This is a genomic window from Streptomyces sp. MP131-18 (assembly GCF_001984575.1).
In the GTDB taxonomy this organism is placed as follows: Bacteria; Actinomycetota; Actinomycetes; order Streptomycetales; family Streptomycetaceae; genus Streptomyces; species Streptomyces johnsoniae.
In genome coordinates, this window is record NZ_LZNS01000001.1 from 5,355,604 (window position 1) to 5,469,558 (window position 113,955).

General features: G+C 71.7%; 99 protein-coding genes, 1 tRNA gene and 2 pseudogenes (2 of these 102 cut by a window edge). 44 read left to right on the plus strand and 58 right to left on the minus strand.

The window, feature by feature from the left end:
* Positions 1 to 119, plus strand: partial view of an LLM class F420-dependent oxidoreductase gene (locus STBA_RS24215; protein WP_077061256.1) — the final stretch only. 751 nt of this gene lie to the left of the window's left edge; only the last 119 of its 870 coding nucleotides appear in the window; its start codon lies off the left edge, out of view; it ends in the stop codon at positions 117 to 119.
* A 139-nt stretch (positions 120 to 258) separates the two neighbouring features.
* Here the strand turns inward: STBA_RS24215 and STBA_RS24220 are convergent, their stop codons facing one another.
* The 4 genes from STBA_RS24220 to STBA_RS24235 form a co-directional block, all read right to left on the minus strand.
* Positions 259 to 948: an EthD domain-containing protein gene (locus STBA_RS24220; RefSeq protein ID WP_077061257.1), complete on the minus strand. Its 690-nt coding sequence runs from the start codon at positions 946 to 948 to the stop codon at positions 259 to 261.
* A gap of 13 nt (positions 949 to 961) precedes the next feature.
* The gene (locus STBA_RS24225) at positions 962 to 1,270 is read right to left on the minus strand and encodes a muconolactone Delta-isomerase family protein (RefSeq protein ID WP_077061258.1); all 309 of its coding nucleotides are present in this window, start codon (positions 1,268 to 1,270) and stop codon (positions 962 to 964) included.
* A gap of 63 nt (positions 1,271 to 1,333) precedes the next feature.
* Positions 1,334 to 2,773, minus strand: a complete 1,440-nt coding sequence (locus STBA_RS24230; RefSeq protein WP_077061259.1) for an ankyrin repeat domain-containing protein — start codon at positions 2,771 to 2,773, stop codon at positions 1,334 to 1,336.
* Between the two features lie 132 nt (positions 2,774 to 2,905).
* Positions 2,906 to 3,250, minus strand: a complete 345-nt coding sequence (locus STBA_RS24235; protein ID WP_077061260.1) for a transposase — start codon at positions 3,248 to 3,250, stop codon at positions 2,906 to 2,908.
* 120 nt (positions 3,251 to 3,370) lie between these two features.
* Here STBA_RS24235 and STBA_RS24240 point away from each other — a divergent pair, with 120 nt between their 5' ends.
* Complete coding sequence (locus STBA_RS24240) at positions 3,371 to 3,784, plus strand: nuclear transport factor 2 family protein (RefSeq protein ID WP_077061261.1); 414 nt, start codon at positions 3,371 to 3,373, stop codon at positions 3,782 to 3,784.
* An 85-nt stretch (positions 3,785 to 3,869) separates the two neighbouring features.
* On the plus strand, positions 3,870 to 4,583 hold the full coding sequence (locus STBA_RS24245) for an SDR family oxidoreductase (protein WP_077061262.1): 714 nt from the start codon (positions 3,870 to 3,872) through the stop codon (positions 4,581 to 4,583).
* Between the two features lie 171 nt (positions 4,584 to 4,754).
* Here the strand turns inward: STBA_RS24245 and STBA_RS24250 are convergent, their stop codons facing one another.
* On the minus strand, positions 4,755 to 5,666 hold the full coding sequence (locus STBA_RS24250) for a helix-turn-helix transcriptional regulator (RefSeq protein WP_079252138.1): 912 nt from the start codon (positions 5,664 to 5,666) through the stop codon (positions 4,755 to 4,757).
* A gap of 282 nt (positions 5,667 to 5,948) precedes the next feature.
* Between STBA_RS24250 and STBA_RS24255 the strand changes: the two genes are divergently transcribed.
* The 9 genes from STBA_RS24255 to STBA_RS24295 all read left to right on the plus strand — a co-directional run bounded on the left by STBA_RS24255 (position 5,949) and on the right by STBA_RS24295 (position 14,338).
* Entirely contained in the window at positions 5,949 to 6,437 is a 489-nt protein-coding gene (locus tag STBA_RS24255; protein WP_216355958.1) for a PPOX class F420-dependent oxidoreductase, read from the plus strand.
* A gap of 155 nt (positions 6,438 to 6,592) precedes the next feature.
* Entirely contained in the window at positions 6,593 to 8,065 is a 1,473-nt protein-coding gene (locus STBA_RS24260) for an MFS transporter (RefSeq protein ID WP_171987776.1), read from the plus strand.
* A 56-nt stretch (positions 8,066 to 8,121) separates the two neighbouring features.
* Complete coding sequence (locus STBA_RS24265; protein WP_077061265.1) at positions 8,122 to 8,568, plus strand: VOC family protein; 447 nt, start codon at positions 8,122 to 8,124, stop codon at positions 8,566 to 8,568.
* 204 nt (positions 8,569 to 8,772) lie between these two features.
* On the plus strand, positions 8,773 to 9,282 hold the full coding sequence (locus STBA_RS24270) for a flavin reductase family protein (protein WP_077061266.1): 510 nt from the start codon (positions 8,773 to 8,775) through the stop codon (positions 9,280 to 9,282).
* Positions 9,283 to 9,342: 60 nt separating this feature from the next.
* Positions 9,343 to 10,404, plus strand: coding sequence for an LLM class flavin-dependent oxidoreductase (locus STBA_RS24275; RefSeq protein ID WP_077061267.1), 1,062 nt, complete (start codon positions 9,343 to 9,345; stop codon positions 10,402 to 10,404).
* A gap of 143 nt (positions 10,405 to 10,547) precedes the next feature.
* Positions 10,548 to 11,354: an SDR family oxidoreductase gene (locus STBA_RS24280; RefSeq protein ID WP_077061268.1), complete on the plus strand. Its 807-nt coding sequence runs from the start codon at positions 10,548 to 10,550 to the stop codon at positions 11,352 to 11,354.
* Positions 11,351 to 12,619 (plus strand): aminotransferase class I/II-fold pyridoxal phosphate-dependent enzyme, encoded by a 1,269-nt coding sequence (locus STBA_RS24285; RefSeq protein ID WP_077061269.1) that lies wholly within the window; start codon positions 11,351 to 11,353, stop codon positions 12,617 to 12,619. Before STBA_RS24280 ends, STBA_RS24285 begins: the two co-directional genes overlap by 4 nt.
* A complete protein-coding gene (locus STBA_RS24290; protein ID WP_077061270.1) occupies positions 12,616 to 13,563 on the plus strand; it encodes a diiron oxygenase in 948 nt (315 codons plus the stop codon). Before STBA_RS24285 ends, STBA_RS24290 begins: the two co-directional genes overlap by 4 nt.
* Positions 13,556 to 14,338 carry a tryptophan 2,3-dioxygenase family protein gene (locus STBA_RS24295; RefSeq protein WP_079252139.1) on the plus strand — a complete coding sequence of 261 codons (783 nt, stop codon included), beginning with the start codon at positions 13,556 to 13,558 and terminating at the stop codon, positions 14,336 to 14,338. The genes STBA_RS24290 and STBA_RS24295 overlap by 8 nt, the downstream gene beginning before the upstream one ends.
* Here STBA_RS24295 and STBA_RS24300 read toward each other — a convergent pair.
* The 4 genes and pseudogenes from STBA_RS24300 to STBA_RS38995 form a co-directional block, all read right to left on the minus strand.
* Entirely contained in the window at positions 14,335 to 14,979 is a 645-nt protein-coding gene (locus tag STBA_RS24300) for a hypothetical protein (protein ID WP_143659562.1), read from the minus strand. The two genes, STBA_RS24295 and STBA_RS24300, sit on opposite strands and share 4 nt — an antisense overlap.
* A gap of 149 nt (positions 14,980 to 15,128) precedes the next feature.
* Positions 15,129 to 15,845, minus strand: coding sequence for a PQQ-binding-like beta-propeller repeat protein (locus STBA_RS24305; protein ID WP_077061272.1), 717 nt, complete (start codon positions 15,843 to 15,845; stop codon positions 15,129 to 15,131).
* Positions 15,793 to 16,272, minus strand: coding sequence for a PQQ-binding-like beta-propeller repeat protein (locus STBA_RS24310; protein WP_171987777.1), 480 nt, complete (start codon positions 16,270 to 16,272; stop codon positions 15,793 to 15,795). Before STBA_RS24310 ends, STBA_RS24305 begins: the two co-directional genes overlap by 53 nt.
* 245 nt (positions 16,273 to 16,517) lie before the next feature.
* Positions 16,518 to 16,652: pseudogene (locus STBA_RS38995) on the minus strand (IS5/IS1182 family transposase); the annotation flags it as partial.
* 227 nt (positions 16,653 to 16,879) lie between these two features.
* On the opposite strand from STBA_RS38995, the gene STBA_RS37280 reads away from it, so the two are divergent.
* On the plus strand, positions 16,880 to 17,419 hold the full coding sequence (locus STBA_RS37280) for a hypothetical protein (protein ID WP_143659564.1): 540 nt from the start codon (positions 16,880 to 16,882) through the stop codon (positions 17,417 to 17,419).
* Between the two features lie 335 nt (positions 17,420 to 17,754).
* On the opposite strand, the gene STBA_RS24315 is transcribed toward STBA_RS37280, so the two are convergent.
* The 3 genes from STBA_RS24315 to STBA_RS38385 form a co-directional block, all read right to left on the minus strand.
* Positions 17,755 to 17,955, minus strand: a complete 201-nt coding sequence (locus STBA_RS24315) for a hypothetical protein (protein ID WP_077061274.1) — start codon at positions 17,953 to 17,955, stop codon at positions 17,755 to 17,757.
* 689 nt (positions 17,956 to 18,644) lie between these two features.
* The gene (locus tag STBA_RS38380) at positions 18,645 to 19,199 is read right to left on the minus strand and encodes a hypothetical protein (RefSeq protein WP_216355959.1); all 555 of its coding nucleotides are present in this window, start codon (positions 19,197 to 19,199) and stop codon (positions 18,645 to 18,647) included.
* Positions 19,200 to 19,213: 14 nt separating this feature from the next.
* Positions 19,214 to 19,783, minus strand: coding sequence for a helix-turn-helix transcriptional regulator (locus STBA_RS38385; protein WP_216355960.1), 570 nt, complete (start codon positions 19,781 to 19,783; stop codon positions 19,214 to 19,216).
* Between the two features lie 380 nt (positions 19,784 to 20,163).
* Here STBA_RS38385 and STBA_RS24330 point away from each other — a divergent pair, with 380 nt between their 5' ends.
* Positions 20,164 to 20,661, plus strand: coding sequence for a DUF6879 family protein (locus tag STBA_RS24330; protein ID WP_253194955.1), 498 nt, complete (start codon positions 20,164 to 20,166; stop codon positions 20,659 to 20,661).
* A 16-nt stretch (positions 20,662 to 20,677) separates the two neighbouring features.
* On the opposite strand, the gene STBA_RS24335 is transcribed toward STBA_RS24330, so the two are convergent.
* Positions 20,678 to 21,526 carry an alpha/beta hydrolase gene (locus tag STBA_RS24335; RefSeq protein WP_216355961.1) on the minus strand — a complete coding sequence of 283 codons (849 nt, stop codon included), beginning with the start codon at positions 21,524 to 21,526 and terminating at the stop codon, positions 20,678 to 20,680.
* 121 nt (positions 21,527 to 21,647) lie between these two features.
* Between STBA_RS24335 and STBA_RS24340 the strand changes: the two genes are divergently transcribed.
* The 3 genes from STBA_RS24340 (at position 21,648) to STBA_RS24350 (ending at position 26,529) form a co-directional block, all read left to right on the plus strand.
* On the plus strand, positions 21,648 to 23,525 hold the full coding sequence (locus tag STBA_RS24340) for a hypothetical protein (RefSeq protein WP_077061277.1): 1,878 nt from the start codon (positions 21,648 to 21,650) through the stop codon (positions 23,523 to 23,525).
* 134 nt (positions 23,526 to 23,659) lie between these two features.
* Positions 23,660 to 24,619 (plus strand): TIGR03885 family FMN-dependent LLM class oxidoreductase, encoded by a 960-nt coding sequence (locus STBA_RS24345; protein ID WP_077061278.1) that lies wholly within the window; start codon positions 23,660 to 23,662, stop codon positions 24,617 to 24,619.
* A complete protein-coding gene (locus STBA_RS24350; protein WP_077061279.1) occupies positions 24,616 to 26,529 on the plus strand; it encodes a glycoside hydrolase family 15 protein in 1,914 nt (637 codons plus the stop codon). The genes STBA_RS24345 and STBA_RS24350 overlap by 4 nt, the downstream gene beginning before the upstream one ends.
* Here the strand turns inward: STBA_RS24350 and STBA_RS24355 are convergent.
* Complete coding sequence (locus tag STBA_RS24355; RefSeq protein WP_077061280.1) at positions 26,507 to 27,064, minus strand: isochorismatase family cysteine hydrolase; 558 nt, start codon at positions 27,062 to 27,064, stop codon at positions 26,507 to 26,509. The two genes, STBA_RS24350 and STBA_RS24355, sit on opposite strands and share 23 nt — an antisense overlap.
* Before the next feature lie 88 nt (positions 27,065 to 27,152).
* On the opposite strand from STBA_RS24355, the gene STBA_RS24360 reads away from it, so the two are divergent.
* Entirely contained in the window at positions 27,153 to 27,653 is a 501-nt protein-coding gene (locus tag STBA_RS24360; protein ID WP_077061281.1) for a MarR family winged helix-turn-helix transcriptional regulator, read from the plus strand.
* Between the two features lie 113 nt (positions 27,654 to 27,766).
* Positions 27,767 to 28,729, plus strand: coding sequence for an aminoglycoside phosphotransferase family protein (locus tag STBA_RS24365; protein ID WP_077061282.1), 963 nt, complete (start codon positions 27,767 to 27,769; stop codon positions 28,727 to 28,729).
* 77 nt (positions 28,730 to 28,806) lie between these two features.
* On the opposite strand, the gene STBA_RS24370 is transcribed toward STBA_RS24365, so the two are convergent.
* On the minus strand, positions 28,807 to 31,038 hold the full coding sequence (locus STBA_RS24370; protein ID WP_253195273.1) for a glycosyl hydrolase: 2,232 nt from the start codon (positions 31,036 to 31,038) through the stop codon (positions 28,807 to 28,809).
* A gap of 251 nt (positions 31,039 to 31,289) precedes the next feature.
* Between STBA_RS24370 and STBA_RS24375 the strand changes: the two genes are divergently transcribed.
* Positions 31,290 to 32,498, plus strand: coding sequence for an FAD-dependent oxidoreductase (locus STBA_RS24375; protein ID WP_077061284.1), 1,209 nt, complete (start codon positions 31,290 to 31,292; stop codon positions 32,496 to 32,498).
* 10 nt (positions 32,499 to 32,508) lie between these two features.
* Entirely contained in the window at positions 32,509 to 33,453 is a 945-nt protein-coding gene (locus tag STBA_RS24380; RefSeq protein WP_077061285.1) for a sigma-70 family RNA polymerase sigma factor, read from the plus strand.
* Between the two features lie 52 nt (positions 33,454 to 33,505).
* Here STBA_RS24380 and STBA_RS37980 read toward each other — a convergent pair whose 3' ends face one another.
* The 3 genes from STBA_RS37980 to STBA_RS24390 form a co-directional block, all read right to left on the minus strand.
* Positions 33,506 to 33,682, minus strand: coding sequence for a hypothetical protein (locus STBA_RS37980; RefSeq protein ID WP_171987778.1), 177 nt, complete (start codon positions 33,680 to 33,682; stop codon positions 33,506 to 33,508).
* A gap of 83 nt (positions 33,683 to 33,765) precedes the next feature.
* Positions 33,766 to 34,482, minus strand: coding sequence for a hypothetical protein (locus tag STBA_RS24385; RefSeq protein ID WP_077061286.1), 717 nt, complete (start codon positions 34,480 to 34,482; stop codon positions 33,766 to 33,768).
* Positions 34,479 to 35,066 carry a sigma-70 family RNA polymerase sigma factor gene (locus tag STBA_RS24390; RefSeq protein ID WP_253194957.1) on the minus strand — a complete coding sequence of 196 codons (588 nt, stop codon included), beginning with the start codon at positions 35,064 to 35,066 and terminating at the stop codon, positions 34,479 to 34,481. The genes STBA_RS24385 and STBA_RS24390 overlap by 4 nt, the downstream gene beginning before the upstream one ends.
* 510 nt (positions 35,067 to 35,576) lie before the next feature.
* Between STBA_RS24390 and STBA_RS24395 the strand changes: the two genes are divergently transcribed.
* Positions 35,577 to 36,542, plus strand: coding sequence for an oxidoreductase (locus STBA_RS24395; RefSeq protein WP_077061288.1), 966 nt, complete (start codon positions 35,577 to 35,579; stop codon positions 36,540 to 36,542).
* Positions 36,543 to 36,568: 26 nt separating this feature from the next.
* Here the strand turns inward: STBA_RS24395 and STBA_RS24400 are convergent, their stop codons facing one another.
* Positions 36,569 to 37,792, minus strand: a complete 1,224-nt coding sequence (locus STBA_RS24400; RefSeq protein WP_077061289.1) for an alpha/beta hydrolase — start codon at positions 37,790 to 37,792, stop codon at positions 36,569 to 36,571.
* Positions 37,793 to 37,867: 75 nt separating this feature from the next.
* Between STBA_RS24400 and STBA_RS24405 the strand changes: the two genes are divergently transcribed.
* Both STBA_RS24405 and STBA_RS24410 read left to right on the plus strand, forming a co-directional pair.
* The gene (locus tag STBA_RS24405; RefSeq protein ID WP_077061290.1) at positions 37,868 to 38,485 is read left to right on the plus strand and encodes a TetR/AcrR family transcriptional regulator; all 618 of its coding nucleotides are present in this window, start codon (positions 37,868 to 37,870) and stop codon (positions 38,483 to 38,485) included.
* Positions 38,486 to 38,683: 198 nt separating this feature from the next.
* The gene (locus tag STBA_RS24410; RefSeq protein ID WP_077061291.1) at positions 38,684 to 39,289 is read left to right on the plus strand and encodes a dihydrofolate reductase family protein; all 606 of its coding nucleotides are present in this window, start codon (positions 38,684 to 38,686) and stop codon (positions 39,287 to 39,289) included.
* Between the two features lie 372 nt (positions 39,290 to 39,661).
* On the opposite strand, the gene STBA_RS24415 is transcribed toward STBA_RS24410, so the two are convergent.
* Positions 39,662 to 40,366 (minus strand): cation transporter, encoded by a 705-nt coding sequence (locus tag STBA_RS24415; RefSeq protein WP_077061292.1) that lies wholly within the window; start codon positions 40,364 to 40,366, stop codon positions 39,662 to 39,664.
* On the minus strand, positions 40,366 to 40,701 hold the full coding sequence (locus tag STBA_RS24420; protein ID WP_077061293.1) for a metalloregulator ArsR/SmtB family transcription factor: 336 nt from the start codon (positions 40,699 to 40,701) through the stop codon (positions 40,366 to 40,368). The genes STBA_RS24415 and STBA_RS24420 overlap by 1 nt, the downstream gene beginning before the upstream one ends.
* A gap of 197 nt (positions 40,702 to 40,898) precedes the next feature.
* On the opposite strand from STBA_RS24420, the gene STBA_RS24425 reads away from it, so the two are divergent.
* Together STBA_RS24425 and STBA_RS24430 are read left to right on the plus strand one after the other, a co-directional pair.
* Positions 40,899 to 41,840 carry a bile acid:sodium symporter gene (locus tag STBA_RS24425; RefSeq protein ID WP_079252469.1) on the plus strand — a complete coding sequence of 314 codons (942 nt, stop codon included), beginning with the start codon at positions 40,899 to 40,901 and terminating at the stop codon, positions 41,838 to 41,840.
* A 111-nt stretch (positions 41,841 to 41,951) separates the two neighbouring features.
* Positions 41,952 to 42,179 (plus strand): hypothetical protein, encoded by a 228-nt coding sequence (locus STBA_RS24430; RefSeq protein ID WP_077061295.1) that lies wholly within the window; start codon positions 41,952 to 41,954, stop codon positions 42,177 to 42,179.
* Here the strand turns inward: STBA_RS24430 and STBA_RS39000 are convergent.
* Positions 42,164 to 42,405: pseudogene (locus tag STBA_RS39000) on the minus strand (hypothetical protein); the annotation flags it as partial. The gene STBA_RS24430 and the pseudogene STBA_RS39000 sit on opposite strands and share 16 nt — an antisense overlap.
* Positions 42,406 to 42,530: 125 nt before the next feature.
* Here STBA_RS39000 and STBA_RS24435 point away from each other — a divergent pair.
* Positions 42,531 to 43,625 carry an FAD-dependent oxidoreductase gene (locus tag STBA_RS24435; RefSeq protein WP_079252140.1) on the plus strand — a complete coding sequence of 365 codons (1,095 nt, stop codon included), beginning with the start codon at positions 42,531 to 42,533 and terminating at the stop codon, positions 43,623 to 43,625.
* Positions 43,626 to 43,630: 5 nt separating this feature from the next.
* On the opposite strand, the gene STBA_RS24440 is transcribed toward STBA_RS24435, so the two are convergent.
* Complete coding sequence (locus STBA_RS24440) at positions 43,631 to 44,272, minus strand: sugar O-acetyltransferase (RefSeq protein ID WP_077061297.1); 642 nt, start codon at positions 44,270 to 44,272, stop codon at positions 43,631 to 43,633.
* A gap of 197 nt (positions 44,273 to 44,469) precedes the next feature.
* Here STBA_RS24440 and STBA_RS24445 point away from each other — a divergent pair, with 197 nt between their 5' ends.
* Positions 44,470 to 44,976: a GNAT family N-acetyltransferase gene (locus tag STBA_RS24445; protein ID WP_077063561.1), complete on the plus strand. Its 507-nt coding sequence runs from the start codon at positions 44,470 to 44,472 to the stop codon at positions 44,974 to 44,976.
* 48 nt (positions 44,977 to 45,024) lie between these two features.
* Here STBA_RS24445 and STBA_RS24450 read toward each other — a convergent pair whose 3' ends face one another.
* Complete coding sequence (locus tag STBA_RS24450; RefSeq protein ID WP_077061298.1) at positions 45,025 to 46,122, minus strand: LacI family DNA-binding transcriptional regulator; 1,098 nt, start codon at positions 46,120 to 46,122, stop codon at positions 45,025 to 45,027.
* Between the two features lie 491 nt (positions 46,123 to 46,613).
* Here STBA_RS24450 and STBA_RS24455 point away from each other — a divergent pair, with 491 nt between their 5' ends.
* Both STBA_RS24455 and STBA_RS24460 read left to right on the plus strand, forming a co-directional pair.
* Entirely contained in the window at positions 46,614 to 48,509 is a 1,896-nt protein-coding gene (locus tag STBA_RS24455) for a hypothetical protein (protein WP_253194959.1), read from the plus strand.
* Positions 48,510 to 48,585: 76 nt separating this feature from the next.
* Entirely contained in the window at positions 48,586 to 48,936 is a 351-nt protein-coding gene (locus tag STBA_RS24460) for a hypothetical protein (protein ID WP_077061299.1), read from the plus strand.
* Positions 48,937 to 49,019: 83 nt separating this feature from the next.
* Here the strand turns inward: STBA_RS24460 and STBA_RS24465 are convergent, their stop codons facing one another.
* Complete coding sequence (locus STBA_RS24465; protein WP_216355962.1) at positions 49,020 to 49,559, minus strand: DUF1062 domain-containing protein; 540 nt, start codon at positions 49,557 to 49,559, stop codon at positions 49,020 to 49,022.
* Positions 49,560 to 49,854: 295 nt separating this feature from the next.
* On the opposite strand from STBA_RS24465, the gene STBA_RS24470 reads away from it, so the two are divergent.
* The gene (locus tag STBA_RS24470; RefSeq protein WP_077063562.1) at positions 49,855 to 50,229 is read left to right on the plus strand and encodes a DUF488 family protein; all 375 of its coding nucleotides are present in this window, start codon (positions 49,855 to 49,857) and stop codon (positions 50,227 to 50,229) included.
* A gap of 65 nt (positions 50,230 to 50,294) precedes the next feature.
* Here the strand turns inward: STBA_RS24470 and STBA_RS24475 are convergent, their stop codons facing one another.
* Positions 50,295 to 50,879, minus strand: a complete 585-nt coding sequence (locus tag STBA_RS24475) for a TetR/AcrR family transcriptional regulator (RefSeq protein WP_077061301.1) — start codon at positions 50,877 to 50,879, stop codon at positions 50,295 to 50,297.
* Between the two features lie 65 nt (positions 50,880 to 50,944).
* Here STBA_RS24475 and STBA_RS24480 point away from each other — a divergent pair, with 65 nt between their 5' ends.
* The gene (locus tag STBA_RS24480; RefSeq protein ID WP_077063563.1) at positions 50,945 to 51,823 is read left to right on the plus strand and encodes an LLM class F420-dependent oxidoreductase; all 879 of its coding nucleotides are present in this window, start codon (positions 50,945 to 50,947) and stop codon (positions 51,821 to 51,823) included.
* Between the two features lie 344 nt (positions 51,824 to 52,167).
* Here STBA_RS24480 and STBA_RS24485 read toward each other — a convergent pair whose 3' ends face one another.
* The 4 genes from STBA_RS24485 to STBA_RS24500 all read right to left on the minus strand — a co-directional run bounded on the left by STBA_RS24485 (position 52,168) and on the right by STBA_RS24500 (position 55,487).
* Positions 52,168 to 52,950 carry an ABC transporter permease gene (locus STBA_RS24485; protein ID WP_077061302.1) on the minus strand — a complete coding sequence of 261 codons (783 nt, stop codon included), beginning with the start codon at positions 52,948 to 52,950 and terminating at the stop codon, positions 52,168 to 52,170.
* Positions 52,947 to 53,942 (minus strand): ATP-binding cassette domain-containing protein, encoded by a 996-nt coding sequence (locus STBA_RS24490; RefSeq protein WP_077061303.1) that lies wholly within the window; start codon positions 53,940 to 53,942, stop codon positions 52,947 to 52,949. The genes STBA_RS24485 and STBA_RS24490 overlap by 4 nt, the downstream gene beginning before the upstream one ends.
* Before the next feature lie 96 nt (positions 53,943 to 54,038).
* Positions 54,039 to 54,884 carry a DUF4097 family beta strand repeat-containing protein gene (locus STBA_RS24495; RefSeq protein WP_077061304.1) on the minus strand — a complete coding sequence of 282 codons (846 nt, stop codon included), beginning with the start codon at positions 54,882 to 54,884 and terminating at the stop codon, positions 54,039 to 54,041.
* Between the two features lie 81 nt (positions 54,885 to 54,965).
* Positions 54,966 to 55,487, minus strand: a complete 522-nt coding sequence (locus tag STBA_RS24500; RefSeq protein ID WP_077061305.1) for a hypothetical protein — start codon at positions 55,485 to 55,487, stop codon at positions 54,966 to 54,968.
* A gap of 448 nt (positions 55,488 to 55,935) precedes the next feature.
* Here STBA_RS24500 and STBA_RS24505 point away from each other — a divergent pair, with 448 nt between their 5' ends.
* Entirely contained in the window at positions 55,936 to 56,145 is a 210-nt protein-coding gene (locus STBA_RS24505) for a hypothetical protein (RefSeq protein WP_143659566.1), read from the plus strand.
* A gap of 296 nt (positions 56,146 to 56,441) precedes the next feature.
* Here STBA_RS24505 and STBA_RS24510 read toward each other — a convergent pair whose 3' ends face one another.
* From STBA_RS24510 to STBA_RS36750, 9 genes are all read right to left on the minus strand, one after another.
* Entirely contained in the window at positions 56,442 to 57,743 is a 1,302-nt protein-coding gene (locus tag STBA_RS24510) for a Gfo/Idh/MocA family oxidoreductase (RefSeq protein ID WP_077061307.1), read from the minus strand.
* A 141-nt stretch (positions 57,744 to 57,884) separates the two neighbouring features.
* Positions 57,885 to 59,162 (minus strand): extracellular solute-binding protein, encoded by a 1,278-nt coding sequence (locus STBA_RS24515; protein ID WP_077061308.1) that lies wholly within the window; start codon positions 59,160 to 59,162, stop codon positions 57,885 to 57,887.
* Positions 59,163 to 59,187: 25 nt separating this feature from the next.
* Positions 59,188 to 60,066 (minus strand): carbohydrate ABC transporter permease, encoded by an 879-nt coding sequence (locus STBA_RS24520; RefSeq protein ID WP_077061309.1) that lies wholly within the window; start codon positions 60,064 to 60,066, stop codon positions 59,188 to 59,190.
* The gene (locus tag STBA_RS24525) at positions 60,056 to 61,042 is read right to left on the minus strand and encodes a sugar ABC transporter permease (RefSeq protein WP_077061310.1); all 987 of its coding nucleotides are present in this window, start codon (positions 61,040 to 61,042) and stop codon (positions 60,056 to 60,058) included. Before STBA_RS24525 ends, STBA_RS24520 begins: the two co-directional genes overlap by 11 nt.
* A gap of 184 nt (positions 61,043 to 61,226) precedes the next feature.
* Positions 61,227 to 62,435, minus strand: a complete 1,209-nt coding sequence (locus STBA_RS24530) for a Gfo/Idh/MocA family oxidoreductase (RefSeq protein WP_077061311.1) — start codon at positions 62,433 to 62,435, stop codon at positions 61,227 to 61,229.
* A gap of 112 nt (positions 62,436 to 62,547) precedes the next feature.
* The gene (araD, locus tag STBA_RS24535; protein ID WP_253194961.1) at positions 62,548 to 64,386 is read right to left on the minus strand and encodes an L-arabinonate dehydratase; all 1,839 of its coding nucleotides are present in this window, start codon (positions 64,384 to 64,386) and stop codon (positions 62,548 to 62,550) included.
* Complete coding sequence (locus STBA_RS24540; protein ID WP_077061312.1) at positions 64,371 to 65,315, minus strand: dihydrodipicolinate synthase family protein; 945 nt, start codon at positions 65,313 to 65,315, stop codon at positions 64,371 to 64,373. The genes araD and STBA_RS24540 overlap by 16 nt, the downstream gene beginning before the upstream one ends.
* Positions 65,312 to 66,034 carry a GntR family transcriptional regulator gene (locus STBA_RS24545; RefSeq protein ID WP_079252141.1) on the minus strand — a complete coding sequence of 241 codons (723 nt, stop codon included), beginning with the start codon at positions 66,032 to 66,034 and terminating at the stop codon, positions 65,312 to 65,314. Before STBA_RS24545 ends, STBA_RS24540 begins: the two co-directional genes overlap by 4 nt.
* Before the next feature lie 258 nt (positions 66,035 to 66,292).
* The gene (locus tag STBA_RS36750; protein WP_107485104.1) at positions 66,293 to 79,954 is read right to left on the minus strand and encodes a type I polyketide synthase; all 13,662 of its coding nucleotides are present in this window, start codon (positions 79,952 to 79,954) and stop codon (positions 66,293 to 66,295) included.
* 350 nt (positions 79,955 to 80,304) lie between these two features.
* Between STBA_RS36750 and STBA_RS24555 the strand changes: the two genes are divergently transcribed.
* Positions 80,305 to 80,928 (plus strand): carboxymuconolactone decarboxylase family protein, encoded by a 624-nt coding sequence (locus tag STBA_RS24555; protein WP_077061314.1) that lies wholly within the window; start codon positions 80,305 to 80,307, stop codon positions 80,926 to 80,928.
* 135 nt (positions 80,929 to 81,063) lie between these two features.
* On the opposite strand, the gene STBA_RS24560 is transcribed toward STBA_RS24555, so the two are convergent.
* The 4 genes from STBA_RS24560 to STBA_RS24575 all read right to left on the minus strand — a co-directional run bounded on the left by STBA_RS24560 (position 81,064) and on the right by STBA_RS24575 (position 84,514).
* Positions 81,064 to 81,744: a class I SAM-dependent methyltransferase gene (locus STBA_RS24560; RefSeq protein ID WP_077061315.1), complete on the minus strand. Its 681-nt coding sequence runs from the start codon at positions 81,742 to 81,744 to the stop codon at positions 81,064 to 81,066.
* A 380-nt stretch (positions 81,745 to 82,124) separates the two neighbouring features.
* Entirely contained in the window at positions 82,125 to 82,397 is a 273-nt protein-coding gene (locus STBA_RS24565; protein ID WP_077061316.1) for a phosphopantetheine-binding protein, read from the minus strand.
* Between the two features lie 2 nt (positions 82,398 to 82,399).
* Positions 82,400 to 83,263 (minus strand): 3-hydroxyacyl-CoA dehydrogenase family protein, encoded by an 864-nt coding sequence (locus STBA_RS24570; RefSeq protein ID WP_077061317.1) that lies wholly within the window; start codon positions 83,261 to 83,263, stop codon positions 82,400 to 82,402.
* A gap of 849 nt (positions 83,264 to 84,112) precedes the next feature.
* Entirely contained in the window at positions 84,113 to 84,514 is a 402-nt protein-coding gene (locus tag STBA_RS24575) for a hypothetical protein (protein WP_077061318.1), read from the minus strand.
* Between the two features lie 159 nt (positions 84,515 to 84,673).
* Here STBA_RS24575 and STBA_RS24580 point away from each other — a divergent pair, with 159 nt between their 5' ends.
* On the plus strand, positions 84,674 to 85,345 hold the full coding sequence (locus STBA_RS24580) for a hypothetical protein (RefSeq protein WP_077061319.1): 672 nt from the start codon (positions 84,674 to 84,676) through the stop codon (positions 85,343 to 85,345).
* On the plus strand, positions 85,342 to 87,258 hold the full coding sequence (locus STBA_RS24585; protein ID WP_077061320.1) for a helix-turn-helix domain-containing protein: 1,917 nt from the start codon (positions 85,342 to 85,344) through the stop codon (positions 87,256 to 87,258). Before STBA_RS24580 ends, STBA_RS24585 begins: the two co-directional genes overlap by 4 nt.
* Positions 87,259 to 87,297: 39 nt before the next feature.
* Here the strand turns inward: STBA_RS24585 and STBA_RS24590 are convergent, their stop codons facing one another.
* The 10 genes from STBA_RS24590 to STBA_RS24640 all read right to left on the minus strand — a co-directional run bounded on the left by STBA_RS24590 (position 87,298) and on the right by STBA_RS24640 (position 99,735).
* Positions 87,298 to 88,323, minus strand: a complete 1,026-nt coding sequence (locus STBA_RS24590; protein ID WP_077061321.1) for an aldo/keto reductase — start codon at positions 88,321 to 88,323, stop codon at positions 87,298 to 87,300.
* A 33-nt stretch (positions 88,324 to 88,356) separates the two neighbouring features.
* The gene (locus STBA_RS24595; protein ID WP_077061322.1) at positions 88,357 to 89,424 is read right to left on the minus strand and encodes an alpha/beta fold hydrolase; all 1,068 of its coding nucleotides are present in this window, start codon (positions 89,422 to 89,424) and stop codon (positions 88,357 to 88,359) included.
* Positions 89,424 to 90,470, minus strand: a complete 1,047-nt coding sequence (locus tag STBA_RS24600) for an aldo/keto reductase (protein ID WP_077061323.1) — start codon at positions 90,468 to 90,470, stop codon at positions 89,424 to 89,426. Before STBA_RS24600 ends, STBA_RS24595 begins: the two co-directional genes overlap by 1 nt.
* Positions 90,467 to 90,751, minus strand: a complete 285-nt coding sequence (locus tag STBA_RS38390) for a hypothetical protein (RefSeq protein ID WP_216355963.1) — start codon at positions 90,749 to 90,751, stop codon at positions 90,467 to 90,469. Before STBA_RS38390 ends, STBA_RS24600 begins: the two co-directional genes overlap by 4 nt.
* 507 nt (positions 90,752 to 91,258) lie before the next feature.
* Positions 91,259 to 91,993, minus strand: coding sequence for a hypothetical protein (locus STBA_RS24610; RefSeq protein WP_077061325.1), 735 nt, complete (start codon positions 91,991 to 91,993; stop codon positions 91,259 to 91,261).
* 216 nt (positions 91,994 to 92,209) lie between these two features.
* The gene (locus tag STBA_RS39005) at positions 92,210 to 92,698 is read right to left on the minus strand and encodes a hypothetical protein (RefSeq protein WP_253194963.1); all 489 of its coding nucleotides are present in this window, start codon (positions 92,696 to 92,698) and stop codon (positions 92,210 to 92,212) included.
* A gap of 129 nt (positions 92,699 to 92,827) precedes the next feature.
* Positions 92,828 to 93,211 (minus strand): Rid family detoxifying hydrolase, encoded by a 384-nt coding sequence (locus tag STBA_RS24625; RefSeq protein ID WP_077061326.1) that lies wholly within the window; start codon positions 93,209 to 93,211, stop codon positions 92,828 to 92,830.
* Positions 93,208 to 94,746 carry a carboxylesterase family protein gene (locus tag STBA_RS24630; protein ID WP_077061327.1) on the minus strand — a complete coding sequence of 513 codons (1,539 nt, stop codon included), beginning with the start codon at positions 94,744 to 94,746 and terminating at the stop codon, positions 93,208 to 93,210. The genes STBA_RS24625 and STBA_RS24630 overlap by 4 nt, the downstream gene beginning before the upstream one ends.
* 35 nt (positions 94,747 to 94,781) lie before the next feature.
* Positions 94,782 to 95,696 (minus strand): MBL fold metallo-hydrolase, encoded by a 915-nt coding sequence (locus tag STBA_RS24635; protein ID WP_077061328.1) that lies wholly within the window; start codon positions 95,694 to 95,696, stop codon positions 94,782 to 94,784.
* A 1,267-nt stretch (positions 95,697 to 96,963) separates the two neighbouring features.
* Entirely contained in the window at positions 96,964 to 99,735 is a 2,772-nt protein-coding gene (locus STBA_RS24640) for a helix-turn-helix transcriptional regulator (RefSeq protein ID WP_077061329.1), read from the minus strand.
* Positions 99,736 to 101,566: 1,831 nt separating this feature from the next.
* On the opposite strand from STBA_RS24640, the gene STBA_RS24650 reads away from it, so the two are divergent.
* The gene (locus STBA_RS24650; protein ID WP_253194965.1) at positions 101,567 to 101,932 is read left to right on the plus strand and encodes a hypothetical protein; all 366 of its coding nucleotides are present in this window, start codon (positions 101,567 to 101,569) and stop codon (positions 101,930 to 101,932) included.
* 732 nt (positions 101,933 to 102,664) lie between these two features.
* On the opposite strand, the gene STBA_RS24660 is transcribed toward STBA_RS24650, so the two are convergent.
* The 3 genes from STBA_RS24660 to STBA_RS24670 form a co-directional block, all read right to left on the minus strand.
* On the minus strand, positions 102,665 to 103,072 hold the full coding sequence (locus STBA_RS24660) for a nuclear transport factor 2 family protein (RefSeq protein ID WP_077061330.1): 408 nt from the start codon (positions 103,070 to 103,072) through the stop codon (positions 102,665 to 102,667).
* On the minus strand, positions 103,069 to 103,335 hold the full coding sequence (locus STBA_RS24665) for a hypothetical protein (RefSeq protein ID WP_077061331.1): 267 nt from the start codon (positions 103,333 to 103,335) through the stop codon (positions 103,069 to 103,071). The genes STBA_RS24660 and STBA_RS24665 overlap by 4 nt, the downstream gene beginning before the upstream one ends.
* Positions 103,336 to 103,580: 245 nt before the next feature.
* Positions 103,581 to 103,656: transfer RNA gene (locus STBA_RS24670), tRNA-Arg, on the minus strand.
* A gap of 297 nt (positions 103,657 to 103,953) precedes the next feature.
* On the opposite strand from STBA_RS24670, the gene STBA_RS24675 reads away from it, so the two are divergent.
* The 6 genes from STBA_RS24675 to STBA_RS24700 all read left to right on the plus strand — a co-directional run bounded on the left by STBA_RS24675 (position 103,954) and on the right by STBA_RS24700 (position 111,776).
* Positions 103,954 to 105,534: a dynamin family protein gene (locus STBA_RS24675; protein ID WP_077063565.1), complete on the plus strand. Its 1,581-nt coding sequence runs from the start codon at positions 103,954 to 103,956 to the stop codon at positions 105,532 to 105,534.
* Positions 105,535 to 105,545: 11 nt separating this feature from the next.
* A complete protein-coding gene (locus STBA_RS24680) occupies positions 105,546 to 107,198 on the plus strand; it encodes a GTPase (RefSeq protein WP_077061332.1) in 1,653 nt (550 codons plus the stop codon).
* Between the two features lie 190 nt (positions 107,199 to 107,388).
* Positions 107,389 to 108,801: a thioester domain-containing protein gene (locus STBA_RS24685; protein WP_077061333.1), complete on the plus strand. Its 1,413-nt coding sequence runs from the start codon at positions 107,389 to 107,391 to the stop codon at positions 108,799 to 108,801.
* A gap of 222 nt (positions 108,802 to 109,023) precedes the next feature.
* Complete coding sequence (ettA, locus tag STBA_RS24690; RefSeq protein ID WP_077061334.1) at positions 109,024 to 110,688, plus strand: energy-dependent translational throttle protein EttA; 1,665 nt, start codon at positions 109,024 to 109,026, stop codon at positions 110,686 to 110,688.
* A 6-nt stretch (positions 110,689 to 110,694) separates the two neighbouring features.
* Positions 110,695 to 111,123 carry a thioesterase family protein gene (locus STBA_RS24695; protein WP_077061335.1) on the plus strand — a complete coding sequence of 143 codons (429 nt, stop codon included), beginning with the start codon at positions 110,695 to 110,697 and terminating at the stop codon, positions 111,121 to 111,123.
* Positions 111,120 to 111,776, plus strand: a complete 657-nt coding sequence (locus STBA_RS24700; RefSeq protein ID WP_077061336.1) for a hypothetical protein — start codon at positions 111,120 to 111,122, stop codon at positions 111,774 to 111,776. Before STBA_RS24695 ends, STBA_RS24700 begins: the two co-directional genes overlap by 4 nt.
* Positions 111,777 to 111,827: 51 nt before the next feature.
* Here STBA_RS24700 and STBA_RS24705 read toward each other — a convergent pair whose 3' ends face one another.
* Positions 111,828 to 113,219 carry a sialidase family protein gene (locus tag STBA_RS24705; RefSeq protein WP_143659567.1) on the minus strand — a complete coding sequence of 464 codons (1,392 nt, stop codon included), beginning with the start codon at positions 113,217 to 113,219 and terminating at the stop codon, positions 111,828 to 111,830.
* A 117-nt stretch (positions 113,220 to 113,336) separates the two neighbouring features.
* On the opposite strand from STBA_RS24705, the gene STBA_RS24710 reads away from it, so the two are divergent.
* The gene (locus STBA_RS24710) at positions 113,337 to 113,720 is read left to right on the plus strand and encodes a globin (RefSeq protein ID WP_216355964.1); all 384 of its coding nucleotides are present in this window, start codon (positions 113,337 to 113,339) and stop codon (positions 113,718 to 113,720) included.
* Positions 113,721 to 113,854: 134 nt separating this feature from the next.
* Here STBA_RS24710 and STBA_RS24715 read toward each other — a convergent pair whose 3' ends face one another.
* Positions 113,855 to 113,955, minus strand: partial view of an EthD domain-containing protein gene (locus STBA_RS24715; protein ID WP_253194967.1) — the end only. The gene runs 241 nt beyond the window's last position; the window shows 101 of its 342 coding nt (coding positions 242-342); its start codon lies beyond the right edge, outside the window; it ends in the stop codon at positions 113,855 to 113,857.

Genomic DNA, 113,955 nt, shown 5'->3' on the forward strand with positions numbered 1-113,955 from the left:
CCGCGGCCCTCGGGCCGGAGCGCGTCCTCTTCTTCGCCGACCCCTGGACCAGGGACGACACTTTGCGCCGCCTGGACACCTGGCGGGCGGCCATGGAGTCCTGGCAGGGCGCCGCCTGAGCCGGTCGGTCCGCCGGCGGCGAAAGGCCCGGGGGCGGGAACGCCGGGGTCCCCCGCTCCCCGTGACGGTGCGGGGGCGGGGGACCGCGCGCTCACCGGCGTGGGGAGATGGGCCTCCCCGCGGTGCGACCTGGCCGGTTCAGCGCGCCTCGGGGCCGATGATCCAGTGCTGACGGACCAGCAGCGTGTGCACGTAGTGCTCGTTGAGGAAGTGCCTGCGGTCGTCCAGCACCGCGGCCATGGCCGGTGCCTGCCGCGCCGCCGCGACGGCCGCCAGGTCGTCGAACCAGATGTGGTACGCCACGTCGAACGGCGGCTCGCTGATGCTGTACCAGGCATCCCGGGTGAACGACTGGTAGAAGCGCCGCACGCCGGGGAGCCCGGTGACCATCGGGACGTGCATCCGGCGACTGTAACGCCGGAATTCCTCCCGCGTCATGCCCTCCCTGCGCTTGCCGAGCACGATCAGCTTCACGCCCGGCTGCACCGCGCTCTCCGGCTCGCCCTGCACCAGGACCTCGGTGTCCGTGTCCAGGACGACCGACTGCCAGAACGCCGCCCAGCGCGGCTCGTCGAGCCGGGCGCCCTCCAGGAATTCCGGTGTCTGCAACGAGGCCAGCTGCTCCTCCTCGTTCTCCAGCCAGATCTCCGCGACGCCGCTCCACAACCCATTCTCGCCGGGCTGCGGAATCGTGGTGTCCACCGCGTAGCGCTTGATCTGCGGAATCTTGGCGGCGTAGCGGACCGCGTGCTCCTCGACCCAGTAGCGCTGAAATTCCTGCACGGTCATGCCGGGCTTGGGCGCCGCGAAAATCAACTGATGAATCATGGCACTCACTCCCTCAGACCTGGTAGCGGAGCTTGACGTCCTCGGCGAATCCGAGGTAGCCGCGCAGCGGCCACACCTCTTCGAATTCGAGGTATTCCCGCATGGGCAGCCGGCCGAGGGCCGTGCGGTCCAGCTCCTCGGCGTCGGGGGAGTCGATGATGGCGATGACCCGCTTCTGCGCGGCCACCTTCCAGATACCCACGCAGAAACCGGAGTCGACCGTCTCCTGCGCGTGCTCGGCCTCCTCCCGTTCGATCTCCCACAGCTCGTCGAGCGTGATACGGCCTTCGTGATTCCACTTCATCTGGACGTAGAACAGCATTCCGACTCCTTGAGACAAGAGGCGAGGTGATGTGGTGGGAAGGGCGATGCGTGCGGAACGGCGTCAGCGGCCGAGGTCGGCGACCAGCGGGTGGCCGGCGCCGAAGGTCTCGGCGGCGATGTCGCGCGGCGTCTTGCCGTCGTGGCCGACGAGGTCGGTGCGCGCGCCCGCGGCCAGCAGCACCCGGGCGCACTCCTCGTACCCGTGCCACAGCGCGTCGTGCAGCGGCGTGTAGCCGTTCGTCGCGCCCTGGAAGTCCAGGTCGGTGCCGGGCGCCTCGGCCAGCAGGCGGGTGATGTCGGCGTGGCCGTTGTAGACGGCCTTGTGCAGCGGGACCGCGCCGAACGTGGGCTCGCTCGCGTTCACGTCCGCGCCCGCGGCCAGCAACTCCCGCACGATGTCGGTGTGTCCGTCGCGGCAGGCGACGAGCAGCGGGGTGTGCGCGTCGTTGAAGCCGTTCACCACGGGGAACCTGGCGTCGACGGGCGCCCCCTCGGCGAGCCGGGCGCGCACCGCCGCGGTGTCGCCCGCGGTCACGGCCGCCATCAGCCGCTGTTCCTCGGCGGCCCGCTCGTCGCCGCGGGTGCGGTCGGCCAGCAGCTTCTCGGCGGCGAGCAGCTTCTCCTTGCCGAGGGTGTTGACGTTCAGCTCGTACTCGAAGTGCTCGCGCAGCGAGAAGCCGTAGTGCGTGTGCAGGCCGAGCCCGGCGTTGAGCTCCAGCAGGTACGCCACGATGTCCGGCCACTTGTACCAGAGGGCGTCCATCAGCGGCGTGTGCCCGGTGGTGGGCGCCACCGCGTCGACGAACGCGCCGGCCGCGACCAGGGCCCTGATCGTGTCGAGGTCGCCGCGCTGCACCGCCTTGTGCAGCGCCGTGCCGCCGGCCCTGCTGTCGCCCGAGTGGACGTCGGCACCCGCCTCGATCAGGGCCCGCACGACGCCGGCCGAGCCGAGCCCGGCCGCGGTCTGGAGGGCGGTGAGGCCGGTTTCCCCGTCGCGCTGATTCGGGTCGGCGCGGTGACCGAGAACACGGCGCACTTCGCCGAGGTCTCCGCTCCGAATGGCGGGAAGCAGCAGCGCATTGGCCTCGGCCTGGTACATGGCGACCTCGGCCGAGGAATCGAAAACCACCTTGCAGTGGGTGACGAGACCGTCTTCCCCGTAGATGAGCGAGGTGGTGAAATCGGTCGGCGCCAGCGTGCCGCCCGCCCGGTGCCTGATCAACTGGGTGGTCGCGACGACGGCGTGGCCGCCGTCCACGACGATGCCGCGCCGCGTGAACTCGACGATGTCGACGAACGCGCTGCGCAGCCGCAGATGTTCGGCGAATCCCGCGCGCCCCTCCCATACTCCGTAACCCGGTACGAGGGCGTTCAGGTCGTTGCCCGGGAATTCGAGGACGACGTCCGGCGACATCGCGCCGAGAACGCCTTCCACGTTTCCGTCCGCCACGTCGGCGAAGAGTTTCACGACAAGCGCTCGTGTGGTTTCCGTGCCGGCCATACGCTTCTCCCGCGGTCTTTTCGTCTCGGACGTCTATGAGTTAACTCGGAGCCGCCCCCACGGGCCAAGACCGCGGCGCCGTGCTGCGGAGGCATGTGCAAGTTGACGCAGTAACCGCGAAATTGCGGCGCCTTACTTCCTGGCCGTCCGTGCCGCCCGTGCCGTGCGCGCCGCACGTCCGGTGCGGCGGTGCGCGGGGGAGCGGCGCAGCTTTCTGATTTCGACATGCGCCTCGCCGAGCGCGGTTTTCAGCTGCCGCACCTCGCGCGTCAGCTGCTGCACGTGGCGCAGCGGGTCGTGGCGGTCGCCGGCCAGAGCGGCCGTGCCGCCCTCGACGAACTGCCGCTTCCACGTGCTGATGGTCTGCCCGGACACGGAGTTGCGGCGGGCCGCCTCCGCGGCGGACATCGATCCGGCGAGCACCTGGAGCACGATCCACACCTTGTCCTCGACCGGCAGCGCGGGCGGACGGCCCATCGTCATCTCCTCCCTGCGCGTCGCGCTACTTCGTGCACTTCTCGTTGCCTTCGGCCGAACCGGCGGGTCACGATCGAACGAGGAATGGAACGTCCGGTGAGTCCAGATTGGGGAAGCGTTGTGAGTGGAACACGCGAGGTCGCGTCCGGCTGGTTCGATGCACTGACCGGCGGCGACATCGAACGGGCCCTGGGGTATCTCGACGAGGACGTGGAATGGATCAATTACTCGCCGGTTCCCGGCTTCAACGACGACATGACGTGGATCGGCACCTGCCGCGGCCCCGTCGAGGTGCTGGAGAGTTTCCAGACGTTTGTGGGCGTGGTGAACGTGGGCAGTGAGTCCCTGGTCCGGCTCGTCGTGGACGGCGAGGAGGCCATGGGGGTGATTCATGAAACCGGCACCGTCAAGGAGACGGGTCTGCCGTTCGAGATAGAGTTCATTCAGTGGCTCACCATCAGGGACGGAAAGATCACCCGCTGGAAGTCCTACACCGATCCTTCCCAGATCATCCGGGCCATTCGCGCCCGGTAGTCCCGCTCGTTCTTATGGTTCCGCCGGTGCCCGCGCCGCTGTGGCGCGGGCACCGTTCCGCTTCAATTTCTCCCGGGAGGCCGCATTGCCAGCGTCGCCAGCACATTCGCCCGTAGCCGTCGTCACCGGTGCCAATCGCGGCATCGGCCTCGAAGTCGTGCGCCGGCTCGCCGAGTCCGGCTACACGGCCGTGCTCGGCTCCCGCGACCCGGCCAAGGGCGAGGCCGCCGCCGAGCCGCTGATCCGGGCGGGCCTCGACGTGGTGCCGGCCGCACTCGACGTCGACGACGACGAGACCGTCACCGCGCTCGCGCGGTGGCTGACCGCCGAGTACGGGCGCTGCGATGTCCTCGTCAACAACGCGGCGATCCTGTACGACACGTGGCAGCGCCCGGCCACCGCCGACCTGGACGTCGTCCGCCGGGCCCTGGAGACCAATCTGCTCGGCGCCTGGCGCACCGCCCAGGCGCTGGTCCCGCTGCTGCGCGACAGCCCGCACCCCCGCATCGTCAACGTATCGAGCGGCGGCGGCTCGATATCCGGGATGGGCGCCGGCGCCCCCGCCTACTGCGTGTCGAAGGCCGCGCTCAACGCCTCGACCCGCATGCTCGCCGCCGATCTGCGCGGCCACGGCGTCCTGGTGAACGCCGTCTGCCCCGGCTGGGTCGCCACCGACATGGGCGGCCCCGGCGGCCGGCCGGTGGCCGAGGGCGCCCGCAGCGTCATGTGGGCGGTCGAGCTGCCGGACAACGGGCCCACCGGCGGCTTCTTCCGCGACGGCCGCCCGCTGGACTGGTAGCCGACCCGGGAGGAACATCCGGTCCGGCGACACCTCGGGGGGTGTGCCGCCGGACCGGACGGGGCGGCCCGCGCCGGGGGTTCGCGGACGCCTGCGGGCTGCGGCGGCGGCGGAGCGGGGGCACGCCCGCGCCGGGCCGACGGCCCTGTCACCATGGCTCTCCCTGCCTCTTCAGCCGCGGGCCCGCTCCTTGCGGCGCGCCGCGGGGCGCTTCGCCTCCCGCCGCCCGCCCGCGTTGTCCTGCGCCAGGTCGGCCAGCAGCCGCAGCGCGATCTCGGACGGCGAGCCGGTCTCCGCGGTGAACACCGAAAGCCGCTGTCCGTCGTCGTTGGGCAGGCTCATCAGCTCGTTGGTGAGCGTCATCGGGCCGACGAGCGGGTGCTGGAAGTCCCGCGTGTTGCGCTCGCAGGAGCGCACCGGATGCACGGCCCACAGCGAGGCGAACTCCTTACTGCGCAGCGAGAGTTCCCCGACGAGCTTCTCCAGGTTCTGATCGTCGGGGTACTTTCCCACGGTCAGCCGCAGATCCGCGACCGTGTCGTGCGACTTCTGCTTCCAGTCCGCGTACAGCTCGCGCGCATGCGGGTCGAGGAAGACCAGCCGCGCCACGTTCGGCCGGTCCGCCGCGCGCGCCGGGGCGTCGAACGCCAGGTGGTCGGCCAGCAGCGCGTGCGCCGTCAGGTTCCACGTGAGGATGTCGCCGTAGCGGCCCACGACCAGCGCGGGCAGCCCGCCGAACGCGTCGACCATCAACTGAACGCTCGGCCGCACCTGTTCCGGCTTGGTGCGGCGCCGGGTGCGGGACTTGCGCCGCGCCAGGCTGTGCAGGTGGGCGCGCTCCGTCGCGTCGAGTTGCAGCACGCGGGCCAGCGCGTCGAGCACCGCCTCCGAGGCGTTGGGGCTCTGGCCCTGTTCCAGCCTGGTGTAGTAGCCGACGCTGACGCCGGCCAGCTGCGCCAGCTCCTCGCGCCGCAGCCCCGGCACCCGCCGCAGGCCGCCGTAGTCGATGAGCCCCACGGCCTCCGGGCTCAGCCGCGCCCGCCGCGAGTGCAGGAATCTCCCGAGTTCCGTTCGCTGCTCCATGCCCTCAAGCATGCCCCGCGATCCCGCCGCCGTGCCTGCACCTGACAGGGGCAGGCACGGCGGCGGCCGGAACGTCATGCTCCTTGCATGGCCACGCGTTCCTCATCCGGCAGGCTCGCGCGCACCTTTCGCGTGCGGGCGCGGAACGCCGCAACGTCAAGTGCACGTAGTGCACGGGGCATTGCTCCGTTTTCTGGGAGAGACCGCCGTCGAAAGGCAAGCTGTTGATGTCTCAGCACATCAATCTCGGCGGTAGTCGGAAATTGCCTGGGAGGACGGAACATGAGCGGTTCCCCTGATGAGAAGGACATGGCCTTCGCGCTGCCGGAATCGGCTCGGCGCCTGATCGAGTCACCTGCGCTCGCCCACGTCGTCTCCCTCAATCCGGACGGCAGTCCGCACGTCACCGGCGTGTGGGTCGGCATGGACGGGGGAGACATCGTCTTCGCGTCGATGTACGCGTGGCGCAAGACGCAGAACCTCCAGCAGGACGAGCGGGTCGCCCTCACCATCGAGGGCGACGGATTCCACGGCAGCGGCCTGCGTGAATATCTGGTGGTGTACGGCACCGCCGAAGTCACCGAGGGGGGCGCCTTCAGCCTGCTGCGGCGCCTCGCGCGCACCTACATGGGGCAGGACGCACAGTTCCCGCCCGATCAGTTGAGCACCCTCGGCGGATATGTCATGCGGGTGAGGATCGAAAAAATCGGCGGTGTCGGGCCCTGGACGGCAGGCCCTCCCGGCCTTCCCGAGGACGCGCAGACGACCTGACCAGGGAAACCCGGAAAAAGACCCGGAGAAAATCCGGGAGAACTCCGGGAGGAAACCCGGGAGAACGTGCCCGGTCGGCGCCCGAACCGCCCCTGACACGCGACCACGCGAAAGGGAAACGATGTCCAGTATTGGGAATGACAGGGAGGCCCGGTATGGCGCAGGTGAATGACCGGGCCACCACCGGCGGGGCGATCGACTCGCGCAAGGGATTCGCCCTCGCGGTCCTGTGCGCCGCCATGTTCCTCGACGCCCTCGACACCTCCGTCGTCGGCGTGGCGCTGCCGAGCATCCAGGAGGACCTCGGCCTGTCCAACACCTCCCTCCAGTGGGTGGTGTCGGCGTACACCGTCGCGTTCGGCGGATTCCTCCTCTTCGGCGGCCGGGCCGCGGACCTGCTGGGCCGGCGGCGTACCTTCCTGATCGCGATGGGCCTGTTCGCGGCCGCCAGCCTCGCCGGCAGCCTCGTCTCCGAGGGTCCGCTGCTGGTCGCCTCCCGCATCGTCAAGGGCATCGCCGCCGCGTTCACCGCGCCGGCCGCCCTGTCGATCATCACGACGACCTACCGCGAGGGCGCGGAACGCAACCGCGCCATCGCCATCTACGGCGCGACCGCGGCCAGTGGCTACAGCCTCGGGCTCGTCCTGTCCGGCCTGCTGACCACCGCGGACTGGCGGCTGGTTTTCTTCGTGCCCTCCGTGCTCGCCGCGGCGGTCATGATCGCCACGCCGTTCGCGCTGAAGGCGGACCGGCCCAGCGGCGAGCGCCGCTCCTACGACGCGGGCGGCACCATCCTGGTGACGGCCGGCGCCCTGCTCCTGGTCTTCGGCCTCGTCCAGATCCCGCACGACGGCCTGTTCAGCGCGACGGCGCTGCTCCCGCTCGGCGGCGCCGTCCTGCTCCTGATCCTCTTCGTGGTCGTCGAGAACCGCCATCCGGACCCGGCCGTCCCCTTGCGTCTCTTCCGCTCCTGGACGCGCAGTTCGGCCAACGTGCTGGCCCTGGCGTTCGCCAGTTCCAGCATCGGCTGGGCCTTCGCCGCCACGCTCTACCTCCAGGAGTTCCTGGGCCACAGCGCGCTGCGCACCGGCATCGAGCTGCTGCCCTACGGCCTCACCGTCGTGGTGGTCGCCAACTTCGTCACCGGCCGGCTGGTCTCCGCCATCGGCATCAGGTCCGTCGCCGTCCTCGGCATGACCGCCCAGACCCTGGGCATCGGCCTGTGGATCGCCGTCGGCACGGACGCCCGCTACGCACTGATCCTGATGCCGGGACTCATCCTGCACGGCATCGGCAACGGCCTGACGTTCTCCACCATGAACATCGCCGGCGTCAGCGGCGTCAAGAACGAGGAACAGGGCATCGCCTCCGGCATGATCATCGCCTCCTTCCAGATCGGCAGCGGGATCGGCGCCGCCGCCATCAGCGGCGTCCTCACCGCGGCCACCAACGGCACCAGCGACGCCGCGCGGGTGGACGGCTTCCAGGTCAGCTTCCTCACCGCAGCGATCTTCGGCGTCGTCGGCATCCTGATCTCCTGGCTCGGCCTGCGCACCTCCACGCCGAAGGCCGCGGCGCCCGCCACCGAGGCACGGCCCGAGGCCGCCGCCTCACCCACCCCCTCCTGACCCACCGCTGACGCGTCGGCGGTGCGACCCACGCCCATCGAGAGAGGACCCCTGTCATGAGCCAGCACACCTCCGGAAGCTCCGAAGTCCTGCTCAGCCGGATGCGCTTCCTGTCCGTCGGCCTTTCCGTGGCCGATGTCGAGGCAATGGCCACGTGGTATATCGAGCAGCTCGGGTTCGAGCACGTGCTGACGCACAACTTCGAGGACTACGGCGTCACCGCCACCTTCCTGCGCTACGGCGACCTGTCGATCGAGCTGGTGCAGAACGACACCATCGTCAAGGTCGAAAGGCCGCTGCCGCCGAATCACAACGCGGTACTCGGCGTGAGTCAGCTGAGCATTCACGTCGATGACGTCGAAAAGGCCCACGAGATCGCCGTGTCCCGTGGCCTGCCGATCGTCATGGACCTGGCCCCCTACCCGCCGATCCAGACGAATGCGTTCTTCATCCAGGACCCCGAGGGCAACATCATCGAGGTCTTCAAGGCCGAGTGGGAGTAACGAAAAACCGCCTCCCCGCCACCCCGGCGGCGCCGCAACGCGAAATCCGCGTTGCGGCGCCGCCGTTTTTGGTGCCCCGCCGCGGTCCGCGGGAAGTCAATTCCGCATTACGTTAAATGCGCCTTGCTCGTGCGCCGTGCCGGAGCGACCCTATGGATAGGGGAAATTGGCGAATCGCCAGCACACGAGAAGGCAGAGGAGAAGATGCAGATTGACACCGATGGATTCCGCAGCATATTCGGGGCTCTCCCGACGGCCGTGGCCGTCGTCACCGCCATCGACGGCGAGGGGAACCTCCGGGGGCTGACGACCAACACCGTCACCGCGCTGTCGGTCGAGCCGCCGATGCTGCTCGTCTGCCTCGACGAGGAATCGACGACGCTGCCCGCCGTCCATGACGCCGGCCATTTTGTCGTGAACTTCCTCGCCGATTCGGGCGGCGGCATATCGCAGACGTTCGCCGGAAAAGCCGACGACAAGTTCGCCGGCCTCCGGCTGCGGCCCGCCGCGCGGGCCGCGGGCGCCCCCGTACTCGCCGACGACGTCGTGGCCCACGCCGAATGCGAGGTCCACAGCACGATCCGCGCGGGCGACCACACCATCGTCGTCGGCCTCGTCCGCGACGGCGCGGTCTACGACCGCACACCCCTCATGTACCACCGCCGGCAGTACTTCACGTGGCCCCCGCGGCAGCTCGCGGCCACCGGGGACTGACCCGCGCCAGCCCGGCGGGACCGGCTCAAGCCCTCTCCTACCCACACCAAGGGAGCACCAGTGAAGTTCGGTATCGACCTCGCACCCGTCATCTCGCCGGACGAGAAGAGTGCGGCGGACTACTACGAGGAGGCGCTGCGCCTCGCCGTCCTCGCCGAGGAACTCGGCTACGGGCACGTGCGGACCGTGGAGCACTACTTCACCTACTACGGCGGCTACAGCCCCGACCCCGTGGCCTTCCTCTCGGCCGTGGCCGCCCGCACGGAACGCATCAAGCTGGTGACCGGCGCGGTCCTCCCCGTGTTCAGCCACCCCGTTCAGCTGGCCGGCAAGCTGGCGATGCTCGACAACATCTCCAAGGGGCGCCTTGAGGTCGGCTTCGGACGCGCGTTCCTGCCCGCGGAGTTCGAGGCGTTCAACGTGCCCATCGACGAGAGCCACGAGCGCTTCCGCGAGGGCATCGAGGCGTGCCGCCGGCTGTGGGCCGAGGAAGACGTCGTCTGGAACGGCACCTTCCACTCCTTCGGCCCCGTCACCCTGCTGCCCCGCCCCTACCAGCAGCCGCACCCGCCGGTGCTGGTCGCCACCGCCAGGACCCCCGAATCCTGCGTGGCCGCGGGCGAGGCGGGCTTCGGCCTCATGATGGTGCCCGGCATCAACTCCGCCGAGCAGACCCAGCACATGCTGTCCCTCTACCGGCAGGCGTGGGCCGACGCGGGCCACGAACCCGGCGGCGAGAACGTCCACATGAGCTACAACGTCTACATCGACGAGGACGGCGAGGAGGCGTACCGCCGCGGCCGCCACTACGACGCCAGGGTTGGCGCAAAGCTGGCCCACGCGGTCGCCGACTGGAAGACCACCCGCAGCAGCGCCTACCGCGGCTACGAGCAGCTGGCGCAGGCGCACGAGGGCGGCGACCCGTTCGACGAGCACATCCGGGACAACAAGGTCCTCGTCGGCACCCCCGAGCACATCCGCGGTCAACTGGCGGCGGTCCGCGACCTGTACGGCGACGACCTCACCGTCAGCTTCCTCGTCTCCAGCGGGGACATGCCGGTGGAGGACTCGGTGCGCGCCATGCGGCTGCTCGCCGAGCAGGTGGTGCCGCACCTCTCCTGACCCCGCTGCCCCTGCCCCTGCCCCTGCCCCCTGCCCGCGGCCGGACCTCCCCCCGGCCGCGGGTACCGGGACGCGCGCGCCTTGTGAGCCTCAAGTCCTTGGGATTACGTTGCGGGCCCATCCGTTACGCCGGAGGAACATCCATGCCGATTGGGAACGTGCTCATCACCGGAGGCTCCACGGGCATCGGCCGGGCCTGCGTGGAACGATTCGCCCGCGAGGGCGACGCCACGGTCTGGTTCACCTACCGGAGCGGCCGGGCGCGCGCCGAAGAGCTGGTGGCGCGTCTGGCCGCCGAGGGACGCGGCGCCGCCGCCTTCGAACTCGACCAGGGCGACTGGGATTCCCACCAGCGGCTGCTGGCCGAACTCCCGGGACCCGTCGACGTCCTGGTCAACAACGCCGCCGTCGGCTCCCAGACCGTCGAGCAGTACGCCCCGGGCCCCGCGCACACCAAGGCGTCCGCGTTCTTCCAGATCAACGCCGTCGGCCCGCTGTGGCTGATCGAGCAACTGCTGCCCGGCATGCGGGAACGCGGCCACGGCAAGATCGTCAACGTCGCCAGCGTCGGCGGCGGCATCGGCCAGTTCCCCGGCTTCCACCCGGCGGACGGCATGAGCAAGGCCGCACTCGCCTACCTCACCCGGCACCTCGCCGCCGACCTCGTGCACACCCCCGTGCACGTCTTCGCGCTGTGCCCCGGCGCCGTCGAGACGGAGATGTTCGAGGCGAGCACCCTCAGGCCGCTCGGACCGGAACGCCGCGCCGCGTTCACCGCCGGACTGCCCGGCGGGCGGCTGATCCGCCCCGAGGAGATCGCCGAACTCGCGTACTGGCTCGCCGGGGAGCACTCCGCCGCCCTGCACGGCGCCGTCATCGACGCCTCCATGGGCCTGGGCGTCCACCCCGGCCTCCTCACCGCCAACCCCGTCACCGGAGGCGCCGCGTGATCTCCCGTCAGTCCGCGCGCCTGGTCGCCGACACCCCCGCCATCGCCGACGCCCACTTCCGCGCCGAGGCCGAGCCCTACCACCCCCGGCTGCGCCCCGGCGGCTACCTCAACCTCGGCACCGCCGAGAACCGGCTGCTGTGGGACCTCGTCGGCGCCCGCCTCGCCGAACTCCCCCCGCCCACCGAGCAGACCGCCCGCTACGCCCCGCTGCACGGCGCCCCCGCCCTGCGCGAGCGGATCGCCGCACTCCTCACCGGGACCTGCCGCGCCCCGATCGACGCGGACGAACTCGTTGTCATCAGCGGCGCCACCGGCGCCCTGGACGCCATCGCCACCGTGCTGTGCGACCCCGGCGAGGTCATCGTGGTGCCCGCCCCCTACTACGGCGCGTTCGACACCGACCTGGGCGGCCGTTCCGGCGCCGCCCTCGTCCCGGCCCCGCTGTCCGCGGACGACGGCTTCCGCCTCACCGCCAAGGCCGTCGACCGCGCCCTGACCGAGGCCCGGCGCGCGGGCTCGGTCGTGCGGGCCGTCGCCCTGTCCTCCCCGTCCAACCCCATCGGCGAGGTCCACCCGCCCGGGGTGCTCGCCGACCTGCTGCACGTCGTCCGCGAGCACGACGTGGACCTCGTCACGGACGAGATCTACGCGCACGCGGTCTTCGGCGACCGCCCGTTCACCAGCGCGCTCGACCCCGCGGTCAACCCCGACTGGGCCGAACGCACGCACCTCGTCTGGGGCTTCGCCAAGGACTTCGCGCTGCCCGGCCTGAAGACCGGCGTCCTGCACACCCGTCGCCCCGACGTGCTCGCCGCCGCCCGCGCGCTCGCCTACTTCGCGCCCGTCTCCACCGCCACGCAGGAGGTGTTCACCGGCCTCCTCGACGACCCCGCCTGGGTCGCCGGCTTCCTCGCCGAAGGCCGCCGCCGGCTCGGCGCCAGCTACCGGCACGCCGCCGACCTGCTGCGCCGTCACGACCTGCCGCACGCCCCCGCGGAGGCCGGCTTCTCCGTGTGGCTCGACCTCGGCGCGTGGCTGCCGGGGCCCGACCGGCCGGCGGCGGACGGCTTCGCCGCCGAGGAACGGCTGTGGCGCGACCTGTTCGAGACCACCCACGTCAGCATCCTGCCCGGGGCCGCCTTCCACGCCCCGCAGCCGGGCTGGTTCCGGCTGTGCCACACCGTCGACGCCCCGCTGGTCGCCGAGGCGATCCGGCGCATCGCCGCCCACGTGCACGACCACGAGAAGGGAAACCGCCCGTGACCACGTCTCCGGGCCCACTCGACCGCTGGTACGAGGCCGCGGGCGTCCGCGGCGGCGTCCGGCGGATCTTCCACGCCGAAGCCGAACAGGGCCGCGTCTTCTTCCCCGAGGCCCTCGTGCCGCACCTGGACCACCCCGAGGTCCGCGCCCTGCCGCCCGAGCGCATACGCGAGCTGACCGTTCGCCACCTCTACCAGTTCCTGCACGCCACCACCCACCTGGAGACCCGCGTCGTCAACGGCGCCGCCGAGCCGGTCGCCAACGGCCGCGTCGGCATGGACTTCTCCGCCGCGCTGCGCATGGACGCCTTCAAGGTGTACTGCGACGAGGGCTACCACGCCCTCTACAGCCTCGACCTGGCCGACCAGGTCGCGCACGTCACCGGCATCGCCGTGCCCGACGTCGACTACGGCGGCTTCGTCACCGCCCTCCAGGCCGCCGGACGCGCCCTGCTGCCCGACGACCCCCTGCTGGCCGGGCAGTTGCAGGCCGTCGTCTTCGAGACCCTGATCACCGCCGTCCTCAACGAGGTGCCGCAGGACCCGACCGTCGTCAGCACCGTGCGCGAGCTGATGCGCGACCACGCCAAGGACGAGGGCCGCCACCACCGCTTCTTCTCCGCCTTCTTCCTCCAGTTATGGGGCCGGCTCGATCAACGGCGGCGCATCGCCGCGGGCCGCGCGCTGCCCGCCATGATCCGCGCCGCCCTCGACTGGGACCTGGGCCCGGTGCACACCTCACTGCGGCTCGCCGGGCTCGGCGAGGACCAGGCCCGGGCCGTGCTCGCCGACGCCTACGGCGAGACGGCCGTCACCGCCCGCATCCAGACCGTCTCCCGCGCCACCGTGCGACTCGCGGCCCAGGCCGGGGCGTTCGAACTGCCGGGCGTCCCGGATGCGTTCGCCGCCCACGGGCTGCGCGAGCCGGAGGACCACGATGACTGAGCCCGGCCCCACCTACTCCAGCTACCTGCGCATAGCCGAACTGCTCGCCCTCCAGTCGCCCTCCGCCGCCCGCGTCCACGACGAGCGGCTGTTCATCACCGTCCACCAGGTGCAGGAACTGTGGTTCGCCCAGCTGCTGACCGAACTGGCCGACGCCCGCGACCTGATGCTCGACGGCGAACCGCGGCGCGCCCGCCTCCGCCTCGCCCGCTGCCTGGAAATCGACCGCGCCCTCATCGCCGGGCTCAGGCCGCTGCACACCATGCCGCCGCGCGAGTTCCACGCGTTCCGCGGCCACCTCGGCACCGCCAGCGGCGCCCAGTCCGCCCAGTACCGGGAGATCGAGTCCCTGTCGGGCGCCGCCTGGGCCCGTTCCGACCGGCTCCCCACCGGCCTCGGCGCGGCGGAGCGGGAACGGCTGCGGCGCCGCCACGCCGAACCGACCCTGTGGGACGGCTTCCTGACGCTGCTGGGCAAGGCCGGATTCGACATGGCCACCAGGGAAAGCCGCCGGACGGCGTTCGCCCACCTGGCCGCGCACCCCGACGACCTGCCGGAGCTCACCCAGCTCGCCGAGACCCTGCTGGACCACGACACGATCTGGGCCGAGTGGCGCGCCGCCCACACCCTGCTGGTGGAACGCCAGATCGGCGCCCTCCCCGGCAGCGGCGGCAGCACGGGCGCCACCCACCTCCGCGCGGGCATGCACCGCCGCTTCTTCCCCGAACTATGGGACCCCGGCACCCCCGACCCCCTGACCGCCACCCCCCACTAGCCGCCCCCGCCCACGGCTGATCGGTCCGACACGTGGCGGTCGGACCGATCAGCCACTTGAAGTCCTCGTATCAAGTGTGCGAACGCCTCGGGGACCTCGCGCACGGTCATGCTTCGGTGCAGCAGTTCGAGGTCGGCGCCGTGAGTGCCGAGGTGGGCCAGGATCGGCTCGTAACGGTCGGGGCGATCGCGGAGGAACTCGGTGGTCAGCCGTAGCTCCAGGCTCACGCAGTCGATGCGGTGACCGCCGCAGTCCACGGGGACGTAGTGCCGCCAAGGGCCGGGGCCCTGGCCCTCCCACCCATCCTCCTCGCACGGCACTTCCACCGTGCTGACCTCGAAGTGGACGCCGTCCAGGCTGTAGCGGGCGAAGTACTGCCGGGACACCTCGATCCATCGCGGCGCCGTCACGCACGGCACATCCGCCAGCGCTTCCGCGACAGCCTCGACGTCCTGGCGCCGGCCGACAAGGATGTCGACATCGCCGACCGGCACGTCGACGCCTTGAAGACAAGCCGCGGCCGTGCCGACGAGCCGGTGTCGCAATCCCGGAGCGACAGCCCCGATCAGGTCGAAACCGGCGCGCAGCACCGCCTCCAGGTCGTGCCGGTCACGCAGCGGCCGAGTACCGATCCCATCCATGGCCGACAGGATGCCCGCCGGGTCTGACACTGCCCGCTCCCGCCGACGGCCTCGCGGCTGCCGTCCGCACGGCTCGGTGTCCGGGCAGCAGACGGGCCTGTCGCCGATCGACCTGGGCCGTAGGTGGCGAGGCACCACGGCGAGAGAGCTCAGCCGGTCGCCGGATGGAGGTACACGTACGCGGTCGTCGGTGCAATCACCAGTCCGAAACCTGGCCCGACGTCCAGGGGCGCGAGGGGAAGATCTGTCACTCGGTCCTGGCCGGTACGGGCGTCGAGGATCAGCGCGCCGTTGTCGGTGGACCCGTAAACGGCCCCGTGACGTACCGCCGTGACGCGAAGGGAGATGCGGCCGGCTGTTTCGTCCGGAAGCCGCCACAGTTCCTCGCCGGACCGATCGTCGTACGCGATCACCTCCTCCCCGTACGGGGTCTGGCAGACGAAGGTTCCCTGACCATCGTGCGAGCAGGGCAATGACCGAGAGTCCGGGCCTCCCAGTTCAAGGATCTGCTCGCCGTCGCTGACGCGGAGAAGGAGTGTGCGCTCCGCGAAGTCCGGGTCCCGCGGGTCGTATTCGCGCGGCATACCGGCTTGGATCACGAAGAACGCCTCGTCCGTTGCCTCGGTCCCATTCACGGGTTCAGCCGGACCCCACTCCGTAAAGTCTCGGGGCGCGTCGGGCAAGCGCCACTGGGTGGAGCCGTCGGTCACCGCTCGGCCCTCCGGCGGCTCCTGGCCGCCGGCCTCGCCGGCCACCACGTGGCCGTCGAAGCCGTGGGGGAGGAACGACGGATCTTCCCACAGGACCTCGCCCTCACGGGCGGTCAGTACGGCCGTGTACGTCGCTGACATGTGCGCGGCCACCACGATGACATGCTCCGTGTCGGCGGCGAAGATGGATGGGAGGGGAGGACAGTGAGCCGGGGTCCCAATCACCGGTTGACGCGTTCGCGACTTCGGTCGTCCACACCGTCTCGCCTGTCTCCGTGTCCAGGGCCGCGACGTGTAGCGGGTACTGGGCCGCCTGGGTGCCGGTGCCCGCTTCTTCGGTCACGTAGGTGACGTACACACGTCCGTCCGATACCCCCGGCATGCCGAGCGCCGTTCCCCCGGCGGTGTCGAAGGAGGTCGACAGGCGTGGCTCGCCGGTGGCCAGCTCGTAGGAGAGAAGTGTTGTGCCGTTGTCCGTGTAGTAGATCGCGCTGTCATCGAAGACATACTCCTTCGATCTGTTCGTGCCCAGCGGTATGCCGTGCGCCTCGAACCCCATCGGTGGATCGAAGTCCGGCAGCACCGCCGGCTCCTCATGGGGGGCGCTGGGAGCTTCGCTGCCCACACTGCTACCGGTACGGTCCACGCCTTCGCCACCCCCGGAACACGCCGTGACCACCATGCTCATCCCGAGAGACAGCACGCAACATAATCACTTTCCCTCTCATGTTCATGTCAGAAGCGTAAGCGCAAGGCGACGCACCGCACTACCGTTTCCTCCGCTGCCCTGGGCCGGGACGTCGCTTCCGGCTGAAAGCCGCGTTCAGTGCCGCGGCGGGCGATCCGCGGCATCGAGTCGAGGTTCCGGACCAGGCGGCGATACGTGCCGTGGTCGTAGCCGCGGTCGCCGAGTACGGCTTCGGGGCGGCGCCGGGGCGGCACGGCCTCAAGGAGCGGGATCAGGGGGAGCTTGCTGCCGGTTCTGCCCCGGCCGGCAGGGCTTCGTCCGGTGTTGAAATCCCAATCGATCGAAAGAGTCGACGCTCGACCTTGGGCAGCAGCGGCTCGACCCAGCAGCCCCGGAGTTTCGTCAGGAGTTTCAAGGGCGTTGTCGGCGGTATCGGCCGGGGCTGTGGCGGCGGGCGGCCCACAGCACGGTGGTGCGGGTCATGACGAGTGATCCACCCCCGGTGAACACGACCCGTTTCGCGCCGCCGCCCAGCGCGGTCATGTCGGTGACAGTGAACGTAGACGACATCGTGGGGCCGAAGCCGCTTGTTGGTGCAGCCGACGCGCAGCGAGAGGCGTTGTTGCATATTCTCCGCGAGGCGCGCGGCGCACACCGGGATGCACTGTGTGCCGTCGCGTCTGAGGCGAGCCGGTTCACGGGCTGGCTGAACATCAGGTTTCTCAACGAAGCCGTCGGGCTCGCTGATGACGTTGAAGACAGCGCGTTGGTGGCGCAGGCGTATAACCTTAAGGGCAATATCGCATGGATGTCTCTGCCCATCGGACACGTTAACCTAAACCTTGGTAGGCACCGGAGTGCCGCAGAGCATCTACGGACAGGGCTTGACAGCTTGCCGCCAGAGCATCGCTACGCCTTGTGGACACGCGAGGCACGTGACGCTTTGGAAGAAGCCGAGAACGGAAAGCAAGGCGGGTCGTGGGGCAGTACGGGTTGGCGTGTGGTGGCGCTTGTGGTGCGCGGCGTGGCCGCTCGGGCGTGACCGGCCGGAGGCCGCAGCGCGCCAGTGGGCGCGTGCTCTTGAGCCAGTGAAGAAATTTCGGACCGGGATGCCCCCGGGCGGTTGGCGGCGTGCGGCCGGTGGGGCTCGGCGCAGCGCTGGTGCGCAGCGCTGCTGCGCAGGTATGCGTGGGGGACAGGTGTCGGGCGAGCGGGCACAGGCAGGGGCGGTCCAGCGTCGCCCCACCGGAAACTCCGGTGGGCGTAGGGACGTTCGAGCGACAGAACGGCCGGGAGACGGCCACCGTTAGCGCAACTTCTCCTCGCCGCGGGCGATGGTGGCGGCGTCCACCTCGACGGACACCAGCACCCCGGCGTTCACGACCGTCCCCCGCAGGCCGGAGAACAGGCGTGCAGCGGGTGGCCGTTCACGGTGGCGAGAACGCGGGAGCGTTCGCCGGGGCGGTGGCCGAGCCAGGTCCGGCACAGTACGCAGGCGGTCCCGGACCACTGCCGTGGCGAGAGGTCCCGTTTCAGGTCAAGTCCCATCAGCAGGACGGGCAGCGGCGCGTCAGGCACGGTGGCCTCCTTGGCCTCCCCGTGGCGGGAGGACGTGCCGCAGTGCTTCGAGCAGCACCGGCGGATCGGTCAGGCACGTCGGAGTCGGGCGGATCAGCCACCGGATCGCCGAGCCACCGGTCCACGGCCCCTCACACCACGCCGCGGGCGGCACGGCCCGCACCCGCGGCCCGCGCACGATGTCCACCCCCGGCGCCCGTTCCTCCCACCCCGCTGCCGCACCCGGCAGCACCAGCCACGTCAGCACGTCCGCGACCTGATCCTGAACGACCGGCCCCGACCGCTCCCGCAATCGCGAGACAACCCGCAACCCGACGAACGTCGGCAACTGCACCCCATCGAACCACCGCCCACACGGCAACGACTCCACACCCTCGCGCGGCAACCACTCGGGCAACCGATGAGCGCCGGTCACCGCGTCGATTCCTGTCCGGGCGCGCTCGACGTGCTGTGGCACGTCTTCCGCAGGGGGACGGGCGGCCCATACCAGTCGGGCCCGGCACCCGCCGCCGCGGCGGCGATGATCGCACGGCGTTGCCGCTGTCCGGGAGTACGGCGGGGGGTGTCCGGCATGATCGGCTGCTGTGATGCATCGTGTACGGAACGTCGTTATGCCGAGAACGGTATTGACGCGGCATCAGCGGCTCAATGACAGTTCCAGCGCACCGAATCCGAACTATCACAGGGCGTCACAAAGGCAGCCTGACCACCTCCGCGAGCTGCCGCATCGCCGGAGTCAGCGTGCGGCGGCGTTCCACGATCAACCGCACAACATCCTGCGCGTATCGCTGGTGCGGGAGCCACTGCGGGGCGTCATGGTGAATCCGGGCCAACGTCTCCACCGCTCGGCTGTACCGCCTCGTGCGGGCCTGCGCGTGCGCAACGTCGAGCAGGTGACGATTGCGGTTCCCGCTGGTCTTGCTCAGCTGCTCCACGCCGACCCCCTTCGAGAGCCGCAGCACCTCCTCCGGCCGGTCCCGCACCATTGCGTACTCCGCCCGCTGCATTGTTACCGTCGCCTCGGAGAACGGGTGGATCATGCCGACATGCGGCATTGTGAACGGCCGCCCCAAGTCCACTGCGGCGGCGCGCGCGTGCCGCAGCATGGCTGCGGCCTCCCCGGAACGGTTGTCTCGCGCGGCTGCGGCTGCTGCCCGGAGCAGCATCCACCCCCACATCGCGAGGTCGTGCGGTGCCGCTCTGGAGAAGCGAGGTTCCACCTCGTCCGCCCAGGACGTGGCCAACTGCCGAGTCTCGTCTACTTGTCCGCGCCGGAGCAGGAGCCAGCAGCGGATGTTGACCACGGAGACGCTGTGAGCCAGATCGGGGGCGTCGCGCTCTGCGTCATCAACCTGGCCGTCATCGTCAGCACGTCAGCTCGCAGGGCGACGCCTTCGGGTGTGAGGTCGGCCAGAACGTGAGCGTCCCGAATGAGGGGTGGGAGAAGGGCGGCGAGGCCGGCGAACTCGCCTGATTGGTAACCGCGGCGGGCGGCCGCTACCGCTGCCTGCACGCCCTGAACGGTGGGGCTCTCGGCGATGTCCGAGAGCGTCGTCGCGCTCACGGCGTCGCGGACTTCATCCCATTGCGCGGAGGGTTCAGGGGGAATTCCCTGACGGTCGCCGTCGCTGGTGATCAGGGCGGTGGTGGTGGTGTCGAGGACGCGGGCGATGCGGTGCAGCGTCTCCAGCCGCGCGTCCTGCCTCTCGTTCTGCTCGATCTTGGTGATGAGGGAGTAGGACACGCCGCTTTCGCGGGCGAGGTCGCGTTGTGACAAGCCAGCACGCTTGCGCGCCTTGCGCAGCCTGTCGCCGATGGTGTCGGGCATGACAGTACGGCTCCCGTTCTGACGAAGACACTCGGAACGGTACTCCCGCCGCAACCGGGCCAACAGCGAACGACCCCGCCTCTCACCGGCGGACCGTTGTGCGGTCCGGGCTCCAAGGAAGCGGCCCGCGCCGACGACCGCGAGGCGGGCCCAGCCTGCTTCGCGGGGCGCGTGGCTCGCTGCGGCCCCCGTGGGACTTTTCGAGTAGACGTCAGCCGGAGCGATGCAAGCATGCTGGGCGGGTGAAAATTACCTATATCGGACCGAGCGGGGTACTCTGGCCGGCCGCGGGGGCAAGCTGTCCGAGGGTGAAGAAGTCGTTGGAATCTCCGTCTCGTTGATCCGGAAGGCGATCGCGAATGGCGTCATCTAAGCGGAAGATGATTGAGGAGTTTCAGGCCGAGGCATTCCGCCTGGAAACTCTCGATAACTACGGCGTCTCTCGGCTGGAGGGGCACCTCCGTGCCTTCTTGAACGGCGAGCCGCGGCCCGAAGAGTTCTTGAACTCCCCGTGGGTCTCGACCGTCCGCCGGGCCGTGCGGAGCGGTAAGCGGATGTACCGGGTTCACATCCTCTCGCGTCCGCTGACCGACTATCTCCGCTACGAACTCGGTTGGGGTGACCGCCGGAACATGGCTGCCGGAGAAGAGTTCTTCATTCTCGACACCACGTACCAGCCGAATCCCCTGGAAGGGGTGGGCGACTTCTGGATGTACGACGAATCCACCGTGGAAGTCATGAAGTACGAGGATGGCGGACAGTACATCGGTTCAGAAACCCTCCCGCCGGAGAGAGTGCCTGAGTTTGTCGAGTACCGCGACATCGCTCTGAGCCGGGCCGTACCGTTCGGCGAATGGTGGGAGAGGTACCGGGAGTGAACAGGCGCGGCAGCGCCTACGTGCCCGGGGCGGCGAGTGACTTCAGGGTGGTGAGCAGTGGGGGCCAGGCGGTGCTGAGGGGGTCGATCAGCTCGAAGTGGCCGGCGCCGGGCGCCCGCAGGAGCCGGGCGGTGGGGTGGGCGGTGGTGTAGGCCGTGCTGAGTGCGGGGGGTACGCGGATGTCGTCCGTGCCGTGGGCGAGGACGACCGGGGTGGTGGGGGCGGGCAGCCGCACGGGGTCGAGTGCGGCCGCGTCGTCCGGTGGGCCGCCGAGGAAGTCGGCGACCGCGCCGTCGTCCAGGTCGAGCCGGTGTGCCAGCCGCAGGTCCGCCACCGGCGCCAGGGCCAGCGTGCCCGCGAGCCCGTCCGGTGGGTGTGCCGCGGCGGCCCACAGGGCCAGGTGGCCCCCGGCCGAGTGCCCCACCAGCAGGATGCGGCCGTCGAACGGGGCGCCCGCGGCGGCCACTTCGCCCGGCAGCCGGTCGAGCGCCGCGCGTATGTCGGCCGTGGTGGCGTGCGGGTCGCCGGGCTCGCGCCGGTACTCGACGGACGCGGCCGTCCAGCCCGCGCCGCGCAGCGCGGCGGCCATCGGGCGGGTGTGCTCGCGGTCGTACTCCGGCCGCCAGAACCCGCCGTGGATCAGCAGCAGCAGCGGGCGCCGCGCGGCCCGTTCGTCGCCGGGCCAGCCGTCGGCCACGTGCGCCGCGCCATTCCCGTAGCGCAGGTGCAGCGGGGGCGGGGGCGCGGGTCTGGTCAGCACGGAACGGTCTTCCCCCACCACGGCCCTCCCTGTCGCCTGCGGCCTCGCCGCCCACAGTAGCCGCCGCACCGCGAAGTGCCAGGGCAGCGGCGGGAGTTCCGGCACGGTTTCGGTCCTTTCGCCGCCTTGACACCGTGCGGCCACGCACACAAACTCGGCGCCGAGGCCCTCGGAGAGCGCTCTCCGAACGTGCCGCGCCCTGTTCACCCCCACTCAGGAGCCCCCCATGACCTCAGCTGACGAGCAGCCGCGCCCGCCTTCGCGCCGTTCCGTGACCGGCCTCGGCGCCGCGGCCCTGCTCGCCGCGGGACCCGTGCTCGCCGCGGGCGCCGGCGGCGCCGCCGCCGCCCCGGCCGCCCCGGCCGCCCCCGCGCGCCGCGCGCCCGCGCGGCCCTCCGCGGTGCCGCCGACCGACCCGCGCAACCCCGACTTCGGCCCGAGCGTCCTGGTGTTCGACCCGGGCATGTCCGCGGCGGAGATGCAGAGTCGCGTGGACGCCATCTCGGCCCAGATGCACACCAATCAGTTCGGCACCGAACGGCACGCGGTCCTGCTGCGTCCCGGCGCCTACGACCTCGACGTCAACCTGCGCTTCTACACGCAGATCATCGGCCTCGGGCTCCACCCGGACGACGTCACCGTCAACGGTCACGTCCGGGTCGAGGCCGACTGGCTCCAGCAGGGCGACGACCCGAACAACCTGGGGAACGCCACGCAGAACTTCTGGCGCGGCGCGGAGAACTTCTCCGTCAGCGTCCCCGCCGGCGAGATCGAGCGCTGGGCGGTCTCCCAGGCCGCGCCGTACCGGCGCATGCACCTGCGCGGCATCGGCGTTCAGCTGTGGAACGGCTACGACGGCTGGGCCAGCGGCGGCCTGCTCGCCGACTGCAAGGTCGACGGCGTGGTCGAGTCCGGCTCGCAGCAGCAGTGGCTGACCCGCAACAGCGACCTCGGCGCGTGGAACGGGTCGGTGTGGAACATGGTGTTCGTCGGCTCCACGGGCGTGCCGGGCCAGCACTTCCCGAACCCCTCGCACACGGTCGTCGACCGGACGCCCGTGATCAGGGAAAAGCCGTTCCTGTACGTCGACGACTCCGGCGCCTACCACGTGTTCGTCCCGGCGCTGCGCCGCGACGCGTCCGGGTGCAGCTGGAACGGCGGCGCGGCGGCGGGCGAGTCGATCTCGCTCGCCGACTTCTTCGTGGTCCGGATCGGCACCCCCGCCGCGACGATCAACGAGGCGCTGGCGGAGGGCAGGCACCTGCTGTTCACGGCCGGGGTGCACCACCTCGACGAGGCGCTGCTCGTCGAGAACCCGGACACCGTGCTGCTCGGTATCGGCCTGGCCACGCTGGTGCCGGACACCGGGCAGCCGGCCATCCGCATCGCCGACGTGGACGGCGTGAAGGTCGCGGGCATCCTCATCGACGCGGGCGCGGTCAACTCCCCGACGCTGATGGAGGTCGGCCCCGAGGGCGCCTCGGCGGGCCACGCCGACAACCCGACCTCCCTGCACGACGTGTTCTTCCGCGTCGGCGGCTCGCATCTGGGCCGCGCCTCGGTCAGTCTCACCGTCAACAGCAACCACGTCATCGGCGACCACCTGTGGGTGTGGCGCGCCGACCACGGCAATTCGGGCACGTGGGGGTGGACGGTGAGCACGGGTGCCAACGGCGTGGTGATCAACGGGGACGACGTGACGATGTACGGGCTGATGGTCGAGCACTACCAGGAGTACAACACCGTCTGGAACGGTAACGGCGGGCGGACGTACTTCTTCCAGAACGAGCTGCCCTACGACCCGCCGGACCAGGCGGCCTGGGGGTCGAGCGGCAACGGCAGCCTCGGCTGGGCGGCCTACAAGGTCGCCGACTCGGTCACCAGCCACGAGGCGTGGGGCGTCGGCAGCTACTGCTTCTTCAACGTCAATCCGGGCGTCGTGGCGAGCCGCGGCTTCGAGGTCCCCGACACGCCGGGCGTGCGGTTCCACGACCTGGTGACGGTCTCCCTCGGCGGCGTCGGAACGATCAACCGCGTCATCAACGAGACCGGCGGCACCGCGAACACCGGAACGCAGGTCCAGTACTGGGTCGACTACCCATAGGGCCGCCGCCCGCCCCGGCCGCCGCCCGCCGCCCGGGGGCCGCGCACCCGCCCGGCCCAGCAGAACTCGTCCCGCGGGCGGCGGGCGCGCACGCTTGAGGAGGACAGCAGCCACACCGCAGGCGGTGACGGACCATGACCGCGTACGGCTACCACGCCTCGCACGAGCAGTTCGCCCCGGCCGAGCTGCTCACTCTGCTGCGCGCCGCGCAGGACGCGGGCTTCGCCACCGGCATGTGCTCGGACCACTTCGCGCCCTGGAGCGCGCGCCAGGGCCATTCCGGGCACGCCTGGGTCTGGCTCGGCGCGGCCCTGGCCACCACCCAGCTGCCGATGGGGGTGGTCACCGCGCCGGGGCAGCGCTACCACCCGGCCGTGCTGGCCCAGGCCGCGGCGACGCTGGCGCAGCTGTTCCCCGGGCGGCTGTGGCTCGCGCTGGGCACCGGGCAGGCGCTGAACGAGCACATCACCGGCGAACGCTGGCCCGCCAAGGAGGTGCGCGCCCGCCGCCTCGCCGAGTGCGTCGAGGTCATGCGGGCGCTGTTCGCGGGGGAGACCGTGTCGCACGAGGGTCTGGTGCGCGTGGACCGGGCGCGCCTGTGGTCGCTGCCGGCGCTGCCGCCGGTGCTGCTCGCCGCGGCCGTCACCCCGGCGACGGCCGCCTGGGCGGCGGGCTGGGCGGACGGCCTCGTCACGATCAACCAGCCGGACGAGGGCCAGCGGCGCACGCTCGCCGCCTACCGGGAGGCGGGCGGGCGCGGCCCGGCCGTGCTCCAGGCGCACCTGTCCTGGGCACCCTCCCGCGAGGCGGCGCTGCACGCGGCGCTCGACCAGTGGCGCGAGGCGGTCCTCGGCAGCGACGTCGGCTGGGAGCTGCCGCTGCCCGAGCACTTCGAGCAGGCGGCCCGGCTGATCGACGCGCACCAGCTGGAGCCGTTCGTGCACGTCTCCGACGACCTCGGCGCGCAGGCGGCGTGGCTGGCCCGGCAGGGCGAGGCCGGGTTCGACGAGGTGATGCTGCACCAGGTGGGCACCGATCAGCTGCGGTTCATCGAGGCGTTCGGCGCGGACGTGCTGCCGGAGCTGAACGCGTGACGGCCGCCCCGGCGGAGTACCCGCCGCTCGGCGAGCTGGCGTTCCTCTCCGACTGTCACACCGCCGCCCTGGTGGGCCCGGATGCCGCGGTGGTGTGGATGTGCGCGCCGCGTTTCGACTCCCCGAGTGTTTTCGCGCGGCTGCTCGACCGGCGCGCGGGCGGCGCGTGGGAGCTGACGGTCGACGGCGCGGGGCCGCCGGAGCAGGAGTACGCCGGGCCGACGCTCGTGCTGCGCAGCCGCTGGAGCACGCCGGACGGCGCCGCCGTCGCGCACGACTTCCTCGCCGCGGCCCCGCCGGGGGCGGGCGACGCGCGGAGCATCGTGCCCGGCGGGGTGCTCGTCCGGCTGCTGACGTGCGAGCGCGGGCAGGTGCTGGTGCGGCACCGGGTCGACGCGCGGCCCGACTACGCGCGGCGCGCCGCTTGTTGGGAGACGTCGGCCCGGGGCACCGGGGCCGTCCTTGAGGAGGGTGCGGGCCTGTGGCTCGACGCGGTGGCCGACGGCGGGGAACGGCCCGTGCCGCGCGAGTCGGCGGACGGCGTGCTGGCCTTCGAGACGCGGCTGCGCGAGGGCGGCGCCCTCGCCGTCACGCTCGGCCACAACGGCGCGTGGCGCGGCCCGTTCGATGTGGCGACGGCCCGCCGCCTGCTGGACGAGACGCTGACGGCCTGGTGCGCCTGGTCCGGCCGCGACCCGTACCGCGGGCGGCACGGGCCCGAGCAGGTGCGGCGTTCCGCGCTGGTGCTGCGCGGCCTGATGTCCAGCGACACCGGGGCGCTGATCGCGGCGCCGACGACGTCCCTGCCGGAGTGGCCGGGCGGCGAACGAAACTGGGACTACCGCTACTTGTGGCACCGCGACGCCGCCCTGGTCGTCCTGGTGCTGATGCGGCTCGGCCATCGCGCGGAGGCGGGCAAGTACCTGCGGCTGCTGCTGCGGCACTGCACGGCGGCCAGGGGCGACCTCACGCCGATGCTCGACATCGACGGCGGCACCGGCGTTCCCGAGACGGTCCTCGATCACCTGGCGGGCTACCGGGGTTCGCGGCCGGTGCGGATCGGGAACGACGCGGAGCAGCAGCGGCAGCTCGACGTCCATGGGCAGATCCTGGACGCGGCGCTGGTCCACCAGCAGGTGACGGCGGGCACCCGGGACGCGCTGGGCCCCGGGGAGCTGTCCACGCTGTTCACCGTGGTGGACGCCGCCTGCCGGGTCTGGCGGGAGCCGGACGACGGGATCTGGGAGGTGCGCAACGGGCCGCGGCACTGGACCAGTTCGAAGCTCTACCTGTGGGTGTGCCTGGACCGCGGCATCCGGCTGGCCGAGCTGACGGGCGGAGCCGGTCCTGACACGCGCACCTGGCGGGCGGAGCGGCAGAAGCTGCGCGAGGAGATCCTGACGCGCGGCTGGAACGAGGCGGCCGGAACGTTCGTGCAGTCCTACGGGGCGCGGCACACGGACGCTTCGCTGCTGCGCCTGCCGCTGCTCGGCCTGCTGAACGGCCGGGACCCGCGCGTGGCCGCGACCCTGGATCGCGTCGACGCGGAACTCGGCGAGGACGGCTGGCTGGTGCACCGCTACGACCCGGCCGCCACCGGGGACGGCCTGGCGGGGCCGGAGGGCGGCTTCCTGCTCTGCTCGTTCGACATGGTGTCGGCGCTGGTCCTCGCGGGCCGCCGGGCGGAGGCGCGGGAACGCTTCGACGCGCTGTGCGCCCGCGCGGGGCGCTTCGGCCTCTTCGCCGAGGAGATGACGGCCGACGGGACGATGCTGGGCAACTACCCGCAGGCGTTCACCCATCTCGGCCTCATCGAGGCGGCGATGAACCTGGACGCCGCCGAGGACGAGGAGGCCCTGCACGCGTGGGCCAACAGGACCGCGGGGGTCAGTCCGCGTCCGGGGCCGTGAACAGGGCGGCGTCGGCGGAGTCGGTGACGCGCGCGGCCATGTTCCGTTCCATCATGCGCAGCGCGGCGTCGGCGAGGTCGGCGTGGATGTGCGCCACGGCGTCCCTGACCACGCTGATGCGCAGGCGCCTGATGTGGGCATCGAGGGCGGAGTAGAGCACGCACTGCTCGGTGACCTGTCCGGTGAGGACGACGTGCCGGACGCCGTGCTGGGAGAGCAGGAATTCCAGCGGGGTCTCGTAGAACGCGGAGTGGCGGGCCTTCACCACGAACATCGAGCCGTCGTCGGGCCGCACCGGCTCCACCAGGTCGCCGTGCGGCCCGCGCAGGGCCGCGTCGAGCAGCTCGTCGTGCTGGGAGCGCCAGCGGCCGAAGTTGTCGTTGACATAGATGACGTCGATGCCCTCCGCCCTGGCGCGGTGGATGGTGCGGCGCAGTCCGGGCAAGGCGGCGCGCACCGAGGGGAGCAGCAGCTCGGCGTCGGCGTGGCGGTAGGTGTTGATCATGTCGGTGACGATGAGTGCTGTCCGGTTCATACCGAAGATTCTCCCCCGTGGGGGTCGCCGGTCGGGGGTTGATCGTGTGCCGGCCTCGGGTACCGTGGGGCGCGCGGAGGTCACGGGGATGTCGACAGAGCCGGTCACGGGCGCGAGCCTGAGCACGGAGCAGGCCGTTCGGGCGATGCTCCTGACGCTGCCGCGCCTCGTCTCGCGCGCCAAGCGGACCCCCGTTCCCGAGCGGCTGCGCTCCCTGCACCTCGCCCCGCGGCACCTCACGCTGCTCTCCTGCCTGCTGTTCGACGGGCCCACTCCCGTCAAGGATCTCGCCGCCCGCCTCGAAGTCGCCCCGACCACCGTGAGCCTCCTGGTCAGCGACCTGCAACGGCAGGGCGTCGTGCAGCGCCGCTCCGACCCGGGCGACCGCAGGCGCACCATCGTCTCGCTCACCGGCGACCCGGCCACCCGCGCCGCCATCGACGCGTGGCTCGCCGCGGGCGCGCGCGCCTGGCGCACGGTCTTCGACGGCCTGACACCGCAGGAGCGCGCCACGTTCGTCCGGGCGATCCAGGCGTACGAGGCGGAGGTCTCGGCACCGCCGCCCGAGGAGGCGCGGAACGACGGCTGAGCCCCTGCCGCCCGGCGGTCCGGGATCGGCGTGCGGCGTGCGGCGTGCGGTACGTTCGGTCCCCGGCTCCGGGCCGACGGGGCCGCAGTACGCACACCGGCAGGAGGCGCGGCATGACGGCACCGCTCGACACCGACTGGGCAGCGGTCTTCGACGCGCTCGGGCACCGTTCGGCAGGGCCGATCGGCCAGGGCATGGAAGGCGTCGTCCACCGCCTCGACGGCGGGCTGGTCGGCAAGGCGTGGACGGGCCCGCACGGCGCGGGCGGCCGGCGCCTGCCCCGGCTGAGCGCCTTCTACGAGGAACTGGCCGCACAGCACCTGCCGTTCGCCACCCCCCGCATCGTCGCCCGCCACGAACACCGCGGTATCGCGGTCAGCATCGAGCACGAACTGCCCGGCACGCCGCTGACCGAGGCGCACGGGCTGTCCGACGCCACCGTGGAGGAGGCGACGGCCACGGTCGTCACCGCCCTGGCGGGCACCGAGGCGGGCCCGGCCGCCCGCGCCCTCTCCGCGCTCGGCGAGGACACGCCGCTGTGGGCCGGGCACGCCGACTGGCCCGCTGCCCTGGCCGCCCTCGTCCGGCGCCGCGCCGCCGCGTTCCACACCGTACTCGCCGCCGCCGTACCGGACTTCGACACGGCACTCGACCGTCTGCTGCACCGGCTGGAACGCCTCACCGCCCGCGGCGCCCGCGGCGGCGAGGCGATCCTGCACGGCGACATCTGCCCGGAGAACCTGCTGGTCGACGCCGCCGGACGGGTCACCGCCGTCCTGGACTGGGGCTTCTTCACCACCGCCGGTGACAATGCCTTCGACGCGTCCACCGCGGCCGGCTTCCGCGACATGTACGGGCCGGCGGCCGCGCGGCGGGACGCGTCGCTGCTGCGCCGCTTCGAAGCGCTCGGCCACGACCGCGAACGGCTCCTGATCTACCGCGCCGCCTACGCCGTCGCGGGGGCCAACGCCTATGGAGCGGACGGGAAGGACGGCCACTTCGCATGGTGCGCCGCCGCCCTGCGCCGCGACGACGTCCGGGCGGCACTCGGCCTCCACGGCCGGACCGCGGACTGAGCCGCCGCCCCCGCACCCCGCCGCCCTGATGCGGGCGCCGGGGTGCGGGGTGCGGGGGTGCGGGCTCTTCGGAGGTGTCAGCCGGTCTCGCTCGCCGAGGAACGCGGCGGGACCGTGAGCACCTTGCCGTCCGAGAAGGTCACCGTCTGTTCGGCGTCGCCGTAGTTGTGCGCGGCGTACGTGACGGTGTCACCGTTCGCGAAGGCCGCCGCCGTCGGGCTGTCCGCGGTGACCGACGTGTCGGGCGCGCCGATTGCGTCCAGGGTGTAGATCCAGTGGTAGACGTGCGCCCAGGACTCGCCGGCCTCCGGCTCGTACGTGCCGCCGCCGTCGCCGTCGTACGCGGCCCTGGCCGCGGCCGGATCGCCGAGCGCCTGGAACTCCCAGAGGATCTCCTTCCACTCCACCGGCGGCCCGCCGTTCTCCTCCACCAGCTCCTCCAGGTTGCGGGCGATGGCGTCCTTGTCGCGGGCCAGGTGCAGCGAACCGCCCGTCACCGGAAGCACGTTGATGCCGTGGATCTCCTCCGGGTTGCCGGTCCACCAGGTGGCGTGCGCGGCGCCGTTGCCCCACACCATGCCGACCGTGTTGTGCTGGTACTCGGCCGGGAAGTTCGCCTCGTCCCCGTCGAACCAGTACTGCCTGATCGCCTCCGACTCGGTGGTGAGCAGGTAGACGCCCAGGTCCCGCAGGGCGGTGTCGCCGGTGGCGGAGCCCCACATGATCAGGCCCGCGCTCAGATTGACCGACTCCGAGGACGACTCCTGGTTGTTGCCGGCCGCGAAGCCCTGGTGCCCGGAGGCCCAGCTGTGCCCGGCGTAGACGTCGAAGCCGCGCAGGAACGGGTAGCGGTCGTCGCCGCGCTCCGGGTTCGCGGCGTCGCCGATCAGCTCCTCGACCATGCCGCCCCAGGCCGACTCGGCCGCCCAGGCCGGGTCGTACTGGGCCACCGTGGCGGCGGCGAACACGAAGTAGGAGTAGTGGAAGTGATGGTCGTTCAGCTCGCGGTCGCTGCCGTAGGAGGCGGGATAGCCGGTGAGTGTCCGCCAGTCCGCGTCGTAGGCGAAGCCGGTGTCGCCGCCCGCGGTGAACCACTCCTCCAGGCGCGACTTCATCGCGTCGAGCAGCGTGTCGCGCGCCTCGGTCGCGCCGATCTGGTCGGCGATCGGCACCACCTGGGCGAGCCGGCCGAACGCCTTGCCGCTCCAGTAGGTGTCGCCCACGGCGATCTCGGCGGAGGCGGCCACCTCGTTGACGAACGCGGTCAGTTGCGCGGTGTCGGGCCCGTCACCGGCCGGCAGCGCGGGCAGCACCCCGGTGACGGCCTGGGAGGTGGTGAACGCGTTCCCGTTCCGCACCTTCATCGTGCCGCGCGGCGAGACGTACTCGTAGGCCGTCAACTCGTCCGCGGTGTGCTGCCACTGGTGCGGGTAGAGGGCCTGGATGGTGCCGGTCTCCTCGCCCTCCCTGGCCTCGGTGGTGAGGGTGTACGTCGCGTTCACGGTGCCGCCCGCCTCGTCGTAGTCCCACTCGACGGTGGAGCCGGTGACGAAACTGTAGGCGTACTGGGCGAATTCGGCCAGCGCGCCCCGCTCGGGCAGGACGGCGACCGAGTAGTACTCCTGGCCGCCCAGGTCGGAGGTGATCGTCGACCCCGAGACCTGCCAGGTGCTGCCGCCCGGCGCGAACAGCGCGTAGTCGTGGCCCGCGACGGTGATGCCGAGCACGCTGCCCTCGTCGGAGAAGACCTCCGGCGCGGCGGATGCGGTGATCTGCGCGTTGCCGCCGGTGGCCTCCGCGTACACGTACGGGCTGCCGTGGCCGATGGTGGCGCGGAAGGTGTGACCGGCGTCCTCCCAGTAAGGGCTGACGGTCCAGTCGGACCAGCCGTCGGCCTTCGTGTCGGGGGAGTTGAGCCCGGCGACGCCGAGGGTGAGGTCGGCCTGGTGCGGGAACTCGTAGGAGACGCCGTCGCCGACGATGTTCGCCTGGGTCGGGTAGCCGACTTCGAGCCCGTCGGCGACGGCGCGGTAGCTGAGGGGGTGCCCGAACATGGGCTGGGAGTACGGGTTGTCGCCGTACCGCTTGAAGACCAGCGAGGACCACCAGTCGTTGGTGGGCACCGGCTGACCGGCCATGGCCTCGGTGACCTGCGGCGTGACCGGGTTGCCCTGGTTGTCCTCGGGTCCGGCGGTACCTTCCGGCCTGGTGTCCGAGTAACTGCCGCTGCCGACCGGTATGTCCGCGGCGGTCGCGGAGCCGGGCACCAGCGCCAGTCCGGCCAGCGCGGTGGCCGCGGCGGTCAGCATCAGCGCGATACGTCTGGTGGGGGTCGGGGGCCTCATGTGCTGTTGCACCTCGCAACCGGTGGGGGGACGGGCTGAGAGCGCTCTCACGTACGCGGTCGAACCTAGGGATCGGCAAATTTTGTGTCAATGCTTCGCACGGGAACCGGACCGGAACCGGCTGCTCGCAGTGACCCGCATCACAGCCGGCTCCTGTCAGCAATCGGGGCGCCATCTCGTTCAAAGGCCACGCGAACGAGACAGGGAGCAACGTGATGAAGCACCGCATCGTCGTACTCGGCGCCGGATACGCCGGGGCCTTCGCCGCCGGCAACCTGGCCCGCCGGCTCTCCCCCGCCGACACCGAGATCACCGTCGTCAACGCCGTGCCCGACTTCGTTGAGCGGATGCGGCTCCACCAGCTCGCGAGCGGCCAGGACCTCGCGCTCCGCAAGCTCGCCGACGTGTTCGCGGGCACCGGGGTGCGGCTGCGCCTGGCGCGCGTCACCGGCATCGACCCCGAACGCAAGACCGTCGCCGTTACCGACGAGGACGGTGATGGGGATTCCGGCGTCGACGACGAACTCGCGTACGACACGCTGATCTACGCGCTCGGCAGCTCCGTGGCCCACCGCGGCGTCCCCGGCGCGGCCGAGTACGGCTTCGACGTGACCAGCCGGCCTTCGGCGCTGCGGCTGCGCGAGCGGCTGGGCCGCCTGGGCGCGGGCGGCACCGTGCTGGTCGTCGGCGAGGGGCTGACCGGCATCGAGAGCGTCACCGAGTTCGCCGAGTCCCGGCCCGACCTGTCGGTCGCGCTCGCCGCCCGCGGCGAGCTGGGCGCCTGGCTCTCCCCGAAGGCCCGCAGTCACCTGCTCCGGGCCTTCGACCGGCTCGGCATCACCGTTCACGAGCACACCGGCATCGAAGCCGTCGAGCCGGTACGGGCGGTCGCCACCGACGGCACGTCCATCCCGGCCGATGTGACCGTGTGGTCGGCCGGGTTCGTCGTGCAGCCCATCGCGGCGGCCAGCGGCCTGGAGGTCGCCGGGACCGGCCAGATCGTCGTCGACCGCACCATGCGCTCGGTCTCGCACCCGGACGTCTACGCCGCCGGTGACAGCGCCTACGCGATCGGCGACAACGGCCTGCCACTGCCGATGTCCTGCGCCTCGGCCGGCTTCACCAACATGCAGGCGACCGCCGCGATCATCGCGCGTCTGACGGGCAGCAAGGTCCCGACCACCGGCCTGAAGTACCAGGGCAACCACATCAGCCTCGGGCGGCGGGACGCGATCATCCAGATGGTGGACCGGGACGTCCGTGCCAAGTCCTGGTTCCTGGGCGGCCGCACCGCCGCGCGGGTCAAGTCGGGCGTGCTCATGGGGGCCGGTTGGAGCATCGCCCATCCGACCTTCGGCATGCCGAAGCGCAAGCGCCGCCTGGCCACCGTGCCCGACCTGGCCGAGGTGAGGGGTGCCGCATAGGCTGTTCCGCATGGACAGGGCAGCCGTCGATCGGTTCGAGGCCAGCCGGGGCCGGCTGGCCTCGCTCGCGTACCGTCTGCTCGGCTCGGCCGCGGACGCCGAGGACGCCGTGCAGGACACGTTCCTGCGCTGGCAGGCCGCGGACCGCGAACGGGTCGAGGTGCCGGAAGCGTGGCTGACCAAGGTCGTCACCAATCTCTGCCTCGACCGGCTCCGTTCGGCGCAGGCGCGGCACGAGCGGGCGGCCGGTGCCCGGCTGCCCGAGCCGCTCCTCCAGGGCGACCCGATGCTCGGCCCGGCCGACACCTTCGAGCAGCGCGAATCGGTGTCCCTGGCCGTACTGACCCTCTTGGAGCGCCTCTCGCCGGTCGAGCGGGCCGTCTACGTCCTGCGGGTCGCCTTCTTGTACAGCCACGCCGAGATCGCCGGGATTCTCGACATCACCGAGTCCGCGAGCCAGCAGCACGCCCACCGGGCCCGGTCCCGGGTCCGGGACGTCGCCGGACGCCGCCGCGGCGGCGAGGCCGACCCCGCGTCGGCGCGCCGGGTCGTCGAGGAGTTCCTCACCGCCGCCATGTCGGGGCGCACCGAACGGCTGGTGGCGCTGCTCACCGACGACGCGACGGCGATCTCGGACGGCGCCGGGCTGAGCAAGCGGCTGGTGCGGTACGAGACGCGCGAGCGGGTCGCCTCCTTCGCGCGGGCCGGCTTCAAGCCCACGCCGGCGAAGCGGCGGCTGGCCGGCGGCTCGCCCGCGATGCATATCGCAGTGGTCAACGGCTCCCCGGCCGTCGTCGCCGTGGTCGACGACCGGGTCGTGGGCATCGTGGCGTTCGAGATCGGCGACGGCAAGGTCGCGTCGATGCACGGCATCGCCGCCGCGGACCGGCTCGGGCGCCTCAACGAGGCCTGGCGGCGGAACGACCCCGAGGCGCCGGTCATCAACGCGTGGTGACCACAGCCACAGCCACAGCCACAGCCGCCGGGAGCCGGAACGGCGGCCGCCGTCACGAACGGTGTTGCAGCCAGAGCGTGATGAGGCTGACGACGCCGGTGCCGGCGCTGTAGTACAGGCCGTTCACGAAGTGGCGCCCGGCACCGCGGTGGCACCGCAGGGCGCGCCGGCCCAGCCGGCGCAGGCGCCCGCGGCCGTCGGGGTAGTCGGGGTCCGGTTCGTATCCCATATGCGCTCTCCTTCACGTGCGCTCGGTGGCGCGCCCCGTGGCCCGCCTGTCCGCCCGGCGACGGCGGCCGGCCGTGCCGATTGTCAGTGGCTGGCCGCGTCGTGCAGGCGTTCGGCCAGGCGGCGGTCCGGGCGGACCACGATCCGCCCGTCGTGCGGCGAGCAGGCGGCCAGGCGTTCCACCTCCGCCTCCAGCGAGGCGGGGACCCGTATCGCGGGCCGGTCCCTGCGCGTGTAGCGGGCGAACACTTCGAGCACCTGGTAGAAGCCCTCGACGGGCGGCACGACCCGCGCCCCGGCCAGCGCCGGACGTTCCTGACTGGCCTCGTTCAGCCAGTGCCGCGACTCCCGTTCCTCGCCGAGGCGCAGGTGGAGCAGGTGCAGGCAGTAGGCGGCGGTCCGGTGCCCGGCGCCCGCGGCCAGTTGCCACCAGAACTGGGCGCTCTCCAGCCGCTCGGTGAGGTACAGCAGCGCGGCGAACACCACGGTGCCCTCGATGTCCAGTTGCTCCTCCGCGGTCTGGCGGCTGGCGGCCGGATCGTCGACCAGCCGGGCGAAGTGGTCGGCCGCGTCGGGCTGGTCGAGCACCCACTGCGAGATGCGGCGCAGCCGCTGCCGCGCCTGTTCCGCCTCGCTCGCCCCCCGGTCCGCCGCCGCCGTGGCGGCGGCCCTGGCGGCGGCGACGTCGGCGGCCAGGCGCCGGAGCGCGGCCCCGACGTCGAAGCGGGACGCCGCGGACGCCGCCGCGTGGGTGGGCGTGATCCTGGCTGCGTCCAGGAGGTCGTCGATCCGGACGGTCATCCCCGTTGTCCCCCGTTGTCCTCGTCCTGTTGCGAGTCCTGTTGCGCGGCCTGTTGCGCGTCCTGTTTCGATAAGCCGTCCGGCAGGCCCAGGCACACCCGCAGGTGTTCCTTGGCGCGGCGGACGTGATGGTCGACGGTGCGTTCGTGCAGGTCCATGAACCACGCGATGCGCCGGGTGCTGTAGCCGAGCACGTAGCGCAGCACGATCACGTCGAACTGCCGCGGCGGCAGCTCGGCCATCGCCGCGTACAGGCCCATGCTGCTGTGCATCACCCGGAACTGGTCGCGCGTCGCCCGGAGGGCCTGCTGGACGGCGCCGTTGAGGATGAACGCCGCCGGCCGCCGCTGCCGTTCCAGCTGCTCGGAGACGGTGCGCCGCACGATGGCCCACGCGCACCGGCCCAGGTTCCGTTCGCGGAGCAACTCGTCCCAGTGGTCGATTATTTCCACGAAGGCCATGTGGACCGCCTCCTCGGCCGACCTGCGGTCGCCCAACTGGGCCTGGGCGTAGGCGTGGTACATCTCCTGGTGCGTCAGGTAGAACGCCTCGGCCTCCAGGGGCAGGTCGAGCGGGGTCTCCACCGGTGTGTTCGCCCGTCGCGCGGGGCCCGGTTCGGGAGGGCGGCCGTCTTCGGATGCGCCGTTCGTCATCACCGCACCCCCCGCTCCTGCGACCGTCCGCCGAGAAGCGGCTGATGCTGCCGGACGTCGGTGCTCCTCTTCATCGATCCCTCTTCGTCGCGGGTCGTCGGGGTCGGCGCCGTCTCACGCGCAGACGGAGAGCGGGCGCCCGGGGCCGCGTTGCGTTGGCCTTGAGTACCACCTAATCGATATTGGGAGTCGAACACGCATCTGTGGCTCAGAAAAAATCACCACACGATCATGAACGGTCACCGGCCGTAGGTTCCGTGAGCCGGAACGTCGCCGGGAGCAACCGTCTGACCTGCGGATGTATGGGCACGCTCAGCGCTCGGCACCTCAAGCCGGACATACGTGTGGCGTGCGTCACGTGAAGTTCCGGGCCCGCGACGGGATGTGACGGCGACGTGTTCCGCTTGCCCTGGAGTGCGGTCCAATGCGTAGCTTCGGCCCATGACCACTCCACAGCGGAAGACCGGCTCCGGTTTCGGGGCGCACAGCACCACCCGGGACGTGCTGCGGGGAACCGGCCTGTCCGGCAGGCTCGCCGTCGTCACCGGCGGCCACGCGGGACTCGGCCTCGAAACGACGCGCGCGCTGGCCGGTGCCGGGGCCCGGGTCGTGGTGCTCGCGCGGCAGCCGGACGCCGCCCGCGAGGCGGTCGCCGGTCTCGAAGGCGTCGAGGTGGACCGGACCGACCTCGCCGACCAGGACAGCATCGCCGCCTTCGCCGCGCGCTTCCTCGCCGCCGGCCGCCCCATCGACATCCTGGTCAACAACGCCGGGATCATGGCCTGTCCCGAGACGCGCGTGGGGCCCGGCTGGGAGGCCCAGTTCGCCACCAACCACCTCGGCCACCACGCCCTGACGAACCGGCTGTGGCCCGCCCTCGCGCGGCGCGGCGCGCGCGTGGTGTCCGTGTCATCGAACGGCCACCAGCTGTCGGACGTGCGCTGGGACGACGTGCACTTCGCGCGCGACTACGACAAGTGGGCGGCGTACGGGCAGGCGAAGACGGCCAATGCCCTCTTCGCCCTGCACCTGGACGCGCTGGGCCGCGACGCCGGGGTGCGCGCGTTCTCGGTGCATCCGGGCACCATCATGACCGGTCTCGGGCGGCACATGTCGCGGGAGGAGCTGGCCGATCTGACGGCGAGGATCGACGCGGCCGGGACGAACACCGGCTGGAAGACGGCGGAGGAGGGCGCGGCCACCCAGGTCTGGGCGGCGACCTCACCGCGGCTCGCGGGCCTGGGCGGCGTGTACTGCGAGGACTGCGACGTCGCCGAGCCGGCCGCGCCCGGCACGGTCCTCGGCAGCGGCGTGAGCCCCTGGGCCGCCGACCCCGCGCGGGCCGCGCGGCTGTGGCAGCTGTCGGCCCGGCTCACCGGCGTCGACGCGTTCGCCCCGGCGTCCTGAGCCCGCGCCCGTGCCCCCGCGGGCCGTCACAGGTGCCGGTCGAGGAAGCGCGTGAGCTCCGCCCGCGCGATCTGGGAGCCGAACCCGCCCCAGTTGATGTCGAACATGTGCTCAGTGAAAGGGAGTTCGACGAGGCGGTGCGGGACGCCCGCGTCGGCGAGCCGTCCGGCGAACCTGCGGTTGTCGTCCGCGGTGTTCAGCAGATCCCAGCCGCCCTGGAGCAGCAGGGTGGGCGGCAGGCCGGGCCGCACGTGTGTCACGGGCGAGGCGGCCCGGTACTCCCGCGGCTTCTCCTCGGCCGTTCCGCCCATCATCTCCTCGTTCGACCGGGCCAGTTCGTCCCCGATCGGCGAGTGCCGCTGGCGCCAGGGCAGGGCGGGGGCCTGCGGCGTCAGGTCGGTGACCGCGTACCACGCGAGGACGGCGCCCACGTCCTGGCCGGTGCCGGGCCCGGCCGCCGGGCAACTCGGCTCGATGTCGCCCGGCGGGGTGTAGGCGGCGAGGAGGCCGATGAGCCCGCCGGCCGACTGTCCCATGACGGCGATGCGCTCCGGGTCGCCGCCGTAGCGCGCGGAGTTGGCGGCGGCCCAGCCGATCGCGCACATCACGTCCGCGACCGGCGCCTGCCAGTCGCCGGGCGGGAAGAAGCGGTAGTCGACGTCGATCACCAGATATCCCTGATCGGCCAGCCATGCGTCCCAGCGCGGCAGCATGCTCTGCGGCTCGTCCTCCGCCCCGCCGTGCACGTTGATCACGACGGGCAGCGGGTCGCCGTCCGCCGGGCGGTCGCTCGGCTCCCACACGTCGAGGAGCAGGTCCTCCCCGCCGGGGGAGGCGTAGGCGATGGTCTCCGGCTCCCGGTCGGCGGTGACCGCCAGGCCGCCGGTGACGTAGTCGCGCAGGGACAGGCCGATGCCGTGCGCCTGCGCGGTCCGCCACGCGGCGGCCGGCGGGAGCAGTGCGGCGGTGGCCGCCAGGGCGTTCACCGCGAGCAGCGCGGTGGCCGCGCGCCGCAGGCGAGGGCCGGGCAGCCCGCGCGCGAACGCGGCCGACGCGCAGCCGACACCGCAGAGCACGGCGAGGAAGAGGCTGAACTCCAGTGCCAGCAGGCCGAATTGCCAGGCGGTCCAGGAGGGCGCGGGGAGGAGCACCAGTCCCGCGGCGAGCAGGGCGGTGGTTGCGGTCGCGGCGGCGGACAGGAGGCTGGCCCACCGCAGGGCGGTGCGGGCGCGCGGGAGGGTGCCGGGCATCGAAGACCTCCGGATGAGAATACGAACGTATCGATACGATCGTATGCCAACGTGAGGGTGCGAGAGACTGGGGGCATGCCCAGACCGGTCGACAAGGACGCGCGACGCCAGGACGTGGCGGCGGCCCTCTTCCGCATCGCCGCGCGCGAAGGGCTGGGCGCGGTCAGCATGCGCACGGTCGCCGCCGAGGCCGGGTTCTCGCTCGGCGCCGTGCAGCGGTACTTCCGTTCCAAGGACGAGATGCTGCGCTTCGCCCTCGACCTCGCCGTCTCGGCCAACCGCGAGCGCCTCGCCGGCATCGCCGCCGGCTCCGGCCGGCCGGCCTTCCCCGAAGCGCTTCGGCAGGCGCTGCTCACCTTCCTCCCCACCGACGCCCAGCGGCTCGCCGAGGCCAGAATCTGGATCGCCTTCTTCGCGGAGGCCGCCGTCAGGCCGGACTTCGCCGAGGTCGTCGGTGAGCTGGACACCGAGGCACGCACCCGGCTGCGCCGGGTCCTCACCGCCGCGGCGGAGGCCGGCGAGGTCGACCAGGACCTGGACCCGGACGCCGTGGCCGAACTCGTCCTGGTCCTGATCGACGGACTGCTCTCCGCCGCGGCCCGCCACCGCCCCGGGGCCTCCCTGGACCCGCAGCGGGCAGCCATCGACGCCGCCGTCGCGGCCCTCACCCGCGGCCCCGGGCGGGAGGCGTAGGGGCGTGGGCCCGCCGCGGCGCACGGTCGGCGTCCCGACGTCTCTTCGGCCGGCAGCGCTTGCCACGCTGCCTCCCACTCCTGGGACGAAACGATCGGCCGCAGCGTCATGGATTTCCTCGTTACCCCACGGCGCGGCCGATGAGTTTGTGGCTCCCGGCCGGTCAGAGCTGGTGACATCCCAGGAAAGGACACCGCCATGTCGGAGCTTCTCGTCGACTTCATCACCTCCCTCGACGGCCACGCATCGGGAGAGGGATGGCCCGGGTTCTGGGGTCTCGAAGGCCCGGAGTACCTCGCATGGCTCGGCGAGCAGCCCGAGGCCACCCACCTGATGGGAGCGAACACCTACCGCCTGATGTCGGGCTTCGCCGCCGGCGAGGTCCCGAGTGGCCAAGACGAGTTCAGGCCCGAGGAAGAGGCGTCCGTCGAGGAGCTCACGCAAGCGTCCAAGGTGGTGTTCTCCTCCTCACTCGCGGAGCCACTGACGTGGGCCAACTCCACGCTCGTCCGCGACGATGCCGTCGAGGCGGTCCGCGCCATGAAGTCGAGTGGCTCGGGGCTCCTCAGCACGATCGGCAGCCTGAGTCTGTGCCGGTCCCTGCTGCGAGCCGGACTCGTCGACCGCTTCCGGGTCGTGATGTTCCCGGTGATCACCGGGGCCACGGGCGCGGAACGCATCTACGACGGCTATCCGGACGTCGCCCTCGAGATGACCGAGCACCGCACCTTCGACGGCCGCATCCAGCTGGTCGAGTACAAGCCCCGCGTGCTCGAGCACCCGCCGCTCGGCGCCCCTGCGTGACCTCGCCCCGTCCGCCGGTCCCGTCCGCCGGTCCCGTCCGCCGGTCCTGACCGCCGGTCCTGACCGCCGGTCCTGACCGCCGGTCCTGACCGCCGGTCAGGACCGGCGCCAGGTCGGCGGGCGCGGAGCAAGCCACCGTTTCCTCAAGCACGGAGCAGGCCGCCAGCAGGGCCGCGTACGCGCCGCCGGCCTGGATGCCGATGCTCGCTCTGACGGGTATCGTCCGCCTCTGCGGGACCGAGACGGCTGCGACTCCGGCCGTTCTTCCCTGCCGCTCAACGTCGCCACTGCGCCCGGCAGGTCGCCCTGGCCTCATGCGTCACCGCCACCGGCTGATCGCCGACCGGTGGGCCCGGGCCCACCGGTCGGCGATCAGGCGCAGCAGCCGCAGGCGTCCGCCGCCTGCCGCGGGGCGGGGACGGCGGCGTTGGCGGGGGCCGCGCAGCAGCCCTTGCCCCGCCAGGCGTCGCGGCCCTCCTTCACGGCGATGGCGGCGATGACCAGGGCCGCGACCGGGTCGGCCCAGGACCAGCCGAAGGCGGCGTTGAGGACAAGACCCAGCAGCAGCACCGCGGACAGGTACGTGCACAGCAGCGTCTGCCGGGAGTCCGCCACCGCGCTGGCCGAACCCAGTTCGCGCCCGGCCCGGCGCTGCGCGGCGGACAGGAACGGCATCACGGCCAGGGACAGCGCCGCCAGCACGATCCCTGGCACCGAGCCGTCGGCCTCGCCGGTGCCGGCCAGCGCGCGGACGGCGTCGGCGCCGACGTACGCGGCGAGCACGAGGAACGAGACGGCGATGATCCGCAGGGTCGTCTTCTCCCGGGCTTCGCGCACCGCGTGGTCGTGGGCGGAGAACTGCCAGGCGACCGCGGCGGCAGAGGAAACCTCGATGACCGAGTCCAGGCCGAAACCGATCAGCGCGGTGGAGGAAGCGATCGTTCCGGCGGTGATCGCGACGATCGCCTCGATGACGTTGTAGCCGATGGTCAAGGCGACCAGCAGCCGCACCCGGCGGGCGAGCGCCTCCCGTCGGGCCGGGCCGGGGCCGAGGGCTATGGGCAGGTCGGCGGCCATCAGCAGCAGCCCTTCTCCTCGGCCTCGGCACACGTGCGGTCGGTCTCGACGGCCACCACGGCGCTGCGCAGATCGTCCAGCGCGTGGCCGAGCCGGGGATCGGCCAGCTCGTAGCGGACGCGGCGTCCGTCCGGCACCGCGACGACCAGGCCGCAGTCACGCAGGCACGCCAGATGGTTGGACAGTCTCGTGCGGGAGATCCCCAGGGTGTCGGCGAGGTCGGCCGGGTAGGCCGGGGCTTCGCGCAGGGCGAGCAGGATGCGGCAGCGGATCGGGTCGGCCAGCGCCCGGCCGAACCGGGTCAGGGCGTCGAGGTCGGTGGCGAGGCTCAGCATGGACCGAACGGTACACCAAAGCCTGAATCCATAAAACCCTGAACCTTGTTTCCGTCGCTCGGCCCCTGAGGGCTACGGTCGGGGGAGCATGATGCGGGGCCGGCCACCGCCCGCCACGTGTCACTCGCCCGCACCAGGCGGGGCCGGAGCAAGGAGAAGCAGCAGTGTCCCAGCCCGCAGGCGGACCGGTCGCGGCCATGGAACGGCATCAAGTAGCCGTCTACGCCGGGGCGATGGCGGTCGGCGCCCTGGTGGGGTGGGCCGTTCCCGAGGCGGGGCCTGGCCTCGGACACGCGATCAACCCGGTGCTCGCGGTTCTGCTGTACGTGACGTTCCTCCAGGTGCCCGCCGCCGAACTGATCCGCTCCCTGCGGGCGGGCCGGTTCCTGGCGGCCGCGCTGGTGGTGAACTTCGCGGTGGTACCGCTGGTCGTCGCGGCGATGTTCGTCTTCCTGCCCGACGACCGTGCGGTGCGCATGGGCGTGCTGCTCGTGCTGCTGGCGCCGTGCGTCGACTACGTGATCGTCTTCGCCGGGCTGGCCGGGGGCAACGCGCGGCGGCTGCTGGCCGCCACCCCGCTGCTGCTGATCGCGCAGATGGTGCTGCTGCCGCTGTTCCTGCTGCTGTTCATGGGCTCGGAGCTGGCCGACATCATCGAGGCCGGGCCTTTCGCCGAGGCGTTCATCGTGCTCATCGTCGTCCCGCTGACGCTGGCCTGGCTGGCCCAAGTCCTGACCGTCCGCCGCCCGGCCGCGCGGCGGGTCGTCGACGCCGCCGGAACGGCGATGGTGCCGCTGATGGCGGCGACCCTGTTCACGGTGGTCGCCTCCCAGGTGCCCAAGCTCGACGACAGCCTCGCCGACGTGGCCCGCGTCGTCCCGTTCTACGTACTCTTCCTGGCCGTGATGGCGTTCGCCGGCCGCGCCGTCGCCCGGCTGTTCCGCCTGGACGTACCCGACGGCCGCGCACTCGTCTTCACCGGCGCGACCCGCAACTCCCTGGTCGTCCTCCCGCTCGCCCTGGCCCTGCCAGATCACCTCGCCGTCGCCGCGGTGGTCGTCGTCACCCAGACCCTGGTCGAAGTCGTCGGCATGGTCATCTACGTCCGCGCGATACCACGGCTGCTCCCCACCCGCTGACCCGGAAAATCCGGATCTTCACCGGCATTCGGGACTGGTCCCGGCGAAGCGCCCTTATCTTCCAAAGCGTCATGCACAGGACGTCGCACATCGCGAGATGGGAGACACATCATGCGCAAGCTGATCACGGCGGGAATCTCCGCATTGGCGCTGGGGACCGCCCTGCTGGCGGGAACGGGCTCGGCTCATGCCGCCGGGTGGGAGTACGAGAACTGGTACTTCAGCCAGAACAACTGCCTCGTCGCGGGCGGCGAGCTCGCAACGAGCGACCCCAGCGTCATCCAGACCCGCTGTGACGGGAAGGACGGCGGAATCTGGTACCTCTACGCACTCCGCTGAACGGCACACGGCCGACCCCCGTGCTGGCCATCGCGGCCAGTACGGGGGCGCTGCTCGATTGCTTCGAAGATGTCCGCGTCAGTCTCACGCTGCCATGGGGGGAAGTGCGTCCCAGTCGGCAGCATAACTCTCCTTCGGCGAGTCGATGTGCTTGTAGATCTGTGCGATCCGACAGATGGCTACGAAGCGCCCTTATCTGTTCGCGAGTGAGCCAGGAAGCGGGGCCGTTGCGCTGTGGCCGTTCCGCGTTGCGGGCCGGCCGGCGCCGGAGTGGGCCCGCAGCGGCCCGTTTTGGCAGGGGGCGTTTGGTGGCGTGCCGTGGTGGGCTGGAGGATGTGGTGGGAGTGAGCCATGGGTGCGACGTGGCCGATGGAGGAGGGAGCGGTGATGAAGGTTCTCGTGTGCGGTGCGGGGATCGCCGGGCTGGCCGTGGCCTGGTGGCTGGGGCGGGACGGCCACGACGTGCTCCTCGTGGAACGGGCACCCGCGCGGCACGGTGCCGGCTACATGCTGGACTGCCAGGGGCCCGGCTACGACGCCGTCGCGCGTATGGGGCTGCTGCCGCGGCTTCAGGAACGTGCCGTCTCCCTCTCCGAGTTGGTCTACCACGACGAGGACGGCGGCGTCCGCGAGCGTTTCACCGACGAAGGGCCCGCGGGCGACCGCATGGTGTCGCTGATGCGGGGCGACCTGGAGGACGTCCTGCACGACGCGCTGGCTCCGGGTACCGAGGTCCGCTTCCGCAGCGGCGTCGAGGCGTTCACCGACCACGGCGACGGCGTCGCCGTGACCCTGACCGACGGCTCCGTCGAACGCGCGGACCTGCTCGTCGGCGCCGACGGCATCCACTCGCGGGTGCGGGCCCTGGCGTTCGGTGCGGAGGACCGTTTCCTCCGCGACCTCGGGTTCCACACCGCCGCCTACGTCTTCGACGACGCCCAGACCGCGCGCAGTCTGGGCGACGCGCTGCACATGCTGGACGCGCCCGGCATCCAGGCCGGGGCGTACCCGGTGGGCGCGCACCGCGTCGCCACCCTCTTCTCGCACCGTGCGCCCGCGGGCACGCCGCTCCCCGGCGACCCGCGCGCGGAACTGCGGCGCGTGTACGGAACGACCGGCTGGATCGTTCCGCACCTCCTCGACCGCTGCCCCGGCCCGGCGGAGGTCTACTACGACCGCGTCGCCCAGATCGAGATGCCCGCGTGGAGCCGCGGCCGGGTGACGCTCGTCGGCGACGCGTGCCAGGCCATGTCGCTGCTCTCCGGCCAGGGCGCCGGCATGGCGCTGGCGGGCGCCGAGGCGCTCGCCGCGGAGCTGCGCCGCGGCGGCGGCGACATCGCCGAGGCGCTGCGCGGCTACGAGGAACGCCTCAAGCCCGTCGTGCTGCAACGGCAGGAAGAGGCCAGGGGCATGGCCGAGGAGTTCGTGCCCGCCCAGGCCCCCTGACCCCCTCAGGAATCGTCCGCCGTCAGGGTGCGGGGCGGGCGGTAGGTCCACTCGCGGTCCGCGTCGGTGATCGTCCGCAGGACGCGCGCGGGCGTTCCGGCGGCGACGGTCATCGGCGGCACGTTGGCCGTCACGATGCTGCCCGCGCCGATGACCGACCCGCGGCCTATCGTGACGCCGGGCAGGATGATGGCCCCGGTCCCGATCCACACGTCGTCCCCGATGTGCACGGGCGCGGAGAACTGGCTGCCGTCGGTGCGCAGTTCGGGGTGAACGGGGTGGCCGGTCGTGGTGATCGTCACATGCGGCGCGAACATCACGCGGTCGCCGATGAAGACGTCGGTGTCGTCGACGAGGGTGAGGCCGAAGTTGACGTAGACATCGTCGCCGAGGTGAGTGTAGTTGCCATAGGCGACGTGCAGCGGGGGCTCTACCCACACCCGCTCGCCCAGCGCGCCGAACAGCTCCCGCAGGATGTCGGCTCGGCCGGTCCGGTCGCGGGGGGCGGTCCTGTTGTAGGCGTCCGCCAGCTCCTTGCCGCGGATGCGTTCTTCCTCCAGCCGTTCGAGCCCGGGGGCGTGGTCGGTGTAGAGCTCGTGCGCCGCGATGCGACGGCGCACCTCCCGTTCGCGATCATCAATGGTCACGTAAACATTGTCGCAAAGCGCCCGTGGAACCCCGCGGCGGGCGGGGGCGTACCGTGGCGGTGGACCGGCCGTCGGCGCGTCGGCCGGGAAGGGCGGTCACCGTGGAGGACAACACCGGGCGGCAGCGCGGTGCGCCCGAAGGGCCCGCGGGCACCGGGCGCGACGCGGCCGAGCCGTTCGGCACCCGGCGGCTCGACCTGGTGCCGCTTCGGGTCGGGCACGCCGAGGAGATGGCCGCGGTCCTGTCCGATCCGGCCCTGCACGCCTTCATCGGCGGCAGCCCGGACACCCCGCAGGCCCTGCGTTCCCGCTACCGGCGCATGACCGCGGGCTCTCCTGCCCCGGCCGTCTCCTGGCTGAACTGGGTGATCAGGCTCCGTGCGGACGCCCGGCTGACCGGCACCGTTCAGGCCACCGTCCACGCGAACGCCGGCCCCGCCGCCGAAGGCCACGGCCACGGCCATGGCGCCGTTGCCGAGATCGCCTGGATGGTGGGAACGCCGTGGCAGGGCCGCCGCATCGCCACCGAGGCGGCCCGCGGACTCGTCGACTGGCTCGGCCGCCGGGGGGTGCGGACCGTTATCGCCCACATCCACCCCGACCACGCGGCGTCCGCGGCCGTCGCCTCGGCCGCCGGGCTCAGGCCCACGGACATGTGGCAGGACGGCGAGGTGCGGTGGCGCGGGAGCACCACCGGTCGGTGACCTCCCCGGCACGTCCGTGCCGGGGCCGCCCGGACGGCCCGGTGCCGTTCAGGGCCGGCCCGGGGCGCGGGCTCCGTCCGGAAGAGCCGGGAGCGGGCGCACCGAGTCGCGGATGACCAGGCGGGTGCCGAGCAGGACGTGCTTGGCCGTGCCTGGCCTCTCGCTCTCCAGCGCCAGCCGTACGGCGGTGCGCCCCAACTCCTTGTGCTGGACGTGAACGGTGGTCAGGTCGATGTCCGCGGCCGGCGGCAGGTCGTCGAACCCGGCCAGCGAGATGTCGTCGGGAACGCGCAGCCCCTCCTCGCGCAGTGCCTGCCGGGCGCCGGCGGCGATCAGGTCGTTGCTGGCGAAGACGGCGGTGAAGTCCCTGGGCCCGCTGTCGAGCCGCCGTCGCATCATGCGGTGGCCCTCGTGCCGTTCCATCGTTCCCTCGATCTCCAGGCCGGGGTCGTGCGGCAGCCCGTGCGCGGCAAGTGCCGCGCGGTAGCCGGCGAGCCGGCTCTCGGGCGTGCTGTACCCGTCCCGGCGGCCGAGGAACAGAATGCGGGTGTGGCCCGCCGCGATCAGGTGGCTGGTGATGGCGTGGGCGCCGCCGGTGTTGTCGTACTCCACGACGATGGCCGGTACGTCGGGCCCCAGCGAGGGGCGGCCGCACAGCACCAGGTGGGAACCGGCCAGGGCCAGCGCGCGGGCGTATCCCGCCATGCGTTCGCGGTAGGCGTCGTCGGCGCTGATGTTCCCCACCAGGACGACGGCTTCGGCGTGCTGTTCGCGCATCAGGCGGATGATGGCCAGCTCCCGCTCGGGGTCGCCGTCGCTGGTGCCGACGAGGCACAGCCTGCCTTCGCGCGCGGCCTGGTCCTGAACGCCCTGGGCGACATGGGCGTAGTGCGGGGAGGTCACGGAGTTGACCACGATGGCCACGCTTCTGGGCTGCACGCCCGCGAGGCCGCGGGCGTGGGCGTTGGCCACGTAGTCGAGCTCGCGGACGGCGCGCATCACCTTGTGCCGCGTGACGGGGGCGCTGGGGTACGTGCCGGAAAGAATCCTGGAGACGGTCGCGACCGAGACACCTGCGTGCCGGGCGACGTCGCGGATCGTCGTGGGACGGTCGCGCCCGTCTTCGGACGTGGGCCGACGCGCCATCCGGCCTCCTTGAATACATCGATGTGTAACCGCTTCAACCGATGATCGTGGAAGGGTGGCACCCCGTCAATCTTCCGACTGCCCTTGAAACGCAAGGGATTTTGGACGTCCGGGCAACGCTGCGCGAAGTCTTGACGACCCTCCGGGTGCGTGCTTCGATCCTCGTTGTGTAAACGGTTTAACTCTCTCGTTCAGCCCGCGCTGATGCTCCGCGCCCCTTCCCGAAGGGAGCGGGGTCCCCCCACAGCGATGGAGTTCTCAAGAGCCTTGCGACGCCGGACCCCGCTCCGCCCTGGGGCGCGATCACCTACGGCAACCGGGAGAGCCAGCACGCCGGCCGGTCGGCCCGTCCGCACGGGCGGGCCCGTCGGCGGACGGGACGGGGCAGCGCTGCCGGGTCGCTCGCGGGCCGGATCGACAGCGGGTGGCCCGGCCGCGCCGTTCCCGTCGTCTCTCACACGCAATACGCGGAAGAAGACGAGGAGGTCTTCATGCAAGGCATACACCGGTGGCGCTCCGGACGACGGGTGACCACCATGTCCGCCGCTCTGGCCGCGGGCACGGCACTGACCGTCGGGCTCACGACGATGGGCAACGCCTCGCCCGCCCCCACCCCCTCGCCCGCGCCCACGGCGGGCGGGGCGGTGGCCGCGGCGGCACGTCCGATGGAAAACCTGGGGCGCGGCGTCGTGGCCGTGCGCTCCAGCGACACGGATGTCCTGGTCTCCTGGCGGCTGCTCGGCCTCGACCCGGAGGGCATCGGGTTCCACGTGTACCGGTCCGCCGACGGCGGCGAGTTCACGCGGATCAACGACGAGGTCCTGACAGGAGGCACCAACTACGTCGACTCCGGGGCCGACTTGGGCCAGGAGAACAGTTACCGGGTGGCACCGGTGGTCGACGGCGAGGAGCAGGAGCCGAGCGAGCCGTTCACGCTGACCGCGGATCACGCCGAAGAGCCGGTCGTCCGTGTTCCGTTGCGCGAGGGCGGCACGGTGAAGTTCGCCTGGGTCGGCGACCTCGACGGGGACGGCGCGTACGACTACGTGATCGACCGGCAGGGCACCACCCAGGCGCTGGAGGCGTACACCAGCGAAGGTGAGTTCCTCTGGGAGGTCGACATGGGGCCGAACAGCCGGGACCAGAACAACATCGAGGGCGGGTCGGCCACGATCAACGTGGGGCACAACGACGGCGTCACCGTCTACGACTTCGACAGCGACGGCAGGGCGGAGGTCGCCGTGCGGGTCGCCGACGGCGTCACGTTCGGCGACGGCGCCGTGCACAGCGAGTCCGACGACACGCACCAGTCCATCGCCATCCTCGACGGCGAGACCGGCGCGGCCCGCGCCACGGCCCCGGTGCCGACCGACTACATCGACGACGGGCCGATGTACGCGCGGTTCGGCGCCGGCCACCTCGACGGCACCACGCCGAGCCTCGTGTCCTACCTCAAGAACCGGCAGGACGGCGGGGCGTTCAACCTCATGATCGCCGCCTGGCAGTTCGACGGCACGGAGCTGACCCAGCAGTGGAAGTGGCTGCGCGGGGGGCAGAACGCGCCGGACGGGCACAACACCCGCGTCATCGACGTCGACGGCGACGGCGCGGACGAGGTGGTGGAGATCGGGTTCGTCCTCAACGGCGATGGCACGCTGCGCTATTCGCTGGCGGACCACGGCATCGTGCACGGCGACCGCTTCCACATCACGGACATCGACCCCGACCGCCCGGGCCTGGAAGGCTACGGCGTGCAGCAGGACAACCCCAGCGGCCTGCGCGAGTACTACTACGACGCCGCGAGCGGCGAGATGATCTGGCAGCACATCGAGGACGGCGTCGGCGACGTCGGCCGGGGCATGGTCGGCGACGTCGACCCGCGCTTCCCCGGCATGGAGGTCTGGTCGTTCTCCGGCCTGTACAACGCGGCCACCAACGAGCTCACCGAGCCGGACACTTCGCTCAGGCCGTGGCCGCACCTGAACTTGCAGTGGGACGGCGACCTCACCACCGAGATGCTGAACGACGGCAAGTTCGAGCAGTGGGACCCGGAGAATCCGACCCCGAGCGGCAGCCTGCCGCGGCTGCTCAGCACTTGGAACTACGGTGCGGTGAACGCCAGTCAGGGCATCAACCCCGTCGTCTACGGCGACATCCTGGGCGACTGGCGCGAGGAGGCCGTCTACACCAACGCGGCATCCGACGAGCTGATCATCTTCACCACCGACCAGCCCACGGACACGAGGCTGTACACCCTGGCGCACAATCCGGCCTACCGGAACGCCATGACGTTCAAGGGGTACATGCAGTCGCACCATCCCGACTACTTCATCGGCGACGGCATGGCCCAGCCGACCCGGCCGGACATCACCTACGCGGGCGGCTGAACGAAAGGCTGAACGGCCGGGGTGACGCCGGGAGTACGGTCTGCCCTCGGCGCCCGGCAGCCCTTAGGGTGGACGGGTGCCACTCGTCGAGATCACCTACGCCCCGCACATCGGCGAACCCGTGCTCCGCGCCCTCGCGTCGGTGCTTCCGCACCTGGTGTCCGAAGCAGTGGAGTGTCCGGAGGAGCCCTATGACGGGGATCTGCGGCCGGGCGATGTGAGCTTGCGGTTCCGGCCGTTGGGGCCCCTCGACCGTGGCGGCCTCGACCTCGTGATCGAGGTGCGGTCCAAGTGGTTCGAGAGCAGGGCGGCCAACCGCCAGCAGCGGACGGACCTGTTGTACGAGAGCATCAGCGCCGCCACCGGACTCCGCGACATCGGCGTCTACCTCTCGCTCCCGGTGGCCGCCTGGTCGCAGGGCGACTGAGCGAGGCGAACGGCGCGGGCCAGGGCGGACCACGGCACAGCCGTGGTCCGCCCTGGCGGGGAGCGGCGCAACGACGCCAGGACCTACTGGACCGGCCCGACCAGGAAGAACGAGAAATCCTCCTTCGTCCTGCGGTTCAGCGGGATGTCTGTCTTGACCCGGTCGGCGATCTCGTTGCGGCTGATGCCCAGTCCCCGAGCGATGAGCCGTTCGGGACGTACCGGCACGGGATCGTCGAAGGCGACCGTGATCCGAAGGGGCCACGGGTCCTCGGGAACGGGAGACGCGTGGAGTTCCCAGCACCCGTTCCAATCGAGCGCGAACCGGTTGCGCCGGGCGATCAGCGGGTCGAGAAGGGTATCCACGACCAGGGAAGGCGAGTTGTCCGAGTAACCGGCCAGCAGGACGGCCGGCAGTGAACGGACCGGGACGCGATCGTGGACGGTGAGCTTGCCGGTCCGGTCACACGAAACGCAGTTGGCCAGGAGCCAGACGTCGAGACGTTTGCCGTTGGCGTTGACGCGGAACCTGCCGTTGCCGAGGGTGGCGCGGCCGGAAGGGCAGGCCACGCACCGGAGGGCGAGCAGGGGCAGGCGGGTGCGCCGCACGGCCCAGGGCAGCACGGTATGAGGATGTGAGGACATGAGCTCTCTGAAGACCTGACGAAGGCATGGAAAACAGAGCCGACGGCGTCGTCGGCGACCAATGCGCTGGGAAGCGTCAGATCTGCGGAGCGGGCGGCGTCATGCGCGCGAAGTCCTCACGTAGGGGAGAGCCCAGGCTAGGCGACCGCCATCCAGCAGGTCCATCCGTTTCTCGACCGCCGTCAGTGTCGGGCGATTCCCATTAAAATGGACGAACCGGCCGCGATCTGTGCCGTACGAGGTCGGGCGGCCCGTTCCGGAAAGGGTGAGGATGATGGCCGGAGAGATCACCTACCGCAGGGTCTACGAGGAGACTTCCGCCGAGGACGGCAGGCGGATACTCGTCGACCGGGTCTGGCCCCGGGGCATACGCAAGGCGGACGCGCACCTCGACGAGTGGCTGCGGGACGTCGCACCCTCGACGGAGCTGCGCAAGTGGTACGGGCACACCCCCGGCCGTTACGCCGAGTTCCGGCGCCGCTACCTCGCGGAGCTGCACGATGCCGGGCACCGGCAGGCGGCCGAGCATCTGCGCGACCTGGCGGGTCACGCCAGGCTGACGCTCCTGACCGCCAGCAAGGACGTCGACCACAGCCAGGCGGCCGTTCTGGCGGATTGGCTGACCGGCAGCCGCTCCGCCGGCTCCTGACCCCGTCGGCTCCTGACCCCGCCGCGTCCGGCGGCCTGCCGGAGCCCCGCGGAGCCTGGTCACCATCACGTTCCGGCCGGGGGGAGTGGCGTGTGGGCGGCCTCCGGGGGGAGGCTGTCGAGCATGAGTGCGAGATAGCGGGACCAGCCCCGGCCGGCGTGACCGGCGCTGGCCACGAGCATGGTGACCAGGCAGGGGAAGTCGTCCGGCGTGAGGTCGGCCCGCACCGCGCCGGCTTGCCGGGCCCGGGCCAGGATGTCGGCCAGGGGCTTCAGGTGGCGGGTCATGATGTCGGCGGCCCGGGTGCCACCGCTGATCAGCGCAAGTATTCCCGGGTGCTCGACCACCGCGGCGGTGGTCTCCGTCAACACGGTCACCAGCGCGCGATGCGGGTCTGGGTCGGCGGCGGCCCGTAGCAGCACCGGCTCCACCCGCTCGGCGAAGTAGTCCTCCAGCACCGCCGCCAACAGGTCGTCCTTGGTGGGGAAGTGCCGGAACAGCGTGCGCGCGTTGACCTGTGCCCGCCGGGCGATCTGCTCCAGGGGGACGTCATCGCCCAGTTCTTCCACGGCCGCGCGGGCCGCGGTCACGATGGCGGCCCGGTTGCGCCGGGCGTCCGCCCGCACGTGCCCGTTCCTGCTCTCCGTCACCGTGTCACGCTAGCACCCCCGCCGATAAGTGTCATAGCTCTGGCACTTATGGCATGCTCGGGGGCATGGATCACGGCATCGTCACCTTTCTCACCGACTACGGCATCGACCCCGTCCAGCTGGGGCAAGCGGTGGAGGAGCGCGGGTTCGGCTCGCTGTTTCTCGCCGAGCACACGCACATCCCGGCCAGCCGCCTGACCCCGTGGCCGGTGGGCGCGCCGGAGCCGCAGCCGCTGCCGCGCCACTACGCGCACACCTTCGACCCGCTGGCCGCGCTGGCCGCGATCGCGGCCACGACCCAGCGCATCCGGCTCGGGACCGGGGTGGCGCTGGTCAACCAGCACCACCCCATCACCCTGGCCAAGCAGGTCGCGAGCGTGGACAGGATCTCCCGCGGGCGGTTCGAGCTGGGCGTCGGCCCGGGCTGGAACGCCGAGGAGATGGCCAACCACGGCGTCGACCCCGCACGGCCGCTGGCGCGGATGCTGGAACACGTCGCGGCCATGAAGAAGATATGGGCCGAAGAAGAGCCGGAGTTCCACGGCGAGTTCGTCGACTTCGACCCGATCTGGTCCTGGCCCAAGCCCGCGCGCCGTCCGCCGGTGCTCATCGGGGGCGTCGGGCCGACCGTGCTGGACCGCGTGCTCAGCCACGGCGACGGCTGGCTACCGCTGCCCCTGTTCACGGCCGGACAGCTCGGCGAGCGCATCGCCACGCTGCGCAGGCGGGCCGCGGACGCCGGTCGCACGGTGAACGTCACCCTGTACGGCGGCAGCCCGGACGCTCTCGAGTCCTATCAGGAGGCCGGGGTGGACCGAGTCCTGTTCGAACTGCCCGACCACGAAAACCCCGACGACATCCTGCGCGAACTCGACCGCCTGGCCGGCTTCCGCCCCGCCAAGGGCCCCGCAAAGCCGTCGGGTGATCTCGTGGGCGCGGAGTGAGAACGTCACGCGCGTGACGGCGCGGCGCGGCGGCGCCGGCTGCCGGAGAGCGCGAGGGGGAGCTGCCGGGGAACCGTCCGGGAAGCAACGAGGAAGGCCTTGTCGCGGAAGCCACCGTGGCCACCGCGACGCGCGCGCTCTCAGGTCTCCGCACGGGACTACCCTCCGACCCCTCCGGGCCACCGACGGGTGACGATCACGCCATGGTGGCCGTGCCTGCCGGGACAAGGGAGGTGCCCGTCGGGCCCCTTGCTCACGCGGGCTCCGCTGGTACTGCCCCGGCCGGGCGGACTCCGCGGGCGCGCCCGCAGAGTCCGCCCGGCCCGAACCGTGCCGGGGTGGAGTCAGCGCTTGGTGGTGCTGTTGAACAGGGAGCGCGACCATACGTAGCCGACCAGGGCGATGCCGGCGCACCAGGCGAGCGCGATCCAGGCGCTGTTGCCGATCTCCGAGCCGGAGAGCAGGCCGCGCAGCGTCTCGGTCATCGGCGTGAACGGCTGGTTCTCGGCGAACCAGCGCAGGCCCGGCGACATCGAATCGGCCGGCACGAACGCGGAGCCGAGGAACGGCAGGAACTGGACCAGCAGCGGCTTGTTGCTGGCGGACTCGACGGTCTTGGATATCATGCCCAGCGCCGCCGACAGCCAGGTCACCGCGAACGCGATGGTCGCCAGGAGGCCGGCCGCGGCCAGCCACTCCAACGGGTTCGCGTCCGACCGGAAGCCGACGGCGAGCGCGACGCCCACGACCAGGACGAGGCACACCATCGTCTGGATGACGCTGCCGATCACATGCCCCGTCATGAACGACGAGCGCGTGATGTTCATGGTGCGGAAGCGGTTGATGATGCCCTCGGTCATGTCGGAACAGACCGCGATCGAGGTCGACATCGAGCCGGCGGCGACCCCCATGATGATGACCCCGGGCGTCAGATAGTCCAGGTAGGCGTCCCGGCCGCCGCCCATGCCGGCGCCGAGCGAGTCCCCGAAGGCGTACACGAACAGGAGCAGCATCAGGATCGGCATCATGGCGCTGCCGAATCCCACGGCCGGATAGCGGATCGCGTGCTTCAGGTTGCGCCGCAGCATCGTCATCGAGTCGTGCACGGCGTAGGTGAGGGTGCTCATCGCAGGGTCTCCTTGACGTGAAGCGGGGTGGCGGCGGCCGTGCCGTCGCCGGTCAGGGCGAGGAACACGTCGTCCAGGTCGGGGGTGTGCACGGAGAAGTCGGCGGCCCGGACCCCGGCGGCGTCGAGCCGGTCGAGCAGGGCGCGCAGCGCGTCGAGACCGCCGTCGCCCGCCACGCGCAGGGCCAGGCCCTGGTCGTCCCGGACCGCGCCGGGGAAGGCGGCGGCCGCGCGTTCGTACTCGGCGGGGTCGGTGAACCGCAACCGCACGTGGCTGCCCGGGATCTGGCCCTTGAGCTCGTCGGCGGTGCCCTCGGCGATGATCCGGCCGCCGTCGAGCACGGCGATCCGGTCGGCCAACTGGTCTGCCTCCTCCAGGTATTGGGTGGTGAGGAAGACGGTGGTGCCGCCCGCGACCAGCGAGCGCACCGTGTCCCACATGGTGCGGCGGCTGCGCGGGTCGAGCCCGGTGGTCGGCTCGTCCAGGAAGATCACCTGCGGGTCGCCGACCAGCGTCATGGCGATGTCGAGCCGGCGCCGCATACCGCCGGAGAAGGTCGCGGCCCGCTTGTGCGCGACGTCCGCGATGGCGAACCGCTGAAGCAACTCCTCGGTACGGGAGCGCCCTTCACGCTTGCCGAGGCGCAGCAGGTCGGCCATGAGGAGCAGGTTCTCCTCGGCGGTGAGCAGGTCGTCGAGCGCGGCGAACTGCCCGGTGACCCCGATCGCGGCGCGCACCCCGTCCGGTGACGTGGCGACGTCGTGGCCCGCGACCTGGGCCTGCCCGCCGTCGGCGGCGATGAGCGTGGACAGGATCTGCACGGTGGTGGTCTTGCCTGCGCCGTTCGGGCCGAGCAGCGCGAAGACCGAACCGGCCGGGATGAGCAGGTCGATCCCGTCGAGAACGAGCTTGTCGCCGTACGACTTGCGCAGATCGGCGGTGGAGACGGCGGCCGGCACCGGGCGACCGTCGCCCGGCCTGGACGTGGGCATGACAGATGAAGGCATGAGGCCCTCCTGTTCGAAGGCTGGAATGGCTGGGATAGCTGGAACGGCTGGAACGGCTGGAACGGAGTGACAGGCGGACGCTCAGGCGCGGGCGCGGACGATGTCGATGTTGCCGAACCGGGTGCGCGCGCGGATCTTGACGGTGTCCTCGGCGTTCTCCGGGGCCTCGGACGCGGCGAGCGTGTTGCGCACCTGGCCTGAGGCGGAGCTGACGTCGAGCCAGGCGGGCGTGCCCTCGCGGACGCCGACCTCGATGGCGCCGTAGGAGTTCTCCAACTGGACCGTGCCGCGGGACACTTCGCCCACGCGCAGGGTGCCGTAGGCGGTGGTGGCGGCGGCCGAGGTCTCGGCGCGCGCAATGTCGATGTCACCGTAGGCGCCGCGCACCCGCAGCTCGCCGGTCGCGGCGCCGACGGTCGTGGAGCCGTGCGAGTTCTTCAGGACGGCGGGGCCGTCGACGGTGCCGACACGCAGGCTGCCGGAGCTGGTGGTGATCTCGGCCTTGCCCTGGACCCGGGCCACGGTGATCGAGCCGTGGGAGGCGGTCAGCCGCAGCGGGCCGGTGGTGTCGAGGCGGACGTCGCCGGAGGAGGTCTTCACCCGGACCTCGCCGAGCCGCCCCTCGCCGAGCACCTGGGCCCAGGCCCCGGTCACATCGACGCGTGAGTCCGTGGGCAGTTCGACCGTCACGTCGACGCTGCCGGTGCGGCCGAAAAGATAGCGCTGCTTGGGCGTCCTGACGGTCAGCGCGCCGCTCGCGTACGTGACCTCGGTCTGGTCGGCCGCGCGGACGTCCTGGTCCCGCTTCGGGTCGCGGGGCCGCACCTCGACGACGGTGTCGAGGCGGTCGCCCGCGGTGAACCGGATGGAACCGGCCTCCAGGTGTGCCCTGGCCGAGATCGGTTCCGGAGTGTCGAAAGAAGGCATGGCTGTCCCGTCCTCTTGGGTCTTCGGGGCGTCCCCGCTGGTGGGACGTGGTGTGGGTGGAGTGGTACGAGCGGGGCGCGGCTAGCGAACCCAGCCCGTGATGCTCTGTCCGATCGACTGGGTCTTCTCCGGCGTACGTGGCCGGGTGCCGCCGTCGACCGCGGCCGACACGGCCCGCACCAGCCACGCGTTGACCGACAGGCCCTCACGGCTCGCGGCCTCCTCGGCGCGGACCTTGAGGTGGGCCGGCAGCCGCAGGTTGACGCGGGCGGTGCCGCCCTCCTCGCCGTCGGCCGGGGCCGCGGCCCTGGACGGCTCGACGGGCGCGGCCGGCTCCGTGGGGGCGCCGCCGTCGACGGCGGGCGGCGGCGTCACCACGAAGTCGGGGTCAAGACCGCGCAGCCGTACGTCGACCGAGCCGGGGGCCAGCTCGCGGGTGATCTCGTCCATCGCGGCGGAGAGCACATTGAGCATGGTCAGCCGGGTCGCCGACTCCAGCGGAGCGGTGAGCCGCTCGGCCAGCTCGCGGGCATTTTCCCCGCCGGCTTCGGCGGCCACCGCTAGCTCGCGGCGGAGGGTGTCGACATACGGGGTGAGATCCATGGCGCTATAGTGGCACCACTATGGCGTCATGCGCAAGCCTGAATGGTGCCGTGAGGTGGGCGAACGGCGGCATGGCGGCTCTGACCAGGGGAAATGGCGGAGAGGTTGACCTCGGTCGCGGTGGCGCCATGCGTACCCAGGTGCTTGTGGGGGCGCGGAGCGGTGCCATGTGGTGCCATGTGGCACCAGGTGGCGCCATGCGATGCCACCCCGCGTGGCGTGCGCGGGTGCTCACTGTGGGCTCTGGCCGTCAGGGTTCGTTTCACATCCGTCGGGCCGCTCGCCGGCGTCGGCGCCGCCTCGCCTCTTCCTCCCGGGCTTGTCGCCGCGTCGCCGTGACCCCCCACCGATCGCGGATCTGCCGCACGTGTCCTGCTCATCATCGTGCGAACGCTGACGTAGGGAGTACCAACTGTGTCGTGTCTGCTGAGCTATGAGGTCCATCACGGTGGAGGTGCCCACCGGTGGCGGCGAGAACGACCTGACGGCTGACTTCCTGGCCATTACGCCAGAAATCAAGCAGGCAGACCCGATAAGCGACCTGGAAGTCCGGCACAATCTGCGCGTCTCCGGGAAGGCGGCGACCGAAGAACTGACGGTCAGCGGAATGCCAACGCACACTTGGCGGTCAGGCGTGACAGTGGCGAATGGGTGCTGAAAACCTATGACGACCGGGTGGGGGGCAACGCCGGAGAGTTCCACGTCATGGGCATGATGTCCTGCCGGTCAAGGGAGTGGGAACAGCGCTGACAACGTGGCGGAGGCCCCTCCCCTTGCCGCGCCCACCGATGGCGGCGGGCACCGTGGCAAGGGGAGGGACGTCCGAAGCGGTGGCTGAACGGTGTCTGATCAAGCCCGAACGGACCGCCCGCCTGCTGGGCCGGCCGCGGCGATGAAGGTGCCGACCAGTGGGGCGAGCTCTTGTCCCATACGTGTCCCATGCGGTCACGGCACTCAGTCGGCCAGGCGGGTGCCGCCATCGGTGAGACGGACAGGGGCGCCCGTTTCGGCCGACAGGTTCGCCGCGTTGCCGATCAGGACGCTCCGGATGCCGTCGCGGTAACCGGCGGGGCGCGCGAGCGGGTCGTCGGACGGGCCGCGGAAGATGTCGTCGAGCAGCAGCCGGTCCCCGCCGCCGTGTGCTCCCGTACCGCCCTCGATGGTGATGTCCTGCGCCTTCTCCCAGTGGCGGTGCAGGACAAGCCGCTCCCAAGTGCCCTCGGCGTTCTCCTTGGCCGCGGCGCCGGGGTCAATCGCGGCGTGCGGGGGCGTCCAGGCGCGTTCGCAGACATCCAGCTCGACGCGGCCCTCGGTCCCGTTGAAGACCACTCGATAACCCTCGTAGGGCGCATGGGCGTTGAGGGAATAGGTGAGCATCGCCCGGTTCGTATAGCGGACGAGGACCGCCATGTTGTCGTCAATGGTGATGCCGGGGCCGAAGACATCCTGATCCCGGATGTAGCCGTCCTCATGCTCGGCTCGCAGATACAGCTCGGTGAGCCGGGAATCGGCGGAGACGTCCAGGATGAACGGGTCACTGCCGAGTCCCGGCGCCCCTTGCCCGCGCGCGGGACGACCGGTCAGGCCCCGCGCGGCCGCGTTCTCCTCGCCGTAGAAACGCAGGTCGGTCTGGGCGAACACCAGCTCGGCCGCCGCATCCAGCCACCAGTTGACGAGATCGAAGTGGTGGCTGGACTTGTGGACGAGCAGCCCTCCGGAAGAGTTCCGGTCGCGGTGCCAGCGGCGGAAGTAGTCGGCGCCGTGGATCGTGTCCAGCAGCCATTCGAAGTGCACGGAGGTGACGTGACCCACGGCGCCTTGGGAGATGAGCCTGCGAACGGCCGAATTACGCGGGGAATAGCGGTAGTTGAAGGTCACGATGAGATTGCCTTCGCTGCGTTCCGCAGCGTCGGCGATGGCGGCGCAGCCCGCCGCGTCCGTGGTCAGTGGCTTCTCGACCACGACGTTCCGGCCGGCGTCGAGTGCCGCGCACACATAAGTGGCGTGCAGCGCGTCCACGGTGGTGACCACGACGGTGTCGGCGCGCTCCAGCAGTTCGTCGAAGCGGTCGGGCGCGAAGCAGGGAACCTCGGACCGGCCCGATCGCGCGATGGCGCGGTTGTAGTAGTTCATACGCGTCTGGTTGACATCGCACAGGGCGCTGATCTCGCCGGTGTCGCTCCAGTCGCCCAGGAGGGCGTCCACATACATCCGGGCGCGATGGCCGAGACCGACGAAGGCGTATCGGGTACCCACAGCTTGCTCCTGGTTTCAGGCGTCGGGGCGTCGAGGCGGCCGGTGCCGTGCGGGGCACGGCACCGGCCGCGGGGTCTTTCGCCGGCCCGCCCGGCCTCTCACGAGTGGCCGGGGTGGGCGGACCGGATGGTCGCGGCACTGTCAGCCCAGGGCGGAATCGGCTTCGGCGAGAAATGCGGAGGCCGCCTCTTGCGGGCTCTGATTGCCGAACAGGACCTCCTGGCCGTAGCGCTCCAGCATGTCGGGGATGTCGCCCGCTCCCAGGGGCGGCGCGGTGGGGGCCGCGCTCAGCTCGCTGGCGATCTCGTTGAAGAACTCCAGGGAAGCGACGTCCGCCTCCGGCAGATCGGCCTGGATGCTCTCCCGCACGGTGGAGTTGACGGGCAGCCCGCGGTCCGAGCCCAGGATGGCGCCCGCTTCGGGGTCGTTGAGGAGGAAGTCGATGAGCGTGGCCGCTTCCTCGGGGTGCTCGGACCCGGAGAAGGAGGACCAGAACATGCCCGGTTGCAGGAACATGCCGCTCGCCTCGGCGTCGGGGCTGGTCGGGAAGCGCAGCAGCTCGATGTCCTCGCCCGAGCCGATGCTGATGGTGCTCAGCTGGTTGCTCCACCACATGCCGAACGCTCCGTCGTTCGTGGCGACCAGGGCGTTCTCGACCGAGCTGCCCAGCTCGGCGCTGAGCGCCGCGTCCGGCGCGGCGCCGGCGTCCTGGTGTTCCAGCTGCAGCTCGAACCACTCGACCAGCGTTTCCTCGGAGACACCTAGGCCGTCCTCGGTGTACATCTGTTCGCCCTGCTGCTCCGCGAAGATCCTCAGGAAGGCGTCGTTGAACGACGGTTGGGAGCCGTAGGTGCCATCCCCGGTGGCTTCGCTGATCTGCTGGCTGATCTCCAGGTAGTCGTCCCAGGTCCAGGTGGTGTCGTCCGGGAGCTCGATCCCCGCCTCTTCGAATACGGCGGTGTTCGCCATGAGACTGAAGGTGTTGGCGCCGGTGGGTATGCCGACCTGCTGGTCGTTCACCACACCCGACGCCAGCACGTTCGGGTCCATGTCCGCCGTGTCCACGCGGTCCGTCAGGTCGGCGAGGATCTCGTTGTTGGCGAACTCGCCCAGTCGGCGGATCTCGATCGCGAAGACGTCCGGGGCCTCGCGGGATGCCACCTGCGTGGTGAGCCGGTCGTAGTAGGGGGTGAAGTCGGTGTATTCCGGCTCCACCTGGATGCCGGGATTCTTCTCCTCGAAGAGGGCGATCGCCTCTTCGGTGAGCTGGTGGCGGGAGTCGTTCCCCCACCAGGCCATCCGCAGTGTCACCGATCCGTCGTCCGAACCGCCGTCGTCGCCGCCGCACGCGGTGACGCTCGCCAGGAGCACCCCCACTGCGGAGAACGCCGCGTACACGTTTCTTCTCCGATTTGACATGACATTCCCTTTCGTAGGCACCGGGCTATCGCAGCCCGGTGGTGGCGATGCCGCGGATCAGATACCTCTGGCCGGCGAGGAAGAAGCCGAAGATCGGGCCCAGGGACAGCAAGGACATGGCGAACATGGGGCCCCAGGACGAGTTGCCACTGGCATCCATGAAGGTGCGCAGTGCCACAGGAGCCGTGAACATGTCCGGGTTGGTGAGGAAGATCAGCTGGCTGAGGAAGTCGTTCCACGTCCAGATGAAGGTGAAGATCGCCGTGGTGGCCAGCGCCGGCATGGACAACGGGATGATGATGCGGCTGAAGATCCGCCAGTGCCCGGCCCCGTCGATCCTGGCCGCCTCGTCCAGGTCCTTCGGCAGTGTCCTGATGAACTGCACCATCAGGAAGATGAAGAACGCGTCCGTGGCCAGGAACTTCGGGATGATCAGCGGCCAGAAGGTGTTGATCCAGTCGAGTTCGGAGAACAGGACGTACTGCGGGACGAGTACGGCGTGCAGGGGCAGCATGATCGAGCCCAGCATCACCGCGAACCACAGGCGCTTGAGGGGGAACTCCAGCCTCGCGAAGGCATAGGCCGCGAGCGAACAGGCCATGAGGTTGCCGATCACGGCACCGATCGTGACGATGGCCGAGTTGATGAAGTAGTGACCGAAGGTATGGCTCAGTGCGTCCCAGCCCTCGGAGAAGTTGTCGAGGGTGACCTCCCCGGGGATCAGGCCGGTTTCCCGGAAGATGAGCTCCTCCGGTTTGAGCGCACTGGAAAGCATCCACAGCAGCGGGTAGAGCATGATGAAGCCGAACCCGATGAGCAGCAGATGAGTGATGATGCGGTGACGCTGCGCCGCGGCGAGCGTCCTGGCCAGCAGGGTGCCGTTGCGCTCAGTTTTATTTGTCACTGTAGAACACCCAGTATTTCGACATGCCGAAATTGATGGCCGTGAAAGTGGCGATGATGAGAACGAGCACCCAGGCCATCGCCGACGCGTATCCCATTTCCAGGGAAGGACCGAAACCCTTCAGGTAGATGTACATGGTGTAGAAGAGCGTGGAATCCGCAGGACCGCCTTTGCCTCCGCTCACCACGAACGCCTGGGTGAAGGACTGGAAGGCGTTGATCAGCTGAAGCACCAGGTTGAAGAAGATGATCGGGGTGAGCAGCGGCAGCGTGATGGAGCGGAATTGCCGCAGCTTGTTGGCGCCGTCGATCCCCGCCGCCTCGTAGAGGCTGTGCGGGATCTGCCGCAATCCGGCCAGGAAGATGACCATGGGTGCGCCGAACGTCCAGACGTTCAGGATGATCAGGGTTCCAAGTGCCGTGTCCGGATCGGCGATCCAGCTGGTGCCCTCGACCCCGAAAATGCCGAGGAAGCCGTTCACGATCCCGTCGTCGCCGAAGATCTGCCGCCACAGGATCGCAATGGCGACACTCCCGCCGAGCAGCGAGGGCAGATAGTAGATCGACCGGTAGATGGGCAGTCCTGACACACCGCGGTCCAGGAGCAGGGCGAGCCCCAGAGCGAAGCCCAGCTGGAGCGGGACGGAGACGAAGACGTACACCGCCGTGTTCCGCAACGCCTTCATGTAGCGCGGGTCGTCGGTGAACATCCGCTCGTAGTTGTCAAGACCGACCCAGTTGGCGTCACCGATCAGGTTGTAGTCGGTGAAGGACAGGTAGAGCGAGGCCACCAGCGGTCCCGCGGTGATCGCGGCCAGACCGATGAACCAGGGCGCCAGGAACAGATAGCCCGTCAGCGCCTCGCGGCGGCGGCGGCTCTTCGCGGCCTTGGGCTCGGGCGGCCCTTTGCGCGGCCCTTTGCGCAGCGACAGCGAGCGTGCCCGGGTCGGTTCCGCGCGTATCTCGGTGCGAGTCATGCCGGACCGCCCCGTCCCCTTGGCCAGGACTGACAACGGGCGTTCACCGTACGGTGGTGCTCGGGCCGGCCCGTCACGGACGGGACGGGAATATGCTTGATCATCTGCACTCTCCCTGCGAGCGCTGGAATCGGACAACGGACGAACAGCTCATGGATGAGACCTGCCACCTCCCGCCCCCTGCTCAGGCAGGACCGGGGTCGGCACCTCGAAGGCGCCCCCGCGGGTAGCGCGCCCAGTCCACGGCCAGTTCGGAGTACAGGGCCAGTTCCGCCGCCCCTCGCGCGGTCAGTCCGTCGATGCCGGGGATGACCCGGCGCGGCCCGCTGTCACCCGGCTCACTGCGCCAGACGTCCGGTGGCAGGGCCAGCGGATCGGGAGCGGTACGCACCGCCTCGACGACCCGCGTGAACGCCCCGGTGCGCGCCAGCGGGACCAGCAGCGGCGCACCTTCGCGCAGGTGTGCCACAAGATTGGCCAGCAGGTCGGTGCGGCCGTGCTCGGAAACCTGCGGCTGCTCTCCTGCCCGTTCGAGCAGCAGCCGGTCCGCCTTGTACCAGAAGGTGATCCGGCCGGCGTCGCCGTGCACCACCACGTAGGGCTCACCCGGCCGCTCGGCGCACAACGTCACGGCGGCCACCACCTGTCCACCCGCCGTGGTGGTGATTCTCACGCAGGAGGTGTCGTCGGCGGCGATGTCATTGGCCCGGTACAGCTCCAGGTCAACGGCCGCGATGTCCTCCGCCCGTTCGGCACCCTCGATGCGCAGCGAGGTGGCGACCGCGTGGGCGAGCGGATTGGTGAGCACGCCGTCCACCACGTCGCGGCCGTCCAGGCGACGGTTTCCGCCCCAGGCGGCGCGGCGCCAGTAGGACTCGTCGCGCACCCAGGCGCCGGCCGCGCCGATGCCCGACACGGTGCCGATCGCACCGGCACCGATCAGCTCGGCAATCCGGCCCAGGGCATGCGAACCCAGGGACTGGAAGCCGACCTGGCACACCGTCCCGGCTGCCGCGAGTCCGCCGGCGAGCTGCTCGAACGCGGCGCTGGAGGGGGTCGGCGGCTTCTCCAGCAGCAGATGCGCGCCCGTGCGGGCCGCGATCAAGCCGAGTTCGGCGTGGGTGTGGATGGGAGTGCAGATCACGACCACCTCTGCCGCGGTGTGCTCCACGAGGCGGGCCAGGTCGTCCGACTGCGCCACACCGCTGTGACCGGCCAGCTCCGCCTCGTCCAGCGGGCTGACATCGCAGACCCCGGCCAGAGTGACCAGGCCCTGCTCACCGAGGCGGCGGATATTGCGCAGGTGCCAGCGGCCGTGCCCGCGGGCACCCGCGAGGACGACCGGTACCGGGCGGCTCGCCCCGGCACCGTCTTCCTTGACGGCGTCGGCCATCTCCGCTCTCCAAACTCTCAGCGGGCGGTCGCGGGTAACCGCTTACCGCACGGGCGTGGGTGGATGAGGTCGGGTGAGGAAACGAAGGCCGGAGCGGCGTTGGTGCTGACGCTCAGCCCGCGTAAGGCTCTGGGACATCTCCCGGGCGGGAGAGGAAGGTGAAGTCGCAGCCGGTATCGGCCTGCGTGATGTGCTCCTGGTACAGGGCGCCGTAGCCGCGCCCGTAGCGGGCGGGAGGCGGCTGCCAGGCGGCGCGGCGCCTGGCCAGTTCCTCCTCGCTCACGTCGAGGCGCAGGGTGCGTGCCTCGACATCGAGGGTGATCGCGTCACCGGTCCGCACCAGCGCCAGCGGACCTCCGACGTGCGACTCGGGGGCGATGTGCAGCACGCAGGCGCCGTAACTGGTGCCGCTCATCCGGGCGTCGGAGAGCCGGACCATATCGGTGACACCCTGCTTGAGCAGGTAGTCGGGGATGGGCAGCATGCCGTACTCGGGCATGCCGGGCCCGCCCAGCGGCCCGGAGCCGCGCAGCACCAGCACGCTGTCCGCGGTGATGCCGAGGGCGGGGTCGTTGATGGTGCGCTGCATGGACCGGTAGTCGTCGAATACGACGGCGGGGCCGGTGTGCCGCAGCAGGTGGGGCTCGGCGGAAATGTGCTTGATGAGCGCGCCGTCGGGGGCGAGGTTGCCGCGCAGTACGGCCAGGCCGCCGCCGGTGGCGACGGGGTTGTCCGGCGTGCGGATCACCTCGTCGTCGTGCACCAGTGCGCCGGCCAGCTGCTCGCGCAGCGAGTCGTGCGCGACGGTCGGGCGGTCCAGGTGCAGGTGCTTCTCACCCAGCCTGGCCAGCAGCCCTGGCAGCCCGCCCGCGTAGTAGAAGTCCTCCATCAGGTACCGCCCGCCGGGGCGGACATCGGCCAGCACGGGCACCCCGCGGGCGATGCGGTCGAAATCGTCGAGCGACAGCGGGAGGCCCGAGCGCCCGGCCATGGCGATCAGATGGATCACCGCGTTGGTGGAGCCGCCGAGTGCCAGCACGGTGGTGATCGCGTCCTCGTAGGCCTCGCGGGTGAGGAAGCGGGAGAGGCGGGCGCCCGACCTGACCAGGCTGACGATACGCAGCCCGGCGGCGGCGGCCATCCGGCTGTGCGCCGAGTCGACGGCGGGAATGGCGGCGGCGCCCGGCATGGTGACCCCGAGGACCTCGGCGGCCGAGGTCATGGTCGAGGCGGTGCCCATGGTCATGCAGGTGCCGGGGGACCGTGCCAACCCGCCTTCCAGCTCGTCGAGTTCGCGGTCGCCGATACGCCCGGCGCGCCTTTCGTCCCAGTACTTCCACATATCGGTACCGGACCCGAGCGTCTCGCCTCGCCAGTGTCCGCGCAGCATGGGCCCGGCAGGCACGAACACGGCCGGCAGATCGACGCTGGCCGCTCCCATGAGCAGCGCCGGGGTCGTCTTGTCGCACCCGCCGAGCAGCACGGCCCCGTCCACGGGATAGGAGCGCAGCAGCTCCTCCGTCTCCATGGCCAGGAGGTTCCGGTAGAGCATGGGCGTCGGCTTCTGGAACGTCTCGGAGAGCGTGGCCACCGGGAATTCCAGCGGGAAACCGCCCGCCTGCCACACCCCCCGCTTGACGGCCTCGGCGCGCTCCCGCAGGTGCTGATGGCAGGGGTTGATGTCGGACCAGGTGTTGAGCACCGCGATAACGGGCTTGCCCATGTGCTCCTCGGGCAGGAACCCCAACTGCCTGGTGCGCGCCCGATGGCTGAACGAGCGCAGGCCGCCCGCCTCGTACCACCGCGCACTGCGCAACTCGCTGTCGCCGGCAGGGCGGTCAGCATCACGCGCGACCGGGTCGGCGCCACCGTTGTGGGCGGCGGGCTCCGCCGGCCCGGCCGCCGGGGCGGCGGCGCGGCTTTCCTCGTTCCCGCTCATCGCGCGTCCCATCCGTCGATCATCTCGGCGACCACCGGGCGCAGCGCCTCCGGCAGCAGGCTGCTGGGCGCCCGTACGTCCCGGCGGCACAGGCCGAGAACGGCCAGCGCCTCCTTGACGACCGTCACGTTGTACTCCGAGCCCCGCTCGGCGCGCAGCTCCTCCAGGGGCCGGATCAGCTCCCACACCCGCATCGCCGCCGGATAGTCCGCGGCGCGCAGCGCATGCAGCATTTCGAGCGACACCCGAGGCGCCACATTCACCAGGCCCGAGGTGAACCCGGTGGCGCCGCAGGCGAAGTACGCCGGCGCCGACAGCTCAGCCAGTCCCGCCACCCACACGAACCGTTCCAGACCGGCGTCCCTGGCCACCGCCGCGAAGCGCACCGGGTCCCCGGCCGCGTACTTGACGCCGATCACATTGGGGCAGGCCTCGCCCAGCCGGGCGATGGTGGCACCTTCGATCATGGCGCTGCGGACGTAGGGAACCACGCCGAGCTCCGGCACGGCCTCCGCGATGGTCCGGTGATAGTCCAGCCAACCGTCCTGCGAGACATAGGGGTGAACAGGCTGATGGATCATCACCATGTCCGCCCCCGCCGCTTGCGCCTCGCGGGCGGCGCTCACCGCGGCGCCTGTCTCCTGCCCGACGCCCGCGATGATCTGCGCGGCGCCGTCGGCCTCGGCGACGGTCAGCTCCACCTCGGTCCGCCGCTCCTCGGGCGTCAGCGAATAGAACTCGCTGGTGTTGCCGTTGGGCGTCAGCGTCCGCACGCCGCCGTCGAGCAGCCGGCGCACCAGCGCCCGGTAGGCGTTCCGCTCGATCCGGCCATCGGCGTCGAATGGGGTGACGGTGATGGCCACCACATCGGCCAGCGCCGCACGTTGCTTCCCGAACAGCTCGACGGATTCTCCGGCAGCGGGTCCGGTCAGGGCAGTCATGACTCTCCTTCGGCGGAAACTGCGGGGGACGCGGACTCCGCGGGGGACGCGGACTCCTCGGGAAACGTGGACTCCTCGGGAAACGCGCGCCGCACGAAGCCCTCGATGTGCTGGTGCAGCAGCCGGGCGGCCTCCTCGGCCTGCCCGTCTTCCGCGCGGGCCAGGATCTCCCGGTGCTCGTCGGCCTCGCGCCCCCACGTGGGGACGCTCTGCCAGGCCACCGAGGACACCAGGGCCGCCTGGTCGCGCAGATCATCCAGCATCCTGACGAGCAGCGGATTGCCGCAGGGCAGGTACAGCGCCCGGTGGAAGTCCCGGTTGGCCAGGGAACGCTCCGCCGTGTCGCCGGCCGCGTCGGCCCGGTCGAGGGCGGCGTGCGCCACGGCCAGTCCGGCCCGTGAACTGACCGTGCGGCGCAGCGCCTCAGGCTCCAGGAGAAGCCGCACGTCGTAGACCGAACGCGCCATCGCCGCGTCCACCGCGCGCACCGCGGCGCCCTTGTACTCGCTCATCACCACGAGACCGCGTCCGGCCAGAGTCTTCAGTGCCTCACGGACCGGAGTCTTGGACACCCCGAACGTCCTGGCCAGCTCCGTCTCCACCAGCGCGGTGCCAGGGGCCAGCCCGCCGGTCAGGATCGCGTGCGTCAGGTGCTCCAGGACGTACTGCGTGCGGGACGGAATGGGCACCGGCGCGGCGCCGGACAGGGGTGCGTTCATGCGGGGCGAGGCCTTCACTGGGAGATCGTGCACGATGTCTCGTGTACCGCGTCTCGTATATGAGATATGCCGTACGAGCGGCGGTGTCGATGAACGTAGGACCCGCGGGGCAGCGAGTCAACGGTTCTGACGAAAGTGCTGCCGCCGCCCCGCGGGGGCGAAGCAGCCCACCACCGGCGGGGGTTCGCGGGGGCGACGCAACGGTCGCCGCCCCCGACGCGTCAGCACGTCACCTGCTCGTGCTGCCCGCCGTTCTGTTCAGGGCCGCGTCTCGCCGGCGAGCCATTCGGCGAGGTGGGCGGCTGTGGCGGGGGCGTGCTGGTTGATGAGGGTGAAGTGGTTGCCCGCGACGGTGCGGGTGGTGGTGATGTGGGGAAGGCCGGTCTGCCAGCCGTTCGGTGCCGGGTCCGCTCCCGGCGGCAGGGGCATGGGTTCCGAGGCGCGCAGGAGCAGGGTCGGGAAGGGGACGGGGGCGGGCGTCCAGGTGCGGAGGAGCCGTTCCGTCCAGGCGTAGGCGGACAGGCCGGCGCCGGTGTAGCCGTCCGTGAGGTGTTCGCGTTCGTAAAGGCCGTGCCACAGGTGGGGCAGGAGGCCGCGGGCGGTGGGTGACTCCAGGATGTAGGTGTCCAGGAGGACGACGGCCCGCACGGGCGTGCCATGGGCGGCGAGGTGGCGGGCCGTCTCGTGGGCGAGGATGCCGCCGGACGACGTTCCCAGGAGGACCACCGGCTGTGTGGGGGCGCCAACGGCCAGAGCCAGGCCCTCGACGAGCGCCTCCCGGGTGGCGGGCAGTTCCTCGTCGGCACGGAAGCCGGGGGGCGTCAGACAGGTGACGGCCCAGTCGTCCGGGAGCGCCTGGGTGAGGGCGGCGTAGGTGTGAGGCCCGGTCAGGGGCACGATGGGGGCCACACAGACGAGGTGGGAGCCCGAGGCGCCGGTGCCGGTGCCGGCGGCGAGCCGTTCCACGGTGGGCGGAACGGGCCCGCTGCTCCTGGGCCGGAGGGCCGCCAGGCCGAGGAGCAGGCTTTCGGCCTCGTCCAAGCGCCCCGTCCGCACGGCGTCGCGGTGGAGTTCTGCGACCAGGTCGGGCGCCGGGGCTCCGCCGCTGCCGCTCTCCTCGGCCCGCGGCGAGGCGAGGTGGTCGAGGAGGTGGCCGGCCAGGTCGGCAGGGGTGGGATGCAGGAGGACGACGGTGCTGGGCAGCGCCGTGTCCAGCACCGCGGCGAGCCGGTTGCGCAGGTCGACCGACGCCAGCGAGTCCATGCCGTGGTCGGGGAACGCCGCGTGCTCGTCGAGCGCCTCCGCGGACGCGTGGCCGAGCACTGCCGCGGCCTCGTTCCGCACCAGGTCGACGAGCAGTTGCCGCCGCCCGGCGGGCGGGGCAGCCCGCAGCCGTTGCGTGAACCGGCCGTCGCCGCTCGCCGCCGCGGGCGCGGTCTGTGCCTCGGACAGCTCGTCGAAGAACGCGCTCGGTCCGTTCGCGGTCGCGACGGAAAGGTAGCGTACCCAGTCGATGTCGGCGATCGTCAGCGCGGTCTCCTCCTCGTGCAGGGCCTGGGCGAGGCCGGCCAGCGCCAGCTCGCCGTCGAGGAACGACATGCCGCTGCGCAGGAGTTGCTCGCCGTCCTGCTCGCTCATCTGCCCGCGCGCCTCCTGCCAGGGGCTGCACGAGAGGGCCGTCGCGCAGGCGCCGCGGGCGCGGCGCTGCGCCGCCAGCGCCCCCAGATAGGCGTCGGCGACCGCCTGTGCCGCGTGGTGGCCGATGCCCCAGACACCGGCCATCGACGAGAACATCACGAAGGCGTCCAGACCGGAGTCGTCGAGCAGTTCGTCGAGGTGCGCGGCCCCCGCCACCTTGGCGTGCGCGGCGTCGGCGAAGTGCGCCGGACCCGAGGTGCCGATCGGCCCGAGAACGCGCGTTCCGGCCGTGTGCATGACGGCGCGCACCGGGCGGCCGTCCGCCGCGAGCCGGTCGAGAACGGTGGCCACGTCCTTCCGGTCGGTCAGATCGCACGGCACCACCTCGACGGACGCCCCCTGGGCGCTCAGCTCCGCCGCGAGAGCGATCGTGCCGGGTGCCGCCGCGCCGCGCCGGCTCGTCAGCACCAGGTGCCCCGCGCCCTGCCGGGCCAGCCACCGGGCGACGCGGCTGCCGAGCGCCCCGGTGCCGCCCGTCACCAGCGTCGTGCCGCCTGGCGCCCAGGTGCTGGGCGAGCCGGCTCGTGCCGGTGCCCGCACAAGGCGCCGGACGAGGACGCCCGAGGACCGCACCGCGGCCTGGTTCTCCCCGGAACCCGTGGTGAGCAGCGCGGCGAACCGCCGGGCCGTCCGGGTGTCGAGCCGCTCCGGGAGGTCGGCCAGGCCGCCCCGCAGGGACGGCGCCTCCACGGCCGCCGTCCGGCCGAGCCCGAGGACCATGGCCTGCCGCGGGTGGCGCACGGGGTCGGCCGCCCCGGTCGAGACCGCGCCGCGGGTCACCATCCACAGCGGCACCTCGGCGCCGGACTCCATCAGCGCCCGGATCAGGGACACGGTCAGCGCCAGGCCGGTGGGCAGCGCCGTTCCGCCGCAGTCCGTCTCCTCGGCCGCCGCGAGCAGCGACAGCACTCCGGCCGCCCGGTGGACGTCGCCGAGCCGTTCCGCGAGCTTCCCGGGATCGGTGCAGGTCCCGTCGACGACCACCCGGCGTGCCTCGGCGCCGTGCGCGGCGAGCGCGGCCAGCACGTCGGCACCGTCGGCACCGTCCGTGGTGAGGACGAGCCAGGTACCGGTCAGTGACGGGTCGGCGGGGACGCGCAGTGGTGTCCACACCGTCCGGTAGCGCCGCGTGCTGGTCCGGGTGTGCCGGTCCTGCCTCCCGCGCCACGCGGACAGCGCCGGGAGGACCGAGCCGAGCGCCGCCCTGTCCTCCTCGCCTTCGAGGCCGATCAGCGCGGCGACCGCGGCAGGGTCTCCCCGGCCCACGGCGTCCCACAGCGGCTCGTCGGCGGAGCCGGGCGCGCCCGCCTGGCCGACCGGGCCGGGCGCCGCGACGGTCGGGGCGGTCGGGGCGGTCCAGTAGGACTCGTGCTGGAAGGCGTAGGTGGGCAGGTCCACCGTGCGTCCGCCGGCGAGCACCGCGCTCCAGTCGACGGGCGCGCCGTGGGCGTACGCCTCCCCGAGCGAGCGCAGGACCCGGTCCCATCCGCCGTCGTCCCGGCGCAGCGTGCCGAGGGCGAGCGCCGGGCTGTCCGCGCTTTCGACGATGTCGCTGATGCCGATCGAGAGCACCGGATGCGGGCTGATCTCGATCATGAACCCGTGCCCCTCGTGCACGAGGCCCGTCATCGTCTCGGCGAACGACACGGTCTCCCGCAGATTGCGGCACCAGTACCGGGCGTCCAGTTCCTCCGTGTCCAGACGGCCGCCGGTCACCGTGGACCAGAACGGCACCTCGGACGGGCCGGGCCGCACCGGGGCCAGCACATCGAGCAGCTCGGCCTCGATCCGGTCCGTGTGCGCCGAGTGGGCGGCGAAGTCCACCCCTTCCAACCACCAGCGCATGATCCCGGCCTTGGACAGGCCCCGCTCGACCTCGCGGAGGGCGGCCGGATCACCGGAGAGCGTCACGGTCCTCGGTCCGTTGACCACCGCGATCGACACCGCGCCGGACACCCCGTCCATGAGCGGCCGCACCTGTTCCTGCGAGGCCATCACCGACATCATCGCGCCGCTTCCGGACAGGCGTTCGCGGATGAGGCGGCTGCGCAGGGCGACCACGCGGGCGCCGTCGTCCAGCGAAAGGCCGCCGCTGACGCAGGCGGCGGCGATCTCGCCCTGGGAGTGACCGACGACGGCGGCCGGTTCGACCCCGAAGGAGCGCCAGAGGGCGGCGAGCGAGACCATGACCGACCACAGCACGGGTTGCAGGACGTCGGGCCGGCCCTCGACCGGCGGGGCGCCTAGCTCGCCGCGCATCACGTCGGTGGGCGACCAGTCGAGGTACGGGGCCAGCGCCGCCTCGCACTCGCCGATGCGGGCCGCGAAGACGGGAGAGGCGTCGAGCAGTTCCGCGGCCATTCCGCGCCACGCCGCGTCCTGCCCGGGGAACACGAAGACCACCGGGCCCCGCCCGGGGGCCGTTCCCCGGAGCACGCCGGGGTGGGAGGTGCCCTCGGCGAGGGCCGCGAGGCCCCCGCGCAGCGTCGCCTGGTCGTCGCCGACCAGCACCGCCCGGTGCTCGAACGCGGTGCGGGTCGTCGCCAGCGAGTACCCGATGTCCACCGGCCGCAGCACGGGGCGGTCGTCCAGGTGGGAGTCCAGGTGGGCGAGCAGTTCCGCGGCCTGGCCGCGCAGCGCGCCGGCCGATTTGCCGGCCAGCGGCCAGGCCACCGGGCCTTCCGCGGCCGGTGCCGGGGCCTGCGCCGGGGCCTGCGCCGAGACCGGTGCCGGGGCGTGCGCCGGGGCCTGCTCCAGGACGACGTGCGCGTTCGTCCCGCTCATCCCGAATGCCGACACCCCGCACCGCCGCGGACGGCCGAGTTCGGGCCACGGGGCCGGCTCGGTCAGCAGGCCGACCGCGCCCGCGTCCCAGTCGATGCGGGAGGACGGCGTGGCGACGTGCAGCGTCTTCGGCAGCCTGCCGTGCCGCAGCGCCATCACCATCTTGATGACGCCCGCGACTCCGGCGGCGACCTGGGTGTGCCCGATGTTGGACTTGACCGAGCCGACCAGCAGCGGCGGGCTGTCGCCGCGGTCCTGACCGTAGGTGGCAAGCAGTGCGTGCGCCTCGATCGGATCGCCGAGCGCCGTGCCCGTTCCGTGTGCCTCGACGGCGTCGACGTCGGACGCCGCGAGCCCGCTGTTGGCGAGGGCCTGCCGGATGACCCGCTGCTGCGCCGGGCCGCTCGGCGCCGTAAGACCGTTGGAGGCGCCGTCGGAGTTCATCGCCGATCCGCGGACGAGCGCCAGCACCCGGTGGCCGTTCCTTACCGCGTCCGACAGCCGTTCGAGGACCAGGAGACCGGCGCCTTCCGCGATGCCCATGCCGTCCGCCGACTCGGCGAACGCCTTGCACCGCCCGTCGGGTGCCGTGACCCGGTGCCTGCTCAGGGAGACCAGGGTGTCGGGGCCGGTCAGCACCGTCGCGCCGCCGGCGAGTGCCAGGGTGCTCTCCCCGGCACGCAGCGACTGGCAGGCCATGTGCAGCGCGACCAGCGACGCCGAACAGGCCGTGTCCACGGTCACGGTCGGCCCCTGGAAGTCGAACAGGTAGGCGATGCGGCCCGACAGCACGCTGGGGATCGTGCCGGTGAGCTGGTACCCGTCGGAGTCCGTCGACGCCCCCGCGCCGTGCTGCTGGGCGGTTGCCGAGACGAACGTGCCGGTCGTGCTGCCCCGCAGGGACGTCGGGTCGAGCCCGGCGCGTTCGAACGCCTCCCAGGCGAGCTCAAGCAGTATGCGCTGCTGCGGGTCCATCGACGTCGCCTCGCGCGGCGAGATGCCGAAGAAGCCCGCGTCGAACTCGTCGGCGCCGTCCAGGAATCCCCCCGCCGCCGAGTAGGTCGTGCCCGTGCGGCCCGGGTCGGGGTGGTAGAGGCCCGGGTCCCAGCCGCGGTCGGCGGGCAGCGGGGACACGGCGTCCGTGCCCGCGATCAGCAGCTCCCACAGCTGCCGGGGCGAGCGCACCCCGCCGGGGAAGCGGCAGCTCATTCCGATGATCGCGATGGGTTCCGCATCGGAGCCCCGGGCCACCGCACCGCCCGCCGGGGCCGGGGCCGGGGCCGGTGTCGGCCGCTCGTCGGCCCCGCCGCCCAGTTCGGCCCGCAGGTGGGCGGCGAGCGCTTCCGGCGTCGGATGGTCGTAGACCAGGGTCGAGGGCAGGTTCAGCCCCGTCCGCTTCCGCAGGGAGTGCCGCAACTGGCCGGTCGTCAGGGAGTCGAAGCCCATGTCCTTGAACGTCCGCCCCTCCGCGCCCACCACCGGGCCCCGGTGCCCGAGCACCGCCGCGGCCTGCTCGCGCACCAGCCGCAGCAGGTCGGTGGCCGGTCCGGCCGGCAGGTCGAAGCCGGTACCGGTGGCGGAGGCGGCCCGGCGGGCGGCCGGGACCAGTCCGCGGAAGACGGCGGGCACGGTGTCGCGCGCCCGCAGCGCGGCCCGGTCGACACGTGCGGCGACGACGGACGCCTCGCCCGCCGCGCCCGCGGCGTCGAACCAGGCAAGTCCCTGCTCGGTGGAGAGCACCGGCAGTCCCGCCGCGGCGATCCTGTGCACCTGCGCGGCGCTCAGCCCCGCGGACATACCGGCGTCCCTAGGCCACGGCCCCCAGCCGACGGACAGGCCCGGGAGCCCGTCCGCGGCGCGCCGCTGCGCCAGCGCGTCGAGGAACGCGTTCGCCGCGGAGTAGCCGGCCTGTCCCGCGTTGCCCAGGACGCCGAACACCGACGAGAACATCACGAACGCCGTCGGGCCGCGGTCGCGGGTGAGTTCGTGCAGATGCCAGGCGCCGTCCAGCTTCGGGCGGAACACGGTGTCCAGCCGGTCGGGTGTCAGCGTTCCGACCAATCCGTCGTCGAGCACACCGGCGGCGTGCACCACACCGGTCAGCGGGTGCTCGGCCGGGATCGCCGCCAGCAGCGCGGCCACGGCGGCGCGGTCCGAGACGTCGCAGGCGGCGGCGACCACCCGCGCGCCGTGCCCGGTCAGTTCGGCGACCAGTTCCGCGGCGCCCTCGGCGCGGGCGCCCCGGCGGCCGGCCAGCACCAGGTGACGCACCCCGTGCACGGTGACCAGGTGCCGGGCGACCAGCGCGCCGAGCCCGCCGAGGCCGCCGGTGATCAGCACGGTGCCGTCGCCGTCCCACACCGTGCCGGGGGCCGCCGGCCGCGGTCCGGCGGCGGGGGCGAGGCGGGGCACGAGCAACTTACCGGCGCGCAGTGCCAGTTCGGGTTCACCGCAGTCGAGCGCCGCACGCAGCACCGTCCCCGGATCGCCGTCGTCCGCAGGGTCCACGTCGAGCAGCACGAAGCGGCCGGGGCTCTCCTCCCGGGCCGAACGCACCAGCCCCCACACGGCGGCCGCCACCACGTCCGGGGTTTCGCCGGACGTGGTCGCCACCGCCCCCCGGGTCACGAACACCAGTTGGGGGAGCGGGCCTCCGTCGTCCTCGTCGTCCAGGCGCTGCCGCAGCACGTCGAGCACGGACGCGGTGACATCACGGACCGCCTCCGGTACCGGCAGCCCGGCGGGCACGGTGACCGGAACCAGCACCGCCGCTCCGTCCGCCCCGTCCGCTCCGTCAGCGACGCGGTCGTGGCCCCCGGCGTCCGGCACCGGGGCGGGCAGCCAGTCCAGGCGCAGCAGCGGCTGCGTGAACGTGGTCGCCGCGGTCGCCGCGGCGGGAACGTCCCGCGGGCGCAGCCGCAGCGAGCGCACGGACAGCACAGGGTCGCCCGCGGCGTCCGCCGCGGACAGCGTGACCGTGTCATCGCCCGTCCGGCTCATCCGCACCCGCAGCACGGACGCGCCGGCGGCGTGCAGGGACACCCCGGCCCAGGCGAACGGCAGCCACCGGTCCTCCGCATCGTCGAGCCCGGCCGGCGGCACGAGGTGCAGCGCCGCCGCCAGCAGCGCGGGGTGCAGGCGGAAGGCGTCGGCGTCGTCGGCGACGTGCTCCGGGAGCACGATCTCGGCCAGCACCTCGTCACCGGCTTCCCAGGCCGCCCTGAGTCCGGGGGGCGCCGGCTCGTGGAAGCCCTCCAGGTCGACCGGAACGGCGTTCGCGGGCGGCCACGCCTGCCCGTCCGCGGTGCCGACCGCGGCCGTGCCCCGCGCGAGTGTTCCGGTGGCGTGCAGTGTCCATGGCGTGTCCGGCGGGTCGGCGGGGCGCGCATAGACGTTCAGGGTGCGCCGGCCGTCGTCGCCCGGGCCGCCGATCGCCGCCTGGACCCGTACCTCGCCCCGGCCCCGCGCGGGCAGCACCAGCGGTGCGGCCAGGGTGAGTTCCTCAAGGAGGCCGCAGCCGGCCTCGTCGCCCGCCCGTACCGCCAGCTCCAGGAAGCCGGTCGCGGGGAAGACCGCCTGACCGTTCTCCACGTGGTCGGCCAGCCACGGCTGCGCCGTCACCGACAGCAGGCCGGTGCACAGCAGGCCGCCGGTCTCCGGCCGTTCCACGGCCGCGCCGAGCAGCGGGTGCTCCAGGCGGTCCAGCCCCGCGGAGACCACGCCGGCCGACGGGCCCCGGCCGGCGGCCGACGTCCAGTACCGGTCCCGCTGGAACGCGTAGACCGGCAGCTCGACGCGGCGCGCGCCGGTCCCGGCGAACAGTCCGGCCCACCGCACCGGCACGCCCCGAACGTACAGCCGGGCGACCGCCGTCAGCGCCGTGGTCTCCTCGCCCTGGTCCTTGCCGAGCAGCGGCACCGTCTCCGCGCCGGCGACTTCGGCCGGCACGTCCTGCGCCAGTACGTCCTGCGCCAGCACGGACAGCGTCGCGTCCGGGCCGAGTTCGAGGAAGACGCGGGCGCCGGCCGCCGCCGCGGCGCCGACCGCGTCGGCGAACCGCACGGTCTGCCCGACGTGCCGCACCCAGTAGTCGGGGGTGCGGATCTGCTCGTCCTGGAGCCGTTCGCCGGTGACGGTCGAGACGATCGGGATGCGCGGCTCGGCGAAGGCCAGGCCCTCGACGACCGCACGGAAGCCGTCCAGCATCGGCGTCATCAGCGGGGAGTGGAACGGGTGTCCGACGCGCAGTCGCGTCGTCCTGCGTCCTTCGGCCGCGAACCGGTCCGCGATCGCCCGCACCGCGTCGGCGTCGCCCGACACGACCACCGCCCGGGGGCCGTTGACCGCGGCGAGCCCCACCCGGTCCTCGGCACCGGCGAGCAGCGGCACCACCTCGTTCTCGGCCGCCTCAAGCGCGATCATGGCGCCGCCCTCCGGCAGCGCCTGCATCAGCCGTCCGCGGGCGGCGACGAGTGTGCACGCGTCGGGCAGGGAGAGCACCCCGGCCACGTGCGCCGCCGCGATCTCGCCGACCGAGTGCCCGAGCAGCAGATCCGGCGCGGCACCCCACGACTCCACCAGCCGGAAGAGGGCCACTTCCAGGGCGAACAGCGCCGGCTGGGCGTATTCGGTACGGCTCAGCAGTCCCGTTTCGTCGCCGAACACCACCTCGCGCAACGGCCGTTCGAGCTCGCCGTCCAGCAGCGTGCAGACCTCGTCCCACGCCGCCGCGAACACCGGGAACGCCGCGTGGAGTTCGCGCCCCATACCCGGCCGCTGCGCGCCCTGGCCGGCGAACAGCCACGCCGACAGGCCCGGGTCGCCCACCGCCGTGCCCTCCGCGACCCGCACGGGCTGCCCGGCGCCGTCCGCCGCGGCCAGGAGCACCGCCCGGCACTCGAGATCGGAACGCGTCGTCGCCAGCGAGTATCCGATGTCCTGTGCCGCCGCGCCGGTGGCGGTCACGAACGCGGCCAGCCGGCCCAGTTGCGCCTGAAGCGCCGCCTCGGTGCGGGCCGACACCGGCCACGGCACCACGTGCGGCCCGGCCGCCGCCGGCGGCCCGACGGGCGGCACCGCCCGGTCCTCCGGCGGCTGTTCGACGATCACGTGCGCATTGGTGCCGCTGATTCCGAACGACGACACGCCCGCCCGGCGGGGCCGCGCGGCCCGCGGCCACGGGGTGGACGCGGTGAGCAGTTCCACCGCGCCGGCCGACCAGTCCACCTGCGCGGACGGCGCGTCCACGTGCAGCGTCCTGGGCACCACACCGTGCCGCATCGCCAGGACCATCTTGATGACGCCCGCGACACCGGCGGCGGCCTGCGTGTGCCCGATATTGGACTTGAGCGAGCCGAGCAGCAGCGGGCGGTCCTGCGCGCGGCCCTGCCCGTAGGTGGCGAGGAGCGCCTGGGCCTCGATCGGGTCGCCCAGCCGGGTGCCGGTGCCGTGGCCCTCCACCGCGTCCACGTCCGAGGGGAGCAGGCCCGCACCGGCCAGGGCCTGGCCGATGACCTGCTGCTGCGAGGTCCCGCTCGGGGCGGTCAGCCCGTTCGACGCCCCGTCCGAGTTGACCGCGGAACCGCGCAGTACCGCCAGCACCCGGTGGCCGGCCCGGACGGCGTCGGACAGCCGTTCCAGCACCAGGACGCCCACGCCCTCGGACCAGCCGGTGCCGTCGGCGGACTCCGCGTACGCCTTGCAGCGGCCGTCGGGCGACAGGCCGCCCTGCCGGGCGAACTCCACGAAGATCCCCGGCTCCGACATGACGGTGACGCCGCCCGCCAGCGCCAGGGAGCACTCGCCGCCGCGCAGCGCCTGTGCCGCCAGGTGCAGCGCCACGAGTGACGAGGAGCACGCCGTGTCCACGGTCAGCGCGGGCCCGCGCAGCCCCAGCGCGTAGGCGACCCGGCCGGACAGGACGCTCGGCGAGGTACCGGTCAGCACATAGCCCTCCGCGGCGCCCGAACTGTCCTGTAGCCGGGGACCGTAGTCCTGCGCCATCGCCCCCACGAACACGCCGGTCCGGCTGCCGTGCAGTGACGACGGGGCGATCCCGGCCCGTTCCACCGCCTCCCAGCTCACTTCGAGCGCCAGCCGCTGCTGCGGGTCCATGGCCTCCGCCTCGCGCGGCGAGATCCCGAACAGGGCCGCGTCGAAACGGTCCGCGTCGTACAGGAAGCCGCCCGGCCTGCCGGTCGCCAGCAGCTCCGGCGCCCACCCGCGGTCGGTGGGCATGCCGGAGACGGCGTCGGTCTCGCCCGCCACCAGGTCCCACAGTTCCTCGGGCGAGGTCACCCCGCCCGGGTAGCGGCAGGCCATGCCCACGACGACCACAGGATCGTCCGCCGGAACGGTGCGGGGGGCCGCCGGGACGCCGCCGGCCGCGGGTCCTGTGAACCCGGCGGCCAGGTGGTCGGCGAACCGGTCGGGGGTGGGATGGTCGAACAGCGCGGTGTTGGCCACGGGCAGTCCGGTGACGTTCTTCAGCCGGGTCACCAGCTCCACGGTCATCGCCGAATCGAAGCCCAGTTCCTTGAAGGACAGCGCCGGGTTCACCCGCTCCGCGGAGGCGGAGCCCAGCACCACCGCCGTCTCCGCACGGACCAGCCGTCCCAGGTCGGCGCGCGTCCGCGGAACGCCGGGCTCCGTTCCCGGCCCCTCAGGCTCCGGCTCCGGCTCCGGCTCCTGAGCGTGCCCGGTCACCAACGGCGCGGCACCACCGGCCGGTTCCGCCAGCCAGTACCGCTCCCGCTGGAAGGCGTACGTCGGCAGCGGCACCCGCCGGGCGCCCGTCCCGGCGAACGCCCTCGACCAGTCCACCGGCACCCCGCGGACGAACACCTCCGCCAGGCAGGTCAGGAACCGTTCCTTCCCGCCCCGGTCCCGGCGCAGCGTGCCGACGGCGACCGCCCGGCCGCCCTCCGCGTCGATGACCTCCTGCACCGCGGCGGTCAGCACCGGGTGGGAGCTGACCTCGACGAAGACCCGGTGGTCCTGGCCGAGCAACGCCCGGACGGCCGGTTCGAAGCCGACGGTCTGCCGCAGGTTGCGGTACCAGTACTCGCCGTCCATGCCGGTGGTGTCCAGCCATGTGCCGGTCACCGTGGAGAACAACGGCACCTCGGCCCGCCGCGGGCGGATGCCCGCCAGCGTGGCCGGCAACTCCTCACGCACCCGCTCCGCCTGCGCCGAGTGCGAGGCGTAGTCGATCGCGATCCGCCGCGCCCGCACGCCCGCGCCCGCCAGTTCCCCGGACAGCGCCTCCAGCGCCGCCAGATCGCCGGAGACCGCCACCGAGGCCGGCCCGTTCAACGCCGCGACCGACAGCCGGCCGTTCCAGGGCGACAGCCACGCCTCCACCTCGGCCCGCGGCAACGGCACCGACAGCATGCCGCCCGCCCCCGACAGGTGGGCGGCGATCGTCCGGCCGCGCAGGGCCACCACCCGGGCCGCGTCCTCGAGGGACAGCGCACCGGCCACGCACGCCGCCGCGATCTCCCCCTGGGAGTGGCCCAGCACCGCGTCCGGGACCACCCCGTGCGCCTGCCACAGCGCCGCGAGGGAGACCATGACCGCCCAGGACGCGGGCTGGACCACGTCCACCCGCTCCAGCGAAGGGGCCCCCGCGGCCTGCCGCAGCACCTCGGGCAGCGACCAGTCCACATGGGGCGCGAGCGCGGCGGCGCACTCGGCCAGCCGTTCGGCGAACACCTCGGACTCCGCCATCAACCGGACGCCCATACCGGTCCACTGCGAACCCTGCCCAGGGAAGACGAACACCGTCCTGCCCTCGACGTCGGCGACTCCGCGCACCAGGCCCGGCGCTGACTCGCCGTCGGCCAGCGCCGTCAGCGCGCCGGGGGCGCCGCCAGGACCGCCGGACGGGAGAACGACGGCGCGGTGCCGGAAGGTGCTGGTCCGGCTGCCGGCCAGGGAGAAACCGACGTCCACCGGGTCGAGTCGCGGGTTCTCCGCCAGCTGGGACGCGAGGCGGGCGGCCTGCGCGCGGAGCGCGTCGTGGGTCCGGCCCGACAGCGGCCACGGTACGGGGCCACCCGCCGCGGAAGCACGGTCCGCGGCCGGGGCCGCGTTCCCCGGCGTCTGCGGCGTCTGCGGCGTTCGCGGCTTCCGCTCGGCGGCGGACACGATCAGGTGGCAGTTGGTGCCCCCGATGCCGAACGACGACACACCGGCCAGTGCCCGGCCCTCGCGGTAGGGCCAGGGACGGGCAGACGTCACCACGTCCACGCGCCACTCGTCGAAGCGGATCAGCGGGTTGGGCCGTTCGAAGCCCAGGCTCGGCGGCAAGGCGCCGTTCCGCAGCGACAGCGCGACCTTCACGAGGCCGACGATGCCGGCGGCGCCCTCCAGATGCCCCACGTTCGTCTTCGCCGAACCGACCAGCAGCGGGCTGTCCGAGGAACGGCCCGCGCCGTACACCGCGCCGAGCGCCGCCGCCTCCACCGGATCACCCACCCGGGTGCCGGTCCCGTGCAGCTCCACGTACTGGACCGCGGCCGGGTCGACGCCTGCCCGGCGGCACGCCGCGCGCAGCACCGCCTGCTGTCCACGGGCATCGGGGATGGTCAGCCCCTCGCCGGGGCCGTCGTTGTTGACCGCGCTGCCCTCGATGACGCAGTGGACGTCGTCCCCGTCGGCCAGCGCCCGCGCCAGCGGCTTGAGCAGCACCATTCCGGCGCCCTCGCCGCGAACGTATCCGTTGGCGCGCTCGTCGAAGGTGAAGCAGCGGCCGTCCGGGGAGAGGGCACCGAGCCGCGCCACCGCCTCCGCGCTGTCCGGCAGGAGGTTGAGGTGCACGCCGCCGGCCAGTGCCGTGGCCGACTCCCCGCGCCGCAGGCTCTCGCACGCCAGGTGCACCGCCACCAACGACGAGGACTGACCGGTGTCCACCACCAGGCTCGGCCCCCGGAGCCCGAGCGAGTAGGACATCCGGTTCGCGATGACGCTGCGGTTCAGGCCGGTGAGGGTGTGATGCCCGATCGCCGCCGGCCCTCTGCGCCGGTCGAGCGCGCCGTAGTCGTCCGCGGTCACGCCGACGAACACCCCGGTGTCGCTGCCCCGCACCGCGTCCGGAAGCACGCCCGCGTCCTCCAGGACCTCCCAGCCCAGCTCCAGCGCCAGACGCTGCTGCGGGTCCATCGCCCGTGCCTCGCGCGGAGAGATCCCGAAGAACTCGGCGTCGAACCGGTCGACGTGGTCGAGGAAGGCCCCCAGGACGGTCTCGTCGGAGACCGCTGCCCCTTCGTCCCAGCGGCCCGGCGGCACCTGCGAGACCGCGCTTCTCCCGCCGGTCAGCAGTCGCCAGAACCCCGCGGGGTCGTCCGCCGACGGCAGGCGGCAGGACACCCCGACCACCGCGATGGCGTCCTTCCCCGCGTGGAGTCGCTCGGTGGGCACGGAATCGGATCGGCTCATGGGACCGCTCCCCAACTCTTCGTCTTCGCAGACTCGGCAGAGGGCACGTGCCTGCGCACACCCGTTTCCCGGGAATTCGGCGACACGGACCTGCCGTTCGAGTCGTGATCAACAATGCGCATACTGCATGCCCACCCTCCTTATTCCCTATGCATCGAGCCGCGGCAGATTCCGTTTCGATGAATACGTACTGCGTCGTCGCAATTACCCAGAGCGCTAGGGGGTGATAGGGGATGACTGGAAAACCTCCTGGCAGTGGACTCAGGTTTGAAAATCCTTCGGCTTGCCTTATTCTCGGTGCTCTGCCGACCGATAAGAGTCAGAGTCTTCGAAGCAACGAAGGTGGGGGAATGCGGTCCAGGATCGATCCGCAGGGGGTGGACGGCTTCGCCGCCACGCCCGCCGGCCAGGCCTACGCCCGGACGGCGCGCCAGTCGCTCAACGGACTCCTCGCGGACCGGCCCCCGCCGAACGTCCACCGCACCATCGCCAACCACCCGGCGCTCATGTCCGCGATACAGCCGCTGATGGCACACGTGGCAGGCGACGTGCTGCCGGCCCGGGACCGCGAGATCGTCATCCTGCGGACCGCGTGGCGTTCACAGGCCCAGTACGTCTGGGCCCACCACCACGCGGCGGGACTCATGGTCGGTCTGAGCGAGGCGGAGATCGCCCGCGTCACCTCGGAGGAGGCCGGCGACTGGGCGCCCTTCGAAACCGCACTCCTCCAGGCGGTCGACGAACTCCACGTCATGTCGGTCATCTCGGACGGCACCTGGATGCGGCTTGGCGAGCGTTACAGCAAGGAGCAGGTACTCGAACTGCTGGCCCTCGTCGGTACGTACAAGACCCTGTCGTTCATCCTGAACTCCTGCGTCGTTCCGCTCGACCCCTGGCTGGAACGTCCGGCGCGACTGCCGGCGGACCCGGTGCGGCGGATGTCCGGCAGGCACGCGCGCCGCCCGCAGGGCTGACGCGTTCCCCGCGCCGAACGCCCGCCGGAAGCCGACCGGAAGTCCGCCGGAATTCACCGGGAACCGCCGGGAACCGCCGGGGCGTATCGCCCGGCGCGGCGGATGTGAATTCCGCCCCGGCGGCACCGGAAGAATTCAATCAGAGTTCGACGGGTGCTTCCTGCGGATCAGCGTGATGCCGTCGGCCATGGGGACCAAGGACATTTCCACTCGCGGATCGTCACGGACCAGATTGTTGAACGCGCGGATCGCGGCCGTCTCCTCGTCCTGCGCATCGGGGTCCGCGACCCTGCCGAAAAACAAGGTGTTGTCGACGACGATCAGCCCGCGGTCGCCGAGCAGGGTCAGCGCCATTTCGTAGTAGTCCGGGTAGCTCTGCTTGTCCGCATCGATGAAGACGAGGTCGAACCCGCCCGGCCCCTCGTCCGCGATGATCGCCTTGAGGGTGTCGGTCGCGTGGCCGATGCGGACGTCGATCTGCCCGTCGACACCCGCCCTGGCCCAGTAATCGGCGCCGATCCGCGGCCAACTGCCCGCGATGTCACAGGTGATCAGCTGCCCGCCGGGCACGAGAGCACGAGCCAGGCACAGGGTGCTGTACCCGGTGAACGTGCCGATCTCCAGGATTCTCCGGGCCGGGGTGAGACCCGCGAGCAGCGTCAGCAGCTGCCCCTCCTCGGGCATGACCTGCATCGCGCTGACGGCGGGCAGGTCGGACGTCCTCTCGCGCAGCTCCCGCAGGATCGTGTCCTCGCGCAGGGAGGACTCCCGGATGTACTCCGCGAGCCCGTCCGGGAGACCTAGCTGATTCGCCATGCGTCCTCCAACTCCTCTCCTCGGCTGTCGCCTCTCATACCGCCGCCTTCGGGACCGCGTGGTCGGCGAGGATCATCTGGCAGATCTCCGTACCGCCCTCGATGAGCTCGATGAGTTCCATGAGCTTCGCGTCCCGGTGGGCGCGCTCGACCACGTGGCCTCGTGCGCGGCCGCCGCCCCCGGGACCTGCACGCCCGCGGCAGCGCCCTGCGCGGCCTGGACAGCACACAGCACACAGCACACAGCAGGCCGCGGGCGGTCAGCGTTTTTTGCAGCGCCTCGTCGGGGACCAGGCCGGTCCCGTCCCACCGGCCCTGTCCCACCCCGGGGCCAGGTCGCCGACGAGGTCGTCGACGATCCCGGCGGCACCGGCGAGCGGATCAGGCATCGGCGGGCTGCTCGTCGCCGGTCAGGCGCAGGACCAGGTCGGTCATGGCCCGGATGGTGCGGAAGCTGTCCCGCCTGAGGTCGTTCCCGGGAATCTGCACGGAGAACTCCCGCTCGACGTGGACGACAAGTTCCATCGCCAGCAGGGAGGACACCAGCCCGGACTCGAAGAGATCCTGGTCGGCAGGAACGTCCGTCTTGATCCGGCCCGAGACGAACGCCGTGATCGACCGCTCGACACTCTCACGAGTAATTTCCTGACTCATATCTACGAAAGCACCTCTCCATAGTCGTAGAAACCGCGCCCGGTCTTACGTCCCAGCTCGCCGCGGCGGACCTTTTCCACGAGCAGTTCGCAGGGGTTGAAGGTGGAATTCTGAGTCCGCTCGGCAAGCAGTCGCAGAGCATCCGCGAGATTGTCGAGCCCGATCAGGTCGGCAGTGCGCAGCGGACCGGTCGGATGGCCGAGGCATCCGTGCATCAGCTGGTCCACGGACTCGACGCTCGCGGTGCCCTCGGATACGATTCTCGCCGCTTCGTTGATCATGGGATGCAGAAGCCTGCTGGTGACGAATCCTGGCGCGTCGCGCACGACGACCGTTTTCTTCCCCAGTCGTTCCAGAAGAGACAGCACAGCGCCCATGGCCGCGTCACCGGTCTGCGGGCCGCGGATGACCTCCACCATCTCGATGAGGTAGGCGGGATTCATGAAGTGAACCCCGGCCAATTCCTCTGGACGCTCCACCGACTTCGCCAGTTCGGCGATGGGGATGCCCGAGGTGTTGGTGATCAGCGGGGTCCCGGCGGGTACCGTGCCGGATATCTCCGCCATGATCCGCGCCTTGAGTGAGGCGTCCTCGGTGATCGCCTCGATCACCGCGACGGCATCCGCGGCGCCCTCGGCGGACAGCGCGGTGGTCAGCGTTCCGGTGGCGCCGGCGTCGGGGAAGGCGCCCAGGAGCTGCCCGTGTCTCAACTGCTGGGTGATTTCCGACCTGGCGTCCTCCAGCACATCGTCGGAGACATCGACCAACACGACGTGCATGCCACGGCCCAGTGCCAGCGCGGTGATGCTGCGCCCCATCACTCCGGCACCGAGAACAGCGATCACGTCCGATCGAGAATTCGCCATCACCTGCCCCAATCATCATTTCAGCCGCACACGTCCTCCATCGGACACCTGGCGGGTGAAAGCCGTTTCATTACTTGACGGTGACCGCCGCGGCGCCACGACTTCCCCCGAGGAGGAATGTCGACTGGGGCGGGGTCAGGGGAATATCAGGACGGCTCCGGGCGGCCGGACGGACCGCGAACCGCAAGCCGAGCGGTTGATTCGGGGGTCGGAGAGGAAAGAGGAAGTATGTTCCGCGTTACGCGGACGACTGCTCCGCAATTCCCCTCTCTCATTCCATGGGTCATCGGTCGGGCCTGGGCATCTGCACGAAACTCTACTAACCCTGCGTCAGAATCCGTGAACCCCTACCTCCCCCTATTCTCGGTTCTCACAAAGCGCACCGCACTGCCGGGCAACGCGTAATCGGGAACTTCATCCGGACCGCGGTGCGAGGTTTACGGCGGCCGATGAGCGGGACGGCCCCGCCCGTGTGTCCGTGCCGGGGCGGCCGTATGAACATCTTGGTCCGGGAAGGCACAACATCGCCGCGTGGCACGGCCTCCGCCGTCGGCGAATCGCTGCGGGCCGATATCGGCCATTCTCCCCCTTGTGCGGCTCCACAGCGGGGACATGGCGGCGACAGGGCCGCGTTCACATCATGACCGGGGACCGGTTCGCGTTCCAGCTCGGCTATCTGGCGGCCGAGCGGTGGCTGGTCATGTTCAGCCGGACGGCGGCGCGTTCGAGACCGCCGGTCTCCGCCACGGCGATCACGTAGCGCATCATTCGGAGGTCAGGCGGCATGCCTTGAGGGTATCTCGGCAGATCCGGCTGGTCTGTGCATGCGCACAGGGGCCGGAGTTAGGCTCACGACCCGTCAGCGAGCGGAGGGAGAACCCCGTGCACGACGCGGCGACAGTCGCTCCGGGTGCGCGGCGGCCTGGCTGGAGCGACATCGGTGACCGCGGCGACAGGAGCGACGGCAACGGCGGCAACGGCCGCGGACCGGGACTTGATCCGAAGAGAGGTGCCGCGAACCGGCGAGCGGCTGCCCGCCATCGGCCTGGGCAGCACCTTCATGACCTCCGACACCCGGCCCGGCGCCGGCACCGGCCGCATCACCGAGGTGGCACGCCGCTTCTGGGAGCACGGCGGCCGGCTGATCGACACCTCGCGGCCGTACGGCGCGGACGAGGCGAATACCGGATCGGCCCCCGCGGGCGAGTGCATCCAGAACGAGGCCTTCCTCACCAACAGGATCTGGTCCACGGGCGACTACCTCCGGGACGACAGCCACGCCCCGGCCGGCCTCGAACGCTCCGTGGAACGCCTCTTCCGCGACCGGCCATCGACGTCCTCCAGTGCCACATCCTGGTCAGCGTCGATTGCGTCATCCCGCTGCTGCACGCCTGGAAGCATGAGGGGCGCGTGCGCTACATCGGACCCACGCACCACGAGCCCACGCACCACGAGCCCACGCACCACGAGCCCACGCACCACGAGCCCACGCACCACGAGCCCACGCACCACGAGCCCACGCACCACGAGCCCACGCACCACGAGCCCGCGCACCACGAGCCCGCGCACTACGACATCATGGCCGACAGGGTGCGCCGCGCCGAACTGGACTTCATCCAGGTCCACTACTCGGTCCGCACGTGCGAGGCCGGAGCCCGGCTGCTCCCCGCCTGCGCCGACAACGGCGACGCGGTCACGGTGAACATGCCGCTGGAGAAGGGGCGGCTGCTGCACCACGTGGTCGGGGACCGCCCGCTGCCGCGCTGCGCCACCGAACTGGGCGTTCACAACTGGGCGCAGTGCTTCCTGAAGTGGGTCGTTTCCCACCCCGCGGTGACCTGCGCGCTGCCCGCCACCTCCGGCCCCGCGCACCTGCTGGAGAACGGCGGCACCAGGCGGGGGGAGCTCCCCGACGGTGCGACCAGGCGGCCCACGGTCCGGGAACCGGCACACCTGCCGGGCTTCGAGGACATCCCGACCTCGCCGTGGTACCCGGGCACGTCCTACCCCGGCCTGATCGGCGACGCGGCCGCGCGCATGCGGGAGCGCAGCCCCTGGCGGCCACCGGCCCCGGCGACGTGAGTGCGGCCGCCCGCCAGGCCGGCACGCCGGGACAGCGCTACACGGTCATGACCCTGGCCACCTCGGACGTGCGGCCTCACGAGAGCGCCGAGTACTGGGCGGAGACGGTCACGTCCTTCCACTGCCCCTTCGACGTCCGCATGCCGCGCCGTGCCGGCTCCGGCTTTCGGGGGCGCGCGGTGCGTCAGCACTCGCCGTCCCACCAGTACATCACCTGGCAGTCGGACGAGTGCCTGGTCCGCAGAACGCCCCGCCAGGTCCGCAGCGCCCCGTTCGAGGACTACCGTCTGATCATTCCCCACAGCGGGGAGCTGCTCGTCGGTCAGGCCGGCCGGGAGGCCCGCGTACGGCGGGGCCAGGCCGTCCTCGCGTCGATGAACGCACCGCTGGAGATGTGGCAGTCCTGCGGCGCCCGGATGTCGGTCCTCTCCGTTCCCTGGCACGGCGTGGCCTCCCGGCTGGGCCTGGAGGTGACGGCCGAGGCGGTTGACGCGACGTCCGGGCTCGGCCGCATCGTCGTGGATACGCTGGGCCGGGCCTACCAGGAGCGGGACCACCTCGGCACGACCGAGTTCGACGCCGTCTGCGAACGCGCCGTCGAGCTGCTGTGCATGGTGCTCGCGGGCGACGACCGGCCGGACCCCGAGGGACACCGACGCGACGTCGAAACGGCAGTCCGTCACCACATCCGCCGGCACGCGCACGAGCCCGGGCTCAACGGTCAGGCCGTCGCGCACGCGCTCGGCTGGTCCTTGAGGTACGTCCAGCTCGTCCTGCAACGAGTCGGCACCACCCCGCGCGACCTGATCCGGGAGGAACGCCTGCACCTGGCCCGTGCCCGCCTGGAGAGCCCGGAGCACCGGCACCGCTCGATCGGCGACATCGCGCAGGCGTCCGGATTCTCCTCGGTCGGCGCGCTCAGCACCGTCTTCCGGAACCGGTTCGGTCTGCGGCCCAGCGACGTGCGGGCCTCCCCGCTGCCGCCCGCCCCGGCGCGGCGTCCCCGCATCGCCGTCCCGCGACCACCGGTCCGTCGCCACGGGGGACGGCACCTCGAACGCTCGACGCACCACTGGAGCGGGGTGACCCTCGAACTGGCCCGCTGGTGTGCGGACCCGGCCGGGGAGGCGCAGGTCGACCTCACGGACCACGTCCTGTTCGTCACCCTCGCCGGCACCACAGAGAAGACCGAGGCGCGGATCGAGGACGGACAGCGTTACGACGGCGCCGACTTCCCCGGCGCGGTGACGTTCATCCCGGCGCACCGCCGCCGACTCGCCCGCCACGAGGGCGGCACCATCGACTACGCCATGCTGCGCGTACGGCCGGAACGCCTCCACCTGCCGGAGGACGCCCGCGGCTCCCTGGAGTTCCGCGGCTTCACCAACCGGCCCGACCCGCTCGTTCACCGGCTCGCACGGGAGCTGCGCGCCGAGGCACTGGCCGGGTCACCCCACGGAGAGCTGCTGGTGGACAGCGCGATGACGATGCTGTCGCGCCACCTGGTCCGCCAGCACTCGACCCTCGGAACGCCGCCGGACACGCCGGACGCGACCGCGCGGACGGCGACGGTGCTGGCGGGCTCGACGCTGGCCCGGGTGCTCGACCACGTGCACGACGAGCTCGCCGGCGACCTGCGGCTGGCGCACCTGGCCGAGGTGGCGGGCATGGACCTCCATCACTTCAGCCGGGCGTTCCGCGCGGCGGTCGGTCTCCCCCCGTACCGCTACGTGATCGAGCAACGCATCCGGCGCGCCGCGGACCTGCTGGCCGGCTCGGACCTGCCCATCGCCGAGATCGCCCACCGGGTGGGCATGTCCAGCCAGAGTCACCTGACCACGGCCTTCCGCAGGGCCACGGGTGCCACCCCCAAGGCATACCGCCTCGCCCGGCGGGACCCCTCGCGCGCCTGACCGGCGGTGACGCGGAGCCCGCCGCGCGTCACCAGCGCGTCACCCGCGGAACCTGGTGTCGACTCTGTCGCCCACCTCCCCGAAGACGAAATCCTTCGTCGACTCCATAAAGTCCAGCGGGAAGCCGAGATCGATGGCGCTCGCCTCGTCAAGCCGCCGTACGGCTGGCTCGGGGAGCGCCAGGCCGGTGTAGGCCAGGTTGTCGGTGAGCTGCTCCAGCCGGTTGGCGCCGATGATCGGATGGACGGCGCCGCCGCCGCGGGCGGCGAGCCACGCCAGCGCCACCTGCGCCGAGGTGACCCCGAGTTCGTCGGCGACGGCGTCCACCTCCGTCGCGATCCGCACGTCGCGATCGGAGATGTCCGCGCTCTTCACCCGCGTCGGTGCGGCGGGGACGCCGCGGGTGAACTTCCCCGTCAGCACGCCGTTGGCCAGCGGCGCCCACGCGGCGACGGACAGGTCGAGCGCGCCCGCCATGGGCAGCAGATCCCGCTCGATGTCGCGTCGGGTCAGGCTGTAGGGGACCTGGAGGCCGACGAACGGCGACCAGCCGCGCAACTCGGCGAGCGTGTTCGCGCGGGAGACCACCCACCCCGGTGCGTCGGAGATGCCCACGTAGAGCACCTTCCCGGCGCGCACCACATCGTCGAGGGCGCGCATCGTCTCCTCGATCGGCGTGCTCGGGTCCCAGAGGTGCACCCAGAGCAGGTCGACGTAGTCGGTGTTCAGGTTGGTCAGGCTGCGCTCCAGCGAGTGCCGCAGGCTCTTGCGGTGGTTGCCGGCGGCGTTGGGATTCCTCCCGTCCATGGACACGGTGTACTTGGTGGCGACGACGAAGTGCTCGCGGTCGGAGCCCAGCAGGTCGCCGATGATGCGTTCGCTGTGGCCATCGGTGTACTTGTTGGCGGTGTCGATGACGTTTCCGCCGGCCTCGGCGTAGGCCGTGAGGAGCTTCCGGCACTCGTCGAGCGACGCGCCCCAGCCCCACTCCTCGCCGAAGGTCATCGTGCCGAGAAACGCCTCGGAGACCCGGAGCCCGCTCCGCCCGAGCAGTCGGTATCGCATGGTGATTTCTCCTTGGTCCCAAGGTCCTTGGGATCAGCTGAGGTGAGCGCCGAACCACTCGGCGGCCAGGCCGACCGCGGTGCGTACGGCGTCCCTGTCGTACAGGTCGTTGTGGACGACGCCGGGCAGGATCTCGATTCGCCGGGGCCCGGTGAGCCGGGCGTGGACCGCCTGGTGATCCTCGGGGAGCGTCGAGACGTCCTGGTCACCCACGATCAGCATCCCGGCGCGAGGGCCGACGGTGTCGGCGGCCGTGCGGGTGTCGTCCACCAGGATCGTCCGCAGCGACAGCGCGGTGGCGCGGTTCTGCCAGTTCGGCGCGGCACCCCGGGCGGTCCCGTAGTACTCGGTGGCGATGGGGTTGTCGAAGAGCACGGGCTGGTCGTCGGGGACGTCCGGCGTGCGGACGACCGGGATGTACTCCGGCCTGCCGGTGCTGTGATAGCGCTCCAGCTGCGCGGTCTGGTCCGCGAGCAGTTCGTCGTAGGCCGGGATCAGCTCGCGGGCGCGGGCCGGGTTGAGCAGCCCGGCGGCGACGGCCACGAACGCCCGTACCCGTGGGTCGTACGCGGTGAGGTTCATCGCCAGGCCACCGCCGATCGACACTCCGATCGCGCCGATGCGTCCGGCATCCACGACCTGTGTGAGCGAGGCCAGGTAGCTCACCGCCACGTGCAGGTCGGCCAGCCGGTCCTGGTTGGCCTCGTGCTGGCGCGGAGTCCCCCCGCTCTCGCCGAACCTCCGCTGGTCGAAGACCAACGTGACGAAGCCCGCGGACGCGAGCCCCTGCGCGTAGCCGGCATTGACCGACTGCTCCTTCACCGACGTCATCGCATTGGACACGACGATCGCCGGCCGGGGCGCGGAGCCGCCGTGCGGGATGCGAAGGTGTCCCGCGAGCCGGACGCCGTCGGGGGCCGTAAAGGTGACCCGGCGGAGCGTCACGCCGTCCGCGTCCGCGGGTGCCGCGGACGCCGCCCTGGCCGTCCCTATCTGTAGCAGCAGGCCCGCGGTGGCCGCTGCGCCACCGAGGGCGAGCAGCTGCCGACGCCGGTGGACCGATGCCCTGCCGCCGCTCGTCTCCCGCTCCTGGCCGCCCATCAGAACGGACGCACCTGAAAGCCGGGGGTGGCAAGCGCGCTCACCACGTCGGGATCGAAGAGGATGTACGGCGTGTAAGACTCCGGCCGGCCGGCCGCCTCCAGCCGGGCGACCTGCCCGGCCGTCAATTCGACGTCGAGCGCCGCGAGATTGGCGGTGAGCTGCGCGAGATCGCGCGCACCGATCAGGGTCGAGACGACCCCGGGCCGGCGCGCCACCCAGTTGATCGCCACCTGGGCCGGGCTGCGGTCCACCTCCGCCGCCACCCGGATGAGCGTGTCCAGCACCTGCCAGTCCCGCTCGGTGCGCCCGCGCATGAACGGCGCGCCGGCGATCGACTCCAGCCGGCCCTGCCCGGAGGCGTCCGTGCCGTCACTGCGGGTGTACTTCCCGCTCAGGAACCCGCTGGCGAGCGGCGACCACGGGACGATGCCCATGCCGAGATCCGCCGCGGCCGGCACGTGCTCGCGCTCGATGTGCCGCTCCACGAGGGAGTACTCCAGCTGGAGCGCCGCCACCGGCTCCCAGCCGCGCCCGGCGGCGAGCAGCTGCGCCTTCGTCAGATACCACGCCGGAACGTCGGAAAGCCCGACGGCGCGCACCTTCCCGCTGCGCACCACGGCGTCGAAGGTCGCCATCACCTCCTCGACGGGCGTCACCGTGTCCCACAGGTGCATCCAGTACAGGTCGAGGTAGTCGGTCCGCAGCCGGCGCAGCGAGGCGTCCAGTGAGTTCAGCAGGTTCTTGCGGCCGTTGCCGGTCGCATTGGGATTCCCCGGCTCGGTCGGCCCGGTGAACTTGGTGGCCAGCACGATCCGCTCGCGACAGCCGGCCTCTTTGATGAACGTCCCCAGCAGCTCCTCGCTGCGGCCGTCCGCGTAGCCGTTGGCCGTGTCGACGAAGTTCCCGCCCGACTCCAGATAGTGACGAAAGATGACTCGGGCGGTTTCCTCGTCGGTGCCCCAGCCATCCTGTCCGAAAGTCATCGTGCCCAGGGCGAGCGGAGACACCCGCAGCCCCGTTCTTCCCAGCAGTCTGTAGATCACGCGGCGGACACTAGATATCCGCCGAATCCCACGTCTTCCACGTTCCCGCAGACTTGCGCGCCCGCGCACAGGCCCTTCGACCCCGCGGCGTACGCGAGCCCCGCCTCCGACTGCACGCCCACAGCCCGCACGACGCGGAACTCCGACGCCCGCTCGGCGACGTACTCGGGCAGGGTCACCAGCTGCCGGTCGAGCGCCTCGCATTCGCCGCGGCGGCCATGCGACAGCGAACTCCATTGAGCCCGGGGGGCGTCCTTCTCGTCGGGCGGCCCTGACTCCACGCCCGTGGATCGGTGCTGGATCACTGGGACGCGACGGCAAGAGTCACCGTGGCACCAGCGACGCACCGGGTCACGCCCTCGACGAGGCGTCCGGGACCAGGGAACACTCAGTTGCAACGCGATCAAGCCGCGGCACGCCCCACCGGGAACGACGGCCAGATCTTCGGGTCGGACCACGCACCTCGCGACGCGGTCCGCGACGCGTGCGCCCAAGGCACACTCGCGCTCGACCAGCGTCTTGAAGACGGGGTATTCGCCCGGATCCTGGTCAGGTGCGACGGCGGCCGTTGAGCGACGTGCAGCTCCGCGGGGGTGGTGAAGCCGGGCTCCGGCACCAGCCACACGTCGAGAACGGGATCGACTGCCTCACGGAGCTTTTGATTCCCTGTCGGTGGCCACGAAGGGGCGCCCCGGGCTATCAGCGACGAAGGAGCCGTCGTGCGGGCGCAGTTCGGCAGGGAGGGGGAAGCCCCGATCACCTGTGCTCGCTGATCCGGACGAGAAGACCTAGCCGTTCTGCAGCCGGACCACCGCGCGCCCGGACGCCGGGTCGTGCTCCAGCACCACGTACCGGCTGAGGGCGGCGAGAGCGACGAGGCAGCCGCTCATCTCCATACCCTCCTCCACGATCGTTCCCAGCACGAGCACGATGCTGTAACCGTTCCCTTGTGCCCAGCCGTTGAACGCCTCGGTCAGCAGCGCCCCGCCCAGATACACCGCGAGCGCGCCCAGCAGCCCGTTCCGCAGGTCACGCGGGAGCTTCCGTGCCCACAGCACGGCGCACACGGTGCCCGCCGCCGCGAGGATGGCGCCCGGCAGGACCCAGGCGTGCGTGGGCAGCGAGACGCCGGCCCACTCCTTCCACGATCGGCCGACCTCGCCGAGGCGTTCATGCAACGAGATGGTCTCGTCGATGCTGAGCAGTGCGGTCGCGGCGGCAAGACCCAGCCAGGACAGCCGCCCGGGGCGCGTGCCGCGCCCGCTGAGCAGCGCGGCGGTCAGCGCCATGCCCGCCACGGCCAGCAGCAGTGTGCTGTTCCACCAGGTGGCCAGGTTGGCCTCGAAGTCGACGTTCACCAACCAGCGGACGGTCGGGATGGGGTCGTAACGGTTGTATGCGCGCGTGGCGAGGTCGGCGACGAGTATGGCTGCGGTGGCGCCCGCGGCGAGCCACAGGATGCGGCGGGCCGACGGTCTCGCCAGCTCACCCGCGAGCCGGTCGCGGGTTTGAGGATCGGTCATACGCACGGAGGGTAGCGGTCTGATCAGAGGACGAAGTGCTCGGGGCGCCCGTATGGTGCTCCTCGAGACAGACTTCCTGCGACCGTGCGAACGCGACGAATTCGGCCCGGACGCCTGGGCTGAAGCGCGCTCGCGACGGCTGCCTGGAGTGCGGCGGCAACCGCGCTCGGTTCCCGCGGCCTGCGCGCTCACCCGTGCCACGCGGCAACTTCCATGTCATCCCGAACGGGCCGACCAGCACGGACCGACTCGACCGGCACCGCCGGGCCCGTCCGTTCCGCGCTTCGGACAGCGGTCGGAAGTTCGTCGTTGGGCTGTGTGCCGGGCGGCTTCCGGGCCCGGCAGGTGCCCGACGGCGTGCGCGTGGAAGCGGATGCGGTGGAGACCGGCCTTGTGGAGGTGCGTGGTGGCGGTGCGGGTGAGGTTGGTCGGGTCGACCTGTCTGCCCTGCACTGTGGTGAACATGCCCGTCGTGCTGCCAAGAGAAGCCCGCGGTTTCCCGCTCACGCTACTGCTGCTCCTGATGGAGGTCCGTTCGGCAACCTCCTGCGTGAGAGTGTGCGCGGTGAGTTCGTCCAGCAGGTCTCCGGCACCGGGATCTGCTTCCGTCAGGACCGCGGCGGCGCCCCACGAGAGATCGTCTTGCGTCATGGCTGTGTCGCGGGCGAGTCCCCACAGCTCGGCCGACCCGAGGTCGTCGATCATACGCCGGATGCAGAGGACGGCTGTGTCCGAGCGGGCTGGGATGTCGGCGTTCAACAGGCCCGCCTGTACGTCCGTGGCCGCGCATACATCACCCGGCTCCAGCACGCCCGGTGGCACCGATCCTCGTGATCAGTCGTCCAGCACGGCCAGGGCGTCGATCTCGACGAGCAGTCCCGGCGGGAGTTGCATGTAGACGGTGGTGCGGGCGGGGAAGGGCTCGCCGACGGCCGCCGCGTACGCCTCGTTCATCTCGGTAAGGTGGGCGGGGTTGGTGAGGTACACGCGCAGCACCACGACGTCCTCCAGGCCGGCATCCGCCGCCTCGAGGACGGCGGTGACGTTGCGCAGGACCTGCCTGGTCTGCTCGGCGACCGTGGTGCCGACGACCTCGCCGGTGTCCGGGGCGAGGGGGAGCTGCCCGGAGACCTGCAGGACGGGGCCCTTGCGGATGCCCTGGGACAGCGGGGCCGACGGGGAGGGCGCGTTGCCGGTGGTGATGACGGTTCTGGTCATGGTGTGTCCTTGAAGGGTGCGGTCAGCTGGTCAGGGGACCAGGTCCAGGACTGTCGTTCCTGGCCGCGGGGGTCGTCGACCTGGGTCCACTCGGTGTCGATGCGCATGGTGGCCCGGCGGCCGGTGTCGTACGGGTCCCAGCCGGGGTCGCCGGTCCGGGCGAACCGGATCCAGGTCTCGTGGACGCGGGTGGCGAGGTCCGCGGGGGCTTCGCCGGGGCCGAGCAGGGCGTTGGGGCCGTTGAGTTCGGCCCGGTCGGCGAGGTCGAAGACGAAGGGCAGTTCGACCCCGTGGGTGGCGCCGAGTTCTCCGCCCAGGGCGTGCGAGCGCCAGGCGAACTCGTAGGCGTAGGTGGCCGACCGCGGGTGGGCGGCATGGGCGTCGGCCAGGGCGCGGCTACCCACTCCGAACAGGGCGTCGGCCATGATGGCGGAGCGCAGTTCAGCGAAGGACGCCCCGGGGCGTGAGGCGCGGTAGGTCTGGACGAGCCGCGCCGGGTCGGGGTGCGAGCGGGCGGCGGCCTCGTCGACATCGGCGGCGGTCGAGGTGGCGTACTTGCCCACCGGGACCAGGTAGAGGTTCCCCTCTTCGGAGTTGGTGCCGACGAGCAGGTCGACGTCGGGGGCGTCGGCGGCGGAAGCGGCGACGGACACGGCTGGCTGGGCGTCCAGGACCAGGCTGAAGGGGCTCAGACCGATCAGTGGGTCGCCGTGGGTTTCGGTCCGCAGGTCGATGCCGGCGAGGTCGGCGGCCGCCTCGACGAGCCGCTCGTCGGGGATGCCGGCGAACGCGCCGACCGAGGGCTCGACGCCCAGGGCCTCGCCCGCAGCCCTGGTGACACGGGCGGCCTGCTCGGGCGTGAACGCGCCCAGGCCGCTGCCGCTCTGCACGATCGCCCGGCGGAACAGCCCGGTGGCCTCCGGGGTGGCGAGAACGCCGCCGACGACGGTCGCCCCGGCCGACTGGCCGAAGAGGGTGACGTTGCGCGGGTCACCGCCGAAGGCGGAGGCGTTCGCCCGCACCCAGCGCAGCGCCGCGACGACGTCGAGCAGACCGCGGTTGGCGGGCGCCCCGGGGACGTCGAGGAACCCGGCGATCCCTAGCCGGTAGTTGAGGGTGACCAGGACGACCCCGTCACGCGCGAACGCCGAGCCGTCGTACAGGGTGGCGCGCGTCGAACCGGCGACGAAACCGCCGCCGTGGACGAATACCATGACCGGCAGTCCGCCTCCTCCGGCGGCGGGCGCGAAGACGTTGACGGTGAGGTAGTCCTCGCCGCGGCTCCAGCCGGTGCCGAAGTAGGGGGTCATGTCGACGTCGCCGAGCCTGCGCTCGGACTGCGGGGCGGTGGGCCCCGGCACGGTGGCGTCCCGTACGCCCTGCCACGGCTCGTGCGGGCGCGGCGGGGCGAACCGGTCGGCGCCGCGGGGCGGAGCGGCGTACGGGATGTTCTGGAAAGTGAGGGTGCGGCCCCGGCGCAGGCCGCGAACGGTGCCCTGCGCGGTGGTCACGACGGGGTCGGGGTGCTGGTTCATCTCGTGTGTCCTTCTCGCCTTTTCTTCCGCGGGCCTCAGACCTGCTCGGTGTACGTGGAGAAGGGCGCCCAGCCCTTGACGGCGAACTTGCCGCCCGCACGGACGACTTCGGCGGCGCCGTGGCCGCCGAGGTGGGCGGGGAAGACGAGGGCGTTGCTGTCGGCCGCCGAGCCCAGGAGCTTGTGGCGGGTGGCGCGGGCTTCGGCGGGGTCCTCGCAGAAGCAGCTGTTGGCGTCGGGCTCGTGGATCTGGATCGGGCTGTGCATCAGGTCGCCGACGAACAGGGCCCGGTCGGAGCCGGATTCCAGCCGCAGCACCGATGAGCCGGGGGTGTGGCCGGGGGCGAGGTCGAGACGCAGGTTGGCGTCGATGCGGTGGTTGCCCTCCCACAGCAGGGTGAGGCCGGCCGTGTGCACGGGGGCGACGCTGTCCTCGAATACGTTCTGGTTGCCGCGGCCGAACAGGGTCTTGATCTCGTTGGCGGGGTTCCAGTAGTCGAAGTCCGCCTTCGCCATGAGGTAGGTGGCGTTGGGGAACGTCGGTACCCAGGTCCGGTCGTCGAGGTAGGTGTTCCAGCCGACGTGGTCGACGTGCAGGTGGGTGTTGATCACGATGTCGACGTCCTCGGGGCGCACCCCGGCGCGGGCGAGATTGCCCAGGAAGTCGGTGTCCAGACGGCTCCACACCGGCGCGTACGGCCTGTCCTTGTGGTTGCCGACGCCGGTGTCGACCAGGATGGTTCTGCCCTCGCTGCGCAGGACCCAGGTCTGGATCGCGGTGTTGACGATCCGGGTCTCGGCGTCCAGGAAGTCCGGCACCAGCCAGGAACGGTGCGTGTCCCACGCCCGGGCCGGACTCTCCGGGACGAACGCCTCGGGTGTCAGGCCGACGGGACCGTAGTACTCCCTGACTCGGGTCACGGTGACATCGCCCAGGGTGATGGTGTCCACGGAACTCTCCAGTTCGATCGATTCCGTGTGCTCAGGCCGCAGGCGCGGGCTAGACACGGATGAGCATCTGCTCATGACGGATACGGGGTGCTGCGTCCATGCCGGGGCCGTGCACCGGTGGCGCCGTGACTGCGGTCGCGGCGTCTTCTGCTTCGGGGCGATCCCACCGCCGAGGCAGATTGCGGACATCGGACCGTGGGGTCCTCGCCGGTGGAAACGGGCCGCCCGGTACGCGTCCGTTCGTGGACGACCCTGCTCAGCCATGGTGCGTCTTGCCGGGCGCGGCGCGGTATGCGTCACGTGACTGCACCTGGACAGAGCGGTCCCTGCGCTGATGCGGAGGTAACGCGAAAACCGGAGGAGCCGTGCGTCGGTCCGGGCCTGAGCGAACGTGGGAACAGCCTGCGGTTCATCACCGGCCGGCACCAGCCCGCTCAGGAGGCGACTGCTCGTCTCCCGGGCTGGGCGGCGAGGAGACCTCGCCGCCTGCGGACGGAGCCATGGTGTCGTCGGCGGCCGGTGCGGGCGGGTTCAAGGCTTGGGTGAGCGCGATCACGTGGAGGTCGAGGCGGTCGATGTGGAGCAGCAGGCGTCTTTGCGGCGACGGTCGTCCGTGACGCATACGTCGTTCGCCGGAGAGCAGGGACAGTGCTCTGGTGACCTTGGGGCGTGCCGAGTGGGAGGCAGTGTCCGGCTGAGGACTTGCGAGGCGGATCAGGTGCGCCACCCTCTCCTGGGCACGGTTGGCTGCCATGGTGACCTGGTTGGCGTAATCGGCGTCGTCACCCCGCGGGAGGCGCCCAGCCACGGCGGCCAGACTCCGTGCGTGGTAGGCCCGACTTCCAGCAACTCCGGCAGGTGGCGGGCGCGATCACGACGGCCGCGCTGGGGATTGAGCGGGTGGGTGAGCGGCAGACATGCCTTGCGGAAGGACGCCGGCGCCTGGTCCGGATCACGGGCCGCGCGTATCAGGCTCGTCGTGGTGCCGGTGCTCAGGCTCCCCGTCGTCGCATCCAGGAGGCGCCTGAGGACCAGCAGGATGTGGACCAGTTCCTTGTCGCTGGCCCTGGCGGACCGAGAGGGGCGCGCTGCGAACGCGGGGGGCTTGGTGACCATGACGGGATCATCGGGAAGGTACGTCCTTCGCATGCCCTCCCGCAGACGATCGACAAGTCATGAGCATTACTCCCGGGGGTGCGAAGGCGCCCGCCTTGGGACAGTCCTCGCCCTGCGGGCCGGCACTGTCGCAGCGGCGGACGCAGCCGTCTCAGGTCTGGGTGCCGGTGCCTGACAGGGTGCCTTCGATGACATCGCGGAGCTGTGACCGGGCGGTGATGCCCAGTTTGGGGAACACCCGGTAGAGGTGGGAGCCGACCGTGCGGGGTGAGAGAAAGAGTTTCTCTCCGACCTCGCGGTTCGTCAGGCCGCGGGCGGCGAGTTGAACGATCTGTTGCTGCTGGGGGCTCAGTTCGGTGAAGGCACTGGGCACTACGCTGCTGGCGGCTTCGACGCCGGCGGCTCGAAGTTCTGCCTTCGCCCGCTCGATCCAGGGCCGTGCGCCGAGTCGTTGGAAGGTGTCGAGTGCCGTGATCAGCAGCGGGCGGGCCTCGGCGATGCGACGTTGCCTCCTGAGCCATTCGCCGTAGTCCAGCCGAGTCTGTGCCCGCTCGAACGGCCACTGCTCGCCCGTGTCGTCCGCCAGCGCGGCTCGGAAGTACTGTTCTGCGTGCTCCGGCTCGGCGAGCAGAGCGCGGCCTCGGTCGAGCAGTGCGGTGACCCGTGCCGACATGCCGGTACCCAAGCGCCGCGCGGATCGCTCCAGCAGTTCGGCGGCGTCCTCCCGTCGGTCTCGGCGGACGGCCGCCGAGGCGAGCTCGGCCAGGACGGTGTAGGAGACATGGTAGTGAACCGGACCGCCGTCGTCGGTGAAGGCGGAGTGGAACTGCGCGTACGCGGTGTCGTAGTCGCCCTCGGCCACTGCCGCCAGGCCCAGGGCCCGGCGTGCGAAGACCGCGACGGAGCGGCTCTCCAGCGGGTTGACGAGGACCAGCGCCCGCTCGGCACCCCGTCGCGCGTCGGCCGACTCGCCGAGCAGCGCGAGCACCGTCGCGTCGAGCACATGCGCACACGCCTCGGCGTGGTCCAGCCCTGCCGCTGACGCCACCGCCGAGATCTCAGCGGCCACCGAACGGGCCTCGGCCCACCGGCCCTGCTCCAGATAGGACCAGCCGACGGCACATCCCAGACCGTCCGGCAGCGAGCCACGGGCCTGCCACCGGTCGAACGCCTCGTCGAAGGTTCTGGCAGCCAGGGCGGTCTCGTCCAAGATCCACGCCACGATGGCGAGCGCGGTCAGACTGTCGGCGTCGTCCTTGGCCTCGGCAATCAGTCCGGGCAGTGCCGGGACGAGGGAGGCTCCCGCACCGTGGGGGTCGGAGACGGCCAGTACCCAGGCGCGCAGGGCACCCCTGACGGTGGAGTCCGGCATAGTGGTGAACAGGCTCTCGATCTGTTGTTGCTGGGACTCCTCGCCCGAGTAGTAGCGGACCACCGCCGCCGCGGCGAGCGCCTCCAGCAGGCGGGGCGACCGGGTGTCCGCGGCCTCCTCGGCGATGCGCGACAGCAGGGCAAAGGCCGCCGCATGGTGCCGACGCAGAGCCATGAGCTGCCCGGTGGCCAGCGACGCCCTGCTGATCAATGCCGGATCATCACTGCGCCCCCGGACCTCAGCGGCCAGGCGTTCCACCCAGCCGAGCTGACCGGTGAAGACGGCCATGAGGGCGGCCTCGGTCAGCAGCCGAGCCTGGTCCGCGCGGCTCGGGCTCAGCTCCGCGGCGCGCTCCAAAGCGGCGGCAGCGGCCGCATAGCCGCCCCGGCGCCGGGCCCGGTCGGCCGTCTGCCGCAGGGCGGCCGACACGTCCTCGTCGGGACGTGTGGTCGCGGCGGCGAGGTGCCAGGCACGGCGGTCAGGCTCCTCGCTCAGCAGCTCGGCGAGAGCGAGATGCGCTTGCCTGCGTTCCTCGAAGGACGCTGCATGGTAGACGGCCGAGCGGATGAGCGGGTGGCGAAAGGAGATCCGGGAGCCGTCTTGGCGTACGAGACCGGCCCGCTCCGCGGGTGCCCACGTCTTGTCGTCGGCCTGGGGGAGTCCCCGATAGGCCGTCGGTGCGTCCGTCGCATCACCGGCTGCGAGCAGTAGGAGGGGGCGGCGAGTTACTTCCGGCAGAAACCGTGCGTGCTGCGCGAAGATCCGCTCCAATCGGTCGGTGACGGGCAACGGGCCCTCCACGCTGCCGTTATCGAGCTGCCGGGTCGCGGTGGCGCGGGCGAGTTCGACCAGGGCCAGCGGATTTCCGGCCGCCTCCTGCAGAATTCGCACCCGAGTTCGGCCAACGGGTGGTGTCGGCTGTTGGTCGAGCAACCGGTTCGCTGCCTCACCGCTCAATGGACCGATATCGAGACGCTCGTATCCCTTGTCGAACCCGGGCAGCGCGGCTGCGGCGCGCACACCCACCAGCAGCGTGACGGGTTCACTGTCCATGCGCCGGGCCACGAAGGACAGAACGTCCAACGATGCGCGGTCGATCCACTGGGCATCATCGATCACCACGAGCAGCGGCGCCGGTTCCGCCAGGTCCGACACCAAGGTGAGAACCGCAAGACCGACGAGCATGCCATCAGGGGCCTCGGTGCATTCGCCCAGACCCAGGGCTGTCCGGAGCGCAGCGTGCTGCCGCGGTGGCAGGCTGTCCAGTTCGCCGAGCACCGAGCGGAACATCTGATGAAGGCCCGCGAACCCAAGGTGTGCCTCGGACTCGCTGCCGACCGCTCGCAGCACCCGGCTGCCCTCGCGCCGCGCGCGTTCGGCCGCGAAGTCGAGCAGCACGCTCTTGCCGGCACCAGGTTCGCCCGTGAGGATCAACACCTCGCTGTGACACCGGTCAGTGGCGACGCGCCGCATGATTTCTGCGGTCTCGGTTTCCCGGCCCACCATCGTCAGAGCAAGATCGCGTGTCGAGCCCTGGTTCCCTTGAGTCATTCCACCATTTTCCACGGATGCTCCAGAGCTTGAGATTGCTCCGATAGCACTGAGGTTGAACTGGAGTCGTAGGGACTGACGGGTCCTGATCCCTGCGGTATGCCGGTGGGATGCGGTATCCACAAGGCGGCGGTCTGACCGCCGAGCGGCAGAATCTTGCGCGACATGGGGCGCGACTCCGCTGCGGCCAGCGAGAGGATCTCGGGCCTCGTCGTAATCCGGCAGAGCCAAACATCGAGGGGCCTCCATCGCGTCGCGATGGACGAGTACGACGAACCAACCGCGTGCAGCGAACCTGAGGACGACACGGCGAACCCCTTCGGGCCCGTGCGGGCTCCAAGGGGTCATGACGCAGTGGTGCTCGATGACCCGGCCACCGCGGTCAAGGCCGCCCCAGACGGCCGGCCTCGGGGTACGCGCTGATCTTACGGCTGACGACGAATCGTCACCGCGAAGCGTTCGACTTGCTCCCTCGGTAGTCACCGACGAACGCACGCAGCGTCCCCCGGCAGTCGGTCGGCCGAATCGTGATCAGCGGTCGGTACCTGCCCTCAGCGCTCGTTCCGCGGCAACACGACGGAGGCCCGCTCGACTACCTCCTCGAGCTGAACACGCATGTGAACACGCCGCCTGGCCGTGCTCCTCACCCTTTGCCTCATTTCGGCAGGCGTCGCCGAGCACGGCATCGCCGGCCGCTTCCGCCTCAACCCATCCGCGTCCGGCCGGGAACTCGTTCTGTACGCCGACGCCGCCTCCTACCTGATCCAGGTCATGGACCTGGTCGGTTACCGAGGGGCAAATGGCCGAGCACTGGTCCGTCGCCGACGCCGACCTTGCTGCGCCGGACCGGAGCGCTGCCGAGTCCGGACGTGACCGGACAGGCAGGGCCCGTGCGGGCCGGATAGGGCATTCCCGGCCCGCACGGGGGACTGACGGCCCCGGCCACCCTTGTGAGGTGCCCGGGACGCTTCCGCTCGGGCAACGGCGCTTGTGATACCGAGCGGAGCTCAGGGCCCGGTTATGAACCGGTTTCCTTTACGACCCGTTACTGCGGGAAGAGGAACCTCGAACCGAGCATCCGGAGGACCTGTGCCGCCGAACGAAGGACCCGACAAGACCCACGACCCTGAAACCTATAAGGCTTGGCGGCGTGAGAGGTGAGGGGAGGCCGGCAAGTGGGCGGCTGCGACCCGAATGGCGATCTACACGCCTCAGCAACGCAGCGAGGCTGGCAGGCGGGCGGCCGCGACCCGGTTGGCGAACTCGACACCTGAGGCGCGCAGAGCGGCCGTCAGGAAGGGGAACGAGACGAGGAGGAGGCGGCTACGGAGAGGGTCGCTGCTGAGGCGGGGCGTGTGGGTAGGGCTGGTGCGGTGGGTGAGGGGGTGGGCCTGACGCGGAGCAGGTGCTGACGAATCTGCCCGTGATCGCTGCTGCGACCATCTGCATGGACTACCGGGGTTTGCGCATTGGCCGCTCCGTGGTGGCCTCTCGTGCGGGCCTGTGAGCTGTGCTTTCGCCCGTGATCACCACTACACCACTCGGCGGGACACCATCCCGGGAGTGCTTCCGACTCGTCGAACGTCGTACCGCGACTCGCAGCCGGGCTGAACTCCGACGACGCGATCACCGCCGCCGGGCCGAACGCTCCTTTCGGTCGCTTCGGCACCGCGAAAAGCCGCCGCCTCGGCCCTTTACAGCGGAGCGTCCGTCTGAGGGCGTGCCGGGGTGGAGAAGGCGGCGAACGCGGCGTCCAGCAGGTCGCCGAGGTCTTTTTGGCCGCCGTTCGCGCTCCACTGTCCGAGGACGATCCACAGGCATTCGAGCGCTCATGACGCGCCTGGCGGGCCGGGCCCGCGCGCTGGAGCTCATCCTCGGCGCCGAACTCGTGGGCGCGGAACTCGCGGAACGCTACGGCCTGATCAACCGTGCGCTGCCCGCCGGGGAACTCGATGCATTCGTCGGCACCCTGGCCCGACGGATCGCCGGCCTGCGGCCGGAGGTCGTCTCCATCACCAAGGCCGCGGTCGACGCGATCGCTCCTCCAAACCCTCACAGGGCATATGTCGTGGAGAACGAGGGCCTGTACGCGGCGTTCGGCGACGACGTCAAAGAACTCGCCCATAAGCTGCTCGCTGCCGGTATCCAGACCCGCGAGGGCGAACGGGACCACGAGCGCATTGCCAACAGCATCTGAATGCCTACTGAGGGTGAACCCGTGGAGACGTAGGGCCTGACGACTCGTCGCCTGTGCGGTATCACCGGGGCATGCGGTATCCACAAGTGAGCGGGCTGACCGCCGAACGGCAGCAGCTACGCGAGGAGTTACGACTCAAGGCGGCTGCGCCGCCTGCGGGTGACTCATACCGTGCGGCCCGGTGATCAGGTAGTCGCTTCGGGCGTCCCTCTCCAGGCTGGCCAGCAGCGCGGCCGCACTGGCCGCGATGTCCCGCGCATCGACCCAGCCCAACTCGCCGTCACCGGCTGCGGTGCGGATCTCACCGGATCGATGGATGTGCTCGGCCAGTGGGTGGGGCGCAGGAAGTTCTGCATGAAGCCCGATGCACGGAGTACGAGGCCTCCGGGCTGAGCCTGAACCCGAGCGGCCAACTCGACAGCGCTGCGCGCGTTCGGCAGCACTATGGCCGAGCCGAGCATCACGAGGCGTTGGATTCCAGCCCGCTGCGTTTCGCGCAGGAACGGCTCGACCAGCGGCAGCGGATCCACGCTCTCCACTGGTGCAAGCAGGAATGCCCCATCCATTCCATCGAGCGCAGGTCCAAACGTGGTGGGGTCATCCCAGTCGAAACGGATAGCACAGGATCCGCTGCGGCCAGCCTCCGACTGGCGACCCAGGCCTGCACGCCGGCGTTGCGGAGCACTTGCACCAGCGTCCCTCCGGTCCCTCCGGTCACGAGTATTCGGGGCATCAGTGCTCCTTGCTTTCGAGTGAGTCGATCAGCCCGGCGAGACCGCCGGCAGCGGCGGCCGCCGACAGGGGGCTCCAGTAGTCCCGATACGGAGCGATCAGCCCGTCGCGGACCGTGAGAACCACGATGTAGTCCAGGCGACAGGGCTGTGAGGTGGCCACGGTCCGGCCGGTGGCCGCCCACTCCACCACGATGGTGTCCACGCCATCCGTGGGCCGAACGGTGAGCGCGACCACCTCCTTCAGGTCCATCAGGTCCGGATAGTGTGCGAGGTTGGCGCGTACCTCCTCACGCCCATGGAGAGCGCGAGGGGAAAGCCCGGCTGCGAAAGGGGATTCCGCGATTCCGTCCGGAGTCCACAGATCAGCAACGGCATTCATATCCTTGGACAGAAGCAAGTTGATCATGTGGCGAAATATGTCCTCAGGTGTGCTGGAGAGTCCGGCTCGCGGCGGAAACCGGGGTGCAGCCCGGCGCAGCGGACCGCGTCCGGCGGCTCCGCCAGGAGATCGCCGAACTGGAAGCCCGCGGGGAACGTCTCCTGGACCAGCGCGCGGCCGGGGAGGACGACGGCGACCCCGCCACGACCGCGGCCTTCCGTAAAGGCATTCGGAAGCGCTTCGACGACCTCGAACGGACCCGTCGTGCCGCACAGGAAGGACTCGCGCACGCGCAGTCCGCCCGCCGTGCCCGGGCCGTGCAGGGCGACGCCACCAACCCTCCTGGACGCCCTTCCCCGGCTCGGCCCAGCGCGAGATCGACGACGCCTTCCAGCTCCAGGCCCGCTACGACAACCGAGACCGAACCGTGAACATTCAGGTGACCATCGGTGGAGCCCTGGCCACCCGTGTGGCGGAGATCACCACCGCGGCGGGGGTTTCGGCCGCCCCAGGGGTCGTCAACCAGCCCTCTGCATGGTGCCCCCGGCAGGACTCGAACCTGCGGCCAAGTGCTTAGAAGGCACCTGCTCTATCCACTGAGCTACGGGGGCCGGTCATGGGCATGGCGTGGGACGGTGGCCCCTCAGTGACCTCGCCGCGCACAGGATAGAGCTTCGAGGGGTTCGTCCCGGTTGCTTCACGGCAACACCCACGTGTGGAGATCCAGTGAAGCAGCCCTGATAATCGCAGGCGAGTGCGATACGCGCAGCGATTTTGGTGGCCTCCGCGAGGGGTGTTGCGCACTCGTTATGCCGGAGCTGCGGCGCCGGGTGCCCGGTTTGAGGCGCGTTCGGCGGAATATGCTTTTGAAACTGCTCGAAATTAGGCATTCTGCGCATGTGGCGATCTTGGACGCACGGCCCGAACTGCTGGACGCGCTGACCGTACTGCGGGAGCGTCTCGCTGCCGTGCGCTTCCCGCTGGAACTGCCGGGGGCCGAGCGCGCCAGGCGCTCGGCGGCGGAGCTGCTGGCCCAGCTCGACGGCTACCTGCTGCCGCGGCTGCGCCGGCCGGAGGCGCCGCTGCTCGCCGTCGTCGGGGGCTCGACCGGGGCGGGGAAGTCGACGCTCGTGAACTCGCTCGTCGGGCGGCGCGTCACCGAGGCCGGGGTGCTGCGGCCCACCACCAGGATGCCCGTGCTCGTCTGCCACCCGGACGACCAGCGGTGGTTCGACGAGCGCCGCGTTCTGCCCCAGCTGGGCCGCGTGTGCGGCCCGCGGCAGGAGAGCGACGGGCAGACCGCGCTCTCCGTCGTCACCACCCGCGCCCTGCCCGCGGGGCTCGCCCTGCTGGACGCCCCGGACATCGATTCGCTGGTCGCGGGCAACCGCGACCTGGCAGCCGATCTCATCTGCGCCGCGGACATCTGGGTGCTCGTCACCACCGCCGCCCGCTACGCCGACGCCGTTCCCTGGCACCTGCTGCGCAGCGCGCAGGAGTACGACGTCACCCTCGCCACCGTGCTCGACCGGGTGCCGCACCAGATCGCCGCCGAGGTCTCGCGGCACTACGGGGCGCTCCTGGAACGGGCCGGGCTCGGGGCGGTGCCGCGGTTCACCGTTCCCGAACTCCCGGAGTCCGCGGGCAACTCGGGGCTCCTGCCCGCCACCGCCGTCGCCGGGCTGCGCGAGTGGCTCGGCCGCCGCGCCCAGGACCCGGAGGCGCGCGCCGTCGCCGCCGCGCGCACCGCCGCGGGGGCGCTGGCCTCGCTGCGCGGACGCGTCGCCGACCTCGCCGGGGGGTGCGCCGCCCAGTACGCGGCGGCCGTGCGCCTCGATCAGCGGCTGGCCGACGCCTACGCCGAGGCGGACCGCCGCGTGCGTGCCTGCCTGTCCGGCGGCGGGCTGCTGACCGGTCAGGCGCGGGCGCACTGGCTGGCGTTCCCCGAGGACGCCAGCGCCGAGGAACTGATGGACGCCCTCACACAGGCCCTGACGGGGCTGCTGGTCGAGGCGGTGTCCGCGGCCGACGAGCACACCGGCGCCGCCTGGCACCGCGAGCCGGGCGCCCCCGAGGGCGGCGAGGACTGCGCGGAGGCCGTCTCCGAGCGCACCGGCGTTCTCGTGCGGCGGCTGCGGCGCTGCCTGGAGGAGCTGGCCGAGGAGGCCAGGGCGGCCGTCGGGACGGCGCGCGGCGAGCCGGGCGACGAGGGCGAGACCGCCGCGCTGCTCGCGGCCGCCCTGCTGGGCGGCAAGACCGGCGGCGTCGCGCAGCAGTCGCTGGCCGGCATCCTCGGCTCCCGGCACGCGGCCCGGCTGAAGGACCAGGGGGCCGCCGAGCTGCGCCGGTGCGTGGACCGGGTGCTGACGGCGGAACGGCTGCGGCGCGGCGCGACGCTGCACCGGCTGGCGATCACCGCGGAACCGCAGGTCGAGCTGATCGCCGCGCTGTCGTCCGTGACCGAACTGTCGTCCGCGACCGATCGATGAGGAGACAAGCCATGGCGGAGACGGAAACGGTGACAGGGGACGACGGTGCGCTGCGCGTCCGGCTCGGCGCGCTGCGGGAGTTGGTCGGGCTCTCCCGTACCCGGCTCGACGACGACGTGCTGGCCGAGGCCGGCCGGGTGCTCGACGAGGCGTCCGCGCGCGAACGGCTGCCCAGGACGTACACCACGGTCGCCATCGCGGGGGCGACCGGCAGCGGCAAGTCGACATTGTTCAACGCGCTGGCGGGCGCCCAGCTCTCCGAGGCGGGCGTGCGCCGCCCCACGACCGCGACCGCCGTGTCCTGCACCTGGGACGCCGGGCGCGAACAGGGCCCCGACGGCCTGCTCGAACGGCTCGGCATCCCGGCCAGGGCCCGCCGCAGGGCGCACGTCGTCGACACCGGCCTGCGCGGGCTGATCCTCCTTGACCTGCCCGACCACGACTCGGTGGACACCGCGCACCGGGATCAGGTGGACCGGCTGCTGGCCCTGGTGGACGCCGTCATCTGGGTCGTCGACCCGGAGAAGTACGCGGATGCCGTGCTGCACGAGCGCTACCTGCGGGCGTTCGCCGGACACGCCGACGTGTCGCTGATCGTGCTCAACCAGACGGACCGGCTCTCCGGCGAGGCCGTGGACGCGGTCCTCGACGACCTGCGGCGGCTGCTCGACGAACGCGGCGTCGCCCTCGGCGAGCACGGCGAGCCGGGCGCCGGGGTGCTGGCCGTCTCCGCGCTCACCGGTGACGGCGTCGCCGAACTGCGCCGCCAGGTGGGGGAGCTGGTCACCGCCAGGACGGCGGCCGGGCGGCGCCTCGCGGCGGACGTGGACGGCGTGGCGCGCCGCCTGGGCCCGGTGTACATCGCCGACGCCGCCGAGGCGCCGCCCGGGCTGACCGCGCACGCCAGGGAGGACTTCGAGGACGGCCTCGCCGTCGCCGTCGGCGCCCAGGCCGGTGGCCAGGCAGCGGAACGCGGCTGGCTGCGCCGCGCCGACCGGGCCTGCGGCACGCCGTGGGGGCAGGTGCTGCGGCGGCTCGCCGCGCACCAGGCCGAACGCCGCGGCGAGCCGCCGGCGCTCGCCGCGAAACGGCTGCGCGCCGCGGGCCCGCCGGTGGTGGCCAGGGCCCAGGTGGAGCAGGCGGTGCGGCAACTGGCGGCGGACGCGTCGGAGGGGCTGCCCGAGCCGTGGGCCAAAGCGGTGCGGGACGCGGCGGGGCACGGCGCGGCGGGCCTGCCGAGGGCGCTGGAGAGCGCGCTGGAGGCGAACCCGGCGGCGCCCCAGCCCCGTCCGCGCTGGTGGTCGGCCGCCGCGGCCGGGCAGGCGGTGCTGCTGGCCGCCCAGTTCCTCGGGCTCTGCTGGCTGGTGACCGCGTTCGTCGGGCAGCCGGTCGTGGGCCGCTGGCTGCCGCTCGCCCTGCTGCTCGGCGGCTCGGTCGGCGGGCCGCTGCTCGCCTGGGGCTGCCGCATCGCGGCCCGCGGACCGGCGCGTGCCTGGGGGCAGCAGGAGGAGTGGCGGCTGCGGCGGCTCGCGGCGGACCGCGGGCACAGTCAGGTGCTCGAACCGGTGGCCGCGGAACTCCTGCGCTACCGCGAGGTGCGCGAACGGTACGTCATCGCGGCGTCCGCGGACGGGGGAACAGGGGTGTCCGTGCCCATCGGCTGATACCCGGCATGTCCGGCCAGCAACGGCACCGCAAGGTAACGATTCGCCCTCGGAATGTGTAAGTCGGGGGCCCGGTGGGGACATTGCCACTTTGCCTCTCTACGATCCCCGTACGCACGGGGATGTTGATGAGCGTGCGGCCGTTCGAGACGGCTGCTGCGCCCTGTGATTCCGTGGAGGGGACTTTCACATGATTTCTGCGCCCAGGCGGGTCGCCCCCCGCCTTGCGGCCACCGCCGTCGCCACCGGCCTGATCGCGGCCGGCGTGGCCGCGACCGCCGGTCCTGCGGTCGCGGACGAGAACCCGCGCAGTGGCGGCGCCACCGCGACCCTGGACGGCCTCGAGGTCAGCGACCGGGTCGAGGTCACTCACGACGGCAGGACCGAGACCTACGGGGCCGGCCTGTTCTACCTGACCGCCGAGGACGGCGGCCAGCTGAAGACGTACTGCATCGACTTCGCCACCGGAGCCCAGGACGGCGCCCGTTACAAGGAAACGGGCTGGGAGTCCTCCACGCTGCACGGGAACCCGGACGCCGGCAAGATCAACTGGATTCTCCAGAACTCCTACCCGGTGATCGACGACCTCAACGCGCTGGCCGACCAGGCCGGTGCCGAGTCGCTCACCGCCGAGCAGGCCGCGGCCGGTACCCAGGCGGCGATCTGGGAGTTCTCCGACGGCGTCGAGGCCGTTCCGGAGAACGAGAACGCCCGCATCCTCGCCGACTGGCTCGCCGGGAACGCCGCCGACATCGCCGAGCCGGGCGCCTCGCTCGAACTCAACCCGCCGCAGGTCTCCGGTCAGCCCGGCGAGATCGTCGGCCCGGTGACCGTCAGCACCAGCGCGGACGCCGTCACCGTCGCCCCCGACACGGCCGCGGCCGAGCAGGGCGTGACCATCGTCGACGTCAACGGCGAGTACATCACCGAGGACCAGGCGGTCACCGACGGCACCGAGCTGTACTTCTCGGTGCCCGCGGACGCCGCGGACGGCGTGGCCGGGCTGACCGCCACCGCCACCTCGCAGGTGCCCGTCGGACGTGCCTTCACCGGCATCGACACCCGCACCCAGACCATGATCCTGGCCGGCTCCTCCGAGTCGTCCGTCAGCGCTTCCGCCTCGGTGAACTGGGCCGCCCCCGGCCAGCCCTCCGTCGCGGTGAACGCGGTCGAGAAGTGCACCGAGGGCGGGGTGGAGGTCACCGCGAGCAACACCGGTGACGTTCCGTTCACCTTCGAGCTGGACGGCGAGCAGTACGAGGTCGCCCCCGGCGAGTCCACCCCGATCGTCGTCCCGGTCGAGAACGGCCAGGAGTACGAGATCACGATCGCCAACCCCGTCGAGGGCGAGGAGGACTGGGTCTTCACCGGGGTCCTGGACTGCGAGACCGGCGATGACGGCGGTCAGGAGCCGATCGACGAGAACGAGCCCGCTCCGGCCAGCACCGGTGGCGCGGGTGACGACGGCGCCGACCTGGCCGAGACCGGCAGCAGCACCAACCCGGGCATGATCGCGGGCATCGCGGTCGTCCTGCTGCTCGTCGGCGGCGGCGCGGTGTTCTTCATCCGCCGCAGGTCCGCGGGCGCCACCGCGCAGGACTGAGCACCACACGCCGGGCGGCTGCGGCCGCACCGTTGAACGCACAGGGGCGGGCCCGCACGGGCCCGCCCCTTCGCGTGCCCCGCCGCGCCCGCCGCCCCCGCGGCCCCCGCGCGCCTGCCGGAGCGGAGGCCGCCGGTTTCCGCCGCGGCAGGGGGATGCGGCAGGATGGGAGCACACGTGCCCGATGCCTGACCCACTGACTGATCTGCCGGACGGTTTCTCTTGGCTGAGTACATCTACACCATGCGCAAGGCGCGGAAGGCGCACGGCGACAAGGTGATCCTCGACAACGTCACCCTGAGCTTCCTGCCCGGGGCGAAGATCGGCGTCGTCGGTCCGAACGGCGCCGGCAAGTCCACCGTGCTGAAGATCATGGCGGGTCTTGAGCACCCCTCGAACGGTGACGCCTTCCTCACACCCGGCTACAGCGTCGGCATCCTGCTCCAGGAGCCCCCGCTCGACGAGTCCAAGACGGTCCTGGAGAACGTTCAGGAGGGCGTCGCCGAGACCAAGGGCAAGCTCGACCGGTTCAACGAGATCGCCGAGCAGATGGCGACCGAGTACACCGACGCGCTGATGGAGGAGATGGGCCGCCTCCAGGAGCAGCTGGACCACGCCAACGCCTGGGACCTCGACGCGCAGCTGGAGCAGGCCATGGACGCGCTGGGCTGCCCGCCCGGCGACTGGTCGGTGACCAACCTGTCCGGTGGCGAGAAGCGCCGGGTGGCGCTGTGCAAGCTGCTGCTCGAACAGCCGGACCTGCTGCTGCTCGACGAGCCGACCAACCACCTGGACGCCGAGTCCGTGCAGTGGCTGGAGCAGCACCTGGCCAAGTACCCGGGCACCGTCGTCGCCATCACCCACGACCGGTACTTCCTGGACAACGTGGCGGAGTGGATTCTGGAGCTGGACCGGGGCCGCGCCTACGTGTACGAGGGCAACTACTCGAAGTACCTGGAGACCAAGCAGACCCGCCTCAAGGTCGAGGGCCAGAAGGACGCCAAGCGCGCCAAGCGGCTCAAGGAGGAGCTGGAGTGGGTCCGCTCCAACGCCAAGGGGCGGCAGGCCAAGTCCCGTGCGCGTCTGGCGCGTTACGAGGAGATGGCCGCGGAGGCCGAGAAGACGAGGAAGCTGGACTTCGAGGAGATCCAGATCCCGCCGGGGCCGCGCCTCGGCAACGTGGTGGTGGAGGCCGACGACCTGCGGAAGGCGTTCGGCGACAAGGTGCTGGTGGACGGCCTGTCGTTCACGCTGCCGCGCAACGGCATCGTCGGCGTCATCGGGCCGAACGGGGCGGGCAAGACCACGCTGTTCAAGATGATCCTCGGCCTTGAGCCGGTGGACTCGGGCGGGGTGCGCGTCGGTGACACCGTGCAGATCTCCTACGTCGACCAGTCCCGTGCCAACATCGATCCGAAGAAGACGCTGTGGGAGGTCGTCTCGGACGGTCTCGACCACATCAACGTCGGGCAGGTCGAGATGCCGTCCCGCGCCTACGTCAGCGCGTTCGGCTTCAAGGGCCCGGACCAGCAGAAGCCGGCCGGCGTGCTGTCCGGCGGCGAGCGCAACCGGCTGAATCTGGCGCTCACCCTCAAGCAGGGGGGCAATCTGCTGCTGCTCGACGAGCCGACGAACGACCTGGACGTCGAGACGCTGTCCTCGCTGGAGAACGCGCTGCTCGAGTTCCCCGGCTGCGCCGTCGTCGTCTCGCACGACCGCTGGTTCCTCGACCGCGTCGCCACGCACATCCTGGCGTACGAGGGCGACTCGCGGTGGTTCTGGTTCGAGGGCAACTTCGAGTCCTACGAGAAGAACAAGCTCGATCGCCTCGGCCCGGAGGCCGCGCGCCCGCACCGTGCCACGTACAAAAAGCTGACGCGGGGCTGAGGGACCGTGCGGCACGTGTTCCGGTGCGCACTGCGCTGGTCGGACATGGATTCCTTCGGGCACGTCAACAACGTCGTCTTCCTGCGGTACTTGGAGGAGGCACGGATCGACTTCATGTTCCGGCTGGCGCGGCAGGCCGCCTCCGGCGCGTTCACCGGCGGGTCGGTCGTGGCGCGGCACGAGATCGACTACCTGCGCCCGCTGGTGCACCGGCACGAGCCGCTGACGGTCGAGACCTGGATCACCAAGATCGGCGGCGCCTCGGCCACGGTCGCCTACGAGATCAAGGACGACGAGACGCTGTACGCCCGTGCCGCCACCGTCGTCGTGCCCTACGACCTGGAGCGGGCCCGGCCGCGGCGGCTGAGTGCCGAGGAGCGGACCTTCCTGGAGGTCTACCTCGACGACGAGGCGGGGGGCACAGCCTGCGCATGACCGGCCACCGGATGATCCTCGCCGCCCGGGACGAGGCGGCGGACCTCGCCGCGTTCCTCGGCCGCCAGCTGCGCTGGGACAAGACCGCGGTGGCGCGGCTCCAGGCGGACGGCGAGGTGGTGGCCGTCTTCACCAGGCCCGCGCGGTTCGACGTGCTCGCGGTGCGGCCGTGCCGCCTGGGCGAGCCCGCCGAGCTGGACGTGACGGTCGCGGTCGGCGCGCTGCTCGAAACCATCGACGAGGAACGGGGCGTGCTGACCGTTCCCGAGCCGGTGACGGGCCCTGCGTGGGCCGGGCTGCTGCCGCCGCGCGGCGGCTGGCGCCCGGTGGCCGAGCTGCCGCACGAGCAGGTGCGCCGGGCGGCGGCGGCCGTCGTCGCCGAGTTCAGGGCCAGGACCGAGGAGCTGGCGTCGGCGGACCGCACGCGGGCCGCGCTCGACGCCATCGCCGAGGAGATCTGGTCCCGCACGCTGCCCGGCACCCCGCTGCCGCTGCGCGCCGTGCACGCCGCCCACGCGCTGGGCTTCCTGCGCGCCCCGGCGCCCGTCACGCTGCTGGACGGCGGCGCGTGGCTGCGGATGCGCACCCCGCTCGGCTCGATGGCGGCCCGGCGCGGCGGGCGCCTGCCCGGCCTCGGCGTCACGCCCCTGTGATCGTGCCCGCCCTCGGCCTCACCGGCACCACGCCGCACCCCGCCGGCCTCTTCAACCCGGCAGCCGTCGCACCGGGAACCAGCGCGGGGGTGCCGACGGCGTGCGCCGGTTCACGACGGCCGCCGCCTGCACGGTCTCCTGGACGCGGTCGGCGGGCACCCACGAAGCCCCGTCCGCCGGGTCGGGGACGCGGCACAGCTCCAGGTGCGGGCTGCCGCCGTCGAGCGAGGCCGCGGTGAAGGCCGTGAACCGGATCGTGCCGTGCGGGCTGTTGGTGGCGGTCTCGTACAGCAGCCCGATCTCTCCGGTGAGCAGCTCCGCCAGGTCCGAGTAGCCGGCCCGCGCCGAGTTGATGGTCTTGGTCGTGGCCTGCCACGTCCCGCCCTCGTCGTAGGAGGTGCGGATCGTCATGGCGCGGCGGCGGGTCGCGACGTCGGGCACCGGCCGGGCCGGGGCCGACAGCAGCAGCCGGTTGCGCGGGTCGCCCTCGTCGGTGGCGCGCAGCCGCAGCATCGAGCCGTAGACGGGCGGGGCGGCCAGGCCCGGCACGGGCGTGAAACCGGCAGGGTCGAACGTTTCGCCGCCGTCGTCGCTCCGCGCCTCCAGCCGGTGCAGGCCGGGACCCGGGTGCGAGCTGCGGGCGTTGACGTACAGGGCGCCCGACACCAGCTCGACGACGGTCAGTTCGCCCGGGTGCGGCAGCTCCTCCACCGTCTCCCAGACGGCGCCGAGCCGCCAGGTGAGGCCGCCGTCGTCGCTGTAGTACAGCTGCGCGCCGGACGTGCCGTCCTCGGTGTCGTGGTCGCCGGGGACGATCAGCCGCCCGGCGTGCGGGCCGCGCCGCAACTGCACGCCGTGGCCGGGGCCGACGGACACCCACGTCCAGTGCGCGGGCTTCAGCGGCCCGAGCACGCCGCCCGTGGTCCAGGTCAGCCCGTCGTCGTCGCTGTACACGCTGTGCAGGCTGCGGCCGCCCCTGGCCCGTTCGCCGTCCTTGTGCGCCCAGCCGTTGTAGGCGAACAGCACGGAGACCCGGCCGGTGGCGTCGTCCACCACCGGCACCGGATTGCCGAAGCCACCGGACGTGCCGGTGCCGCGCAGCACGGTCAGGTCGCTCCACGTGTGGCCGCCGTCGAGGGACCGCTTCATCACCAGGTCGATGTTCCCCACGTCGCTGCAGTCGGTGACGCGGGCCTCGGCGAACGCCAGCAGCGTGCCGTCCGGCGTGGTGACGAGGGCGGGGATGCGGAAGCAGGCATATCCCTCCGTGTGGTGCTCGAACGGGGTGGACAGGGCCTGTTCCGGCGGCGTCGGCGGCTCCGCCGGGGCCGCGGCCCCGGCGGAGGGCGCGGTGGCCAGGACGGCCCAGGCGACGGTGGCGAGAACGGCCGTCCAGGATGTCGCGGGCGCCCACCGGCGGGCGCTCTTCCTGCGGGCCGGCATGTCCGGACCGTACAACAGCCGGACCACGTGCATGCGGCGCGCGGTGAACGCTGCGGTGGACGCCGGGTAACGCGCCCGGCGGGCGGGCCGTGGCGGGTGGTCTGCGACCATGGAGGGGTGACCGAGGAGCAGTCGTTCTATGACCAGGTCGGGGGCGAGGAGACTTTCCGCAGGCTCGTCCGCCGCTTCTACGAGGGCGTCGCCGGGGACCCGGTGCTGCGGCCGATGTACCCGGAGGAGGATCTCGGTCCTGCCGAGGAGCGGCTGGTCCTGTTCCTCATGCAGTACTGGGGCGGCCCCCGCACCTACAGCGACAGCCGCGGCCACCCGCGGCTGCGGATGCGGCACGCGCCGTTCACCGTGAACCGCGCGGCCCACGACGCGTGGCTCGCGCACATGCGGGACGCGGTGGACGAGCTCGGCCTCGCGCCCGAGCACGAGCGGCAGTTGTGGGACTACCTGGTGTACGCCGCCGCCTCGATGGTGAACACCCCGGGCTGAGCGGGCGCGCGATCATGGAGCCGGGTCGCGCCGTGATCACCGGGAGACCCGTGCCCGTGCTGCCGTGACGGTGTTTTCACCTCCTCAGGCGTGCGGAGCGGGCCGGCCCGACGCGGAGCGGGCGGCCCGAAGGGCTAGATCACCACCCTTTCTTCGGTGACCATGACCGCGACCGAATTCATGTCGATGAACTTGCTCTCGTCCGGGTGCACCAGCTCTCTGTAGTTGTCGGACG

Coding starts and splice junctions, on each gene's coding strand:
- STBA_RS24220 (WP_077061257.1), bottom strand. CDS start 948: ATGATTCATCAGTTGATTTTCGCGGCGCCCAAGCCCGGCATGACCGTG.
- STBA_RS24225 (WP_077061258.1), bottom strand. CDS start 1,270: ATGCTGTTCTACGTCCAGATGAAGTGGAATCACGAAGGCCGTATCACG.
- STBA_RS24230 (WP_077061259.1), bottom strand. CDS start 2,773: ATGGCCGGCACGGAAACCACACGAGCGCTTGTCGTGAAACTCTTCGCC.
- STBA_RS24235 (WP_077061260.1), bottom strand. CDS start 3,250: ATGGGCCGTCCGCCCGCGCTGCCGGTCGAGGACAAGGTGTGGATCGTG.
- STBA_RS24250 (WP_079252138.1), bottom strand. CDS start 5,666: ATGGAGCAGCGAACGGAACTCGGGAGATTCCTGCACTCGCGGCGGGCG.
- STBA_RS24255 (WP_216355958.1), top strand. CDS start 5,949: ATGAGCGGTTCCCCTGATGAGAAGGACATGGCCTTCGCGCTGCCGGAA.
- STBA_RS24260 (WP_171987776.1), top strand. CDS start 6,593: ATGGCGCAGGTGAATGACCGGGCCACCACCGGCGGGGCGATCGACTCG.
- STBA_RS24265 (WP_077061265.1), top strand. CDS start 8,122: ATGAGCCAGCACACCTCCGGAAGCTCCGAAGTCCTGCTCAGCCGGATG.
- STBA_RS24270 (WP_077061266.1), top strand. CDS start 8,773: ATGCAGATTGACACCGATGGATTCCGCAGCATATTCGGGGCTCTCCCG.
- STBA_RS24280 (WP_077061268.1), top strand. CDS start 10,548: ATGCCGATTGGGAACGTGCTCATCACCGGAGGCTCCACGGGCATCGGC.
- STBA_RS24295 (WP_079252139.1), top strand. CDS start 13,556: ATGACTGAGCCCGGCCCCACCTACTCCAGCTACCTGCGCATAGCCGAA.
- STBA_RS24300 (WP_143659562.1), bottom strand. CDS start 14,979: ATGGATGGGATCGGTACTCGGCCGCTGCGTGACCGGCACGACCTGGAG.
- STBA_RS38385 (WP_216355960.1), bottom strand. CDS start 19,783: ATGCCCGACACCATCGGCGACAGGCTGCGCAAGGCGCGCAAGCGTGCT.
- STBA_RS24330 (WP_253194955.1), top strand. CDS start 20,164: ATGATTGAGGAGTTTCAGGCCGAGGCATTCCGCCTGGAAACTCTCGAT.
- STBA_RS24340 (WP_077061277.1), top strand. CDS start 21,648: ATGACCTCAGCTGACGAGCAGCCGCGCCCGCCTTCGCGCCGTTCCGTG.
- STBA_RS24345 (WP_077061278.1), top strand. CDS start 23,660: ATGACCGCGTACGGCTACCACGCCTCGCACGAGCAGTTCGCCCCGGCC.
- STBA_RS24355 (WP_077061280.1), bottom strand. CDS start 27,064: ATGAACCGGACAGCACTCATCGTCACCGACATGATCAACACCTACCGC.
- STBA_RS24360 (WP_077061281.1), top strand. CDS start 27,153: ATGTCGACAGAGCCGGTCACGGGCGCGAGCCTGAGCACGGAGCAGGCC.
- STBA_RS24365 (WP_077061282.1), top strand. CDS start 27,767: ATGACGGCACCGCTCGACACCGACTGGGCAGCGGTCTTCGACGCGCTC.
- STBA_RS24370 (WP_253195273.1), bottom strand. CDS start 31,038: ATGCTGACCGCCGCGGCCACCGCGCTGGCCGGACTGGCGCTGGTGCCC.
- STBA_RS24375 (WP_077061284.1), top strand. CDS start 31,290: ATGAAGCACCGCATCGTCGTACTCGGCGCCGGATACGCCGGGGCCTTC.
- STBA_RS24380 (WP_077061285.1), top strand. CDS start 32,509: ATGGACAGGGCAGCCGTCGATCGGTTCGAGGCCAGCCGGGGCCGGCTG.
- STBA_RS37980 (WP_171987778.1), bottom strand. CDS start 33,682: ATGGGATACGAACCGGACCCCGACTACCCCGACGGCCGCGGGCGCCTG.
- STBA_RS24385 (WP_077061286.1), bottom strand. CDS start 34,482: ATGACCGTCCGGATCGACGACCTCCTGGACGCAGCCAGGATCACGCCC.
- STBA_RS24395 (WP_077061288.1), top strand. CDS start 35,577: ATGACCACTCCACAGCGGAAGACCGGCTCCGGTTTCGGGGCGCACAGC.
- STBA_RS24400 (WP_077061289.1), bottom strand. CDS start 37,792: ATGCCCGGCACCCTCCCGCGCGCCCGCACCGCCCTGCGGTGGGCCAGC.
- STBA_RS24405 (WP_077061290.1), top strand. CDS start 37,868: ATGCCCAGACCGGTCGACAAGGACGCGCGACGCCAGGACGTGGCGGCG.
- STBA_RS24410 (WP_077061291.1), top strand. CDS start 38,684: ATGTCGGAGCTTCTCGTCGACTTCATCACCTCCCTCGACGGCCACGCA.
- STBA_RS24415 (WP_077061292.1), bottom strand. CDS start 40,366: ATGGCCGCCGACCTGCCCATAGCCCTCGGCCCCGGCCCGGCCCGACGG.
- STBA_RS24420 (WP_077061293.1), bottom strand. CDS start 40,701: ATGCTGAGCCTCGCCACCGACCTCGACGCCCTGACCCGGTTCGGCCGG.
- STBA_RS24425 (WP_079252469.1), top strand. CDS start 40,899: ATGGAACGGCATCAAGTAGCCGTCTACGCCGGGGCGATGGCGGTCGGC.
- STBA_RS24430 (WP_077061295.1), top strand. CDS start 41,952: ATGCGCAAGCTGATCACGGCGGGAATCTCCGCATTGGCGCTGGGGACC.
- STBA_RS24435 (WP_079252140.1), top strand. CDS start 42,531: ATGGGTGCGACGTGGCCGATGGAGGAGGGAGCGGTGATGAAGGTTCTC.
- STBA_RS24450 (WP_077061298.1), bottom strand. CDS start 46,122: ATGGCGCGTCGGCCCACGTCCGAAGACGGGCGCGACCGTCCCACGACG.
- STBA_RS24455 (WP_253194959.1), top strand. CDS start 46,614: ATGCAAGGCATACACCGGTGGCGCTCCGGACGACGGGTGACCACCATG.
- STBA_RS24470 (WP_077063562.1), top strand. CDS start 49,855: ATGGCCGGAGAGATCACCTACCGCAGGGTCTACGAGGAGACTTCCGCC.
- STBA_RS24480 (WP_077063563.1), top strand. CDS start 50,945: ATGGATCACGGCATCGTCACCTTTCTCACCGACTACGGCATCGACCCC.
- STBA_RS24485 (WP_077061302.1), bottom strand. CDS start 52,950: ATGAGCACCCTCACCTACGCCGTGCACGACTCGATGACGATGCTGCGG.
- STBA_RS24490 (WP_077061303.1), bottom strand. CDS start 53,942: ATGCCCACGTCCAGGCCGGGCGACGGTCGCCCGGTGCCGGCCGCCGTC.
- STBA_RS24495 (WP_077061304.1), bottom strand. CDS start 54,884: ATGCCTTCTTTCGACACTCCGGAACCGATCTCGGCCAGGGCACACCTG.
- STBA_RS24500 (WP_077061305.1), bottom strand. CDS start 55,487: ATGGATCTCACCCCGTATGTCGACACCCTCCGCCGCGAGCTAGCGGTG.
- STBA_RS24515 (WP_077061308.1), bottom strand. CDS start 59,162: ATGTCAAATCGGAGAAGAAACGTGTACGCGGCGTTCTCCGCAGTGGGG.
- STBA_RS24525 (WP_077061310.1), bottom strand. CDS start 61,042: ATGACTCGCACCGAGATACGCGCGGAACCGACCCGGGCACGCTCGCTG.
- STBA_RS24530 (WP_077061311.1), bottom strand. CDS start 62,435: ATGGCCGACGCCGTCAAGGAAGACGGTGCCGGGGCGAGCCGCCCGGTA.
- araD (WP_253194961.1), bottom strand. CDS start 64,386: ATGGGACGCGCGATGAGCGGGAACGAGGAAAGCCGCGCCGCCGCCCCG.
- STBA_RS24540 (WP_077061312.1), bottom strand. CDS start 65,315: ATGACTGCCCTGACCGGACCCGCTGCCGGAGAATCCGTCGAGCTGTTC.
- STBA_RS24545 (WP_079252141.1), bottom strand. CDS start 66,034: ATGAACGCACCCCTGTCCGGCGCCGCGCCGGTGCCCATTCCGTCCCGC.
- STBA_RS36750 (WP_107485104.1), bottom strand. CDS start 79,954: ATGAGCCGATCCGATTCCGTGCCCACCGAGCGACTCCACGCGGGGAAG.
- STBA_RS24555 (WP_077061314.1), top strand. CDS start 80,305: ATGCGGTCCAGGATCGATCCGCAGGGGGTGGACGGCTTCGCCGCCACG.
- STBA_RS24560 (WP_077061315.1), bottom strand. CDS start 81,744: ATGGCGAATCAGCTAGGTCTCCCGGACGGGCTCGCGGAGTACATCCGG.
- STBA_RS24565 (WP_077061316.1), bottom strand. CDS start 82,397: ATGAGTCAGGAAATTACTCGTGAGAGTGTCGAGCGGTCGATCACGGCG.
- STBA_RS24570 (WP_077061317.1), bottom strand. CDS start 83,263: ATGGCGAATTCTCGATCGGACGTGATCGCTGTTCTCGGTGCCGGAGTG.
- STBA_RS24590 (WP_077061321.1), bottom strand. CDS start 88,323: ATGCGATACCGACTGCTCGGGCGGAGCGGGCTCCGGGTCTCCGAGGCG.
- STBA_RS24595 (WP_077061322.1), bottom strand. CDS start 89,424: ATGGGCGGCCAGGAGCGGGAGACGAGCGGCGGCAGGGCATCGGTCCAC.
- STBA_RS24610 (WP_077061325.1), bottom strand. CDS start 91,993: ATGACCGATCCTCAAACCCGCGACCGGCTCGCGGGTGAGCTGGCGAGA.
- STBA_RS39005 (WP_253194963.1), bottom strand. CDS start 92,698: ATGATCGACGACCTCGGGTCGGCCGAGCTGTGGGGACTCGCCCGCGAC.
- STBA_RS24625 (WP_077061326.1), bottom strand. CDS start 93,211: ATGACCAGAACCGTCATCACCACCGGCAACGCGCCCTCCCCGTCGGCC.
- STBA_RS24630 (WP_077061327.1), bottom strand. CDS start 94,746: ATGAACCAGCACCCCGACCCCGTCGTGACCACCGCGCAGGGCACCGTT.
- STBA_RS24640 (WP_077061329.1), bottom strand. CDS start 99,735: ATGACTCAAGGGAACCAGGGCTCGACACGCGATCTTGCTCTGACGATG.
- STBA_RS24650 (WP_253194965.1), top strand. CDS start 101,567: ATGACGCGCCTGGCGGGCCGGGCCCGCGCGCTGGAGCTCATCCTCGGC.
- STBA_RS24660 (WP_077061330.1), bottom strand. CDS start 103,072: ATGATCAACTTGCTTCTGTCCAAGGATATGAATGCCGTTGCTGATCTG.
- STBA_RS24680 (WP_077061332.1), top strand. CDS start 105,546: ATGGCGGAGACGGAAACGGTGACAGGGGACGACGGTGCGCTGCGCGTC.
- STBA_RS24685 (WP_077061333.1), top strand. CDS start 107,389: ATGATTTCTGCGCCCAGGCGGGTCGCCCCCCGCCTTGCGGCCACCGCC.
- STBA_RS24700 (WP_077061336.1), top strand. CDS start 111,120: ATGACCGGCCACCGGATGATCCTCGCCGCCCGGGACGAGGCGGCGGAC.
- STBA_RS24705 (WP_143659567.1), bottom strand. CDS start 113,219: ATGCCGGCCCGCAGGAAGAGCGCCCGCCGGTGGGCGCCCGCGACATCC.